The organism is Micromonospora mirobrigensis, from assembly GCF_900091555.1.
GTDB lineage: Bacteria > Actinomycetota > Actinomycetes > Mycobacteriales > Micromonosporaceae > Micromonospora > Micromonospora mirobrigensis.
This window is the reverse complement of the sequence record NZ_FMCX01000007.1, coordinates 226,485-340,366: the sequence shown is the minus strand read 5'-3', so window position 1 is coordinate 340,366 and position 113,882 is coordinate 226,485. Positions and strand designations below refer to the sequence as shown.

Annotated in this window: 104 protein-coding genes (2 of these 104 cut by a window edge); 66 read left to right on the top strand and 38 right to left on the bottom strand. The window is 73.7% G+C overall.

Going from position 1 to position 113,882, the window contains the following annotated elements; all coding sequences use genetic code 11:
- Window positions 1-1,902, bottom strand: partial view of a hypothetical protein gene (locus GA0070564_RS23255; protein WP_425412523.1) — the 5' portion only. It extends 1,884 nt beyond the left edge of the window; the window shows 1,902 of its 3,786 coding nt (coding positions 1-1,902); it begins with the start codon at window positions 1,900-1,902; its stop codon lies beyond the left edge, outside the window.
- Window positions 1,903-2,008: 106 nt separating this feature from the next.
- Complete coding sequence (locus GA0070564_RS23250) at window positions 2,009-2,815, bottom strand: DNA-formamidopyrimidine glycosylase family protein (protein ID WP_091612649.1); 807 nt, start codon at window positions 2,813-2,815, stop codon at window positions 2,009-2,011.
- A 109-nt stretch (window positions 2,816-2,924) separates the two neighbouring features.
- Here GA0070564_RS23250 and GA0070564_RS23245 point away from each other — a divergent pair, with 109 nt between their 5' ends.
- The gene (locus tag GA0070564_RS23245) at window positions 2,925-4,217 is read left to right on the top strand and encodes a hypothetical protein (RefSeq protein ID WP_091612645.1); all 1,293 of its coding nucleotides are present in this window, start codon (window positions 2,925-2,927) and stop codon (window positions 4,215-4,217) included.
- Window positions 4,218-4,248: 31 nt separating this feature from the next.
- Here the strand turns inward: GA0070564_RS23245 and GA0070564_RS23240 are convergent, their stop codons facing one another.
- Complete coding sequence (locus tag GA0070564_RS23240; protein WP_091612640.1) at window positions 4,249-4,491, bottom strand: CPCC family cysteine-rich protein; 243 nt, start codon at window positions 4,489-4,491, stop codon at window positions 4,249-4,251.
- A 62-nt stretch (window positions 4,492-4,553) separates the two neighbouring features.
- Window positions 4,554-5,342, bottom strand: a complete 789-nt coding sequence (locus GA0070564_RS23235) for an SAM hydrolase/SAM-dependent halogenase family protein (protein WP_091612637.1) — start codon at window positions 5,340-5,342, stop codon at window positions 4,554-4,556.
- Window positions 5,343-5,470: 128 nt separating this feature from the next.
- On the opposite strand from GA0070564_RS23235, the gene GA0070564_RS23230 reads away from it, so the two are divergent.
- On the top strand, window positions 5,471-6,040 hold the full coding sequence (locus GA0070564_RS23230; protein WP_141714846.1) for a hypothetical protein: 570 nt from the start codon (window positions 5,471-5,473) through the stop codon (window positions 6,038-6,040).
- Between the two features lie 36 nt (window positions 6,041-6,076).
- Here the strand turns inward: GA0070564_RS23230 and GA0070564_RS23225 are convergent, their stop codons facing one another.
- Window positions 6,077-10,819: an Lhr family helicase gene (locus GA0070564_RS23225; protein ID WP_091612863.1), complete on the bottom strand. Its 4,743-nt coding sequence runs from the start codon at window positions 10,817-10,819 to the stop codon at window positions 6,077-6,079.
- A 250-nt stretch (window positions 10,820-11,069) separates the two neighbouring features.
- Between GA0070564_RS23225 and GA0070564_RS23220 the strand changes: the two genes are divergently transcribed.
- The 10 genes from GA0070564_RS23220 (at window position 11,070) to GA0070564_RS23175 (ending at window position 21,295) form a co-directional block, all read left to right on the top strand.
- Complete coding sequence (locus tag GA0070564_RS23220; RefSeq protein WP_091612631.1) at window positions 11,070-11,447, top strand: hypothetical protein; 378 nt, start codon at window positions 11,070-11,072, stop codon at window positions 11,445-11,447.
- Between the two features lie 141 nt (window positions 11,448-11,588).
- Window positions 11,589-14,423, top strand: coding sequence for a Na+/H+ antiporter subunit A (locus GA0070564_RS23215; RefSeq protein WP_091612628.1), 2,835 nt, complete (start codon window positions 11,589-11,591; stop codon window positions 14,421-14,423).
- Complete coding sequence (locus GA0070564_RS23210; RefSeq protein WP_091612625.1) at window positions 14,420-14,899, top strand: Na(+)/H(+) antiporter subunit C; 480 nt, start codon at window positions 14,420-14,422, stop codon at window positions 14,897-14,899. Before GA0070564_RS23215 ends, GA0070564_RS23210 begins: the two co-directional genes overlap by 4 nt.
- A 2-nt stretch (window positions 14,900-14,901) precedes the next feature.
- Window positions 14,902-16,407 carry a Na+/H+ antiporter subunit D gene (locus GA0070564_RS23205; RefSeq protein ID WP_091612621.1) on the top strand — a complete coding sequence of 502 codons (1,506 nt, stop codon included), beginning with the start codon at window positions 14,902-14,904 and terminating at the stop codon, window positions 16,405-16,407.
- The gene (locus GA0070564_RS23200; protein ID WP_091612618.1) at window positions 16,404-16,961 is read left to right on the top strand and encodes a Na+/H+ antiporter subunit E; all 558 of its coding nucleotides are present in this window, start codon (window positions 16,404-16,406) and stop codon (window positions 16,959-16,961) included. The genes GA0070564_RS23205 and GA0070564_RS23200 overlap by 4 nt, the downstream gene beginning before the upstream one ends.
- Window positions 16,958-17,221 carry an MrpF/PhaF family protein gene (locus GA0070564_RS23195; RefSeq protein WP_091612614.1) on the top strand — a complete coding sequence of 88 codons (264 nt, stop codon included), beginning with the start codon at window positions 16,958-16,960 and terminating at the stop codon, window positions 17,219-17,221. Before GA0070564_RS23200 ends, GA0070564_RS23195 begins: the two co-directional genes overlap by 4 nt.
- On the top strand, window positions 17,218-17,568 hold the full coding sequence (mnhG, locus tag GA0070564_RS23190) for a monovalent cation/H(+) antiporter subunit G (protein ID WP_091612611.1): 351 nt from the start codon (window positions 17,218-17,220) through the stop codon (window positions 17,566-17,568). The genes GA0070564_RS23195 and mnhG overlap by 4 nt, the downstream gene beginning before the upstream one ends.
- Before the next feature lie 160 nt (window positions 17,569-17,728).
- Entirely contained in the window at window positions 17,729-19,081 is a 1,353-nt protein-coding gene (locus tag GA0070564_RS23185; RefSeq protein ID WP_091612607.1) for a hemolysin family protein, read from the top strand.
- Entirely contained in the window at window positions 19,078-20,142 is a 1,065-nt protein-coding gene (locus GA0070564_RS23180; protein ID WP_091612604.1) for a hemolysin family protein, read from the top strand. Before GA0070564_RS23185 ends, GA0070564_RS23180 begins: the two co-directional genes overlap by 4 nt.
- Before the next feature lie 223 nt (window positions 20,143-20,365).
- Complete coding sequence (locus tag GA0070564_RS23175) at window positions 20,366-21,295, top strand: sporulation protein (protein WP_091612601.1); 930 nt, start codon at window positions 20,366-20,368, stop codon at window positions 21,293-21,295.
- A 30-nt stretch (window positions 21,296-21,325) separates the two neighbouring features.
- Here the strand turns inward: GA0070564_RS23175 and leuE are convergent, their stop codons facing one another.
- Both leuE and GA0070564_RS23165 read right to left on the bottom strand, forming a co-directional pair.
- Window positions 21,326-21,994, bottom strand: coding sequence for a leucine efflux protein LeuE (gene leuE, locus GA0070564_RS23170; protein WP_091612598.1), 669 nt, complete (start codon window positions 21,992-21,994; stop codon window positions 21,326-21,328).
- Window positions 21,991-23,238: a bifunctional pyridoxamine 5'-phosphate oxidase family protein/GNAT family N-acetyltransferase gene (locus GA0070564_RS23165; protein ID WP_091612595.1), complete on the bottom strand. Its 1,248-nt coding sequence runs from the start codon at window positions 23,236-23,238 to the stop codon at window positions 21,991-21,993. Before GA0070564_RS23165 ends, leuE begins: the two co-directional genes overlap by 4 nt.
- Before the next feature lie 38 nt (window positions 23,239-23,276).
- On the opposite strand from GA0070564_RS23165, the gene GA0070564_RS23160 reads away from it, so the two are divergent.
- Both GA0070564_RS23160 and GA0070564_RS23155 read left to right on the top strand, forming a co-directional pair.
- The gene (locus GA0070564_RS23160; protein ID WP_091612592.1) at window positions 23,277-24,614 is read left to right on the top strand and encodes an aminotransferase class I/II-fold pyridoxal phosphate-dependent enzyme; all 1,338 of its coding nucleotides are present in this window, start codon (window positions 23,277-23,279) and stop codon (window positions 24,612-24,614) included.
- Window positions 24,615-24,666: 52 nt separating this feature from the next.
- The gene (locus GA0070564_RS23155) at window positions 24,667-25,368 is read left to right on the top strand and encodes a UdgX family uracil-DNA binding protein (protein ID WP_091612589.1); all 702 of its coding nucleotides are present in this window, start codon (window positions 24,667-24,669) and stop codon (window positions 25,366-25,368) included.
- Here the strand turns inward: GA0070564_RS23155 and GA0070564_RS23150 are convergent.
- Entirely contained in the window at window positions 25,365-25,724 is a 360-nt protein-coding gene (locus tag GA0070564_RS23150; protein WP_091612586.1) for a nuclear transport factor 2 family protein, read from the bottom strand. The genes GA0070564_RS23155 and GA0070564_RS23150 overlap by 4 nt on opposite strands.
- Before the next feature lie 182 nt (window positions 25,725-25,906).
- Between GA0070564_RS23150 and GA0070564_RS23145 the strand changes: the two genes are divergently transcribed.
- The 8 genes from GA0070564_RS23145 to rny all read left to right on the top strand — a co-directional run bounded on the left by GA0070564_RS23145 (window position 25,907) and on the right by rny (window position 34,275).
- Window positions 25,907-26,434 carry a hypothetical protein gene (locus GA0070564_RS23145; protein WP_091612584.1) on the top strand — a complete coding sequence of 176 codons (528 nt, stop codon included), beginning with the start codon at window positions 25,907-25,909 and terminating at the stop codon, window positions 26,432-26,434.
- A gap of 43 nt (window positions 26,435-26,477) precedes the next feature.
- A complete protein-coding gene (locus GA0070564_RS23140) occupies window positions 26,478-27,617 on the top strand; it encodes an acyl-CoA dehydrogenase family protein (protein WP_091612581.1) in 1,140 nt (379 codons plus the stop codon).
- Between the two features lie 73 nt (window positions 27,618-27,690).
- Window positions 27,691-28,989 carry an MFS transporter gene (locus GA0070564_RS23135; protein ID WP_091612577.1) on the top strand — a complete coding sequence of 433 codons (1,299 nt, stop codon included), beginning with the start codon at window positions 27,691-27,693 and terminating at the stop codon, window positions 28,987-28,989.
- 4 nt (window positions 28,990-28,993) lie between these two features.
- On the top strand, window positions 28,994-29,194 hold the full coding sequence (locus GA0070564_RS23130) for a DUF3046 domain-containing protein (protein WP_088970405.1): 201 nt from the start codon (window positions 28,994-28,996) through the stop codon (window positions 29,192-29,194).
- Window positions 29,195-29,379: 185 nt separating this feature from the next.
- Entirely contained in the window at window positions 29,380-30,426 is a 1,047-nt protein-coding gene (gene recA / locus GA0070564_RS23125; RefSeq protein ID WP_091612573.1) for a recombinase RecA, read from the top strand.
- Between the two features lie 11 nt (window positions 30,427-30,437).
- On the top strand, window positions 30,438-31,136 hold the full coding sequence (locus tag GA0070564_RS23120; RefSeq protein ID WP_091612569.1) for a regulatory protein RecX: 699 nt from the start codon (window positions 30,438-30,440) through the stop codon (window positions 31,134-31,136).
- Window positions 31,137-31,181: 45 nt separating this feature from the next.
- Window positions 31,182-31,883 (top strand): 3-keto-5-aminohexanoate cleavage protein, encoded by a 702-nt coding sequence (locus tag GA0070564_RS23115; RefSeq protein ID WP_091612564.1) that lies wholly within the window; start codon window positions 31,182-31,184, stop codon window positions 31,881-31,883.
- Window positions 31,884-32,508: 625 nt separating this feature from the next.
- Entirely contained in the window at window positions 32,509-34,275 is a 1,767-nt protein-coding gene (gene rny, locus GA0070564_RS23110) for a ribonuclease Y (protein WP_091612561.1), read from the top strand.
- A gap of 55 nt (window positions 34,276-34,330) precedes the next feature.
- Here rny and GA0070564_RS23105 read toward each other — a convergent pair whose 3' ends face one another.
- The 4 genes from GA0070564_RS23105 to GA0070564_RS23090 form a co-directional block, all read right to left on the bottom strand.
- Window positions 34,331-35,224, bottom strand: coding sequence for an amino acid ABC transporter permease (locus tag GA0070564_RS23105; protein WP_091612558.1), 894 nt, complete (start codon window positions 35,222-35,224; stop codon window positions 34,331-34,333).
- Window positions 35,224-35,898, bottom strand: a complete 675-nt coding sequence (locus GA0070564_RS23100; protein WP_091612554.1) for an amino acid ABC transporter permease — start codon at window positions 35,896-35,898, stop codon at window positions 35,224-35,226. Before GA0070564_RS23100 ends, GA0070564_RS23105 begins: the two co-directional genes overlap by 1 nt.
- A gap of 81 nt (window positions 35,899-35,979) precedes the next feature.
- Window positions 35,980-36,846 (bottom strand): glutamate ABC transporter substrate-binding protein, encoded by an 867-nt coding sequence (locus GA0070564_RS23095; RefSeq protein ID WP_091612551.1) that lies wholly within the window; start codon window positions 36,844-36,846, stop codon window positions 35,980-35,982.
- A gap of 57 nt (window positions 36,847-36,903) precedes the next feature.
- Window positions 36,904-37,659 carry an amino acid ABC transporter ATP-binding protein gene (locus GA0070564_RS23090; protein WP_091612546.1) on the bottom strand — a complete coding sequence of 252 codons (756 nt, stop codon included), beginning with the start codon at window positions 37,657-37,659 and terminating at the stop codon, window positions 36,904-36,906.
- Window positions 37,660-37,857: 198 nt separating this feature from the next.
- Between GA0070564_RS23090 and selD the strand changes: the two genes are divergently transcribed.
- Together selD and GA0070564_RS23080 are read left to right on the top strand one after the other, a co-directional pair.
- The gene (gene selD / locus GA0070564_RS23085; protein ID WP_091612543.1) at window positions 37,858-38,847 is read left to right on the top strand and encodes a selenide, water dikinase SelD; all 990 of its coding nucleotides are present in this window, start codon (window positions 37,858-37,860) and stop codon (window positions 38,845-38,847) included.
- Window positions 38,848-39,073: 226 nt separating this feature from the next.
- Window positions 39,074-39,547 carry a hypothetical protein gene (locus GA0070564_RS23080; protein WP_091612539.1) on the top strand — a complete coding sequence of 158 codons (474 nt, stop codon included), beginning with the start codon at window positions 39,074-39,076 and terminating at the stop codon, window positions 39,545-39,547.
- A gap of 15 nt (window positions 39,548-39,562) precedes the next feature.
- Here GA0070564_RS23080 and GA0070564_RS23075 read toward each other — a convergent pair whose 3' ends face one another.
- Window positions 39,563-39,796 carry a DUF2277 family protein gene (locus GA0070564_RS23075; RefSeq protein WP_088970416.1) on the bottom strand — a complete coding sequence of 78 codons (234 nt, stop codon included), beginning with the start codon at window positions 39,794-39,796 and terminating at the stop codon, window positions 39,563-39,565.
- Between the two features lie 154 nt (window positions 39,797-39,950).
- On the opposite strand from GA0070564_RS23075, the gene GA0070564_RS23070 reads away from it, so the two are divergent.
- The 6 genes from GA0070564_RS23070 to fxsT are packed head-to-tail and all read left to right on the top strand — an operon-like array spanning window position 39,951 to window position 49,196.
- The gene (locus GA0070564_RS23070) at window positions 39,951-40,139 is read left to right on the top strand and encodes a hypothetical protein (protein WP_088970417.1); all 189 of its coding nucleotides are present in this window, start codon (window positions 39,951-39,953) and stop codon (window positions 40,137-40,139) included.
- 3 nt (window positions 40,140-40,142) lie between these two features.
- A complete protein-coding gene (locus GA0070564_RS23065; protein WP_091612534.1) occupies window positions 40,143-42,560 on the top strand; it encodes an FxsB family cyclophane-forming radical SAM/SPASM peptide maturase in 2,418 nt (805 codons plus the stop codon).
- Window positions 42,544-43,368, top strand: a complete 825-nt coding sequence (locus GA0070564_RS23060; protein ID WP_245670164.1) for an AAC(3) family N-acetyltransferase — start codon at window positions 42,544-42,546, stop codon at window positions 43,366-43,368. Before GA0070564_RS23065 ends, GA0070564_RS23060 begins: the two co-directional genes overlap by 17 nt.
- Window positions 43,369-43,420: 52 nt before the next feature.
- Window positions 43,421-44,080 carry a TIR-like protein FxsC gene (locus tag GA0070564_RS23055; RefSeq protein ID WP_176730804.1) on the top strand — a complete coding sequence of 220 codons (660 nt, stop codon included), beginning with the start codon at window positions 43,421-43,423 and terminating at the stop codon, window positions 44,078-44,080.
- Window positions 44,077-45,336, top strand: a complete 1,260-nt coding sequence (locus tag GA0070564_RS23050; protein WP_091612524.1) for a TIR-like protein FxsC — start codon at window positions 44,077-44,079, stop codon at window positions 45,334-45,336. Before GA0070564_RS23055 ends, GA0070564_RS23050 begins: the two co-directional genes overlap by 4 nt.
- The gene (fxsT, locus tag GA0070564_RS23045) at window positions 45,333-49,196 is read left to right on the top strand and encodes an FxSxx-COOH system tetratricopeptide repeat protein (RefSeq protein WP_091612518.1); all 3,864 of its coding nucleotides are present in this window, start codon (window positions 45,333-45,335) and stop codon (window positions 49,194-49,196) included. Before GA0070564_RS23050 ends, fxsT begins: the two co-directional genes overlap by 4 nt.
- A gap of 101 nt (window positions 49,197-49,297) precedes the next feature.
- Here fxsT and GA0070564_RS23040 read toward each other — a convergent pair whose 3' ends face one another.
- A complete protein-coding gene (locus GA0070564_RS23040) occupies window positions 49,298-50,206 on the bottom strand; it encodes an alpha/beta fold hydrolase (RefSeq protein WP_245670163.1) in 909 nt (302 codons plus the stop codon).
- A 211-nt stretch (window positions 50,207-50,417) separates the two neighbouring features.
- Here GA0070564_RS23040 and miaB point away from each other — a divergent pair, with 211 nt between their 5' ends.
- Entirely contained in the window at window positions 50,418-51,896 is a 1,479-nt protein-coding gene (gene miaB / locus GA0070564_RS23035) for a tRNA (N6-isopentenyl adenosine(37)-C2)-methylthiotransferase MiaB (RefSeq protein ID WP_091612512.1), read from the top strand.
- A 48-nt stretch (window positions 51,897-51,944) separates the two neighbouring features.
- Here the strand turns inward: miaB and GA0070564_RS23030 are convergent, their stop codons facing one another.
- On the bottom strand, window positions 51,945-53,594 hold the full coding sequence (locus tag GA0070564_RS23030) for a cellulase family glycosylhydrolase (RefSeq protein WP_091612508.1): 1,650 nt from the start codon (window positions 53,592-53,594) through the stop codon (window positions 51,945-51,947).
- Between the two features lie 402 nt (window positions 53,595-53,996).
- Entirely contained in the window at window positions 53,997-55,205 is a 1,209-nt protein-coding gene (locus GA0070564_RS23025) for a DUF349 domain-containing protein (protein WP_091612505.1), read from the bottom strand.
- A 363-nt stretch (window positions 55,206-55,568) separates the two neighbouring features.
- On the opposite strand from GA0070564_RS23025, the gene GA0070564_RS23020 reads away from it, so the two are divergent.
- The 3 genes from GA0070564_RS23020 to dapF are packed head-to-tail and all read left to right on the top strand — an operon-like array spanning window position 55,569 to window position 58,049.
- Window positions 55,569-56,288, top strand: a complete 720-nt coding sequence (locus GA0070564_RS23020; RefSeq protein WP_091612500.1) for a class III extradiol ring-cleavage dioxygenase family protein — start codon at window positions 55,569-55,571, stop codon at window positions 56,286-56,288.
- Window positions 56,273-57,196, top strand: a complete 924-nt coding sequence (gene miaA, locus GA0070564_RS23015; protein WP_425412522.1) for a tRNA (adenosine(37)-N6)-dimethylallyltransferase MiaA — start codon at window positions 56,273-56,275, stop codon at window positions 57,194-57,196. The genes GA0070564_RS23020 and miaA overlap by 16 nt, the downstream gene beginning before the upstream one ends.
- 7 nt (window positions 57,197-57,203) lie before the next feature.
- Complete coding sequence (gene dapF / locus GA0070564_RS23010) at window positions 57,204-58,049, top strand: diaminopimelate epimerase (RefSeq protein WP_091612496.1); 846 nt, start codon at window positions 57,204-57,206, stop codon at window positions 58,047-58,049.
- 388 nt (window positions 58,050-58,437) lie between these two features.
- On the opposite strand, the gene GA0070564_RS23005 is transcribed toward dapF, so the two are convergent.
- Window positions 58,438-59,958 carry an NAD-dependent malic enzyme gene (locus GA0070564_RS23005; RefSeq protein ID WP_091612491.1) on the bottom strand — a complete coding sequence of 507 codons (1,521 nt, stop codon included), beginning with the start codon at window positions 59,956-59,958 and terminating at the stop codon, window positions 58,438-58,440.
- A 198-nt stretch (window positions 59,959-60,156) separates the two neighbouring features.
- Between GA0070564_RS23005 and hflX the strand changes: the two genes are divergently transcribed.
- On the top strand, window positions 60,157-61,611 hold the full coding sequence (gene hflX, locus GA0070564_RS23000; protein ID WP_091612488.1) for a GTPase HflX: 1,455 nt from the start codon (window positions 60,157-60,159) through the stop codon (window positions 61,609-61,611).
- A 50-nt stretch (window positions 61,612-61,661) separates the two neighbouring features.
- Window positions 61,662-63,395, top strand: a complete 1,734-nt coding sequence (locus GA0070564_RS22995) for a hypothetical protein (RefSeq protein ID WP_091612485.1) — start codon at window positions 61,662-61,664, stop codon at window positions 63,393-63,395.
- A 64-nt stretch (window positions 63,396-63,459) separates the two neighbouring features.
- On the opposite strand, the gene lexA is transcribed toward GA0070564_RS22995, so the two are convergent.
- On the bottom strand, window positions 63,460-64,245 hold the full coding sequence (gene lexA / locus GA0070564_RS22990) for a transcriptional repressor LexA (RefSeq protein ID WP_088970432.1): 786 nt from the start codon (window positions 64,243-64,245) through the stop codon (window positions 63,460-63,462).
- Between the two features lie 552 nt (window positions 64,246-64,797).
- Between lexA and nrdR the strand changes: the two genes are divergently transcribed.
- Window positions 64,798-65,331: a transcriptional regulator NrdR gene (gene nrdR, locus GA0070564_RS22985; RefSeq protein ID WP_091612481.1), complete on the top strand. Its 534-nt coding sequence runs from the start codon at window positions 64,798-64,800 to the stop codon at window positions 65,329-65,331.
- Window positions 65,332-65,398: 67 nt separating this feature from the next.
- A complete protein-coding gene (locus tag GA0070564_RS22980) occupies window positions 65,399-68,281 on the top strand; it encodes a vitamin B12-dependent ribonucleotide reductase (protein WP_091612478.1) in 2,883 nt (960 codons plus the stop codon).
- Between the two features lie 55 nt (window positions 68,282-68,336).
- On the opposite strand, the gene GA0070564_RS22975 is transcribed toward GA0070564_RS22980, so the two are convergent.
- Window positions 68,337-69,455: an FAD-dependent oxidoreductase gene (locus GA0070564_RS22975; protein WP_091612474.1), complete on the bottom strand. Its 1,119-nt coding sequence runs from the start codon at window positions 69,453-69,455 to the stop codon at window positions 68,337-68,339.
- Between the two features lie 103 nt (window positions 69,456-69,558).
- Here GA0070564_RS22975 and GA0070564_RS22970 point away from each other — a divergent pair, with 103 nt between their 5' ends.
- On the top strand, window positions 69,559-70,335 hold the full coding sequence (locus tag GA0070564_RS22970; RefSeq protein ID WP_176730803.1) for a nucleotidyltransferase domain-containing protein: 777 nt from the start codon (window positions 69,559-69,561) through the stop codon (window positions 70,333-70,335).
- Window positions 70,336-70,344: 9 nt separating this feature from the next.
- Here the strand turns inward: GA0070564_RS22970 and GA0070564_RS22965 are convergent, their stop codons facing one another.
- Together GA0070564_RS22965 and GA0070564_RS22960 are read right to left on the bottom strand one after the other, a co-directional pair.
- A complete protein-coding gene (locus GA0070564_RS22965; protein ID WP_091612466.1) occupies window positions 70,345-70,734 on the bottom strand; it encodes a hypothetical protein in 390 nt (129 codons plus the stop codon).
- 102 nt (window positions 70,735-70,836) lie between these two features.
- Window positions 70,837-71,046 carry a helix-turn-helix transcriptional regulator gene (locus GA0070564_RS22960; RefSeq protein WP_091612463.1) on the bottom strand — a complete coding sequence of 70 codons (210 nt, stop codon included), beginning with the start codon at window positions 71,044-71,046 and terminating at the stop codon, window positions 70,837-70,839.
- Between the two features lie 82 nt (window positions 71,047-71,128).
- Between GA0070564_RS22960 and GA0070564_RS22955 the strand changes: the two genes are divergently transcribed.
- The 5 genes from GA0070564_RS22955 (at window position 71,129) to GA0070564_RS22930 (ending at window position 73,433) form a co-directional block, all read left to right on the top strand.
- Window positions 71,129-71,317 carry a hypothetical protein gene (locus tag GA0070564_RS22955; RefSeq protein WP_091612459.1) on the top strand — a complete coding sequence of 63 codons (189 nt, stop codon included), beginning with the start codon at window positions 71,129-71,131 and terminating at the stop codon, window positions 71,315-71,317.
- On the top strand, window positions 71,314-71,592 hold the full coding sequence (locus GA0070564_RS22950) for a hypothetical protein (RefSeq protein WP_245670161.1): 279 nt from the start codon (window positions 71,314-71,316) through the stop codon (window positions 71,590-71,592). The genes GA0070564_RS22955 and GA0070564_RS22950 overlap by 4 nt, the downstream gene beginning before the upstream one ends.
- A 284-nt stretch (window positions 71,593-71,876) precedes the next feature.
- Entirely contained in the window at window positions 71,877-72,176 is a 300-nt protein-coding gene (locus GA0070564_RS22940; RefSeq protein WP_176730802.1) for a type II toxin-antitoxin system Phd/YefM family antitoxin, read from the top strand.
- Window positions 72,173-72,415, top strand: a complete 243-nt coding sequence (locus GA0070564_RS22935; protein WP_091612447.1) for a type II toxin-antitoxin system RelE family toxin — start codon at window positions 72,173-72,175, stop codon at window positions 72,413-72,415. Before GA0070564_RS22940 ends, GA0070564_RS22935 begins: the two co-directional genes overlap by 4 nt.
- Before the next feature lie 82 nt (window positions 72,416-72,497).
- The gene (locus GA0070564_RS22930) at window positions 72,498-73,433 is read left to right on the top strand and encodes a DUF2332 domain-containing protein (protein ID WP_091612444.1); all 936 of its coding nucleotides are present in this window, start codon (window positions 72,498-72,500) and stop codon (window positions 73,431-73,433) included.
- 16 nt (window positions 73,434-73,449) lie between these two features.
- Here the strand turns inward: GA0070564_RS22930 and GA0070564_RS22925 are convergent, their stop codons facing one another.
- Entirely contained in the window at window positions 73,450-74,451 is a 1,002-nt protein-coding gene (locus tag GA0070564_RS22925) for a class I SAM-dependent methyltransferase (RefSeq protein WP_091612439.1), read from the bottom strand.
- A 71-nt stretch (window positions 74,452-74,522) separates the two neighbouring features.
- Between GA0070564_RS22925 and GA0070564_RS22920 the strand changes: the two genes are divergently transcribed.
- The 4 genes from GA0070564_RS22920 (at window position 74,523) to GA0070564_RS22905 (ending at window position 77,061) form a co-directional block, all read left to right on the top strand.
- Window positions 74,523-75,176 (top strand): class I SAM-dependent DNA methyltransferase, encoded by a 654-nt coding sequence (locus tag GA0070564_RS22920; protein ID WP_091612435.1) that lies wholly within the window; start codon window positions 74,523-74,525, stop codon window positions 75,174-75,176.
- Window positions 75,173-76,150, top strand: a complete 978-nt coding sequence (locus tag GA0070564_RS22915) for an asparaginase (RefSeq protein WP_091612432.1) — start codon at window positions 75,173-75,175, stop codon at window positions 76,148-76,150. Before GA0070564_RS22920 ends, GA0070564_RS22915 begins: the two co-directional genes overlap by 4 nt.
- Window positions 76,151-76,172: 22 nt before the next feature.
- A complete protein-coding gene (locus GA0070564_RS22910) occupies window positions 76,173-76,415 on the top strand; it encodes a DUF5522 domain-containing protein (protein ID WP_091612428.1) in 243 nt (80 codons plus the stop codon).
- Between the two features lie 82 nt (window positions 76,416-76,497).
- Window positions 76,498-77,061, top strand: coding sequence for a hypothetical protein (locus tag GA0070564_RS22905; RefSeq protein ID WP_176730801.1), 564 nt, complete (start codon window positions 76,498-76,500; stop codon window positions 77,059-77,061).
- 11 nt (window positions 77,062-77,072) lie between these two features.
- Here the strand turns inward: GA0070564_RS22905 and GA0070564_RS22900 are convergent, their stop codons facing one another.
- Window positions 77,073-77,768 carry an iron-dependent transcriptional repressor DtxR gene (locus GA0070564_RS22900; protein ID WP_091612425.1) on the bottom strand — a complete coding sequence of 232 codons (696 nt, stop codon included), beginning with the start codon at window positions 77,766-77,768 and terminating at the stop codon, window positions 77,073-77,075.
- Window positions 77,769-77,850: 82 nt separating this feature from the next.
- On the opposite strand from GA0070564_RS22900, the gene GA0070564_RS22895 reads away from it, so the two are divergent.
- The 4 genes from GA0070564_RS22895 to GA0070564_RS22880 all read left to right on the top strand — a co-directional run bounded on the left by GA0070564_RS22895 (window position 77,851) and on the right by GA0070564_RS22880 (window position 84,205).
- A complete protein-coding gene (locus tag GA0070564_RS22895) occupies window positions 77,851-79,305 on the top strand; it encodes a recombinase family protein (RefSeq protein ID WP_176730800.1) in 1,455 nt (484 codons plus the stop codon).
- Window positions 79,306-79,537: 232 nt separating this feature from the next.
- A complete protein-coding gene (locus GA0070564_RS22890) occupies window positions 79,538-80,386 on the top strand; it encodes a sulfurtransferase (RefSeq protein ID WP_091612414.1) in 849 nt (282 codons plus the stop codon).
- 55 nt (window positions 80,387-80,441) lie between these two features.
- Entirely contained in the window at window positions 80,442-81,623 is a 1,182-nt protein-coding gene (locus tag GA0070564_RS22885) for an acetoin utilization protein AcuC (protein WP_091612411.1), read from the top strand.
- A gap of 26 nt (window positions 81,624-81,649) precedes the next feature.
- The gene (locus GA0070564_RS22880; RefSeq protein WP_091612406.1) at window positions 81,650-84,205 is read left to right on the top strand and encodes a bifunctional acetate--CoA ligase family protein/GNAT family N-acetyltransferase; all 2,556 of its coding nucleotides are present in this window, start codon (window positions 81,650-81,652) and stop codon (window positions 84,203-84,205) included.
- Window positions 84,206-84,233: 28 nt separating this feature from the next.
- Here the strand turns inward: GA0070564_RS22880 and GA0070564_RS22875 are convergent, their stop codons facing one another.
- Entirely contained in the window at window positions 84,234-86,396 is a 2,163-nt protein-coding gene (locus GA0070564_RS22875) for a HelD family protein (protein WP_091612403.1), read from the bottom strand.
- 209 nt (window positions 86,397-86,605) lie between these two features.
- Complete coding sequence (gene sigB / locus GA0070564_RS22870) at window positions 86,606-87,613, bottom strand: RNA polymerase sigma factor SigB (protein ID WP_091612400.1); 1,008 nt, start codon at window positions 87,611-87,613, stop codon at window positions 86,606-86,608.
- 228 nt (window positions 87,614-87,841) lie between these two features.
- Between sigB and GA0070564_RS22865 the strand changes: the two genes are divergently transcribed.
- Window positions 87,842-88,627 (top strand): sporulation protein, encoded by a 786-nt coding sequence (locus GA0070564_RS22865; protein WP_091612845.1) that lies wholly within the window; start codon window positions 87,842-87,844, stop codon window positions 88,625-88,627.
- Window positions 88,628-88,751: 124 nt separating this feature from the next.
- On the opposite strand, the gene dtd is transcribed toward GA0070564_RS22865, so the two are convergent.
- Together dtd and GA0070564_RS22855 are read right to left on the bottom strand one after the other, a co-directional pair.
- Window positions 88,752-89,174, bottom strand: coding sequence for a D-aminoacyl-tRNA deacylase (gene dtd / locus GA0070564_RS22860; protein WP_091612397.1), 423 nt, complete (start codon window positions 89,172-89,174; stop codon window positions 88,752-88,754).
- Window positions 89,174-90,658, bottom strand: coding sequence for a DUF7782 domain-containing protein (locus tag GA0070564_RS22855; RefSeq protein ID WP_176730799.1), 1,485 nt, complete (start codon window positions 90,656-90,658; stop codon window positions 89,174-89,176). The genes dtd and GA0070564_RS22855 overlap by 1 nt, the downstream gene beginning before the upstream one ends.
- A 186-nt stretch (window positions 90,659-90,844) precedes the next feature.
- Between GA0070564_RS22855 and GA0070564_RS22850 the strand changes: the two genes are divergently transcribed.
- Window positions 90,845-92,065 (top strand): S8 family peptidase, encoded by a 1,221-nt coding sequence (locus GA0070564_RS22850; protein ID WP_091612394.1) that lies wholly within the window; start codon window positions 90,845-90,847, stop codon window positions 92,063-92,065.
- 76 nt (window positions 92,066-92,141) lie between these two features.
- On the opposite strand, the gene GA0070564_RS22845 is transcribed toward GA0070564_RS22850, so the two are convergent.
- The 5 genes from GA0070564_RS22845 to GA0070564_RS22825 form a co-directional block, all read right to left on the bottom strand.
- A complete protein-coding gene (locus GA0070564_RS22845; RefSeq protein ID WP_091612387.1) occupies window positions 92,142-93,347 on the bottom strand; it encodes a type II toxin-antitoxin system HipA family toxin in 1,206 nt (401 codons plus the stop codon).
- Between the two features lies 1 nt (window position 93,348).
- Window positions 93,349-94,941 (bottom strand): DUF262 domain-containing protein, encoded by a 1,593-nt coding sequence (locus GA0070564_RS22840; protein ID WP_091612384.1) that lies wholly within the window; start codon window positions 94,939-94,941, stop codon window positions 93,349-93,351.
- 101 nt (window positions 94,942-95,042) lie between these two features.
- Window positions 95,043-96,113, bottom strand: a complete 1,071-nt coding sequence (locus GA0070564_RS22835; protein ID WP_091612380.1) for an ABC transporter ATP-binding protein — start codon at window positions 96,111-96,113, stop codon at window positions 95,043-95,045.
- Window positions 96,110-97,645 (bottom strand): ABC transporter permease, encoded by a 1,536-nt coding sequence (locus tag GA0070564_RS22830; protein WP_091612836.1) that lies wholly within the window; start codon window positions 97,643-97,645, stop codon window positions 96,110-96,112. Before GA0070564_RS22830 ends, GA0070564_RS22835 begins: the two co-directional genes overlap by 4 nt.
- 71 nt (window positions 97,646-97,716) lie before the next feature.
- A complete protein-coding gene (locus tag GA0070564_RS22825; RefSeq protein WP_245670160.1) occupies window positions 97,717-98,775 on the bottom strand; it encodes an iron ABC transporter substrate-binding protein in 1,059 nt (352 codons plus the stop codon).
- A gap of 163 nt (window positions 98,776-98,938) precedes the next feature.
- On the opposite strand from GA0070564_RS22825, the gene GA0070564_RS22820 reads away from it, so the two are divergent.
- The 3 genes from GA0070564_RS22820 (at window position 98,939) to GA0070564_RS22810 (ending at window position 101,235) form a co-directional block, all read left to right on the top strand.
- Window positions 98,939-99,523 carry an HhH-GPD-type base excision DNA repair protein gene (locus GA0070564_RS22820; protein ID WP_091612832.1) on the top strand — a complete coding sequence of 195 codons (585 nt, stop codon included), beginning with the start codon at window positions 98,939-98,941 and terminating at the stop codon, window positions 99,521-99,523.
- 57 nt (window positions 99,524-99,580) lie between these two features.
- The gene (locus tag GA0070564_RS22815; RefSeq protein WP_091612372.1) at window positions 99,581-100,777 is read left to right on the top strand and encodes a low temperature requirement protein A; all 1,197 of its coding nucleotides are present in this window, start codon (window positions 99,581-99,583) and stop codon (window positions 100,775-100,777) included.
- Window positions 100,778-100,878: 101 nt separating this feature from the next.
- Window positions 100,879-101,235, top strand: a complete 357-nt coding sequence (locus tag GA0070564_RS22810) for a DUF3099 domain-containing protein (RefSeq protein WP_091612828.1) — start codon at window positions 100,879-100,881, stop codon at window positions 101,233-101,235.
- 12 nt (window positions 101,236-101,247) lie between these two features.
- On the opposite strand, the gene GA0070564_RS22805 is transcribed toward GA0070564_RS22810, so the two are convergent.
- Window positions 101,248-102,144 (bottom strand): carbohydrate kinase family protein, encoded by an 897-nt coding sequence (locus GA0070564_RS22805; protein WP_091612369.1) that lies wholly within the window; start codon window positions 102,142-102,144, stop codon window positions 101,248-101,250.
- Complete coding sequence (locus GA0070564_RS22800) at window positions 102,141-103,073, bottom strand: pseudouridine-5'-phosphate glycosidase (protein WP_091612363.1); 933 nt, start codon at window positions 103,071-103,073, stop codon at window positions 102,141-102,143. Before GA0070564_RS22800 ends, GA0070564_RS22805 begins: the two co-directional genes overlap by 4 nt.
- 93 nt (window positions 103,074-103,166) lie before the next feature.
- Here GA0070564_RS22800 and GA0070564_RS22795 point away from each other — a divergent pair, with 93 nt between their 5' ends.
- The 3 genes from GA0070564_RS22795 to GA0070564_RS22785 all read left to right on the top strand — a co-directional run bounded on the left by GA0070564_RS22795 (window position 103,167) and on the right by GA0070564_RS22785 (window position 106,029).
- Window positions 103,167-103,391 (top strand): DUF3039 domain-containing protein, encoded by a 225-nt coding sequence (locus GA0070564_RS22795; RefSeq protein ID WP_176730797.1) that lies wholly within the window; start codon window positions 103,167-103,169, stop codon window positions 103,389-103,391.
- Between the two features lie 40 nt (window positions 103,392-103,431).
- The gene (locus GA0070564_RS22790) at window positions 103,432-104,082 is read left to right on the top strand and encodes a trimeric intracellular cation channel family protein (RefSeq protein WP_091612353.1); all 651 of its coding nucleotides are present in this window, start codon (window positions 103,432-103,434) and stop codon (window positions 104,080-104,082) included.
- Window positions 104,083-104,295: 213 nt separating this feature from the next.
- Entirely contained in the window at window positions 104,296-106,029 is a 1,734-nt protein-coding gene (locus tag GA0070564_RS22785; RefSeq protein ID WP_091612349.1) for a DEAD/DEAH box helicase, read from the top strand.
- A 124-nt stretch (window positions 106,030-106,153) separates the two neighbouring features.
- On the opposite strand, the gene GA0070564_RS22780 is transcribed toward GA0070564_RS22785, so the two are convergent.
- The gene (locus GA0070564_RS22780; RefSeq protein ID WP_073835435.1) at window positions 106,154-106,387 is read right to left on the bottom strand and encodes a DUF7455 domain-containing protein; all 234 of its coding nucleotides are present in this window, start codon (window positions 106,385-106,387) and stop codon (window positions 106,154-106,156) included.
- Between the two features lie 244 nt (window positions 106,388-106,631).
- The gene (locus GA0070564_RS22775) at window positions 106,632-108,227 is read right to left on the bottom strand and encodes an RNA polymerase sigma factor (RefSeq protein ID WP_091612345.1); all 1,596 of its coding nucleotides are present in this window, start codon (window positions 108,225-108,227) and stop codon (window positions 106,632-106,634) included.
- 288 nt (window positions 108,228-108,515) lie between these two features.
- On the opposite strand from GA0070564_RS22775, the gene GA0070564_RS22770 reads away from it, so the two are divergent.
- Window positions 108,516-109,337, top strand: a complete 822-nt coding sequence (locus GA0070564_RS22770; protein ID WP_091612341.1) for an inositol monophosphatase family protein — start codon at window positions 108,516-108,518, stop codon at window positions 109,335-109,337.
- Window positions 109,338-109,371: 34 nt separating this feature from the next.
- Here GA0070564_RS22770 and GA0070564_RS22765 read toward each other — a convergent pair whose 3' ends face one another.
- Window positions 109,372-109,887: a LytR C-terminal domain-containing protein gene (locus tag GA0070564_RS22765; RefSeq protein ID WP_176730796.1), complete on the bottom strand. Its 516-nt coding sequence runs from the start codon at window positions 109,885-109,887 to the stop codon at window positions 109,372-109,374.
- Window positions 109,888-110,322: 435 nt separating this feature from the next.
- On the opposite strand from GA0070564_RS22765, the gene GA0070564_RS22760 reads away from it, so the two are divergent.
- Both GA0070564_RS22760 and GA0070564_RS22755 read left to right on the top strand, forming a co-directional pair.
- Complete coding sequence (locus GA0070564_RS22760) at window positions 110,323-110,619, top strand: DUF4193 domain-containing protein (RefSeq protein WP_007075406.1); 297 nt, start codon at window positions 110,323-110,325, stop codon at window positions 110,617-110,619.
- A gap of 404 nt (window positions 110,620-111,023) precedes the next feature.
- Window positions 111,024-111,755 (top strand): hypothetical protein, encoded by a 732-nt coding sequence (locus GA0070564_RS22755; RefSeq protein WP_091612824.1) that lies wholly within the window; start codon window positions 111,024-111,026, stop codon window positions 111,753-111,755.
- Window positions 111,756-111,764: 9 nt separating this feature from the next.
- Here the strand turns inward: GA0070564_RS22755 and GA0070564_RS22750 are convergent, their stop codons facing one another.
- The gene (locus GA0070564_RS22750) at window positions 111,765-112,253 is read right to left on the bottom strand and encodes a DUF3093 domain-containing protein (protein WP_091612332.1); all 489 of its coding nucleotides are present in this window, start codon (window positions 112,251-112,253) and stop codon (window positions 111,765-111,767) included.
- An 84-nt stretch (window positions 112,254-112,337) separates the two neighbouring features.
- Here GA0070564_RS22750 and dut point away from each other — a divergent pair, with 84 nt between their 5' ends.
- The 3 genes from dut to GA0070564_RS22735 form a co-directional block, all read left to right on the top strand.
- Window positions 112,338-112,871: a dUTP diphosphatase gene (gene dut / locus GA0070564_RS22745; RefSeq protein ID WP_176730795.1), complete on the top strand. Its 534-nt coding sequence runs from the start codon at window positions 112,338-112,340 to the stop codon at window positions 112,869-112,871.
- 25 nt (window positions 112,872-112,896) lie between these two features.
- Window positions 112,897-113,556, top strand: coding sequence for a DUF3710 domain-containing protein (locus tag GA0070564_RS22740; protein ID WP_425412516.1), 660 nt, complete (start codon window positions 112,897-112,899; stop codon window positions 113,554-113,556).
- A 138-nt stretch (window positions 113,557-113,694) separates the two neighbouring features.
- A protein-coding gene (locus GA0070564_RS22735) for an OB-fold nucleic acid binding domain-containing protein (protein ID WP_091612322.1) crosses the window boundary here: on the top strand, window positions 113,695-113,882 show its start. The gene runs 193 nt beyond the window's last position; only the first 188 of its 381 coding nucleotides appear in the window; the start codon lies at window positions 113,695-113,697; its stop codon lies off the right edge, out of view.

The window sequence follows — 113,882 nt, the reverse complement described above, 5'->3', positions numbered from 1 at the left end:
GTCGGCCCGTTCACCGGGGGAGAGCAGCAGGGCGTGCCCGTCGACGTTGAGCACCGTCGGGTCGGTCCGGTCGTACCGGTAGCCGACCGGGCGGGCGGTCACCACCACCGGGGCCGGCAGCAGCCCGCACTCGTTGCCGACCTGCACCAGCGCCGGCCCGGCCGCCCGGGGGTCGGGCACCCCCTCCTCCCGGCCGTCGGTGGGCCAGCCGGCCGGCCGGTCCGGCCCCCGGACCGCCTCGACCATCGGCACCTCGCCGGCGTCCGGGTCGGCCGGCCCGCCGTCCGGGTCCCACATCGGCCCGTCCGAGCGGGCCCGGTAGAGCGCGAGGTTGAGGCTGCGGTCCGGGCAGGCGTTGAGGATCCGGAACCGGTACGCCCGCGGCTGCACCGTCAGGTACGGGTAGGCCACCCCGTTCACCAGCGGGGTGTCCCCGTACGCCCCGGGCACCACCGACGGGTGCGGCAGGTCCGGGGCCAGCGGCGGCTCGTCCGGCTCGGCCACCGGGTCGTGGTACGGGTTCGGCACGGCGGCGGCGGCGTCGATCCGGCCGGCGATGGTCGGTCCGGGTGGGGCTTCCCCGTCGGGTCGCCGGCCGGCGACCGGGGTGGGGCCGGCGTCCGACCGGTGGCCGCCGGACCACGGCCCGTACTCCCAGCGCCCGGTCGGGTTGACGCCCCCGGCCCGCCACGGGTTCTGCCGCGGTTGGTAGACGTGCGGCCACCAGAGGCTGCCCTTGGCGCCCCACCGGTCCCGGTCCCAGGTCGGGTCCTGGGCGGCGAGCTGCGCGTCGTCCGGCACGAACGTCACGTCCTGGATCACCAGCGGCACCTGCTCGGCCGGCAGCACCCCGTCGTCGACCAGCCGTTCCTCGGCCGGGTCGGTGAGCAGGTAGAGGGCGAGCTGGCCGGAGTAGGTGGTGAGTCGGGACAGCCCCAGGGTGTTGTCGTGCAGCCACAGCAGCCGGCCGCTCTGTTCGTTCGGCCAGTACAGGGTGGCGGCACCGGCGCCGGGATGCGGCATGTCCGGCACCGGGGTCAGCCCGGGCCCGACCGGGTACGGGGTGATCTCGCCGGCCGGGGTGACCCACTGGGTCGGGTTGCCGGCGCTGATCCAGCCGGTCTGCGCCCCGTAGAGGTGGGGGGTGGCCCGGTTCTGTGGCAGCGGCGCCGGACCTTCCAGCGGCCCGCCGGCCGCGCCGTCGACGGTGGGGTCCACCGGCAGGAAGAGCTCACCCGCGCGTCCGGTGGGAAGGCGGTTGATCAGCTTGACCCGCACCGGGCGGCCCCGCCGCGCCACGATCAGCGGCCCGGTGGGGCACGCCCGGGCCGGTGGGTGGACGGTGTTGTGCCCGGCGGGGTCGGTGCCCAGGTTCAACTGCCGGTAGCCGCGCAGCCGGGTGGCCGGCAGGTCGGCGTGCAGGCGGTGCGCGTACTCCTGGACGGCGATCTCGTAGTAGTCGCAGCCCGGCCAGGTGATGGTGTCCGGCACGGCCACCGGCAGCCGCGCGCCGTCGGTCTCGCCGGTGGGGCCGTCGGGGTCCGGCCGCAGGGCCGGGACGGGCAGCGGGTCGACGAACTTGCGGATGCCGGTGCCGGGCCGCACCCTGCCGGCGCCGTCGGGCGCCGGCAGCGGGCTGAGCGCCCAGTTCGGCACCGGACCGAAGAGTCGGGGCGCCGCCGTCGGGTCGAGGCTGGCCGGTGCGGGGCCGTCGGGGGTGCGGGCGGTGGGCACGGTGGGCGTCTGCTGCTCGTCGGCCCGGAGCGCCTGGTCGGTGCGGTCGGGCCGGCTTCTGCGGAACAGGACCATGGCTCTCCCCGGGTACCGGGGCACGCCGTCCACCACCCCGACGTGGTGGACGGGTCGTGCTGCTGACGATCGGTGAGCACTCAACCGCAGCATGCGGGGCGGACGGGCCGAGAGGGAACTACCCATTCGTCCGTATCTTGGGGAGATCTTGCCGGTTCGTGGAATTTCCACGCCGTCCGGAGGGTCCGGCGCGGGCCGCTCAGGCCCCGCCGGCCGGCTGCGGCCCCGGCTGACAGACCGGGCACCAGTAGGTGACCCGCTCACCGAGCTCCGCCTTGCGGATCGCCGTCCCGCAGCGCCGACAGGGCTGCGCCCGCCGGCCGTACACGTAGCTGGTCCCACCCCGGTGCAGCGACCCGGTGGTGCTCTGGGTCCACCGGCCCCGGTTCGCGGCCAGCAGCCGCTGCGCCAGGGTCACCGTGCCGGCCAGGTCCGGCACCGCACCCACCGGCGTCCACGGCGAGAGTCCGCGCAGGAAGAGCAGCTCGCACTTGTACAGGTTCCCCACCCCGGCCAGGTTGCGCTGGTCCAGCAGGGCGTCCGCGATGGTCGCCTCCGGATGGCCGGCGAGCCGGCGGACCGCCTCCGCCGGATCCCAGTCCGGGCCGAGCAGATCCGGCCCGAGGTGACCGACCAGCGAGTCCTCCTCGGCCGTCGGCACCAACGCCAACTCGTGCAGGTGGTAGCCGACCGCGACCGCGCCGGCGCTGCGCAGCACCACCCGGATCAGGTGCCCCGGCCGGGCCGTCCAGCGCTCACCCGGGGCGTACGCCCGCCAGGCGCCCTCCATCCGCAGATGCGAGTGGAGGGTCTTCAGGTCGCCGCCCGGGCCGGCGAGCCGCAGCAGCAGGTGCTTGCCCCGGCTGGCCGACTCGCGCACCGTCCAGCCGGTCAGGTCGGTGGTGGCGAGCTGCGGCACCCGGAAGTCGGAACCGGTCAGGGTGGCCCCGGCCAACGCGCGGTGCAGCACGCGGGCCGTGTTCCAGACGGTGTCACCTTCGGGCATGTCACCATTCTCCGCTACCGAACTATATTCGTATATGCCGCTATTTGTACCGCTGTTCCCTTCGGGCTGCGGTTACCAGCACGATCGGGGGTGTTCTGAGGAGAATGCCATGATCCGTTCCTTCCGTCGCACCCGACCGGCCACCCGCGCCGGCGTGCTGAGCCTCGCGCTGGCCGCCAACCTGGCCCTCGCCGCGCCGCCCGTCTCGGCCGCCGTCCCCCAGCCGCCACCGGCCGCCGTCCCCCAGCCGCCACCGGCCGCCGTTCCCCAGCCGCCACCGGACGTCGAGCGCTGGTCGCCGGACCTCTCGGTCGTCGACGGTGACGACGTCAACGTCCGCTACACCCCCCGGGGGCTCGGCCTCGACGACCCCCGACCACCCACCCACCCCGGGGCGCACCGGTCACCGCTGGCCGAGGGTCTCCAGCTGACCGTGCCGCACACCCTCGTCCGGCCCGCCCTCCGGGTACGGGCCGAGCTCGCCGCTCGGGTGCCGTCCGGCGGCACCGTCGACGTGGAGATACGCGGCTGGCGGGCCGGCGGGGGGTGGACCGAGTGGCGGGACGCCGACCCCGCCGTGGACCTGGGCACGCCGGTCACCCGGGTGCAAGTGCGCGTGTTGCTGACCGCCCGCACGCCGGCCGCCGCCCCGACGGTGAACGCGGTCCGGCTCAGCGCCGACCCGGTCACCGCCCGCGCCACTGTCACCACCCTCGGCCCCGTCTACCGGATCTACGCCACCCGCGAGGGTCTCGTGGGCGGCAGAACCGCCAACGGTCACCGCATCCGTGCGCGGGACCACTTCGTGTCGCTGCCCTCCCACCGCAGCCTCGCCCCACTCGGCACCGGTGACTACACCGTCCGGGTCTGCACCACCAACGGCAGCCGCTGCGAATACGCCCCGGTGTGGGACGTCGGCCCGTGGAACACCCGGGACGACTACTGGAACCCGGCCAGGATCCGCCAGATGTGGAAGGACCTGCCGCGCGGCCGGCCCGAGGCGCAGGCCGCATACCAGTACGGCTACCACGGCGGGCGGGACCAGTTCGGCCGCCGGGTGCTCAACCCGAGCGGCATCGACCTGGCCGACGGGACCTTCCGGGACGCCCTGCGACTGACCGGCAACACCTGGATCAACGTGGCGTACCTGTGGCTCGGCAGCGGGCCGCGCGGCGTCGTCGGCGCCGAGACGGTGCGGATCTACGGCAGGGCGGGCACCGGCGCCACCATCACCGGGGTCGCCGCCCGCAGCGCCCACGTGCCGATCCAGTGCTGGGTCACCGGGCAGACCGTCAACGGCCCGTACGGCAGGACCAGCCGATGGGACCGCCTGGCCACCCGGCAGTACCTCAGCCACGCGTACGTCTCCGCCGGCTACGGCGGCGCCGCGCCGCGCTGCTGAGCCGCCACCGGTTGCGACCGGGCGGGCGGCGTCAGGGGCGCTCGTCCGGCCGGGGCGGGCGCACCATGTCCTGATAACGGGGATGGCTGGCGCCGTAGACGGCGAAGTTGAGCCGGGCGTGGGTCAGGCTCAGGTCCCCGTTCGGGCCGCCCCGGACCACGTCGGCGTCGGTGTCGCCCTGCCCGTCGTCGGTCCAGAAACAGATCGGGCAGGTGCCCCCGCCGGTCAGCGAGGCACAACACGGACAGACGACAGGAACCTCGAGCTCACCCACCCGAGCAGCATTCCATACCCGACGCCCCGGGTCAGCGCCCGAAGCGAGGCTGTTTCGGGTGCTCAGTCGGAGGCCGTGACGGTCAACACCTGACCCGGGCCGGCCGCCAGCAGGTCCACCGCCCGGCCACCGTTGACGGCCACCGCCACCAGCCCGGCGGAGTCGGCGTACACCACCAACCCGCCGGCCGGCGCGTCGCCGAAGGTACGTCCGTGCGCGGCGTCCCGGCCGGCCACCCGTACCGTGCCGGACAGCCCGGCGAGCCGCTCGGCGGGCGCGGCGAGCTGCACGTTGCCGAAGTGGTCCACGGTCAGCACCTCGGCGGCGAAACCGCCCTCGACCGGGCGGAGCACCGGGTCCGGCAGCCGGACCAGGTCCGCCGGTGGCACCGGCGGGCCGGCCTCGGCCAACGGGGCACCCGTGGCCAGCCGGGCCGCTACCGGGGCGAAGACGTCCCGGCCATGGAACGTGGCCGAGACCGCCGGCCCGCACCACGCCGGGTTGGTCAGCTCCACCACGGCGGTGATCCCGCCCAGCGCCCCGGCCGCGTCGACCAGCAGGCCGTTGTCCGGCCCGACCAGCATGCCGCCCGGGGTGGCCAGGGCGATCCCCCGGCGCGACGTGCCCACCCCCGGGTCCACGACGGCGACGTGCACCGCGACCGGCAGGTGTGGCACGGTCTGCGCCAGCACCACGGCGCCCCGGCGCACGTCGGCCGGAGGCACCAGGTGCGTCACGTCGATCACCCGGACGGCGGGCGCGATCCGGGCGATCACCCCGTGACAGGCGGCCACGAACCCGTCGGCCAGGCCGTAGTCGGTGGTGAGCGAGATCCAACCGGTGGGAGACATGGCCGAAGGCTAACCGGCCGCCCGACCCGACCGGGGCGGTGTGGACGGTGCCGGGCGGTGCGCCCGGCCGGTTCCGGCTGACCGACCGGCCGGTCGCGCCCGGCGCAGCCTTCCGGAAGACTGCCAGGGTGACGAATCGCCTTCGTGTCCTGCCGGTCGCCGCCGCGCTGCTGACCACCCTCGTGCTCGCCGGCTGCGGCGACGACTCCGCCGACGGGTCGGACGCCACCTGGGCCAACGGCTCGCCGAGCCCGAAGGCCGCCGCCGACGCCCGGACCGCACCCGCACCCGCGACCAAGGCCTCGACCCGCCCCGCGCCCGCCCCTTCGGCCGAACGCACCACCGAACGCCGGCCCAGCAGCGAACCGAAGGTGGTGCTGCCGCCCCGCCCGACCGACGCGCCCGCCGCCCGCAAGGTGGTGGACGCGTTCCGCGCCGCCGGGCTGCCGGCGGCGAACGTCCGCAACAAGTCGGTCGACTGTGGACCGGACGGGCTGGGCCTCGGGTGCTCCGAGGTCGTCGCCACCGATGCCGTGGCGGTCTACGTCTTCCCGGACAGGACCAGCGCCTCCGACATGGCCGACACCTGGGGTGCGGAGGCGTACCACAAGGACGACGTGGTGCTGAACTACATCGGCACCGGCACGCCCGCCGCGCAGCGCAAGAAGTATGACGCGGTGCTCGACAAGCTCGGCTGAGCCGACCGCCGGCTGCGCGGCCGGCCCCGGCCGGGGTCAGCCGCGCAGCCGCAGGCCCCTCGGGGTGGCCCGGAAGCCCGCGGCGGTGAGCGCATCGCGCAACGGCGACGAGCCGACCGCCTCCCCGTCGGCCCGCTCCACCGACATCGCGCCCAACGCGCCGGAGTGCACCGCGTCGGCGAGCGCCTTGCCGGCCGTGGCCAGCGCCTCCGGGTCGTCGGTGAACGACAGCAGGGTGCGCCCGCCCCGCTCGACGTAGAGCGCCAGCTCGCCCTCCACCAGCACCACCAGCGCGCCCGCCTTGCGGCCGGCCCGGTGCCCGGTCGCCGGGGCGGCCCCGTCGCCGGAGTCCACCACCCGCTCGGGCCAGGGCAGCGCCGCGCCGTACGGGTTGGCCGGGTCGGTGGCGGCGAGCACCAGGGTCGGCCCGCCCCGGGAACGGCCACGGTCCGCCGGGTCGGCCAGTGACCGCAGCCGGTCCACCGCCCCGGGAACGGCGAACTGGGCCGCGCCCAGCCCCTCGACGAAGTAGCCGCGGCGGGCCGCGCCCCGTTCCTCCAGCGCGGACAGCACCGGGTAGACCGCGGCGAAGCCACCCACCACCTGCTCGGCCACCACCGCGCCCCGGGTGACCACGCCGTGCCGTTCCAGCAGCAGGTCGGCCAGCGCGGCGGCCCGGCGGGTCGGGTCCAGGTCCCGGTCGGGCAGCCGGGACCAGCGCCCGGCCACGGTGGGCGGGCCACCGCGGCTGGGCAGCGCCACCCGGCCGGGCCGGCGGTAGCGGGTGCGGGGCGCGGACGGTCGGGACCGGTGGGCGCCCCCGCCGCCGATCGCGGCGCGTAGCGGGGCCAGCGTGTCGTTGGTGAGGTGCCCGGCCCAGACCAGGTCCCAGATCGCCGCGGTCAGCGCCGGGTCGTCGGTCGAGCCGACCCGGTCGGACAGCGAGCGGAAGAAGAGCGCCTGCCCGTCGGCGAGCGCCGCCAGCACCGCCTCGTGCAGCGGGGTGACGGCGAGGTCGTCGTCCGGCGGGGGCAGCAGCAGGGGGGCGGCGTCCGCGTACGCCAGGGTGACCCAGCCGTCACCGCCGGAGATCGCCCCGGACCCGGCCCAGACCACCTCGCCACTGGCGCAGAGCTCGTCGAGCTGGGCGGGGGAGTAGTCGGCCACCCGGGCCGGCAGGACCAGGCGTTCCAGCGCGGACGCGGGCACCGACGCGCCCTGCAACTGCTCCACGGTGGCGGCGACCGCCTCGACGCCCCGCGCCGACGCCCCGACCTGCTGCCAGCGGGGCAGGAACGCGGCGAGCGCCTTCGGTGGAACCGGCTCGATCTCCCGACGCAGCGCGGCGAGGGACCGTCGGCGCAGCAGCCGCAGCACCTCGGCGTCGCACCACTGGGTGCCGACGCTGTCCGGGGCGAACTCGCCGGAGACCACCCGCCCGGTGGCGGCGAGCCGCCGCAGCGCCTGCTCGACGACGAACACGCCGAGGCCGAAGCGGGCGGCGCAGCTGGCCGCGGCGAACGGGCCGTGGGTGCGGGCGTACCGGGCCACCAGGTCGCCGAGCGGGTCGGCCACCGGGGCGAGGTACGCCTCGGCCACCCCCACCGGCAGTGCCACGCCGAGCGCGTCGCGCAGCCGGCCGGCGTCCTCGACGCCCACCCAGCGTTCCTGCCCGGCGATCCGCACCCGCAGCGCCCGGCGGGCCGCCTCCAGCTCGGTCAGCCAGCCCACCGGCACGCCCCGCTCGGCCAGCTCCGCCTCGGTGAGGTCACCGACGACCCGGAGCAGCTCGACGGCGTCCTCGGCGTCGCGGGCGCGGCGCTGCTCGGTGCGCCAGCGCAGCTGCCGTTCGGTCTCGGCGAGCACCGTCGGGTCGAGCAGCTCGCGCAGGTCGACCCGGCCGAGCAACTCACCGAGCAGGGCGGAGTCCAGGGCCAGGGCGGCGGCCCGGCGCTCCGCGAGAGGGGCGTCGCCCTCGTAGAGGAAGGCCCCGACGTAGCCGAAGAGCAGCGAGCGGGCGAACGGCGACGGACGCTCCGACTCCACCTCGACCAGGCGCACCCTGCGGCTGCCCAGGTCGCGCATCAGCCCGGCGAGCGCGGGCTGGTCGAAGACGTCCTGGAGGCACTCCCGGGCCGCCTCCAGGGTGACCGGGAAGTCGGCGTACTCGCGGGCCACGTCGAGCAGTTGGGCGGCGCGTTGCCGCTGCTGCCAGAGCGGTTGGCGGCGGCGCGGGTCGCGGCGGGGCAGCAGCAGCGACCGGGCGGCGCACTCGCGGAACCGGGAGGCGAACAGCGCGGAGGTGCCGACCGACTCCTCGACCAGTTGGGCGACCTCGTCGGGCTCGAAGACCACCACGTCCGCGCCGGGCGGGGAGTCGGCGGTGTCCGGCAGCCGCACCACGATCCCGTCGTCCGACGGCATGACCTGCGCGTCCACGCCGTAACGCTCGGCGAGCCGGCGGCCGATGGCCAGCGCCCACGGGCCGTTGACCCGGGCGCCGAGCACGCAGTGCACGGCCATCCGCCAGTCGCCCAGCTCGTCGCGGAAGCGTTCGACCACCACGGTCCGGTCGTCGGGCAGCGAGCGGGTGGCGGCCTGCTGCTCCCGCAGGTAGGCCAGCAGGTTGCCGGCGGCCCAGTCGTCCAGGCCACCGGCCCGCAGGGCGGCCGACGCGTCGGCGTCGTCCTGCCGCAGCAGGGCCCGCACCCGGGCGCCGATCGCCCGGCCCAGCTCGACCGGCCGACCGAGCTGGTCGCCCTTCCAGAACGGCATCCGGGCGGCCTGCCCGGGGGCGGGGGAGACCAGCACCCGGTCGGGGGTGATCTCCTCGATCCGCCACGACGACGAGCCGAGCAGGAACACGTCGCCCACCCGGGACTCGTAGACCATCTCCTCGTCCAGCTCGCCGACCCGGGCGGCCCGTTCGGCGCCGGCCAGGAAGACCCCGAACAGGCCCCGGTCGGGGATGGTGCCGCCGCTGGTGACGGCGAGCCGCTGCGCGCCGGGCCGGCCGGTGAGCACGTCGGCGACGCGGTCCCAGACCAGTCGCGGCCGCAGCTCGGCGAAGGCGGTCGACGGGTAGCGCCCGGAGAGCATGTCCAGCACGGCGTGCAGCGCCGAGTCGGGCAGCTCGGCGAAGGGCGCGGCGCGGCGGACCAGCACCGCCAGGTCACCCACCCGCCACGGTTCGAGGGCGACCATCGCCACGATCTGCTGGGCCAGCACGTCGAGCGGGTTGCGCGGGTAGTGCAGCTCCTCGATGGCGCCGGTGGCCATCCGCTCGGCGACCACTGTGCAGGAGAGCAGGTCACCGCGGTGCTTCGGGAAGACCACGCCGCGGGAGACCGCGCCGACCTGGTGCCCGGCCCGGCCGACCCGTTGCAGCCCGGCGGCGACGCTGGGCGGGGCCTCGATCTGCACCACCAGGTCGACCGCGCCCATGTCGATGCCGAGCTCCAGGCTGGAGGTGGCCACCACGGCGGGCAGCTGGCCGGACTTGAGCGCCTCCTCGATGTGCTTGCGCTCCTCGCGGGAGACGCTGCCGTGGTGGGCGCGGGCGATCACCGGCGGGGCCCCGGCCGCCGCGCCGGCCTGCGCCATCACCTCGGCCGGCTGCCGTGGCGCCCGTAGCGGCCCGACCGGCCCGCCCCACGCCTGCGCCCCGCTGCGCCCACCCCGGGCCGGTCCGCCCGGGAGACCACCGTCGCCGGCCGCCGCTCCGTCGTCGTCCGGCCGCTCCCCGGGTACGCCCACCGCCTCCTCGCCGTCGGCGGTGCGGCTGCCGTCCGGTGCTCCGTCGGTGGCGTGGCCGCCGTCCGGACCGGTGACGGTGCCAGCGGTGGTGGCCGCGGCCTCCAGCTCCTCGGCGGCCAGCTCGTTGAGGCGGGCGCAGAGCCGTTCGGCGCTGCGCCGGGAGTTGGTGAAGACGATCGTCGAGCGGTGCGACCTGATCAGCGAGAAGACCCGTTCCTCGACGGCCGGCCAGATCGAGGCCCGGCGCGGGCCGGGGCCGCCGAGAGCGTCCTCCGGGGGCTCCTCCTCGCCCAGCCGGGTCATGTCCTCCACCGGCACCTGAACGCTGACCTCGATGGTCTTCGCGCTGGCCGGCTGGACGACGTCGACCGGGCGGGCGCCGCCGAGGAACCGGGCGCAGGAGTCGATCGGCCGGACCGTGGCGGAGAGGCCGATCCGCTGGGCGGGCCGCTCCAGCAGCTCGTCGAGGCGTTCCAGGGAGAGCGCCAGGTGGGCGCCGCGTTTGGTGCCGGCGACCGCGTGCACCTCGTCGACGATCACCGTCTCGACCCCGCGCAGGGAGTCCCGGGCCGCCGAGGTGAGCAGCAGGAAGAGCGACTCCGGCGTGGTGATCAGGATGTCCGGCGGGGTCCGGGCGAAGGCCCGGCGTTCGTCGGCCGGGGTGTCGCCGGTACGCATGCCGACGGTGATCTCCGGCGGGGCGATGCCCAGCCGGGTCGCCGCCTGACGGATGCCGATGAGCGGGGCGCGCAGGTTGCGTTCGACGTCGACGGCGAGCGCCTTGAGCGGGCTGACGTAGAGCACCCGGCAGCGACGCCGGGCGTCGGCCGGCGGCGGTTCCTTGGCGAGCCGGTCCAGCGACCAGAGGAAGGCGGCCAGGGTCTTGCCGGAGCCGGTGGGCGCCACCACCAGCGCGTTGCGCCCGGCGGCCACGGACCGCCAGGCACCGCTCTGGGCCGGGGTGGGCGCGGCGAAGGCGGCGGCGAACCACTCCCGGGTCGCCGGGCCGAAGCCCGCCGTCACCGGGGTGGTGTCGCCCGCCGGGGCCCGCCGCCCACCGCGGCCCCCCGCCGCGCCCGCCTCGTCTGTCACGGCTCCCATCCTGCCTCGCGGGTCCGACATTCGACCGGCAGCGGGCAGCGCCTTGTCCGGCTCCGGGGTCATACGTGGCGGATGCGGTGGTTGACGTGTTAAGTCTTACTTAACTGCTTGCTTGTGACGTGCAACATAAAGTAACTTCACTCGCAACGTCACGGCGGGTGGAGGGAAGCGGATGGCGGTCGAGGAGGCTGGCTTCACGCCCGGCAGCGACGTGCTCATCCGCAAGGTCGACAGTCATCTCATGGCGCTCCGGGCCAGCCTGCGCGGTCCCGAGCTGGAGCTGGCCGAGCAGCTCGCCGCGGGCCTCAAGGAGCTGGTGGTCGCCACCGCCCAGGCCAGCGCCGCCGACCGCGGCCAGGTCCGGGCCGCCGTGCACTACTTCGTGCTCCGCCGGGAGAGCCGCGGCCGGCTGCTGTCGGTGCGCTCGCTGGCCGCGGCCCAGCGGGTGGTGAACAAGGTCGCCCGGCAGCTCGGCCGCCCCGACCTGGCGGTGGAGCCGCGCCCCACCCGCGAGGCGGCCCTCTCCACGGCGGACCCCGCCACCCGCTGACCACCCCGGGTCGTCCCCGCAGCCCGGAAGTCCACCGGCGAATCTGGCGAAAACGGCCCGTGAGGGTCGGGAACTGACGTCTGATCGTTCCTGGCCGGGCTTTCCCTCCCGGCGCCCCAGCGGCCCGACGGGGGAGGACGGGTGCTCGTACTGCTGCTCCTCCACCTGCTCGCGGCCCTGGTGGCCCCGTTGCTGGTCCGCCGGTGGGGGCCGGGTGCCTGCTATCCGCTTGCGCTGGTGCCGGCCGCCGCCTTCGGCTGGGCGCTGACCCGCACCCCGGCGGTACGCGACGGCGGCGCGGTGGTCGAGACGTACGACTGGATCCCGCAGCTGCACCTCGACGTGGCGCTGCGGATGACCACGCTCTCCTGGTTGATGACCCTGCTGGTCGGCGGGGTGGGCGCGCTGGTGCTGGTCTACTGCGGACGGTACTTCGAGCCGGGCTCGGTCGGGCTGGCCCGGTTCGTGGCGGTGCTGGTGGCGTTCGCCGGGGCGATGCTCGGCCTGGTGCTCGCCGACGACCTGCTGCTGCTCTACGTCTTCTGGGAGCTCACCACCGTCTTCTCGTACCTGCTGATCGGGCACAGCACGGAACGCCGGTCCAGTCGCTGGGCCGCCGCCCAGGCGTTGACCGTGACCACCCTCGGCGGCCTGGCCATGCTGCTCGGCTTCCTGATCCTCGGCGCGCACGCCGGCAGCTACCGCTGGTCGGCGATCAGCGGCGCGCCGCTGCCGGGCGGGACGACGGTCGCGGTGGCGGTGCTGCTGATCCTCGCCGGCGCGCTGGCCAAGTCGGCGATCGTGCCGTTCAACGCCTGGCTGCCGGTGGCCATGGCGGCGCCCACCCCGGTCAGCGCTTACCTGCACGCGGCGGCGATGGTGAAGGCGGGCGTCTACCTGATCGGTCTGCTCGCCCCGGTCCTCGCCGGCGTCGGCCCGTGGCGGCCCGTCCTGCTCACCCTCGGCCTGGTCACCATGCTCGCCGGTGGCTGGGCGGCGCTACGCCAGTGCGACCTGAAGCTCCTGCTCGCGTACGGGACGGTCAGCCAGCTGGGCCTGCTCGCCGTGGTGATCGGCGCGGGCACCGCCGACGCGGCGCTCGCCGGGGTGGCGATGCTGCTGGCGCACGCGCTGTTCAAGGCGGCGCTCTTCCTCGTCGTCGGCATCATCGACCACGACGTCGGCACCCGTGACCTACGGGAACTGTGCGGAGTGGGGCGGCGGGCGCCGGTGCTGGCCACGGTGGCCGCACTCGCCGCCGCCTCGATGGCCGGGGTGCCGCCACTGCTCGGCTTCGTGGCCAAGGAGGCGGTCCTCACCGCGTCGGCCGGGCGGCCCGTGCTGCTCGCCGGGCTGGTGGTCGGCTCCGCGCTCACCGTCGCCTACAGCATCCGGTTCCTGTGGGGCGCGTTCGGCAGCCGACCGGGGATCGCGCCGACCCAGGTGGGCCCGGCGCCGCTGCCGATGCTGCTGCCCCCGGCCCTGCTCGCCCTGGCCGGGCTGGTCGCCGGTCCGGCCGCCGCCGCGCTGGACGGCCTGCTCCGCCCGTACGCGGAACTCTTCGGCGCCCCGCACGAGAAGCTGGCCCTCTGGCACGGCCTGACCCCGGCCCTCGGCCTGTCCGCCCTGGTCCTCGCCGGCGGCCTCGGCCTGCACACGGTCCGTGGCCGGCTCGCCCCGGTGCTGGCCCGGCTGCACTCACCGGTGGGCGGCAACCAGGGGTACGAGTGGGTCACCCACCGGTTCGACCGGCTGGCGGTCGAGGTCACCAGCGCCACCCAGCGCGGCTCCCTGCCGCAGTACCTGGGGGCGATCCTGCTGACCCTGATCCTGGTGCCCGGCGGGGCGCTGCTCACCGTCCGACCCTGGCGGGCCCGGATCGCCCTCTGGGACACCCCGTTGCAGCTGGTCGTCGGCCTGGTGATCACCGTGGCGGCGGTGCTGGCGGTCGGCGCCCGCCGCCGGCTCACCGCGATGCTGCTGGTCGGGGTGACCGGCTACGGCGCGGCGATGATGTTCGTGCTCTACGGCGCACCGGACCTGGCCCTGACCCAGTTCCTGGTGGAGACGGCGACCATCGCGGTGTTCGTGCTGGTGCTGCGCCGGCTGCCGGAGCGCTTCTCGGCCCGGCCGCTGCGCCGCAGCCGCTGGGTACGCCGGCTGATCGGCGTCGGCGTGGGCGCGGTGCTGGCCGGGTTCGCGCTGGTGGCGGCGGACTCCCGGACGGCCGTGCCGATCTCCACCGCCTTCCCCGACCTCGCGGTCGCCCAGGGCTACGGCCGCAACGTGGTCAACGTGATCCTGGTCGACATCCGGGCCTGGGACACCATGGGCGAGATCGCGGTGCTGGTGGTCGCGGCGACCGGGGTGGCCAGCCTGATCTTCGAGCGGTCCCGGACCGGGCCCCGGCCGCGCCGGGCGGAGCCGGTCGCCCGCCGCCCGGACGACCGGCCGATCTGGCTGCGCGGCGGCGCCACCCTGCACGAGCGCCGCCGGTCGATCGTCCTCGAGGTGGTCACCCGGCTGATCTTCCACACGGTCGTGCTCTTCTCCCTCTTCCTCCTCTTCTCCGGCCACAACGCCCCCGGTGGCGGGTTCTCCGGCGGCCTGGTGGCGGGCCTCGCGCTGACCGTGCGCTACCTGGCCGGCGGCCGGTACGAGCTGGCGGAGGCGGCGCCGGTGGGCGCCGGCACGGTGCTCGGCGCCGGGCTTGCCGTCTCGGTGGGCAGCGGGGTGGTGGCCCTGCTGAGCACCGGCACCGTGCTCCAGAGCATCAAGGTCGGCCTGCCGCTGTCCTGGCTGGGCGGGCCCTATCTGGTGACGTCGCTCTTCTTCGACGTCGGCGTCTACCTGATCGTGGTCGGCTTGGTGCTGGACATCCTGCGCAGCCTCGGCGCCGAGGTCGACCGGCACGTCGAGGCCGCCGGCAAGTCGGAGCGGGGGCTGGTGGTCGACCACGAGGGGGACCCGACGTGACGCGCAGCGGGGCCGGGCCGACGCTGGTGCTGGTGCTGGCCGTCGGCGTGTTCGCCGCCACCGGCGTGATGCTGCTGCTGGAGCGGAGCCTGACCCGGATCCTGCTCGGGGTGATCCTGCTCGGCAACGGGGTCAACCTGCTGATCCTGCTGGCCGGCCGGTCCGGCGAGGCGCCGCTGGTCGACGGCGTCGACGGCGGTCGGATGAGCGACCCGCTGTCGCAGGCCATGGTGCTCACCGCCATCGTGATCACCTTCGGGCTGACCGCCTTCCTCGCCGCGGTCGCCTACCGCAGCTGGTACCTCACCGGCGACGACGAGGTGCAGGACGACCTGGAGGACCGGCAGGTCGTCCAGCTCGCCGCGCGCAACGAGGTGGCCAACCGCGACCTCGGCGGCGAGGGCCCCGGCGACGACCCGGAGCAGGTGGACCCGGGCCCGGCCCGGCGCCGGCTGAGACGGGCGACCGAGCAGTGAGGATGAGCCAGCTCGTCCCGCTGCCGGTGGTGGTGCCGTTGCTGGGCGCCGCGCTGACGCTGCTGCTGGACCGGTGGCCCCGGGTCCAGCGGACGGTCAGCGTGGTCGCGCTCGGCGCCAACCTGGTCGTCGCGCTGGTGCTGCTGACCTGGGCGTACCGGCACGGGCCGGTGGTGACGCAGGTGGGCGGGTGGCCGGCGCCGGTGGGCATCGTGCTGGTCGCCGACCAGTTGGCGGCGCTGATGCTGGTGGTCTCCTCGGCGGTCACCCTCTGCGTGCTGCTCTACTCGATCGGGCAGGGCCGTGGGGAGACCAGCGAGTCGGCGCCGGTGAGCATCTACCACCCCACCTACCTGGTGCTGACCGCCGGCATCACCAACGCGTTCCTCGCCGGGGACCTGTTCAACCTCTTCGTCGGCTTCGAGATCCTGCTCGCGGCGAGCTTCGTGCTGATCACCCTGGGCGGCACCGAGGCCCGGATCCGCACCGGCTCGACGTACGTCGTGGTGGGTGTCCTGTCCTCGATGATCTTCCTGACCGCGGTGGGCCTGGTGTACGCGGCCACCGGCACCCTCAACCTGGCCCAGCTCGCCAGCCGGCTCGACGCGCTGCCGCCCGGCGTACGCCTGGGGTTGCAGTTGATGCTGCTGCTGGCCTTCGGCGTCAAGGCGGCGGTCTTCCCGGTCTCCGCCTGGTTGCCGGACAGCTACCCGACGGCGCCGGCCCCGGTGACCGCGGTCTTCGCCGGCCTGCTCACCAAGGTCGGCGTCTACGCGATCATCCGGACCGAGACGCTGCTCTTCCCCGGCGGTGAGGTCGCCGGGCTGTTGATGGTGGTGGCCGGGCTGACCATGCTGGTCGGGGTGCTCGGCGCGGTGGCCCAGTCGGACCTGAAGCGGCTCTTCTCGTTCACCCTGGTCAGCCACATCGGCTACATGATCTTCGGGGTGGCGCTGAGCACCACCGCCGCCCTCTCCGGCGCGATCTTCTACGTGGTGCACCACATCACCATCCAGACCACCCTGTTCCTGGTCGCCGGCCTGGTCGAGGAGCGGGCCGGCAGCACCGACCTGCGCAAGCTCGGCGGGCTGGCCCGGGTCGCACCGCTGCTGGCGGTGCTCTTCTTCGTGCCGGCCATGAACCTCGCCGGCATCCCGCCCTTCTCCGGCTTCCTCGGCAAGCTGGGACTGCTCCAGGCCGGCGTGGCCGTGGGCGGCGGGCTCGCCTGGGTGCTGGTGGTCGCGGGTACGGTGACCAGCCTGCTCACCCTCTACGCCGCCTCCCGGGTGTGGAACATCGCGTTCTGGCGGGCGCCCCAGCTCGCCACCGACGAACCGGTGATCCGGTTGCCCAGCCTGATGGTCGGCGCCACCGCCGCCCTGGTGGTGCTCGGCCTGACCCTGACCGTGGCCGCCGGGCCGCTGTTCCGGGTCACCGCGGACGCCGCCGCCGACCTGCGCGAACGCACCCCCTACGTGCGGGCCGTGCTGCCCGGCGGCACCCCGTGACCGCCACCGCCCGGCCCGGCCGGTACGGGCGCCGCCGTGACCAGCTCGTCGCGCTCGGCTGGCTGGTGCTGGTGTGGAACCTGCTGTGGGGGCGGTTCTCGGTGGGGAACCTGGTGGGCGGGGTGCTGGTGGGCGGGGCGGTGCTGCTGTTCTTCCCCCTGCCGCCGGTCTCCTTCGCCGGCCGGCTGCGCCCCCGGGCGCTGCTGGTGCTGGCCGGGACGTTCGTCGTCGAACTGGTCAGCGCCAGCGCGCACGTCGCCGCCATCGCCGTGCGCCCCGGCTACCGGCCGCGCGGGGCGATCATCGGGGTCCGGCTGCGGGTACGCACCGACCTCAACCTGGCGCTCACCGCCGAACTGATCTCGCTGGTCCCCGGCACGCTGATCCTGGAGGTGGACCGGGACGCCGGGATCCTCTACGTCCACGTGCTCGACGTACGTGGACCGGCCGACCTGACCGGCTCCCGCGACCGGATCCTCGCCGTCGAGGAACGCATCGTCCGGGCGGTCGGCTCGGAGGCCGAGCAGCGTCAACTCACCGGAGGCGCCCCGTGACCGTCGTCCTGGCCGTCGTGCTGACCGTGCTGCTGTCGGTCACCGCCCTGCTCGCCCTGGCCCGCATCTACCGGGGGCCGTCGCTGCTGGACCGGGTGATCGCCGCCGACCTGCTGCTGGCCACCATGCTCGGCTCGGTCGGCGCGGAGGCCGCCGTGACCGGGCACGCCACCACCCTGCCGGTGCTGGTGGTGCTCTCGCTGCTGGGCTTCGTGGGGTCGGTGGCGCTGGTCCGCTTCGCCGCCCGGGAGGAGGCGTGAGCGGTGTCCTCGACACCCTCGGCGCGGTCGCGTTGGTGGCCGGCGCGCTGCTCAGCCTCGCCGCCGGGATCGGGGTGCTGCGCTTCCCCGACGTGCTGGACCGGATGCACGCCGCCACCAAACCGCAGGTGCTGGGCGTGCTCTTCCTGCTGCTCGGGCTGGCGCTGCGGCTGCGTACCCCGGCGGACCTGGGCATGATCGCGCTGGTGGGGATCTTCCAGCTGGTCACGGCGCCGGTGGCGGCCCAGATGATCGGCCGGGCGGCGTACCGGTCGGGGCGGGTCGACCGGGAGCTGCTCGACGTCGACGAGCTGGCCGAACGCGAACCGCCTGGAGCGGGCCGATAGGGGACGAGGAGCCGCTTTGTCCCACCTTCAGCGGGCGTTCAGCGGACGCCGATAGAATTGCTGGCATGATCGACTCCTCTGCCCAGGAGGGCAGCAGTAGCCGGCCGGGTCGTGCCCGGCGCTTCCCCGCCCCGACGTCCCCGGGAGCCCTGAGCGTCCCGTGTTGATCGTCGTAGGCCTCGCCCTCATCATCGTCCTCACCGCGGCCACCGGATACTTCGTGGCCCAGGAGTTCGGTTACGTCGCGGTGGACCGCGGCAAGCTCAAGCAGTTGGCCGACGGCGGTGACCAGAAGGCCGCCCGGGCCCTGGAGGTCACCGGCCGGCTCTCCTTCATGCTCTCCGGCGCCCAGCTCGGCATCACGGTGACCGCCCTGCTGGTCGGTTACGCCGCCGAGCCGTACCTCGGCGCCGGGCTGGCCGAGCTCTTCGACGCGGCCGGTGTCTCCACCGCGGTCAGCCTCACCCTGTCGGTGGCGTTGGCCCTGATCATCGCCACGGTCGTGCAGATGGTCCTCGGTGAGCTCGCCCCGAAGAACCTGGCCATCGCCCGCGCCGTGCCGCTCGCCCGGGCGCTGGCCGGCTCCACGCTGATGTACATGAAGATCGCCGGCCCGCTGATCACCCTCTTCGACCGGGCCGCCGTGCGGCTGCTGCGCCGGCTCGGCATCGAGCCGATCGAGGAGCTGCCCAGCGGCGCCACCCCGGAGGACCTCGAACAGATCATCGCCGAGTCCCGGGAGGAGGGGCACCTCGACGCCGAGATGTCCGACCTGCTCGACCGGGGGCTCGACTTCCGGGAGCTGACCGCCGGGGAGGCCATGGTGCCCCGGGTCGACGTGCACACCGTACGCGCCGAGGACCCGGTCAGCCGGGTGGTGGACCTGCTCGACACCGGCCACTCCCGCTTCCCGGTACGCGGCACCGAAGGCGTCGACGACCTGGTCGGCGTGGTCGGCATCGCCGACGTGCTCGGCGTACCGCCGGCGCGACGGGCCACCACCCCGATCAGCGCGGTGGCCACGCCGCCGCTGCTGGTGCCGGAGACCCTGCCGCTGCCCACCGTCCTGGACCGGCTGCGCTCCGGTCACCGCCAGCTCGCCTGCGTCGTCGACGAGTACGGCGGCTTCGCCGGCGTGATCACGCTGGAGGACATCGCCGAGGAACTGGTCGGCCCGATCCGCGACGAGGACGACCCGCCCGAGCGCGCCCCCGCCCGCCAGGACGACGGCTCCTGGGTGGTGCCGGCCCGCTGGCGGATCGACGAGGTGGCGGACAGCACCGGCATCGCCCTGCCCGAGGCCCCCGAGTACGACACCCTCTCCGGGCTGGTCATGCGGGAGCTGGGCCGGGTGCCGGAGGTCGGGGACCGGCTGGAGATCGAGCTGGCCGCCGACGGTGACGAGGCCGGCAGGGCGCTGGTCGAGGTGCTCGCGGTGGACCGGCACGTGGCCGACTCCGTACGGCTGCGGACCACCGCCGGCGCCCGCCGCGGAGAGGAGGAGGCGGCATGAGCCCCGGTGTGGCACTGCTGGTCTCCGTCCTGCTGCTCGCCCTCAACGGCTTCTTCGTGGCCGCCGAGTTCGCCCTCGTCGCGTCCAAGCGCTACCGCCTGGAACAGGCGGCGGCCGGTGGCGGCCGGGCGGCGCGGGCCGCGCTGGACGGCGTACGCGAGCTGTCCCTGATGCTGGCCGGCGCGCAGCTCGGCATCACGCTCTGCACGCTGGGCCTGGGTGCGCTCGCCGAGCCGGCGATCGAGCACCTGCTCAGCCCGGTGCTGCACGCGGTCGGGCTGCCCACCGCGGCCAGTCACGTGGTGGCGCTGGTGTTCGCGCTCGGCCTGGTCACCTTCCTGCACCTGGTGGTCGGGGAGATGGCCCCGAAGTCGTGGGCGATCACCGACGCGGAACGGTCGGCGACCCTCCTGGCGCTGCCCTTCCGGGCCTTCGCCCGGGTGGCCCGCCCGGTGCTGTCCGCGCTCAACGCCCTGGCCAACGGCATGCTGCGGCTGGTCGGGGTGCAGCAGCAGGACCAGCTCGCCCAGGTGCACGGCCCGAGTGAGCTGCGCATCCTGCTGGAACAGTCCCGCGAGCACGGCCTGCTCGAGGCCGGGCAGCACCAGATGCTGACCAGCATGCTGGAGTTGCAGGGCACCACCGTCGCCCAGGTGATGGAACCGTTCGACCGGATCGTCACGGTCGGCCGGCACGACCCGGCCGAACGGGTCGAGCAGGTGTCCCGGGACAGCGGCCGGTCCCGGCTCGCGGTCCTCGACCCGAGCGGCGAGGTCTGCGGCCTGGTCCACGTACGCGAGGCGGTCCGGGCGGTCACCACCGGCCGGACGGCCACCGCGGGGGATCTGATGTCTCCGTCGTTCACCCTCCCGGCGACCTCCTCGGTCACCGAGGCGGTGGCCGCGATGCGGGCCCGGCAGTCCCAACTGGCCCTGGTCCGCAACGGCGGCGGTCCCACCCGCCCGATCGGTTTCGTCGCGCTGGAGGACCTGCTGGAAGAGGTCATCGGCGAGTTCGACGACGAGACCGACCCGGTCCCGCGCGGCCGACGCCTCCGCTGACCCGACCCGCGTCCGACCTGACCCGCACCGCCCGCCGCCTGCCGCACCGGTCATCCCGTGCGGCAGGCGGCGGCCCGGCCCCGTCGTGCCGCGGCCCCACGAGCCCGTCCTTCGGCGGGTGGTGCCGTTGCGCGAGGGCCGTGGGGCGGGTTCGGAACCGGCGCGGCCGGGAAAGCGGCCCGTCGACGACCGGACCGGGGCGACGGGGACGGGGGAGCGGAGGATGCGGCTGACCGGGGTGGATCGCGGGGCCGGCTGGTCCGGGCTCACGGTGCGGACCACCCTGACCAACCCGAGCACCGGGCCGGGGCTGCGCCTGCCCGGCCGGGTGACGCTCGCCGCCGGGCCCGACGACGTCCCGATCCGGGACCTGCTGTTGGGACTGGTCACCCAGGTCGAGCCGGCCGACCCGGGGAAGCCGAAGCAGCTGGTCCAGTTCCACGAGGTGCCGATCGGCGGCCGGTTCGTGGTGCCGGCCGGGCGGCGGCGGGCGGTGGACTTCGCGATCCCGCTGCCCTGGGAGACCCCGGTGACGATCTTCGGCGGGGTGCCGTTGCTGAGCCTGCGCACGGGGTTGCGGACCGTGGTCCGGGTCGATCCGGAGCACGAGCAGGGGGCGATGGTGCCGGTCTTCGTCCATCCGCTCCCCACCCAGCAGCACATCCTGGCGGCCCTGGACACCCTCGGCTTCGTCATGCGGCAGGCCGGATTCCAGCAGGGGCGGCTCCCCGGCGTGCAGCAGAGCCTGCCGATGCACCAACGGCTGGGTTACTGGGTGGCGCCGCTCTACGCCGGTCCGATCACCGAGCTGGAGGTGATCTTCGTGACGAACTCGGCCGGTCTGGAGGTGCTCCTCTGGTGCGACCGGCGGCAGTCCCTCGCCGGGATCAGCCACCAGAGCGTGAGCCGGTTCCGGGTCTGGCACGCCGGCGCCGACCAGCGGGACTGGGTGTCCGTGCTGGACAGCTGGCTGCGCCAGGCGATCAACCGGCACGCTGCTGCGGCCGCACACGCCGACTGGTCGGCCCGGATCACCGAGTCCGCCCACGTCAGCCGCCGGCCCGACGAGCCGGTCCGCCCCGGCTACGGGCTGGGCGGCACGGCCGGCGGAGGCGGCATCGGCGGCGGCGGGGGCGGCGGCGACGGCACCTGAGCGCCGCCGGCCGCGCTGCCGCCCGCCAGGTCAGATCGAGGCGGTGGCCAGCTTGATGCTGAACCCGAGGAAGAGCGCGGCGATCGCCGTGGTGCCACCGGCGGCGAGCCGGCGGCGCCGGCGGAACTGGGCGGCCAGGAACGTGCCGGCGAAGATCAGCGCGGTCAGGTAGAGCGCGCTGGTCACCTGCACGATCAACCCGAGCAGCAGGAACGACAGCGCCGGCCAGGCGTAGCCGGGGTCGACGAACTGGATGAAGAACGAGATGAAGAACAGGATCGCCTTCGGGTTGAGCAGGCTGATCACCAGCGCCTTGCGGAACGGGCTGCGCATCGCCGCCGGCTCCGCCGCGTCGATCAGCCGCGGCGTCGCCGGATCGTTCCGGTCCCGCCAGCGCCGCCACGCGCCGCGCAGCATCGTCAACCCCACATAGCCGAGGTACGCCGCACCGGCGTACTTGACCAGCAGGAACAGCGGAGGGTACGCCCGCAGCAGGGAGGCGACCCCGACGGCGGAGAGGAACATCAGCACCCCGTCGCCGACGAAGACGCCGCAGGCCGCCCGGTAGCCCGTGCCCACCCCCCGCTTGGCGGCCGTGGAGAGCACGAAGAGGGAGTTCGGACCGGGCAGCAGCACGATGGCCACGGTCCCCAGCAGGTACGTCCAGATGTCGGTGATGCCCAGCACGCCGGCCATCATGACCCGACGGGGGTCGCCGGGCGAAGTCGTTCCCGCAGCCTGGCCTGTGCTTCTGGCCACTCGTCGGCGAGCATCGAATAGAGCGCCGACTCCCGCCACGTGCCGTCGGCCCGCCGCCGGTTGGCCCGCAGCGTCCCCTCCCGGGTGGCACCGAGCCGCTCGATGGCCCGCCGGGACCGCTCGTTGTGCACGTTGGTCTGCCAGGTCACCCGGACCGCGTCCAGCTCGTCGAAGGCGCGGGTGAGCAGCAGCAGCTTCGCCTCGGTGTTGATACCGCTGCGCCACCAGGGCCGACCGAGCTGGGTGTAGCCGATCTCCACCGTGCGCAGGTCGTCGTCGGGTTGATAGTAGGAGGTGGTGCCCACCACCGCCCCGGTTGTCGCGCAGCGCTGCACCCAGGGAACCCGTACGCCCCGCCGGTGGTCGGCCAGGGCGGCCCGGATCGCGGCGGCGACCTGCGGCACCCCGTCGGGGCGGGGACTGCCGACGTACCGCCACACCTCCGCGTCGTCGAGGGCGGCGTACAGCTCCTCGGCGTGGTGCTCCGCCAGCGGCTCCAGCAGCACGTGCTCGCCGCGCAGCACCACCGGCTCCAACCAGGGCGAGCGGACCGGCCGCAGGTATGCCGGGACCGGCGCGGTGACCCCGGTGTCCGGCTCGGGCGGTCCGGCGGTCACCCGCAGCGGCAGCACCCCCGCCCAGTAGGGCAGGTCGAGGTCGGCCGGCTCGTCGCGTACGCCGCCGGTGCGGGTGCGGACCGACACCTCGCGCAGCGGCAGCGCCAGCACGGCGGTCTCGGCGAGCTCCCGCCGGCTGGGTGGGCGGCTGTCGGCGGCCCGCCCGGTGGCGGCCTTCTCCACCAGTGCGGTCATCGCGGTCAGCTTCTCGCGTTCGTCGGTGACCAGTCGGGCGGTGCCGTGCGCGACCACCGACCGGTAGTTGGCGCTGTGGTGGAACTGGGAGCGGCCGAAGATCAGGCCGTCGAGGTGGGTCACGGCCACGCAGACGGGCAGCCCGGCGTCGCCGCGGGCGGCCAGCAGCGGCCGGCTGCCGGTGGAGCCGTGCAGGTAGAGGGTGTCGTCGACGCGGACGTGCAGGGTGGGCAGCACTCGCGGCTCACCGTCCACCACGAACCCGAGGGCGCAGTGGTAGGCCTCGTCGAGCACCGCGTGGGCGGCGGCCCGGTCGTAGCTCATCCGGTCGCGGGTGCGGGTGGCGGTGGTCCGTTCGGTGCGGGGGTACATGCGACATCCCACCTTTGTTCTAGTACAATCTCGTGACTGTGGCAGCACATTATCAGATCGTCGGGGCGACGTCGGCCCAGATTTCGGCCAGCGTGGAGACGGGTGTCCGCACCGGCGCCCTGCCGCCCGGGGCCGCCCTGCCGGCCGTCCGCGCCCTCGCGGCCGAGCTGGCGGTCAGCCCCGCCACCGTCGCGAAGGCGTACCAGGAACTGCGGCTGCGGGGTCTGGTCGCCACCGCCGGTCGGCACGGCACCCGGGTGCGGCCCCGGCCACCGGTGGCCGCCGCCCGCTCGGCGCTGCGCCCGGCGCCCGCGCCCGGGGTCCGCGACCTGTCCCGGGGCGAACCCGACCCGCGGCTGCTGCCGCCGCTCGGCCCGCACCTGGCCACCCTGGCCGCCGAGATCGGCCCACCGGCCGGCTACGCCGCGGCCGCGGTGCTGCCGGGGTTCGCCGCGGCGGCCCGGGAGCGTCTCGCCGCCGACGGCGTGCCGGCCGCCGAGCTGACCGTCACCTCCGGCGCGCTGGACGGCATCGAACGGCTGCTCACCGCCCACCTGCGCCCCGGCGACCCGGTCGCCCTCGAGGACCCGGGCTGGGCCAACCTGCTCGACCTGGTCGCCGCGCTGGGGCTGCGCCCGGTCGCCGTGCCCGTCGACGAGCGGGGGCCGACCGAGAGCGGGGTGCGCGACGCCCTGTCCCTCGGCGCCCGCGCCCTGATCGTGACCGCCCGCGCGCAGAACCCGACCGGCGCGGCGGTCTCCGCCGACCGGGCCGCCGCGCTGCGCTCCCTGCTCGCCGGTCGTGACCTGCTGCTGATCGAGGACGACCACGCCGCCGAGCTGGCCCGCGTACCGTTGCACCCGCTTGCCGGGGCGACCGCGACCTGGGCGTTCGTCCGGTCGGTGAGCAAGCCCTACGGGCCGGACCTACGGTTGGCCGTGCTGGCCGGCGACGAGGCGACCGTCGCCCGGATCGCCGGGCGGGCCCGGACCGGCGCCGGCTGGGTCTCCACCGTGCTGCAACGCCTGGTCCTCGCCCTCTGGCAGGACCCGGCCGTCACCGAGCTGGTGGGCCGGGCGGGGGAGAGCTACGAGCGGCGACGGTCGGCGCTGCTGGCCGCGCTGGCCGCGCGGGGGCTGCCCGCCCAGGGCCGCTCCGGGATCAACGTCTGGCTGCCGGTGCCGGACGAGACCAGCGCCGTCACCGCGCTGCGCGACGCCGGCTGGGCGGTCGCTCCCGGTGCCCTGTTCCGGTTCGGCGCCCCGCCCGGGCTGCGGATCACCGTGAGCGCCCTGGACGACGCCGACGTGCCGCCGCTGGCCGACGCGCTGGCCCGCGCGGTGCGCCCGGCCGTGCACGGTGGCTTCACCGCCTGACCGGGCGCGGCGCGGTCGCGTGAGAGCCGCCCGGCGGGGTAGAACGATCCGCATGGCCGAGACCGAGAGCGCACCCGGTGCCCAGCAGTTCATCCCGCCGCAGGCCGACACGATCGACGAGCTGCGCGCCGCGGCCACCGGCTGCCAGGGCTGCGAGCTCTACCGGGACGCCTCACAGACGGTCTTCGGCCGGGGTGACGAGAGCGCCCGGCTGGTCCTCGTCGGCGAGCAGCCCGGCGACATGGAGGACCAGAAGGGACTGCCGTTCGTCGGACCGGCGGGTCGGCTGCTGCGCCGGGCGGTGGACGACGCCGGCATCGACCCAGGCCACCTCTACTTGACCAACGCCGTGAAGCACTTCCGCTTCGAGTTGCGCGGCAAGCGCCGCATCCACCAGACCCCGGACCGGGTGCACATCACCGCCTGCCGGCCCTGGCTGGTCGCCGAGTTCGCCCGGCTGCACCCCGAGGTGGTGGTGGTGCTCGGGGCGACCGCCGCGAAGGCGCTGCTCGGCCCGGCGTTCCGGGTGACCCGGCAGCGCGGCGAGCTGCTGCCGTGGCCGGCGTCGGCCCAGCACCCCGAGGACTTCACCCGGGTTCCGGTGGACAACGCCGGCCGGGTGGTTGACGCCCCGGCCGCCCGGCTGCTCGCCACCATCCACCCGTCGGCGGTGCTGCGCGCCGACGACCAGGACAAGGCGTACGAGGGGCTGGTGGCCGACCTGACCGTGGTGGCCCGGGCCCTGGCGGGCTAGCCGTCGACGACGGTGATCTTGCCGAACACGTCCTTGGCGACGATCCGGTCGTCGCGTACCCGGTAGACGTCGAGCCCGCGCAGGACGGTGCCGTCACCGGCCGGCGCCCACGCCCACTCGCAGACCGCCCGGTCGCCCGCCGCCCACACCGGACCCAGGAGCGGACCCTCGCCCGGACCGAGCTGATCGGCGAAGGCCGCCGTGACCGCCTCCCGGCCGCGGACGGTGTCCGCCGGCCCGTCCCAGGCGTTCGGACAGTACGTCACGTCGTTGGCCAGGCACGCCGACACGGCCGCCAGGTCACCCCGCCGCCAGGCGGCGTTGAACCGCTCGACAAGTCCCCGTGCATCCGTCATGGGCCGCACCGTAGCCGACTCGTCCGGTCGTCGATGTCCCTGACCGCCCCACCTGGCGACCCTCTACAAGGGATTGCCGGTGGGTTGCCGTGGGTAAGGCCCGACCGTCGTCCGGTCCTCGGCAGTACGTCGGTCGTGCCGCCGCCGGGTCGTCCGCAGTCCGTCCCCGGGGAAGCCGCCACATGTCCGACGATCGTCCCACCCGCCGCCACGCCTACGACCGGCTGCCGAACCTGGCGATGTTCGCCCTGCTCTGGCCGGTGCTGACCGTGGTCGTCGCGCTGCCGATGCGGTGGCTCTTCGACCGCTCCGAGCCGTTCGAGGAGGCGCTGCTCAGCGCCGCCCAGAGTGGCGTCTGGCTCGGCCCGGTGCTGGCGTTCTCCCGCCGGGTGAACACCGACCGGCGACGGGCCCTGGACCCGGACGGCGCGGCGCTGCGGGACGCCCTCCGGCAGGGTGAACCCCCGGCCGACGAGCGCCTGCGGGCCGCGCTGCCGGCGTACCTGCGGGGGCAGCGGCGAGCCACCCTGCTGGGGTTGGTGGTGATCCTGGCCTGCTGCGCGGGTCTGATCCTGCTGGCCGCCGCCACGAAGATCGACTGGTACTGGGCCGTGGTCTACGGCCTGGTCGCGGTCGTCTCGGCCGTCGTCGCCGTGCGCACGCTGACCCGGGTACGCCGGTTGGACCGCCAGCTGCGCAACTACCCGTGATCGCCCCTGGGCAGCGCGACGCAGCGGTGCCACACTGGCCCGCATGGAACAGCATCTCTACGAGCCCGTGCACGAGGAGTTCCGCGACCTGTGCCGGGAGTTCCTGGCCCGTGAGGCGGTCCCGCACCACGAGCGCTGGGAGGCCGACGGAATCGTCGACCGGGAGGTGTGGCGAAAGGCCGGCGCCGCAGGACTGCTCGGCATGGACGTGGACACCGACCACGGTGGCGGCGGTCAGCGCGACTTCCGGTTCAACGCGGTGCTGGACGAGGAGATCGTCGGCTCGGGGTGCTCGGGGCTCGGCTTCGGCCTGCACAACGACGTGGTCGCGCCGTACCTGACCGAGCTGGCCACCGAGGATCAGCGCAAGCGCTGGCTGCCCGGCTTCTGCTCCGGTGACCTGGTCACCGCGATCGCGATGAGCGAGCCGGGAGCCGGCAGCGACCTGGCCGGCATCCGCACCAGCGCCGTGCGCGACGGGGACTCGCTGGTGCTCAACGGCCAGAAGACGTTCATCACCAACGGCGAGCTGGCCGACCTGGTGATCGTGGTGGTCCGCACCTCCGACCAGGGCGCGCACGGGGTCAGCCTGGTCGCGGTGGAGACCGGCACGCCCGGCTTCACCCGGGGCCGGCGGCTGGCGAAGGTGGGGTTGAAGGCCAACGACACCGCCGAGCTGTTCTTCGACGACTGCCGGGTGCCGGCGGAGAACCTGATCGGCGCCGAGAACCACGGTTTCTACCACCTGATGGCGAACCTGCCCCGGGAGCGGCTGAGCATCGCCGTCGCCGCGGTCGCCGCCGCGGAGAAGCTGCTCGCGATCACCCTGGACTACGCCCGCTCCCGGGAGGCGTTCGGCCGGCCGATCGGGAGGTTCCAGCACAACCGCTTCCTCCTGGCCGAGCTGGACACCGAGGTCACCATCGCGCGGACCTTCGTCAACCACTGCGTCGCCGAGTTCAACGCCGGCCGGCTCTCGGTCACCGACGCCGCCAAGGCCAAGTGGTGGACCACCGAGTTGCAGAACAAGGTCGCCGACCGGTGCCTCCAGCTGCACGGTGGCTACGGCTTCATGCTGGAGTATCCGGTGGCCAAGGCGTGGCTGGACGGTCGGGTGCAGACAATCTACGGCGGCACCACCGAGATCATGAAGGAGATCATCGGCCGGGGGCTGGGCCTCTGACGAACCGGGGTGCCGGCGGACGGGCGGTTGCGCAAGGATGGGGCGGCGTACCGCCCCTTACCGAGGAGCCCCGATGGCCACCGACCTGACCGCTGCGGCACCCACCCGGCCCGACGTCGCGTCGATCCAGCGCCGGACGCTGCGACTGCTCTTCGGCACCCAGATCATCGGCGGCATCGGGGTGACCATCGGCATCGCCGTCGGCGCGCTGTTGGCCGCCCGGATCGCCGGCACCGCCGTCGCCGGCCTGGCGCAGAGCGCCGGGGTGGTCGGTGCGGCACTGCTCGCCATACCGGTCACCCGGATCATGACCGGGCACGGCCGCCGGCCGGGCCTGGTGTTCGCGTACCTGGTGGGGGCGGCCGGTGGGGTGCTGGTGGTGGTCGCCGCGGCCACCCGGTGGGTGCCGCTGCTCTTCCTCGGCATGCTGCTCTTCGGCGGCGGCACCGCGGCCAACCTCCAGGCCCGCTACACGGCGGTGGACCTCGCCGAGCCGGCCCGCCGGGGGCGACAGCTCTCCGTGATCGTCTGGGCCACCACGATCGGCGCGGTGGCGGCGCCGAACTTCGCCGCGCTCGCCGACCGCACCACCCACCGGTGGGGGCTGCCCACCCTGGCCGGCCCGTTCGCCTTCAGCGCCGCGGCGTTCCTGCTGGCGGCGGTCGTACTCCTGGTGCTGTTGCGGCCGGACCCGCTGCTCACCGCGCGCCGGCTGGCGGCGGCCGGCCCGGTCGCCGCGCCGGCCACGTCCGCCCGGCGCGGCGCCGGGATGCGCGCGGCCTGGCAGGTGGTACGCGAGCGCCCGGCCGCCCGGCTCGGCATCGCCGCCGTGGCGGTCGGTCACCTGGTGATGGTCGCGGTGATGTCGATGACCCCGGTACGCCTCGGCGAGTACCACGCCGACGCGGACGTGCTGCGGGTGGTCGGCATCGTGCTCAGCGTGCACATCGCCGGCATGTACGCGTTCTCCCCGGTGGTGGGCTGGCTGACCGACCGGCTCGGCCGGCGGGCGGTGATCCTCGGCGGGGTGGGCGTGCTGCTGGCCGCCTGCGCGGTCGCCGGCACGGCCGGGCACCACACGCCGGGCCTCTCGGTCGGGCTGGCCCTGCTCGGCCTGGGCTGGTCGGGGACCATGGTGGCCGGCTCGACGCTGCTGTCGGAGTCGGTGCCGACCGACGTGCGGCCCAGCGTGCAGGGCCTCTCCGACCTGACCATGGGGCTGGCCGGGGCCGGCGCCGCGGCGCTGAGCGGCTTTGTGATGCGGGTGACCGATTATCCGACCCTGACCCTGCTCGCCGCGATCGCGACGGTGCCGCTGGTGGCGCTAGCGTTGCGTCGGGTGCCCGTCCGGGTGCCCGACGAGGAGGAGTGATCACGTGCGGCTGACCGACTTCTGGGCTCGCCTGGAGGAGGCGTTCGGGCCGGGGTACGCGGCCAGCATCGCCCGTGACCAGGTCCTCTCCCAGTTGGGCGGACGGACCATCGAGCAGGCGCTGAGCTCGGGTGAGCAGACCCACGTCGTCTGGCGGGCGGTGGTCGCCGCCTATCCCGACCGGGTGCCCGCGCGGCTGCGCTGAGCAGCCTTTCCGGCCCGTCCGCGTGTCACTTGCCGAGTCGTACAGGTGTTCGGCTATTGTCCACAGCGGGGTGCTCGTCCACAGCTCGCGGCCCGTCGGCTGGTTTTCTGTCGGACCCAGCGCCTAGCGTGTCCCGCGTGACGCGAAGCTCAGGAAAGACGCCGGCGAAGGCAGGGGTGGCAAACATGGCCGCAGGGCCCGACCGGGAGAAGGCACTCGACCTTGCTCTCGCACAGATCGACAAGCAGTTCGGCAAGGGTTCGGTGATGCGGCTGGGGGAGCGGCCGGTCGTCCAGACCTCGGTCATCCCGACCGGCTCCATCGCCCTCGACGTGGCGCTGGGCGTGGGCGGGCTGCCCCGGGGCCGGGTCGTCGAGATCTACGGCCCCGAGTCCAGCGGTAAGACCACGGTCGCGCTGCACGCGGTGGCCAACGCGCAGCGGGCCGGCGGCATCGCCGCCTTCGTCGACGCCGAGCACGCGCTCGACCCGGACTACGCGAAGGCCCTCGGCGTCGACACCGACGCCCTGCTGGTCTCCCAGCCGGACACCGGCGAGCAGGCGCTGGAGATCACCGACATGCTGGTCCGCTCCGGCGCGATCGACATCATCGTGATCGACTCGGTGGCCGCCCTGGTGCCGCGCGCCGAGATCGAGGGTGAGATGGGCGACAGCCACGTCGGCCTCCAGGCCCGGCTGATGAGCCAGGCGCTGCGGAAGATCACCGGTGTGCTCAACAACACCGGCACCACGGCGATCTTCATCAACCAGCTCCGCGAGAAGATCGGCGTGATGTTCGGCAGCCCGGAGACCACCACCGGTGGCCGGGCGCTGAAGTTCTACGCCTCGGTCCGGCTCGACGTGCGTCGCATCGAGAGCCTCAAGGACGGCACCGACGTGGTCGGTAACCGCACCCGGGTCAAGGTCGTGAAGAACAAGGTCGCCGCGCCGTTCAAGCAGGCCGAGTTCGACATCATGTACGGCAAGGGCATCTCCCGCGAGGGCTCGCTGATCGACGTCGGCGTCGAGCAGGCGATCATCCGCAAGTCCGGTGCGTGGTACACCTACGACGGCGACCAGCTGGGCCAGGGCAAGGAGAAGGCCCGCGAGTTCCTCAAGGAGAACCCGGACGTCGCGGCCGAGATCGAGAAGAAGATCCTGGAGAAGCTCGGCGTCGGGGTCGGTGCGGGCGACGCCGCCGGTGGCCCGGAGCTGCCGCCGGTCGACTTCTGATCCGCTGAGTCGTGGCAGGACGACGCGCCCGTACGGGGCGGGGCTGGGATGCCAGCCCGCCCCGCACGGGTGACGCCAACGACGCGCCCCGCCCTCGACGCGGACGCCGCGCCCGGTCCGGGGAGGCCGACCCGGAGGTGACTCCGGCTCCGCCCCGGGACGAGGCCGAGGTGGCCCGGGAGATCTGCCTGCGGCAGCTGGCGGTCCGTCCGCGTACCCGGGCGGAGCTGGCCGGGGCGTTGGCCAAGCGGGGCATCTCCGACGAGGTGGCCGCGCAGGTCCTCGACCGGTACGACGAGGTCGGCATCATCGACGACGCCGCCTTTGCCCGGGCCTGGGTCTCCAGCCGGCACACCGGCCGCGGGCTGGCCCGGCGAGCCCTGGCCAACGAGTTGCGCCAGCGTGGGGTGGACGGCGAGGTGGCCAGCGAGGCGCTGGGCGAGCTGGACGAGGAGACCGAGGCCGAGACCGCCCGCGCGTTGGTCGAGCGGAAGCTGCGGTCCGCCCGGGGCGAGCCCGACGCGGTCTTCCGGCGGCTGGTCGGCATGCTGGCCCGCAAGGGTTACCCGCCGGGTGTGGCGATCCGCGCGGTGAAGGACGCCCTCGCCGCGCAGAGCGCGGAGGCGGCCGAGTTCGCCGACCGGATCGACGCCGACGCGCTCGCCGACGCGGAGGGCGAGTTGGACCGCGACACCCGCCCCCTGGACTGAGGTGGTCGCCGCCGACCGTCGGGCGGTTCGGGTGATGATGGGCCGGTGCTGAAAGCCTGTCTCAACGGCGGCCGCGGCCGCGACGAACATTCCGCGGTGCCGCTCACTCCGGCGGAACTGGCCGCCGACGCCGCGAGGTGCGCCGCGGCCGGTGCCGCGGCGGTACATGTCCATCCGCGTGACGCCACCGGAGCCGAGTCCCTCGAACCGGAGCCGGTGGCCGCGGCGGTCACCGCGATCCGGGCGGCCCGGCCCGGCCTGCCGGTCGGGGTGAGCACCGGATCCTGGATCGAGGAGGATCCGGTCAGCCGGGTCGCCACGGTGCGCGCCTGGACGGTGCTGCCCGACTTCGCCTCGGTCAACGTCCACGAGGAGGGCGCCGAGGCGGTCGCCCGGGCACTGCACGAGCGCGGTGTCGGGGTGGAGGCGGGGCTCTGGACGCCGGCGGCGGTCGAGGGGTACCGGCGGTGGCGGGTGCCGGTCGTCCGGCTGCTGATCGAGTGCATGACCCAGGACCGGGAGCGGGCCCTGGCCGACGCGGCGGCGATGCTGGACCTGGTGCCGTCCGGCGTGCAGGTGCTGCTGCACGCGGAGGGCGCGGCGGTGTGGCCGGTGCTCGCCGAGGCGGTAGGCCGGGGACTGGCCACCCGGATCGGCCTGGAGGACACCGTGCGGCTGCCCGACGGGTCGCCCGCCCCCGACAACGCCGCCCTGGTGCGGGCCGCCCGCGGCCTCGGCGCCCGCTGACCACCACCCGGCCGGGCGACCCGCCGGGCCGGCCCGGCATCCGTCCACTCCTCCCGGCGGCCCGGTCCGGCCGCAGCCACCGCACCGGCAGTCACCGCACCGGACCCGCCGCACACCTCGGGTCGCGGTGAATGTCCGCTGGTGTCCGGCCCGCGATCAGCGGTGGGTGACGTGACAAATTCTCTCCGTTCGGGGGGTTTGATCATGAGTCCTTGACCGAACCGCCTTCGGAGACCTAGCCTCGCCTTACAGGCTCACATTGCCCGACCAGCGCAGGCTAAGCGCACAACATAGATCTCGTAACAGAACAGCATCACTTTCGACCGGCGCCCCTCGCCGGTCGCTGGCGACGGCTCCGGACTGGCCGGTCCGGCGCTGACGGATAACTGCATCCGGCCACTGGTGGCGTCCGAGTGGACGTCGCCGGTGGAGACCTACCCACGGCCAGCCGCTCCGGTCGGGCGTCCACAGCCGCAGGGTGCGTGCCATCGGCACGGTCGCTGCGGCCCCGACGTTCAGGGGAGGCGGCCATGGCGGGTCGGCAGAGGTTCACCGGTGGTCCCCCACGAGGTGTCCGTACCGACGCGGCGGCACCGGCCCGCACCACGGCACCACGGACCGGCGCATGAACGCCTTCGACGTGGTGATCCTGGCGGTCGTGCTGGTGCTGGCGGTCGTCGTGGTCGGCGCGGTGCTGCTCGGGGTGCGGACCATGCGCCGGATCAGCGCGGCGCCGGCACCCGAGGACCCGGCCTTCATCGCCGAGAAGGACCGCCAGGAACAGTCCCTCGCCGCCCTGCGCACCGCCGCCGACGAGGTCAACAGCACCATCGACGTGGCGAAGTCGGCCGCCGCGGCGGCGCGTACCGAGGCGGCGGCCGGGAAGGCCGAGGCGAAGGCGGCCCGGGCGGAGGCCCGCCGGGTCCTCGACGACGCCCGCGCCGAGGCGGACACCATCCTGGAGCGGGCCCACAAGCAGGCCGAGGCGGACGCCGAGCAGCTGCGCACCACCGCCCGGCGCAGCGGCGAACGGGAGGTCGCCGTCCTCGCCGCGACGACCCGGGAGCAGGCCGCCGAGGTGGAGCGCCGGGCGGCCCGGATGGACGAGCGGGAGCGGCTGCACACCGAGGAGGTGGAGCGGCTCGCCGAGCGGGAACGGCAGCTCACCGCCGCCAGCGCCGCCCTCGCGGCCCGGGAGTCCGCCCTGGTGGAGCGGGAGCAGGCGGTCGCCGAGGCGGAGGAGCAGCGGCGACGTGAGCTGGAACGGGTGGCCGGGCTGACCGCCGACTCGGCCCGCACCGAGCTGATCGAGGCGATCGAGACGCAGGCCAAGCGGGAGGCCGCGCTGCTGGTCCGGGACATCGAGTCCGACGCCCGCAGCACCGCCGAGCAGCGCGCCCGGCACATCGTGGTGGACGCCATCCAGCGGGTGGCCAGCGAGCAGACCGCGGAGAGCGTGGTCAGCGTGCTGCACCTGCCCGGCGACGAGATGAAGGGCCGGATCATCGGCCGGGAGGGGCGCAACATCCGCGCCTTCGAGTCGGTGACCGGGGTCAACCTGATCATCGACGACACCCCCGAGGCGGTGCTGCTCTCCTGCTTCGACCCGGTCCGCCGGGAGGTCGGCCGGCTGACCCTGGAGAAGCTGGTCCTCGACGGGCGGATCCACCCGCACCGGATCGAGGAGGTGCACGACCTGGCCCGCCAGGAGGTGGAGGAGCTCTGCCACCGGGCCGCCGAGGACGCGCTGGTCGAGGTGGGCATCACCGAGATCCACCCGGAGCTGGTCACCTACCTGGGCCGGCTGCGCTACCGCACCTCGTACGGGCAGAACGTGCTCAAGCACCTGGTGGAGACCGCGCACATCGCCGGGATCATGGCCGCCGAGCTGCGGCTGGACGTGCCGACGATCAAGCGGTCGGCGTTCCTGCACGACATCGGCAAGGCGCTCACCCACGAGGTGGAGGGCAGCCACGCGATCATCGGCGCCGACCTGGCCCGCAAGTACGGCGAGAGTGAGGACGTGGTGCACGCCATCGAGGCGCACCACAACGAGGTGCCGCCGCAGACCATCGAGGCCGTCCTCACCCAGGCCTCCGACGCCTGCTCCGGTGGGCGTCCGGGGGCGCGGCGGGAGAGCCTCGAGGCGTACGTCAAGCGGCTGGAGCGGATCGAGGAGATCGCGGCCGGCAAGCTCGGCGTGGAGAAGGTCTTCGCCATGCAGGCGGGCCGGGAGATCCGGGTGATGGTCAAGCCCGACGACGTCGACGACATCGGGGCCGCGGTGCTGGCCCGGGACGTGGCCAAGCAGATCGAGGAGGAGCTGACCTATCCCGGTCAGATCCGGGTGACCGTGGTCCGCGAGTCGCGGGTCACCGAGATCGCCCGCTGAACGACAGCGAGACGGCCGGCCCCTGAGGGGCCGGCCGTTCGTGTGACGGCTCCGCTCAGCCCTGCGGTTCGGAGACCGTGGCGCCGCCCTCGGGCGTGGAGTCGACCGTGCGGCTGCGGGTCTGCTTCGGCACGCGGATCCGCTGGCTGCCCGTACGCCGCTCCAGCCATCCGGCGAGGGCGGTGAGCAGCGAGTTGATCACGATGTAGATCACGGCCACCACCATCGCCGCGGCGATGATGTTGCCGTAGTTGGCGCTGAGGTCGTTGACGCTGCGCTGGAGCAGCTCCGGGTAGGCCACGATGTAGCCGAGCGCGGTGTCCTTGAGCAGCACCACCAGTTGGCTGACGATGATCGGGAGCATGGCGCGGGCGGCCTGCGGGAGCAGGATGAGCTGCATGACCTGGCTCTTGCGCATGCCGATGGCGTACGCGGCCTCGCTCTGGCCGCCGGGCACGGAGCGGACGCCGGCTCGGAACGCCTCGGCGAGCACCGAGCCGTTGTAGAGGGTCAGGCCGATCACCACGGCCCAGAACGCCGTCACCGGGCCCTTGATGAGGAACGGCACGCCGTAGAAGACGAAGAAGATCATCAGCAGCAGCGGGACGGCGCGGAAGAACTCCACGATCGCACCGGCGGGAACGCTGATCCATCGCCGCTCGGAGAGCCGCCCGACGGCGAAGAGGAGGCCGAAGGCGAGGGAGAGCAGCATCCCGACGGCCGCCGCCTGGAGGGTGGCCCCGAGGCCCGGCAGGATGAACTGCGTCCAGGTGGCGGTTTCGGTGAAGGGCTTCCAGAGTCGGCCCTCCCACTGGCCCGCCTCGTCGAACTTGGAGTAGATCCACCAGAGCAGGCCGACCAGGCCGACGCCGAAGACGACGCTGAGCACCGCGTTGCGGATCCGCGCGCGGGGCCCCGGGTGGTCGTAGAGGACCGAGCTGCTGCTCATCAGCGCTTCACCGCCAGACGGTTGGCCAGCCAGCCGAAGAAGTAGCCGGTGGGGATCAGGATCGCGGCGAAGGTGCCGGCGAAGACCAGGAAGATCGGGATGACGGCGTTGCCATAGCTGTTCAGGAGGTCCTTCATGACGCTGGACGCCTCGATCAGCCCGATGGTGCCGACGATCGTGGCGTTCTTGCACAGCGCGATGAGGATGCTGCCGAACGGGGCGACGACCGAGCGGGTCGCCTGCGGCAGCACCACGATCCGCAGGGTCTGGGCGAAGCTCAGTCCGATCGCCCGCGCCGCCTCGGCCTGGCCGGTGGGCACGGTGTTGATGCCCGATCGGACCGCCTCGCAGACGAAGGCCGCGGTGTAGACGGAGAGTCCGATGACGCCGAGCCAGTAGATGTTCCGGTTCAGGTCGTCGGAGAGGCTCAGACCCAGGGTGGAGTAGAGGCCGAAGTAGCAGAAGAAGATCACCAGGGTCAGTGGCGTGTTGCGGAACGTGCCGACCCAGGCCGCCCCGAAGCCGCGCAGCACCGGCACGGGGGAGACCCGCATCGCGGCGAGCAGCACGCCGAGCACCAGCGCGAAGACCGCGGAAGCGCCGGTCAGCTTGAGGATCCAGAGGAATCCCGAGACGTACGCGTCGATGTTTGTCGGATCGGTGAAGACGTCCATGCGTCGGCTCCCGGAGAGGGCGAGGCGGTCGGTGACAGGCCGGGGCCGGCATCCCTGGCGGGATGCCGGCCCCGGTGGCGGTCAGACGCTGCCGCAGTTGGTCAGCTTGGTGGTGTCCATCTCGGGCGCGGCCTTGCCGCTCTTGCCCAGGGTGGCGTCCCAGGCGGCCTTGTAGCTGCCGTCGGAGGCGGCGGCCTTGAGGATGTCGTTGACCTTCTCGCAGCCGGTCTTGTCGTCCTTCTTCAGGCCGATGCCGTACGGCTCCTCCGAGAAGGGCTTGCCGACCACCTTGAACTTGCCGGCGTACTGGTCCTGCGCGGCGTAACCGGCGAGGATGATGTCGTCGGTGGTGATCGCGTCGACCTGGCCGTTCTCGAGCAGCGGCAGGCACTTCGAGTACGAGTCGAACTGCTGGAGCTTGGCCTTCGGGTAGTCGCTCTGGATCCGCTTGGCCGGGGTCGAGCCGGTGACCGAGCAGACCGTCTTGCCGTCCAGGCCCTCCGGCCCGGCGAGCGTGGAGTCGGCCTTGACCAGCAGGTCCTGGCCGGCGATGAAGTACGGCCCGGCGAAGTTGATCTTCTGCTTGCGCTCGTCGTTGATCGTGTAGCTGGCCACCACCAGGTCGACGGTGCCCTGCTGGATGAAGGGCTCACGGTTGGCCGACACGGTGGTCTTCCACTCGATGTTGCCCTCCTCGACGCCGAGGCCCTTCGCCACGATCTTGGCGATCTCGATGTCGAAGCCCTCGTACTTGCTGCCGGTCTGCAGGCCCAGACCCGGCTGGTCGGCCTTCACGCCGATGACCAGCTTCTTCTGGCCCTCCGCCTTGCCGACGATGCCCTTGGCGCCCGAGCTGCTGGAGCCACCGTCACCGTCGCCACCGCAGGCGGCGAGGCCGAGCGCCAGGGTGGTCGCCGCGGCGACGGCCGCCACGCGCTTCATACGCATACTGTTCTCCTTCTTCGACGGAGCACACCGGGGGACGGCACGCTCCACTACGGACGCTCAGTGCGTGAGGATCTTGGAGAGGAAGTCGCGGGCCCGCTCGCTGCGGGGATTCGCGAAGAACTCGGTCGGCGAGGCGTCCTCGACCAGCTTGCCGTCGGCCATGAAGATGACCCGGTTGGCGGCGTGCCGGGCGAAGCCCATCTCGTGGGTGACCACGACCATGGTCATCCCCTCGCTCGCCAGCGACGTCATCACGTCCAGCACCTCGCCGACCATCTCCGGGTCCAGCGCGCTTGTCGGCTCGTCGAAGAGCATCGCCTTGGGCTGCATGGCCAGCGCGCGGGCGATGGCCGCCCGCTGCTGCTGGCCGCCGGAGAGCTGCGCCGGGTACTTGTCGGCCTGGTTGGCGATGCCGACCCGGTCCAGCAGGGCCAGGCCGCGCTCGCGGGCGGCGGCCGGCTTCTCCTTGCGGACCTTGACCGGGCCGAGGGTGACGTTCTCCAGGATCGTCTTGTGGGCGAAGAGGTTGAACGACTGGAACACCATGCCGACCTCGCTGCGCAGTTTCGCCAGCTCCCGGCCCTCGGCGGGCAGCGGCCGGCCGTCGAAGGTGATGGTGCCCGAGTTGATCGGCTCCAGCCGGTTGATCGCCCGGCAGAGCGTCGACTTGCCCGAGCCGGAGGGGCCGATCACGACCACGACCTCACCCTTGCCGACGGAGAGGGACACGTCGTCGAGCACGTGCAGCGGGCCGAACCACTTGTTGACCCCGTCCAGCACGATGAGCGGTTCGCCCGTCGTCACGTCGTCCACCGTCCTGTCGTTCGGCTGAGTCCGGTCGGCCGTTCGGCCCCCGGTTTCCGGCAACTGTAGGCGGGGTGACGTGGCGGAACGCAAGTCAGTTGGTCACGGAGCGGTAACACCGGTTCTGATCCGCACCGGGAGTCCGAAATCCGCCGCGATCCGGTTCCCCGGGTGGCGCCGGCGCCGCCGCGTCGAGATCATGTGGGGATGACCTCACCGGTTCGGCTGACCGATTACGCCCGCGGCGGAGGGTGTGCCTGCAAGATCCCGCCGGGCGAGTTGGAGATCATGGTGGCGGGTCTCGGCCCGGCCAGCGGCACGGCCGAGCTGCTGGTCGGCCTGGAGAACGGCGACGACGCCGCGGTGGTCCGGCTGGACGAGCGGACCGGCCTGGTCAGCACCGCCGACTTCTTCACCCCGGTGGTCGACGACGCCTACGACTGGGGGCGCATCGCCGCGGCCAACGCGCTGTCCGACGTGTACGCGATGGGCGGCACCCCGCTGGTCGGGCTCAACCTGCTCTGCTGGCCGCGCGGGGTGCTGCCGTTGGAGTTGGCCCGGGAGGTGCTGCGCGGCGGCCAGGACGTGGCTCGGGAGGCGGGCTGCCACCTGGCCGGCGGGCACAGCGTCGACGACGAGGGTCCCAAGTACGGCCTGGCCGTCACCGGTGTCGTCCGGCCCGAGGAGCTGATCACCCTGGACGCCGGCCGGGCCGGCCTGCCGCTGTCGCTGACCAAGCCGCTCGGGGTGGGCGTGCTCAACACCCGGCACAAGGCGACCGGGGAGGTCTTCGGCGAGGCGGTCGCCTCGATGAGCGCGCTGAACCGGGACGCCGCCCGGGCGGCCGTCGCGGCGGGCATCCGCTGCGGCACCGACGTGACCGGCTTCGGACTGCTCGGGCACGCCAGCAAGCTGGGCCGGGCCAGTGGCCTGACGGTCGCCCTGGACGCCGCCCGGGTGCCGTACCTGGCGGGCTCGCGGGAGGCGCTGCGCGACGGGTACGTCAGCGGCGGCAGCCGGCGCAACCTGGAGTGGGTCACCCCGTGGACGGACTTCGGCGCGATCGGCGAGGACGAGCAGCTGCTGCTGGCCGACGCCCAGACCTCCGGCGGCCTGCTGGTGGCCGGCGAGATCCCCGGGGCGCCGGTGATCGGCGAGCTGCTGCCCCGCGGCGAGCACCTGGTGGTGCTCCGCTGACCCGTCGGCACCCCGGGCACGACACGGTCATCGGGCAGGCCCGGGAGCGGCAAGGTACCCGATAAACTGTCATCTTTCCGCTACTCGGAGCAACGTCGCCCGAGGAAATTTTGCCCGGAATGGTCACAGACCGGTAACTTGCCCCCGGCTGAGGTCATATGCCCCCCACCATCGAGATGACGGCCCGATCCGGAGGCCGGTGGGACGAGCACAGCGAGGAGGCGGCATGACCGAGCTGTGGAACTGGAGAATCGACGGGGCACGCCCTGAGGTGGTGTACCCGGCGCTGGCCGAGGCGCTCGGCCGGGTGGTGATGCCCCTCGCGGTCGCGGACCCGGTGCGGCTGCCCGCGTACGCGGTGGTCTGCGACGTCTGGGAGGCGCCGGGCGAGTTCGGCACGGTGGTGGACTGCTACGGCGTGCCCGAGCGCCTCTCCGAGCAGGCCTGCGTCGCGGCGCTCGCCCGGCTGCTGGGGCGGGACTGCCTGCTCGCCGACGACACGTTGGACGCCGGCCGGCACCTGCTGGTGGCGCCGGACGGCACCGTCCGCCCGGTCCACTTCGACGTGCTGGAGACCGACGACGGGGAGGAGCTGAGCAACCGGCGGCTCTGCACCATGGCCGACCCGCGCTGTCGGGGCTGGTGCCAGCGGTCCCGCTGGGCGCCCGACTCGGTCGCCCCGGTGCTCGCCGCGGCCTGACCGCGGGCGGGGTGGTCAGGAGCCGGCGCCGGCCGTCCGGCCACCCCCACGGACCACGAGCTGGTCGAGCAGGGTGGCGGTGGCGGCGGCGACGGCCGCCACCGCGGCGTCGAAGGCCGCCGCGTTGTGCGGGGCGGGCGCCCGGAACCCGGAGATCTTCCGGACGTACTGCAACGCGGCCGCGTCGATGTCCGCGGGGGTGACCTCCGGCGCGTACGGCTCCCGCAGCGTCTTGATGCTCCGACACATGGTGCGCTCCTCCTCGTGGCACCCACGCCGGGTGCCTGCTGCCGTACCGACGGTGACAACGGGTCGAGTCTTGTCTATTCTGGCAACGGATCAGAGCCCTTCGAGCTACGCTGCCGCTCGCGCTTACCGCGCCCGGGCCCCCCGGAGACTCATTGTGGACCAGACGCCCTCCCGTCACCTTCCGCCGTCCCTCGACGTCCTGACGCGCAGCCTGCACACCCCGCTCGGCCGGGTCGCCACCGAGCACCCCGACACGGTCGCGCTGGTCCGGCGCCGGGTCCTGCCCCACGACGCCACCCCGCCGGTCGCCGTGCCGGTCGCCGGCTTCAACTCCGCCATCTGAGGGATGACCGGCCGGCACGGCGTCGCCGACATCGGCGGCCCCGCCCGGCCGATCAGCCAGTACGTCCTCAAGGTGCACAGTCGCTGCGACCTGAGCTGCGACCACTGCTACGTCTACCAGGAGGCCGACCAGACCTGGCGGACCAGACCGGCCCGGATGGCGCCGGAGACCGTCCGGGCCGCCGCCGCCCGGATCGTCGACCACGCCCGGGCGCACCGACTGCCCGTGGTGCACGTCGTGCTGCACGGCGGCGAGCCGCTGCTGCTCGGCGTCGACGGCCTGCGGACGGTGCTGGCCGAGCTGCGCGCGGCGATCGCCCCGTGGACGGTTCTCGACCTGCGCATGCAGACCAACGGCGTGCTGCTCGACGAGGAGTTCTGCCGGCTGCTGACGGCGTACGACGTCAGGGTGGGGGTGTCCCTCGACGGTCACCGGGCGGCGAACGACCGGCACCGGGTCTTCGCCCACGGCGGCACCAGTCATCCGCAGGCCCGGCGGGCCCTGGCCCTGCTGCGGCGGCCGGAGTTCCGGACCAGCTACGCCGGCATCCTCTGCACCGTCGACGTGCGCAACGACCCGGACCGGGTCTACGCGGCGCTGCTGGCCGAGGAGCCGCCCCGGATCGACCTGCTGCTGCCGCACGCCACCTGGGACCGGCCGCCCTGGCGGCCGGCCGGCGCCCTGACGCCGTACGCCGACTGGCTGGGCCGGATCCACCGGCGCTGGGTGGCCGACGGCCGGCCGGTGCCGATCCGGCTCTTCGACGCCCTGGCCCCCGGAGCGACCGGCGGCGGCACCGAGGCGGTCGGCCTCGCCCCGGCCGACCTGCTGGTGGTGGAGACCGACGGCAGTTGGGAGCAGGTCGACTCGCTCAAGGTGGCGTTCCACGGCGCGGCCGGCACCGACCTGGACGTCTTCGGCCACCCCGTCGACGAGGCGGCCCGGCATCCCGGCGTCGCGGTCCGCCAGGAGGGGCTGGCCGGGCTCTGCGCGACCTGTCGGGCCTGCCCGGTGGTGGCCCGCTGCGGCGGCGGCCTCTATCCGCACCGCTGGCGCTCCGGCGGCGGGTTCGACAACCCCTCGGTCTACTGCGCGGACCTGCGGGCGCTGATCGCCACGATCGACGCCGCCCCGCCCGGCGCCGCCGCCCGGCCGCCGTCCCCGCCGGTCCCGCCCGAGCGGGCGGGGGAGCCGATGAGCGCCGACGCCCTGGTCGACGCGCTCGCTTGCGGCCACGGCGGGCCGGAGGCGCTCGACCTGCTCGCCCGCACCCAGCTCGCCATCACCCGGGCGCTCCTGGCCACCTGGCGCGACGTTTCGGGCGACAGCGCCGCCTGGCGGCTCCTGGCCGACCTCGACGCCACCGCGCCCGAGGTGGTCGCCGCGGTGCTGGCGCACCCGTTCGTCCGCCCCGCACTGGTACGCCTACTCGACCGCCCCGCCCCGGGCGGCGGGCCCGGGGTCGATCCACTGCCCGCCCTGGCCGCCGCGGCCGCCGTCCGTGCCGGGTTCGAGACGGCGGTGGCGGTCCCGGTCCGCGCCGGGGCGGTCCTGCTCCCCACCCTCGGCCGGCTGACCGTCCCCGGAGCGGGAGAGGCGCTGTTGACGGTCACGGCGGACGGCTTCCGGATCCGGGCCGGCGCCCAGGAGTGGCGGGTGACACTGCCCGCCGCGCCACCGCCCGGCTGGCAACCCACCCGCCGGGCACCGGCCACCGGCCCGCCGGTCGACGACGCGACGTTCGACACCCCGCCGGCCGGGGACGAAGCGGCAGGCGCGACGGTCGACATCGAGGACACCGACCCGGAGCGGGACTGCTACGGCCAGCCGGTGGCCCCCCGACTGGACGACGCGGCGGCGGGCGCGCTGGCGCGTACCCTCGGCCGGGCCTGGCGGGTCGCGCACCGCGACGTGCCCGCGCACGGCCGGGCGCTCGACGCCGGGCTGCGGGCCGTGGTGCCGCTCGCCCCCGACCCGGCGGCGCCGCTGCGCAGCGCCACCGCCCGGCAGGCGTTCGGCGCGGTCGCCGTGGCCCCCGTCGCCGACCCGGAGACCCTGGCCGTGCTCCTGGTCCACGAGTGGCAGCACGCCAAGCTCGGCGCCCTGCTCGACCTGGTCGACCTCGTCGACCCCGCCTCGCCGGTGCTGACCCGGGTCGCCTGGCGTCCCGACCCGCGGCCGGCCGAGGGGGTGCTCCAGGGGGCGTACGCGCATCTGGCGGTGGCCGAGGTGTGGCGGGCCCGGGTGGTCGCCGGCCGGCCCGGCGCGGACGTCGCCCGGGCGCACGCCACCCGCTACCGGGACTGGACCCGAGACGCCCTGGACGCCCTGCTGGCCGGCGGGGCGCTCACCGGGACCGGCGAGCGGTTCGTCCGGCGGATGCGGGACACCCTGGAGGACTCACGTGCTGCCGGCGACTGACCCGTCGACGGTGGCGGCGCACCGGGCCCGGCTCGCCGCCGACCTGCGGGCGCTCGGCCTGCGGCCCGGCCAGGACGTGCTCGTGCACTGTTCGCTGCGCCGGCTGGGCCGGCCACCGGGCGGGCCGGCCACCCTGGCGGCGGCGCTGTGGGACGTCCTCGGCCCGGCCGGCACCCTGCTCGTGCCCACCGAGAACGCGGGGAACTCGACCACCTCGCGCGCCTACCGGGCTGCCGTGGCCGGCCTGGACTTCCGGCAGCTGGCCGCCTACCACGCGGCGATGCCGGGCTGGGACCGGGCGACCACGCCGTCGGAGGGCACCGGTGCGTTCGCCGAGCACGTCCGGCTCACCCCCGGGGCGGTCCGCAGCGACCACCCGCAGACCTCGTTCACCGCCCTCGGGTCACGGGCCCACCGGTTCACCGACGGGCACGAGCTGGAGTGCCACCTGGGGGAGCGGTCCCCGCTGGCCCGGCTCTACGACGCCGACGGCCTGGTCCTGCTGCTCGGCGTGGGCTGGGCGGCCTGCACCGCGCTGCACCTGGCCGAGTACCGGCTGCCGGTGCCACCGCCGTCGCGCCGCTACCACTGCTACCGGCAGGTCGACGGGGAGCGGGTGCCGCTGGAGTTCACTGGGCTGGACCTGGACGACACCGACTTCCCGGCGCTGGGCGCGGCCCTGGACGCCACGCCGGTGGTCCGCCACGGTCGGGTCGGCGACACCACGGCCCGACTGCTGCCCGTACGCGCCACAGTGGACCTCGCCGTCGTGTGGTTCACCGCCAACCGGCCGGGCGCCCGGCGTTGACGTGGGGACTACGCTGATGGTCCGGCCGCGTGGGGAGGGCGGAGGCGCATCGGTGAGCACAGTGGACGCACCCGCCTCGACGCGGGCCCCGCTGTTCTTCCTCAGCTACTCGCGCCCGCCGTTCCGCCGTTCCACCCCCGGCGCCACCGATCCCGTCCTGCGTTTCTTCGAGGACCTGTCGGTCCACGTCAGCGAGCTGGTCGGCCCGGAGACCGGCGTCGACGCGGGTTTCATGGACAGCGCCATGACCGGTGGCGAGCGCTGGACCCCGGAGCTGCTGCGCGCCGCCGGCACCTGCCAGGTCTTCGTCCCGTTGCTCTCCAGCGCGCTGATCGGCAGCGCCTGGTGCGGGATGGAGTGGGACGCCTTCTCCCGCCGCCGGTTGGTGCCGCAGGGCGGGGGCGGGCCGGGCCACGCCACCGCGATCGTGCCGGTCACCTGGTCGCCCACGGACGACGCCCGGTTGCCCCGGGTGGTCCGCGACATCCAACGGTTCTCGCCCACCCCGATGCCGGATCCCGACATCGTGCGGCAGTACGAGCGGGAAGGGGTCTACGGCTTGCTCACCATGCGGATGGAGAACGCGTACCAGGCGGTCACCTGGCGGCTCGCCCAGCGCATCGTCGAGATCCACCGGTCGTTCCGGGTGGAGCCCCTGGTCCCGGCCGGCATCGGCGAGCTGCGGAACCTCTTCGTCGGGGAGGAGCGGTGAGCCCCTACGGCGCGGACCCCGGCACGTACTTCTTCCTCAGCTACGCCCACTCCGCGCCGCCGCAGGGCGCGCGGACCGACACCGACGTCTGGGTACGCCGGTTCTTCACCGACCTGTCCGCGGCCGTCGCCGAGCGGGCCCGCCCGACGCCCGGGATGCGGATCGGCTTCTTCGACCAGCATATCCCGGTCGGGGCGGACTGGAAGGCCGCGCTGGCCGAGGCGATCAGCGGCGCGCAGGTCTTCGTCCCGCTCTACTCCCCGGGCTACTTCCGGCGCCCGTGGGCGCTCGGCGAGCAGGAGTCGTTCCGGGCCCGGCTCGCCGCGGCCGGGGCGGCCGGCGACCCGGCCGGGCACGTCGCCCCGGTGCTCTGGATCCCCTTCCCGTACGGCGAGTCCGGCCCCGAGCTGGCGGCGGCCCTGGAGCGGGGCCGGCGGATACCCGGGTACGCCGAGAACGGCGTCCGGGCGCTGTGCATGCTGTCGGCCTACGCCGACCCGTACCAGGACCTGTTGGAAGGGTTGGCCCGGCACATCGTGGACGTCGCCGAGCGGCATCCGCTCGCCCCCTCCCGGGCGCCCGGCCTGGACGAGGTGGCCCGGCCGGTGCCCGGCGACCCGGACCTGGTGGTGGCCGTCCTGGCCCCCACCCGCGACCGGCTCCCGCCCGGCCGGGCCGTCGGGCCGTACGCCGGCACCGGCCGGTCCTGGCGCCCCTTCGGTGACCAGCAGGAGCTGCCGGTCGCCGAGTACGCCGCGAGCACCGCGGAACGGCTCGGCCTGTCGGCGCGGACCGTCGACTTCGACGGGGCGGGCGAGCTGCTCGACCGGCGCCCGGCGGTGCTGCTGATCGATCCGTGGCTCGCCGCGGCGCCCGGCGCGGTGGGTTCCCTGGTCGGCGCGGTACGCGGGCTGCGGCCCTGGGTGGTGCCCCTGGTGGTCACCGACGGCGACGACCCGCAGGACGCCACGCGACTCGCCGAGGACGTCACGGACATGTTGCACAATGCGGGCGTGCCCCAGGTCAAGCAGGCCCGGAGCGTGACGGAGTTCGCCGGCCTCATCCCCGCGCTGGTCACCGAGGCCCGCCGGCAGTACCTGAAACACGGCCCGGTGACGGAGTTCCCGCCGCCGCCCCAGCCACCCCCCAGCCTGCGGCACGGGCCGGAGCCGCGTCCCCGCCCCGGCACCCGCCTCGACCCGCCGCCCGCCCACGACGATCCGGCGTCGCCGCGTACCCACGGAGAGAACCGATGAGCAACGATCGCGAAGGTCAGGTCGTCACGTTCTACTCGTTCAAGGGTGGTACGGGCCGGACCATGGCGCTGGCCAACGTGGCCTGGATCCTGGCCGCCAACGGCCGGCGGGTGCTGGTCGCCGACTGGGACCTGGAATCCCCCGGCCTGCACCGCTTCTTCCACCCGTTCCTCGACGCCGAGGCGATCCAGAACACCAGCGGCGTCATCGACATGATCCGCGACTACGAGTGGGAGACCACCCGCACCGTGGACCGGCCCGACCGCTGGGTCGAGCAGTTCGCCCGGGTCGGCCGGCACGCGTTCTCGCTGCGCTGGGACTTCCCCGACGGCGGCAGCCTGGACTTCCTCTCCGCCGGCCGGCAGAACAGCGACTACGCCGTCTCGGTCAGCGGCCTGGACTGGGACAACTTCTACAACCGACTGGGCGGCGCCCAGTTCTTCGAGGCGCTGCGCGCCGACATGAAGCGCGAGTACGACTACACCCTGATCGACAGCCGCACCGGCCTCAGCGACGTCGCCGACATCTGCACCCTGCACCTGCCGGACACCCTGGTCGACTGCTTCACCCTCAGCGACCAGGGCATCGAGGGGGCGGCCGGGGTGGCCCGCTCGGTCCGGGACCGGTTCCGTCGCCGACCGATCCGGATCCTGCCGGTGCCGATGCGGGTCGACCAGGCCGAAAAGGAGAAGGCCGAGGCCGGCCGGTCGCTGGCCATGCGCCGGTTCCTCGGGCTGCCCTCCGGGATGACCGAGCCGGAACGCCGGCGCTACTGGGCGGCGGTGGAGGTGCCCTACCGGCCGTTCTACGCCTACGAGGAGACCCTGGCCACCTTCGGCGACCCGCCCGGCTCGCCGACCTCGCTGCTGGCCGCGTTCGAGACGCTGACCGGGATCCTCACCGACGGCGAGGTGAGCGCGCTGCCGGTGATGGTGGAGTCCGTCCGAGAACGGGGCAAGGCCCGGTTCCGCCGCCGCGCCGAGGCCGTCGACGACCAGATCGTGCTCCGCTACGCCCCGGAGGACGCGGTCTGGGCGGAGTGGCTGGAACGGGTGCTCAGCTCCGCCGGGATGCGGGTGGTCGACCCCGGCTCGGCGGTCGGCTCGGCGGCCACCCCGGCGCCCCGGACCCTGACCGTGGTCTCCCCGGCCTACCTGGCCACCCCGCCGGGCGGCCTGCCGCCCCGCGAGCCGAGCACCGGCTCGACCGCCCTCGCCGTCTACGTGGCCGACCTGCGCCCGCTGGCCGAGTTCCCGGCGCAGTCCGCCACCCACCTGGTAAACGTCAGCGCCGAGACGGCGGTGGAGCGGGTGCTGCGGCTGGTCGGCCGGCCGGTGCCGGCCGCCGCCCAGGGCGCGCCGGCCGGCGGCACCCGCTACCCGGGCGCCGATCCGATCGTCTTCAACGCCCCCAACCGCAACGCCCGGTTCACCGGCCGGGAGGACGACCTGGCCGAGCTGCGCCGGCAACTGCAGAGCGGGCGCAGCGCGGTGGTGCTCCCCGTCGCCCTCCAGGGCATGGGCGGCGTCGGCAAGACCCAGCTCGCCCTCGAGTACGTCTACCGCTACCGCGGCGCGTACGACGTGGTCTGGTGGATCGTGGCGGACCCGCCGCAGTTCGTCGACACCGCCCTGGCCGACCTGGGCGCCCGCCTCGACGTGCCGGCCGGCCCGACGCTGCCGGACTCGGTGCGCAACACCCTCCAGGCGCTCGGCCGGGGACGGCCCCACGAACGGTGGCTGGTCGTCTTCGACAACGCCGAGGAGCTGGAGCACATCGAGCAGTTCCTGCCGCAGGGACCGACCGGCCACGTCCTGCTCACCTCCCGCAACCGGGCGTGGGGGGAACGGGCCAACCCGATCCAGGTCGACGTCTTCGACCGGGCGGAGAGCGTCGCGCACCTCGCCCAGCGGGTCCCGGCGATCAGCGCCGAGGAGGCCGACCGGGTGGCCGACGCCCTCGGTGACCTGCCGATCGCGGTCGCCGCCGCGGGCGCCTGGCTGGCCGAGACCGGCACGCCCGTCCCCGACTACCTGCGGCTGATCGAACGGCACGGGCCGAGCGCGCTGTCGGTGGAGGCCACCTGGGACCTGTCGCTCAACCGGCTGCGCGACCAGGCGCCGGCCGCGTACCGGCTGTTGCAGCTCTGCTCGGTGCTCGCGCCGGAGATCGCCCTGGAGCTGATCTACAGCGACGAGATGGCCGCCGCCCTGGTGCCGTACGACCCGGCGGTCTCCGAACGGCTGGTCCGCGGCGCCCTGGTCCAGCAGATCAACCGCCTCGCCCTGCTCAAGCTGGACGTCCAGGGCGGCCGGATCCAGGTGCACCGGCTGTTGCAGGCGGTGGTCCGGGACCGGATGACCACCGAGGAGGTCACCGAGGCCCGGCACCAGGTCCACCTGGTGCTGGCCGCGTCCCGCCCGCGCGGCGACGTCGACGACCCGGGCACCTGGCCCCGGCTGCGGATGCTCTGGCCGCACCTGGAGGTGTCGGAGGCGCTGACCTGCCCCGAGGAGACGGTCCGCCAGCTGCTGATCGACCGGGTGCGCTACCTCTGGCAGCGCGGCGGCCTCAACCAGGCCGACGAGTTCAGCCGGCGGGTCGACGAGATCTGGTCGGCGCAGGCCACCGGCCCGGACGGCGGCGCCGCGCTGCCCCGGCAGCTGCTGCACCTGCGGTTCAACCGGGCGAACATCCTGCGCAGCCTCGGCCGCTTCACCGAGGCGCGGGACCTCGACGAGACGGTCCTCGCCGAGCAGCGGCAGCTCCTCGGCGAGCTGCACCCGCACTCGCTGATGACGGCCGGCAGCCTCGCCGGGGACCTGCGGGCCCTCGGCCGGTACGCCGAGGCGCTGGAACGGGACCGCTCCACCTACGCCTCCTGGGTGCAGGTGCTCGGCGAGGACGACCGGCGGACGTTGAGCGCCGCCAACAACCTGGCCGCCTCCTATCGGCTGGTCGGGGACTACCGGTCGGCGCGGCGCTGGGACGACGAGGTGCACCAGCGGCGCCGGCTGGTGCTGGGCCCGACCAACCCGTACACGTTGCTCTCCGCGGTCCGGCTCGGCGGCGACCTGCGGGAGGCCGGCGAGTACGAGAAGTCGGTGCTCCTGCTCCGCGAGGTCTACGACCGCTACGTCCAGGTGCTGGGCGGCGAGGACCAGCTCACCCTCGTCGCCCAGGTCAACCTGGCGGTCTCGCTGCGCAGCGTGGGCCGGCCCGCCGACGCCGCGCCGATGTTCGAGGCCGCCTACCGGACGCTGACCGAACGGTTCGGGCCGACCAACCCGGACACCGTGGCCTGCCGGTCGAGCCGGGCGGCGAACCTGCTCGCGGTCAACGACGAGGCCCGGGCGTTGAGCGAGATGGCCGCGGTGGCCCGCGCCTACGAGGAGGAGCTGCACCTCGGCCCGACGCACCCGCACACGCTGGCCACGTTGAGCAACCGGTCCGCCGCCGAACGCGCCCTCGGCCGCCGGTCCGAGGCCCGCGGCACCGCCGGCCGGGCGGTGGACGAGCTGCGCAAGGTGCTCGGCCCGGACCATCCGCACACCCTCGCCGCGGAGGTCAACCACGCGGTCTGCCTCGCCGAGGAGGGGGAGTGGGCGCCGGCCCGGGACCGGCTGCGGGACACCGCCGGGCGGCTCACCCACGCCATCGGCGCGACCCACCCGGACACCCTGCGCTGCCTGGGTGACCTCGCCCTGGTCGCCGGCCGGGCCGACGCCGGCGCGGCGGAGGCCGACGTCGACGCCGCCGCCGACCGGCTCGCCGAGGTGATCGGGCAGGAGCACCCGAGCGTGCAGACGCTGCGGGAGCGGCGGCTGGTGGTCCGGGTGATCGACCCGAACCCGTTCTGACCGCGCGCCGCGACCCGGCCGGCCTTCCCGCCTGCCGGGCCGGCTTCCTCGCGGGACCGGCAGGCTTCTCCGCCGGCCTTCCCCCGCCGGGCGGGTTGCGGTCAGAGCTGCGGGGTGGTGGCCAGTTCGGGAGTGGTGAGCCAGGCGAGGGTCTGCGGCAGGATCTCCACCGCGCCGAAGTGCGCGGCGCCGGGCTGCACCTGGACCTCGGCGTTGGCGATCCGGTCCGCCAGCCACCGGGAGTGTGCCACCGGGGAGAAGCGGTCCTGCTCGCCGTGCCAGAGCCGGACTGGCGCCCGGATGGCGCCGAGGTCGAAGTCCCAGGCGCGGCGCAGGGCGAGCACGTCGTCGATCCAGCCGTCCGGGCCGTGCCGCAGGGCCTCGGCGTACATGTCGGTGAGCAGGCGACGGATCGTCACGTCGTCCACCACCCGGATGTCGGACTCGCTGAGTTGCGGCCGGAGCACCTCGAGCAGGGTCATCGGGTCCCGTTGGGCGTTGCGGGCCCGTTCGGTCAACGACAGCTTCAGCTCGGCGGCGTCCTCGTCGGCCAGCCCGAAGTCGTCGACGTTGCCGTCGGTCATGCCGGAGTACCAGTCCAGGTCGGGCGCGCCGGCCGGGGCGAGGCCGACCAGCACCGCGGCCCGGGTCACCCGCTCGGGCAGCAGCGCCGCGCAGGCCAGGGCGTGCGGCCCGCCACCGGAGCGGCCCACCACGGCGAACCGGTCGATGCCGAGCGCGTCGGCGATCGCCGCCACGTCGGCCGCCGCGTCGGCCACCCGACGGCCCTCCTGCCGGTCGGAGTCGCCGTACCCGGGCCGGTCGTAGCAGACCAGGTGCACCCCGAGGCGGTAGAGCACCACCGGACGGGGGCGGGGGCCGCTGCGGCTGCCCGGGGTGCCGTGCAGCAGGAACACCACCGGCCCGTCCGGGGCGCCGGAGGTCTCCACCGCGAGTCGCCGCCCGTCGCCGGCGACGACGATGCGCTCTGCCGCGTTTTGTAGCGTCACGGTGGCCTCCCGCGGGTTCGTCATGTGCTCCCCCGAGTCGGAGACGCGTATCGGTGGTGCAAAGACCCCGAAACCGCCCAGAACACAGTCCTGCTGTGCAGCGTACTGCCCGGCGGATGCCCCCGCCATGGGCCGCCGGGTCAATGCCGGGCGGACGGGTCGGCCGGGTGGGCCGCTACCCTGGTAGCCCGAGGAAAGGGGCGCCGAGCAGGTGGCTAGGACCTACAACGTCGTGACGTACGGCTGCCAGATGAACGTGCACGACTCCGAACGCATCTCCGGCCTGCTGGAGCAGGCGGGATACGTGCGCGCACCCGGCGGGGACGAGACCCCCGACGTGGTGGTCTTCAACACCTGCGCGGTCCGGGAGAACGCCGACAACCGGCTCTACGGCAACCTCGGCCGGCTCCGCCCGGTCAAGGACAAGCACCGCGAGATGCAGATCGCCGTCGGCGGCTGCCTGGCCCAGAAGGACCGCGGCGAGATCGTCCGCAAGGCGCCCTGGGTGGACGTGGTCTTCGGCACCCACAACATCGGCTCGCTGCCGGTGCTGCTGGAGCGGGCCCGGCACAACGCCGCCGCCGAGGTGGAGATCCTGGAGTCCCTCGACGTCTTCCCCTCCACGCTGCCCACCCGCCGCGAGTCGACGTACGCCGGCTGGGTGTCGATCTCGGTGGGCTGCAACAACACCTGCACCTTCTGCATCGTGCCGTCGCTGCGCGGCAAGGAGAAGGATCGCCGCCCCGGCGACATCCTCTCCGAGGTGCGCGCCCTGGTCGACTCCGGTGTGCTGGAGGTGACCCTGCTCGGGCAGAACGTCAACTCCTACGGCGTGGAGTTCGGAGACCGGTACGCGTTCGGCAAGCTGCTGCGTGCCTGCGGCGACATCGACGGCCTGGAGCGGGTCCGGTTCACCAGCCCGCACCCGAAGGACTTCACCGACGACGTGATCGCCGCGATGGCCGAGACACCGAACGTCTGCCACTCGCTGCACATGCCGTTGCAGTCCGGCTCCGACGACGTGCTCAGGGCGATGCGCCGGTCGTACCGGTCGGAGAAATACCTCGGCATCATCTCCAAGGTGCGGGCGGCGATGCCCGACGCGGCGATCACCACCGACATCATCGTCGGCTTCCCCGGTGAGACCGAGGACGACTTCCAGCGCACCCTGGACGTGGTGCGCGAGTCCCGGTTCTCCTCGGCGTTCACCTTCCAGTACTCCAAGCGCCCCGGCACCCCGGCCGCCACCATGGACGGCCAGCTGCCCAAGCAGGTCGTGCAGGAGCGCTACGACCGGCTGATCGCCACGGTGGAGGAGATCACCTGGGCGGAGAACAAGCGGCTGGTGGGGGAGACCGTCGAGGTGCTGGTCGCCGTCGGCGAGGGGCGCAAGGACGAGCGCACCGGCCGGATGTCCGGCCGGGCCCGCGACGGCCGCCTGGTCCACTTCGACGCCGGCTCGCTGGCCGGGCAGATCCGGCCCGGTGACATCGTGCACACCACCGTCACGTACGCCGCCCCGCACCACCTCAACGCCGACGGGGAGCCGCTGTCGCACCGGCGTACCCGGGCCGGGGACGCGGCCGAGGCGGGCCGTTCCCCGCGTACTCCCGGGGTGTTGCTCGGGCTGCCCACGGTCGGCGCGCCGGCCACGCCGCCGGCACCGGCCGGGGCCTGCTCCGCGCACTGACCGCACTGTCGACGGCCGGGACCCGGTGGGGTCCCGGCCGTCGGCGTCTCAGCAGGCGGCGCCGTTGAGCTTCACCGCGCCCGGCGCGGACGCCGAGCCGTTGGCGGTGAAGCCGATCGTCACCGACGCGCCCGGCGCGAGGGTCCTCGCCCAGTCCGGTGCGGCGGCGGTGACCGTGCTGCCGGACTGGGTGACGGTGGCGTTCCAGCCGCTGGCCAGGGTCACCCCGGACGGCCAGGTCCAGGTCGCGGTCCACGGGTTCAACGTGCCGGTGCCGGTGTTCTTCACCGTCAGCTCACCCTGGAAGCCGCCGGCCCAGGCGTTGGCCTGCTTGTAGCTCGCCGTGCACGCCCCGCTCGGGGTCGGCGTCGTCGGTGACGGGGACGGCGAGGTCGGCGACGGCGACGGCGACGTGGGGGTCGGCGACGGCGAGGTCGGGGTCGGCGACGGGTTGCCACCACCACCCACCGGCGGGATCAGGTACGGCGAGATGATGTCCTGCTTCGCCTGGTTGATCGTCGTCCAGTCGTCGTTGGCGATGCCGCCGGTGTCACCCGAGTTCGGGTTCCACGACCAGTAGGTGAACGACATCCCGTTCACCCCGGTCCCGGTGTACGCCAGCAGGTTCTGCAGCCAGACCTTGTCCTTCGGGTCCTGCAACGTGGTGCCGAACTCGCCCATCATGATCGGCGCGATGTTCTGCTTGTAGAGGTAACCCCAGTACTTGTCCCAGATGCCCGGCATGTTCGCCGGGTACGTCGGGTCGTCGAACCAGGCCTGGTGGTAGACCGAGGTGGCGTACTCGTGCGGCGAGTAGACCAGCCGGTTGGCCACGTTCAGCCGGACCGGGAACTGCCCGGCCTTCGACAGGTTGCCACCCCACCAGCCGCAGTCCTCGTCGTTGCTGGTGTCGCCGTCCCAGACGTTCGACAGGCCGCCGCTGGGGCAGCTCACCCCCTCGACGAAGATCAGCCAGTTCGGCTGCACCCCGAGGATCGCGTTGCCGGCCCGCTCGGCGGCCAGCCGCCAGTCCCGAGCGGTGTCACCGCAGCCCCAGCAGGCGCCGGTCGCGGCCGGGTTGGTGCCCTCGGCGTGCGGCTCGTTGTGCAGGTCGGCGCCGATCACGGTCGGGTTGTTCGCGTACCGCTGGGCGAGCATCTTCCAGTCCGCGATCCAGGTCGCCTCGGAGACCGTCGAGGTGTACCAGAGCGGCGACTGTCCGGCCGAGGTCGGGCGGTGCCGGTCCAGGATGACCCGCATCCCCTTGCCGCCGGCGTAGTCGATGACCTTGTCGAGGATCTGGAGTGGAGAGAGCCCCACCAGGTCCGGGTTGACGAAGTCGTTGATGCCGCTGGCGGTGGCGCCGGGCTTCAGGGCGTCGTTCGAGTACGGGATGCGCAGGGTGTTGTAGCCGAGCCGGGCCATCGTGTCGAGCTGCCCGCGCCACGGGTTGCTCGACCAGAGACCGTGGAACGTCTTGTTGTCGGTCTCCATGCCGAACCAGTTGATGCCGGTGAGCCGGACGGTGGTCCCCGTACTGTCGACGATCTTGCTCCCGCTGGTGTGCAGGTAGCCGGTGCCGGTACCGCCGACAGCGGCGGCGGCCGGGGTGGTGCTGACGGCGGCGGCGACGAGGACGCCGGCCGCGGCGGTGGCGAGCACGGTGAGCGCGCCACCGAGGGCGGTGGGTCGGTGCATCGGAGCTCCACTTCGGATGTCCGCGCGGCACAGCCGCCGCGGACGGTTGGACCAGGAGGACGGCCCGCCCGTCATCGGGTACGCGCGCAGCGCACGACGGGCCGGTCACGTGGACGGCCACTCGCGAAGGGGAGCACCGGCGCTCTCCGCCGGCCGATCGGCCGCCGGTGCCCTCGTGCCGGTGTCGGAACCTGGCTCCGAGCCCCATTCTGATCAGCCCACCTCGATGCGTCAACCGCCACCTCCCTCCCCTCCGGATCGGCCGCCGCAACTTCGGGGAAGTTGCCGCCTCCGGCCGGGTCGAGGCAGCTTCTTCGGTGAAGTTGCGCCGATCTTGGGCGTGGGGGGACATGCGGAAGCCCCCGGCCCGTGAGGGGCGGGGGCTTCCGGGGGTGGTACGGGTCAGCCGGCCTGTTCGGCGAGCTGGAGGAACTGGCGCTTGGAGGCGAGGGCCTGCTCGGCCTCCTTGACCCGGCGGGCGTCACCGGCGGCCTGCGCGCGGGCCAGCCGCTCCTCGGCCTCCGCGACCTGCGCCCGCATCTGGGCCAGCAGCGGGTTGTCCTCCTTGGTGGTACGCCGCCACGCCGAGTCCATCACCTCGCGGACCTTGTCGTCGATGGCGCGCAGCCGGCGCTCCAGCCCGGCGGCGGCCTCGCGGGGCACCCGACCGGCCTCGTGCCACTGCGCCTGGATCTCCCGCAGCTTGGCCTGGGCGCCCTTCGGGTCGCCGTCGACGTCGAGCGCCTCGGCCTCGGCCAGCAGCGCCTGCTTGCGCTCCAGGTTGACCTTCTGCTCGTTGTCCCGGGCGGAGAAGACCTCGCTGCGGCGGCTGAAGAAGGCGTCCTGGGCGGCCCGGAACTTCTCCCAGAGCTTCTGCTCGGCCTCCTTGGAAGCCCGCGGCGCGGCCTTCCACTGGTTCATCAGCTCCTTGAGCTGGTTTGCGGTGGCCGCCCACTCGGTGGAGTCCTTGAGCTTCTCGGCCTCGGCGACCAGCTCCTCCTTGACCTGCTGCGCCTGCTTGCGCTGCTGGTCCAGGGTGGCAAAGTGGGCGCCGCGCCGGCGGGTGAAGCCGTCCCGGGCGGCGGCGAACCGCTTCCAGAGCTCACCGTCGGCCTTCTTGTCGACCCCGCGGATGGTCTTCCACTCGTCGAGGATCTCCTTGAGCCGGTCCCCGGCGGTCTTCCAGCCGGTCGACTCGGCGGCCAGCTTCTCCGCCTCCTCCACCAGGGCGGTCTTGCGGGCCAGCGCCTCGGTACGGGCGGCGTCGCGGGCGGCACGGGCCTCCCCGGCCTTCTCCTCGGCCACCACGGCGAGCTTGTCCAGCCGCGCCACCAGGGCGTCGATGTCGCCGACGACGTGCGCCTCGGGCAGCGTGGCCCGGATCCGCTTGATCGTGGTCAGCGAGTGGCCGGCGTCCGCGGCGCCCGAGTTGAGCCGCGCCTCGGTCAGGTCAACCTCGGTGACCAGGTCGGCGTAGCGGCGGGCGAAGTGGGCCAACCCCTCCTCGGGCGCCCCCGCCTGCCAGGATCCGACCACCCGCTCGCCCTCGGCGGTCTTGACGTAGACGGTGCCGTCCTCGTCCACCCGTCCGAAGGCAGTCCAGTCGCTCATGTGCCCATCCTCGTTCTCCCGGCGTCGACGGGACACCCCCGCGACGCCGCCACGGCGCAGCCAAGTTACTTCGGGCATTGTCACAGGTCCGACCCGGTGCGTGTCGAGCGCCTGTCGTCGACCGTGACCATACGGTGTCGTTAGGCCCTGATGGGGGTATCCGCGCGGGACGTATCGGTCATCCGACCGCCGGAAAGTGGCATGGCCCACTCCCTCACCCCCTGCCCGGGGTTGACCGCTACCTGTCCACAGTGCCGCCGCCCGCCGCCCGCCGCCCGCTGTTGCCGCGCCAGCGGTGCAACCGGGCCGATCCGCTCCCCGGGGCGGAGCCGGGCGGGCCGCCGGGGCCGCTACCGTTGCCTGGTGCCCCTGGTCGCCGCCGCCGTCTGCCCGCATCCGCCGCTGCTCGTCCCCGAGCTGGCCGGCGCCGCCGCCCCTGAGCTGGCCGAGCTGCGCGACGCCTGCGCCGCCGCCGTCGCCGGTCTCCTCGCCGCCGATCCCGACGAGCTTCTCCTGGTCGGCGACGGGCCCACCACCACCCGGTTCGATCCCGCCGACTCCGGCTCGCTGCGGGCGTACGGGCTGGACCGGGCGGTCCGGCTGTGGAAGGTCAACTGTGCCGGAGCCGAGCGGCTGCCGCTGAGCCTGACCATCGGCGCCTGGCTGCTCGGCCGCATCGGCACCGAGCTGCCCCGGACGGCCCGTTCGGTCGCCGCCGACGCGTCGCCGGACGAGTGCGCCGAGCTCGGGGCGGCCCTCATGGCCGATTCCGAGCGCCGGACGGCGTTGCTGGTGCTGGGGGACGGGTCGGCCTGCCGGGGCACCAGGGCGCCCGGTTACGACGACCCGCGCGCCGAGCCGTACGACGAGGGGGTGGCCCGGGCCCTGGCCGACGCGGACACCGCCGCCCTGCTCGGCCTGGACCCGATGGTCGGCGCGGAGCTGCGGGTGGCCGGCCGCGCGTCCTGGCAGGTGCTGGCCGGTGCGGTCCGCGCGGCGGGTGGCGACTGGCGCGGTGAGCTGCGCCACTACTCCGTGCCCTACGGCGTCGCCTACTTCGTGGCCTCCTGGGGGCGGGCGTGACCGGCGGCGTGGTGGCCGTGGTCGGGCCGACCGCGGCGGGCAAGTCGGCGCTGAGCATCGCCCTGGCGCACGCCCTCGACGGCGAGGTGGTCAACGCCGACTCGATGCAGCTCTACCGGGGCATGGACATCGGGACGGCGAAGCTGACCCCGGCGGAGCGGGAGGGGGTGCCACACCACCTGCTGGACATCTGGGCGGTCACCGAGCCGGCCAGTGTCGCCGAATACCAGCGGCTGGCCCGGGCGGCGGTCGACGACATCCTGGCCCGGGGCAGGGTTCCGCTGCTGGTGGGCGGCTCGGGGCTGTACGTCCGCGCGGTGCTGGAGCGGTTCGAGTTCCCCGGCACCGATCCCGCCGTCCGGGACCGGTTGGAGGCCGAGCTGGCCGAGACCGGCCCGGGCCCGCTCCACGAGCGGCTGCGCGCGGCCGATCCGGCTGCGGCGGCCGGCATCCTGCCCGGCAACGGCCGGCGGATCGTCCGGGCCCTGGAGGTGATCGAGTTGACCGGCGCGCCGTTCACCGCGTCGCTGCCCGAGCCGACGCCCTACTACCCGTCGGTGCAGCTCGGCGTCGACCTGGACACCGCACTGTTGGACGAGCGGATCGCGCTGCGGGTGGATCGGATGTGGGCCGACGGGCTGGTCGCCGAGACCCGCGGGCTGGCCGGCCGTGGGCTGGCCGAGGGGCGGACCGCCGGCCGGGCGCTCGGCTACCAGCAGGTGCTGCGCTTCCTGGCCGGTGAACTGACCGAGGCGCAGGCGCACGACGAGACGATCCGGGCCACCCGGCGCTTCGTGCGCCGGCAGCGTTCCTGGTTCCGTCGTGACCCGCGGATCCACTGGCTGGACTCCGCCACCGACGAGCTTGTCGACACTGCCCTGCGGCTGGTCGCCGAGCATCGGCCATGATGGGAGCGTGGAGTTCACCAAGGGGCACGGCACCGGCAACGACTTCGTCATCCTGCCCGACCCGGACGGCGCCCTCGACCTGACGCCCGAGCTGGTCGCGGCGATCTGCGACCGCCGGCGGGGCGTCGGCGGCGACGGCGTACTGCGGGTGGTCCGGGCCGCCAAGCACCCCGACGGCGCGGCCCTGGCCGGCGAGGCCGAGTGGTTCATGGACTACTGGAACTCCGACGGCTCGTTCGCCGAGATGTGCGGCAACGGCGCCCGGGTCTTCGTCCGCTACCTGCTCGCCACCGGGCTGGCCGAGCCGGACGGCGCGGCGCTACCGGTGGCCACCCGGGCCGGCGTGGTGCGCGCCCGCGTCGAGGGGGACGCCATCGCCGTCGAGATGCGCCGCCCCCGGCTGTACGACGCGTCGACCGCGGCCCTGGGCGGCCTGACCCTGCCCGGCACGGCCGTCGACGTCGGCAACCCGCACCTGGTCTGCCCGCTGCCGGCCGGCCTGGACCTGGCCGCGCTCGATCTGGGCCGCGCGCCGGACTTCGACCCGGCGGTCTTCCCGGCCGGGGTGAACGTCGAGTTCACCGCGCCCGGCGAGCCGGTGGCCGGCGTCGACGGTCACGTGCTGATGCGGGTCTACGAGCGCGGCTCCGCCGAGACGCTCTCCTGCGGCACCGGTGCGTGCGCGGTCGGCGCCGTGGCCCTGCGTGACCTCGGCCGGGACACCGGCGTGATGGCCGTCGACGTCCCCGGCGGCCGCCTCACGGTCACCGTCACCGACGACACCTGCTGGCTATCCGGCCCCGCCGTCCTGGTCGCCGCCGGCGCCCTCGACCCCGCCACCCTGACCCGCTGATCCCCCCACCCCTGTCCACACCGCACCCGCACCGCGCCTGCACCGCACCCGCACCGCGCCTGCACCCTGGCCGCGCGGCGCCCGCACCCCGGCCGCGCGGCGCCCGCACCCCGGCCGGACGGCGCCCACACCCGCCCACACCCCACCCCACGGCGCTTCGATCAAGGGCTTTGCGTCACCCCACCCCGCAAAATCCGACCCAAACTCCTTGATCAACGGAGAGCGGCTCGTTGATCATGAGGTTAGCGGTTGGCTTCGTCCCGGTTTGGGACAGCGAACCTCATGATCAACGGGCCGGGGCCGGGGTCGGGGCCGGGGCCGGGGGCCGGCCGAGGTCGGGGCCGGGGGCCGGGGCGGGGCCGGGGCCGGGGGCCGGGGCGGGGCCGGGTCAGGGGGTGGCGGAGGCTTCGGCGGCGATCTCGGGGAGGTCGGCCGGGGCCGGCGGGGTGGTGGGGGCCGGCGCCGGGGTGGCGTTCGGGTCCGCGGGGGAGGGGTCGGCCGGGGTCAGGATGTTGGCCGGGTTCTGGGCGGCGGCGCGGACGGCGGCGGCGACCGCCGGGGCCACCCGCGAGTCGAAGACGCTGGGCACGATCACCGTCGGGTTGATCTTCTCCTCGCCCACCACGTCGGCGATCGCCCGGGCGGCGGCCAGGGCCATCTCCTCGGTGAACTCCTCCGCGTGCGCGTCGAGCATGCCCCGGAAGACGCCGGGGAAGGCGAGCACGTTGTTGATCTGGTTGGGCTGGTCGGAGCGGCCGGTCGCCACGATGGCGGCGTGCTTGCGGGCCTCCCGCGGGTCGACCTCCGGGTCCGGGTTGGCCAGCGCGAAGACGATCGAGTCCTTGGCCATCGCGGCCACGTCGTCGCCGGTGAGCAGGTTGGGCGCGCTGACCCCGATGAAGACGTCGGCGCCGCGGACCGCCCCGGCCAGATCGCCTGCGTAGCCGGCCTTGTTGGTGTTGTCGGCCAGCCACTGCCAGGCCGGGTTGAGCCCGGTCATCCCGCGGTGCAGGGCGCCCTGCCGGTCGTACGCGATGATGTCGCCGACGCCCTGGCGCAGCAGCAGCTTCATGATCGCGGTGCCGGCCGCGCCGGCGCCGGAGACCACGACCCGGACGTCCGCGAGCTGCTTGCCCACGACGCGCAGCGCGTTGGTCAGCGCGGCGAGCACGCAGATCGCGGTGCCGTGCTGGTCGTCGTGGAAGACCGGGATGTCCAGCAGCTCGCGCAGCCGGGCCTCGATCTCGAAGCAGCGCGGCGCGGCGATGTCCTCCAGGTTGATCCCGCCGTACGCGGGCGCGATGGCCTTGACGATGGCGACGATCTCGTCGGTGTCCTGGGTGTCGAGCACCACCGGCCAGGCGTCCACCCCGCCGAAGCGCTTGAAGAGCGCGGCCTTGCCCTCCATCACCGGCAGCGAGGCGGCCGGGCCGAGGTTGCCCAGGCCCAGCACGGCGGAGCCGTCGCTGACCACGGCGACGGTGTTGCGCTTGATGGTGAGCCGGCGGGCGTCGGCGGGGTTCTCGGCGATCGCCTGGCAGACCCGGGCGACCCCGGGGGTGTACGCGCGGGACAGCTCGTCTCGGGTGCGCAGCGACACCTTGGAGTTGACCTCGATCTTGCCGCCGAGGTGGAGCAGGAAGGTGCGGTCGGAGACCTTGCGGACGTCCACGCCGTCCAGCGCGGTGAGCGCGTCGACCACCTGGTCGGCGTGGCTGGCGTCGGCGGTGTCGCAGGTCAGGTCGACGATCACGTTGGTGGGGTCGGAGTCGACCACGTCCAGCGCGGTGACGATCGCGCCGGCCTCGCCGACGGCGGTGGTGAGCCGGCCGATCGACGACGCGTCCGCGGGGACCGCGATCCGGATGGTGATCGAGAATCCGGCACTCGGCAGTCGGGTGATGGCCACGGAACAATTCTCCTCGTCAACGCTGACAGCTCGACTCGCATTTCTACCCGCCCGACCGGCGCTGCCGGTATCCGCCCCCGCTACCGGCGGGTACGAACCCGGGCATATAGCGGGTGCGTCCGGCGTTGCCACATGTCAGGATTACTGATACGCGCCGGAAACACCCCGGCAGCGGACATAAACGACAGGAGACGCGGCTTGCGCGACGAGGAGACCTACCTCACCTACACCGACGACGACGAGACCGACGCCACCACCGGCGAGTTCGAGCTCTCGGAGCGGCAGGCACTACGGCGGGTCCCCGGTCTCTCCACCGAGCTCACCGACATCACCGAGGTCGAGTACCGCCAGCTCCGGCTGGAGCGGGTCGTCCTGGTCGGGGTCTGGACCGAGGGCACCCAGGCGGACGCGGACAACTCCCTCACCGAGTTGGCGGCGCTGGCCGAGACGGCCGGCTCGCAGGTGCTCGAGGGGCTGATCCAGCGCCGCAACCGGCCCGACCCGGCCACCTACGTCGGTCGGGGCAAGGTCGAAGACCTGGGCGCGGTGGTGCTCTCCACCGGTGCCGACACGGTCATCTGTGACGGTGAGCTCTCCCCGTCGCAGCTGCGCAACCTGGAGCAGCGCACCAAGGTCAAGGTGGTCGACCGGACGGCGCTGATCCTGGACATCTTCGCCCAGCACGCCAAGAGCAAGGAAGGTAAGGCCCAGGTCGAGCTGGCCCAGCTCGAATACCTGCTGCCCCGGCTGCGCGGTTGGGGTGAGACCCTCTCCCGGCAGAGCGGTGGTTCCGGCCGGGGTGGCGGCGCCGGCGGCGGCGTGGGTCTGCGTGGTCCCGGTGAGACCAAGCTGGAGACCGACCGGCGCCGGATCCGCAACCGTATCGCCCGGCTGCGCCGGGAGATCAAGGGCATGAAGACGGTACGCCAGACCAAGCGCGCCCGGCGTTCCCGCAACGCGGTGCCCGCGGTGGCGATCGCCGGCTACACCAACGCCGGCAAGTCCAGCCTGCTCAACCGCCTGACCGGGGCCGGGGTGCTGGTCGAGAACGCGCTCTTCGCCACCCTCGACCCGACCACCCGCAAGGCGACCACCGCCGACGGCCGGCTCTACACCCTCTCCGACACCGTCGGTTTCGTCCGGCACCTGCCGCACCAGATCGTCGAGGCGTTCCGCTCGACGCTGGAGGAGGTCGCCGACTCCGACCTGGTGGTGCACGTCGTCGACGGCACCCACCCGGATCCGGAGGAGCAGGTCCGCGCGGTCCGCGAGGTGCTCGCCGAGGTGGGGGCCGACCGGCTGCCGGAGCTGCTGGTGGTCAACAAGACCGACGCGGCCAACGAGGACGAGCTGCTCCGGCTCAAGCGGCTCTGGCCGGAGGCGGTCTTCGTGTCGGCCCGCGCCGGCCGGGGGATCGACGGGCTGCGCGCCGCCATCGAGGCACGCCTGCCCCGCCCGGCGGTGGAGGTCCGCGCGGTCCTGCCGTACGACCGGGGTGACCTGGTCGCCCGGCTGCACCGGCAGGGCGAGGTGCTGAGCACCGCGCACCTGCCGGAGGGCACGCTGCTGCACGTACGGGTCAACGAGGCGCTCGCCGCCGAGCTGGCGCCGTTCGCCAGGACGGAGCAGGAGGCGGTGGCGGCCGTCCGGTGACCGACTGCGGCGTCATCCGGCGGTCGGGGCGGGCATGCGACACTGGTCGAATGCGCCGCGCTGTTTCCTCGGTCACGGTTGCCCTCGGCCTACTGGGGGCGACCGTGGCGTTCTCCGGTGTCGTCCAGGCGGCCCCGGCGTCCTCCGCGCCCGTCCCCGGCAAGAAGCGTTGCACCGTCACCGACGAGCGGCTGCGCGAGCTCTCCGGCCTGGTGGCCACCAAGTCGGGCTACGTGGTGATCAACGACGGCACCGACAAGGAGAGCCAGAAGCGGGTCTTCTTCCTCGACACGAAGTGCGAGATCGCCAAGGACCCGGTGCGCTACTCCGCCCAGGGGCCGAAGGACACCGAGGACCTGGCCCTCTCGCCGGACAAGAGGACGCTCTGGATCGCCGACACCGGTGACAACATCACCAGCACCGAGCGCCGTACCCGGGTCGCGGTCTGGAGCATGCCGGCCGACGGCTCGGAGCGGCCGGTGCTGCACCGCCTGTCGTATCCGGAGGGTAAGCCGCACGACGCCGAGGCGCTGCTGATCGGCGCGAACGGGCTGCCGCTGGTCATCACGAAGGTGCCGAGCGGCCCGGCCGAGATCTACACGCCGACCGGCAAGCTGAAGACCGGCGACACCGACCCGGTGCCGATGAAGAAGGTCGGCCAGATCACCCTGCCGAAGACCAACACCGACAACCGGCTGGGTGCCTTCGGCCGGGTCTCGGTCACCGGCGCCGCCCGGTCCCCGGACGGCAAGCGGGTGGTGCTGCGCACCTACGCCGACGCCTTCGAGTACGACGTGGCCGGCGACGACCTGGTCGGCGCGCTGACCACCGGCAAGCCCCAGGTGACGCCGCTGACCGACCCGTTCGGTGAGGCGATCTCCTACACCCCCGACGGGAAGCTCTTCGTCACCGTCTCCGACGGTGGCGAGCTGGCCCCGGACGACCCGATCGACATCCTCGCCTACACCCCGTCGAAGACCGGCGCGGAGGCGCTCGCCGCCGAGGGCGGCGACCCGGCCGCGAAGCCGAAGGCGGAGCAGTCCTGGTTCTCCTCGCTGAGCCTGAACCAGATCACCTACCTGATCGCCGCCGTCGGTGTGCTGGGCGCGCTGCTGGTCGGCGCGGGGATCTTCGGCATCCTGCGGGCGCGTAAGCAGCGCCCCGCCGGCCCGGGCCGGGACGACACCGACCAGCCGGACCGTGACCAGCCCGGCCACCTCGCCGACCCGCACGACGGGTCGGGCGACTGGGCGGGCACGGGATACGGCGCCGCCGCGCCGTCGGGTGGCGTGTACGGCGCCCCACCGCCGGTGGGCGCCGGGTCGGGCCGCAACGGCACTCCGGTCAACGGCGGGTCGGGTCGGGCCCCGGGCCAGGGTGCCGGTGGCGGCGTCTACGGCGGCGGTGACCGGCCGGCCGGTGGCGGCGTCTACGGCGGCGGCGGCGGTGGCCGGCCGGCCGGCGGCGGAGTCTACGGCGGTGGCCGCCCGGCGGAGGCCGGTGGCGGTGGCCGCAGCGGTGGCGGTGGCGTGTACGGCGGTCAGCCCGCCGGTGGTCCGCCGCCGGCCGAACCGCCGGCGGGCGGTCGGGGCGGCGTCTACGGCGGCGCCGGCCGGGCCGAGCCCCCGCGACGTGCCGAGCCGCCGCGCCGGGGCGACCGCCCGTACGGGGATTCCGGGCCGGGCCGGGGCGGCGACGAGAACGGCCGGCACGGTGAGGGCCGGGGTGGTGGCCAGTACGGCGGCTACGGCGGCCGGGAACAGCACCGGGGCGACCGCTACTGACGACACGAAGCGGCCCGGGTCACCACCTGCGTGAGGTGGTGACCCGGGCCGACGTGGGTACGGGTCAGATCCGGCGGAGCACCGCGACGACCCGACCCATGATGGTGGCGTCGTCGCCCGGGATCGGGTCGAAGGCCGGGTTCTGCGGCATCAGCCAGACGTGGCCGTCGCGTCGCCGGTAGGTCTTCACGGTCGCCTCACCGTCGAGCATCGCGGCGACGATGTCGCCGGCCTCGGCGTTGGGCTGCTGCCGGACCACCACCCAGTCGCCGTCGCAGATCGCCGCGTCGAGCATCGAGTCGCCCTTGACCTGGAGCATGAAGACCTCGCCCTCACCGACCAGCTCGCGGGGGAGGGGGAAGACGTCCTCCACCGCCTGCTCGGCGAGGATCGGCCCACCGGCGGCGATCCGGCCGAGCATCGGCACGTAGGCCGGGGCGGGGCGCTGGGAGCGGCTCAGCTCGTCGTCGACGGCGTCGGCGGGGGCGCGGACGTCGACCGCGCGGGGGCGGTTCGGGTCGCGGCGCAGGAAGCCCTTCTTCTCCAGCTCCTTGAGCTGGTAGGCGACGCTGGACGGGGAGACCAGCCCGACGGCCTCACCGATCTCCCGCACGCTCGGCGGGTAGCCGTGGCGCTCCACCCAGGTGCGGATGAACTCCAGGATTCGGCGCTGCCGGGCGGTCAGGTCGACCGTGGCCGGGTCGGGAAAGGCGCTGACCACCGGGGTGACCGGGCGCACGGCGGGTTGTCCCGTCCGGCTGCGCGCGGCGCCCCGGCGCCGAGTGGCCGGCGGACCCGCCTCGGCGATCGGCTGCGGGTTCTTCGGCCGGCTGGCCCGGTCCTCGGTCACGTCCGTCCTCCCTGGTCGGCGCTGGGGTGCCTTGGCGGCTCGTGGTGCGTACGGCGGTGCTGCGACCGGATGCGCCGCTCGGGTGCCGTCCGGTTGATCCTGACCGTATAGGTGAGATCGGTCATTTTCAAACATCTGTACGACATCTCTCGGCGTGTCGGGCCGAAATCCTGGAATTCCGAACACCTGTTCTGCTAAATGGTACGTCGCCGTCGAACGGGTGTTCTATCCGTGGGCGGCGTGACCGCAGCGGGGGGTCCGGCGTTGGGCTCGTCGGCATGGCTGTTCGCGCCGGAGCGGGGGTGGATCTCGGCAGTGATTCACGCGACGCGCCGGACACGCCGACCAACTTGACCACGGTTGGCGGGCGGCATAGGTTCAACCCCTAGATGTAGTAGTTACACGGGCGTCAGTTGCCCATAGGTTGGGTTCGACTACCGACCGCACTCCCGTACCGTCTCCTCCGGCGGCGGCCGTCGACCACGGCCCCGGCGGGTCGACGCGTGCCCGGGCGCGGAGGGTCGGCCCGCGGTCGACGAAGGAGGACAGGCGATGCGGTGTCCGTACTGCCGGCACGCCGACTCCCGGGTGGTCGACTCGCGGGAGGCCGACGACGGCCAGCTCATCCGCCGGCGGCGGTCCTGCCCGGAGTGCGGCAAGCGCTTCACCACGGTGGAGGAGGCGGTCCTCGCGGTGGTCAAGCGCAGCGGGGTGACCGAGCCGTTCAGCCGCACCAAGATCATCGGCGGGGTACGCAAGGCGTGCCAGGGCCGACCGGTCGACGAGGACTCGATCGCGCTGCTCGCCCAGAAGGTCGAGGAGACCGTGCGGGCCAAGGGGGCCGCCGAGCTGCCCAGTCACGAGGTGGGCCTGGCGATCCTGGGCCCGCTGCGCGACCTGGACGAGGTGGCGTACCTGCGGTTCGCCAGCGTCTACCGGTCGTTCGACTCGCTGGCCGACTTCGAGCGCGAGATCGAGACGCTGCGGGCCGCCGCCCGCGCCCGCGAGGGCGCCGCGGCCGGTGCCGGTGCGACCGAGCCCGCCGGGGTCGGGGCGGCGGGGGCCGCCGCCGGCCGTACCACCTGATTTTTCTTTCGGATTTTGACAGTCGACGAGGCGCGGCACGAGACCGCGCAGCGAGGGGGCGGATGAGATGGCGGGGGACGGCGTGACAACGAGCCGGGCGCGCACCAAGAACGGCGCGGGGCTGAAGATCGAGCGGGTCTGGACGACCGAGGGGGTGCACCCCTACGACGAGGTCTCCTGGGAGCGCCGCGACGTCGTCATGACGAACTGGCGGGACGGCTCGATCAACTTCGAGCAGCGCGGGGTGGAGTTCCCCGAGTCCTGGAGCGTCAACGCGGCCAACATCGTGACCACCAAGTACTTCCGGGGCGCCGTCGGCACCCCCGAGCGGGAGTGGTCGCTCAAGCAGCTCATCGACCGGGTGGTCGGCACCTACCGCAAGGCCGGTGAGGAGTACGGCTACTTCGCCACCGCCGCCGACGCGGAGGCCTTCGCCCACGAGCTGACCTGGATGCTGCTCAACCAGGTCTTCAGCTTCAACTCGCCGGTCTGGTTCAACGTCGGCACGCCGTCGCCGCAGCAGGTCAGCGCCTGCTTCATCCTCAGCGTCGACGACTCGATGGACTCCATCCTCGACTGGTACAAGGAGGAGGGGCGGATCTTCCAGGGCGGCTCGGGCGCCGGGGTCAACCTCTCCCGCATCCGTTCCTCCAAGGAGCTGCTCTCCTCCGGCGGCACCGCCTCCGGCCCGGTCAGCTTCATGCGCGGCGCGGACGCCTCCGCCGGCACCATCAAGTCCGGTGGCGCCACCCGGCGCGCGGCCAAGATGGTCATCCTCGACGTCGACCACCCGGACATCGAGGAGTTCGTGGCGACCAAGGCGCGCGAGGAGGACAAGATCCGCGCGCTGCGCGACGCCGGCTTCGACATGGACCTGGGCGGCGCCGACATCGTCAGCGTGCAGTACCAGAACGCCAACAACTCGGTGCGGGTCTCCGACGAGTTCATGACCGCGGTGGAGAACGGCGGCGGCTTCGACCTGCGCGGCCGGCTCGACGGGCAGACCATCGAGACGATCGACGCCACGAAGCTGTTCCGCACCATCTCCCAGGCCGCCTGGGAGTGCGCCGACCCGGGCCTGCAGTACGACGACACGATCAACGACTGGCACACCTGCCCGGAGACCGGGCGGATCACCGCCTCGAACCCGTGCTCCGAATACCTGCACCTGGACAACTCCTCGTGCAACCTGGCCTCGCTGAACCTGATGAAGTTCCTCAAGGCCGACGGCGGCTTCGAGGTGGAGAAGTTCGTCAAGAGCGTCGAGTTCGTCATCACCGCGATGGACATCTCGATCTGCTTCGCCGACTTCCCGACCGAGAAGATCGGCGAGACCACCCGCGCCTACCGGCAGCTCGGCATCGGCTACGCCAACCTCGGCGCGCTGCTGATGGCCACCGGCCTGCCGTACGACTCGGAGCAGGGGCGCTCGGTCGCCGCGGCGATCACCTCGCTGATGACCGGCACCGCGTACCGCCGCTCCGCCGAGCTGGCCGGCGTCGTCGGCCCGTACGACGGCTACGCCCGCAACGCGGAGCCGCACAAGCGGGTCATGCGCAAGCACGCCGCCGCCAACGACGCCATCAAGCCGTTCGGCACGGTCGCCACCGCCATCCAGCGGGAGGCCACCAAGCAGTGGACGCAGGGCAACAAGGTCGGCGACAAGTTCGGCTGGCGCAACTCGCAGGCCAGCGTCCTGGCGCCCACCGGCACCATCGGCTTCATGATGGACTGCGACACCACCGGCGTGGAGCCGGACCTGGCGCTGGTCAAGTTCAAGAAGCTGGTCGGCGGCGGCTCCATGCAGATCGTCAACCAGACCGTCCCGCGCGCCCTGCGCAGCCTCGGCTACCCCGAGGAGCAGGTCGAGGCGATCGTCGAGCACATCGCCGACCACGGCCACGTGGTCGACGCCCCCGGCCTGAAGCCGGAGCACTACCCGGTCTTCGACTGCGCCATGGGTGAGCGGTCCATCGCCCCGATGGGTCACGTGCGGATGATGGCGGCGATCCAGCCGTTCGTCTCCGGCGCCATCTCCAAGACGGTCAACATGCCGGAGGCGGCCACCGTCGAGGACGTCGAGAAGATCTACTTCGAGGGCTGGAAGCTCGGCCTCAAGGCGCTGGCGATCTACCGGGACAACTGCAAGGTCGGCCAGCCCCTCTCGGTGGCCAAGTCCAACAAGGCCAACACGCCGGCCGCCGTCGAGACCGCAGCCGCCGCGCCGGCCGCGGTGGAGAAGGTCGTCGAGTACCGGCCGGTCCGCAAGCGGCTGCCGAAGAAGCGCTCGTCCGAGACGGTCAGCTTCTCCGTCGGCGGAGCCGAGGGCTACCTCACCGCGTCGTCCTACCCGGACGACGGCCTCGGCGAGGTCTTCCTCAAGATGTCCAAGCAGGGCTCCACCCTGGCCGGCGTGATGGACGCCTTCTCGGTGGCCATCAGCATCGGCCTGCAGTACGGCGTCCCGCTGGAGACGTTCGTCAGCAAGTTCACCAACATGCGCTTCGAGCCGGCCGGCATGACCGACGACCCGGACGTGCGGATGGCCGCCTCGGTGATGGACTACATCTTCCGTCGCCTGGCCCTGGACTTCCTGCCGTACGACCGCCGCGCCGAGCTGGGCATCTTCACCGCCAAGGAGCGGGCCGCCCAGCTGCGGGCCGAGGCCGACGCGGAGGCCGGCGGCACCGACCTCACCGCGATGGCCGCCTCCGCCCCGGTCGAGCACGTCGAGCCGAAGACCGGCCCGGTCGCCCAGCCGGCGCAGGAGATGGCCGACGTGGCCGCCGCCAAGCCGGCCCCGGCGGTCGGCTCCAGCACCGAACTGCTGGAGGCCGTGATCGGCAAGGCCGCCGACGCGCCGCTCTGCTTCACCTGCGGCACGAAGATGCGCCCGGCCGGTAGCTGCTACGTCTGCGAGGGCTGCGGCTCCACCAGCGGCTGCAGCTGACACACCACACCACGAGGGCCGGCACTGATGTGCCGGCCCTCGTCGGCGTACGGGGTCAGGAGGGGTTGACCTCGTCGAAGAGCGCCAGGGCCTGGGCGGGGTCCGGGCTGACCAGGCGTTCCAGCCCGTCGGCCGTGATCGTCGCCCACCGGCCGGCCCGCGCCCACATCCGTACCTCGAAGGCGCGGACGGCCTCGTCCAGGTCCTCGGGGCCGGCGGCGACTGCCTCGGCGAGTTCGGCGCCCTCCAGCATCGCCAGGTTCGCGCCCGCCCCCAACGGGGGCATCAGGTGGGCGGCGTCGCCCAGCAGCGTCAGCCCGGGCACGTGCGCCCAGGTGTGGGAGACGGGCAGCACGTACAGCGGGCGCGGGACGAAGGTGGTGCCGCGGCGGAGCAGGTCGAGGACGGGATCGGCCCAGCCGGCGAAGAGCGCCAGCAGGCTCTCCCGCACCCCCTCGACGTCGGTCGGGTCCAGGTCCGTGTGCCAGTCCAGCGGGACGCGGAACTGGGCGTACACCTTGACGTGGCCGCCGCTGTTGCGCTGGGCGACCAGACCACGGTTCACGCCGTACCCGGCCAGTGAGCCGTCGCCGACCAGCCGGGCCAGGTCGGGGTGGCGGTCGTCGACCTCGTCGAGGGACGTCTCCACCATGGTGACGCCGGTGTAGTGCGGCGTCGCCGACGAGAGCGCCGGGCGGACCCGCGACCAGGCGCCGTCGGCGCCGACCACCAGGTCGAACGTCTCCTGCCGTCCGTCGGCGAAGTGGACCACGGCGCCGTCCCGGGACCCGGGCACCACCTGTGTCACGCCCCGACCCCACTGGACGTCGAGCGGGCCGAGCAGCAGGTCACGGAGCTGCCCGCGGTCGATCTCGGGATTGGCCGGGTCGTCCGGACTCGCCGGCCAGTCGTGCAGCACCGTCCCGTCGGTGGCCAGGATGCGCATGGCCTGCCCCTCGGGACGGGACAGCGCCCGGAACTCCGCAAGCAGCCCCGCCTTCTCCAACGCGAGCTGGCCCAGGCCCTGGTGCAGGTCCAGCGTGCCGCCCGGCGGGCGGGCGTCGGGGGCGGGATCGCGTTCGAGGACGGTGACGGGGTGGCCGTGGCGGTGCAGGACACGGGCGAAGGTGAGCCCGGCGGGACCCGCGCCGACCACGGCGATACGACGTCTCATGTCGATGCACTGTATTTCCCCGTGCCTGCCGGGGTTGCCCGCCGTCACCGTCTGCGGGCCGTCCTTGGTGGAAGCGGCTGGCCACGCTGTTACGGTCGGCGAAGTGATCGACGACCTGACGATGCGCTTCCTGGACCTGGCCGACCGTGCCATACCCGGTTACGTGCGGGGTCTCTACGTCGTGGGGTCGGCGGCGCTGGGAGCCTGGCAGCCCGGGGTCAGCGACGTGGACGTCGTGATCCTGACGTCTCGTCCCGCCGGTCTCGCCGATCTGAACCAGCTGCGAGCCGTGCACGCCGAGATGCCGGAGCTGCCCCATCTCGACGGGGTCTATCTCGATCCGGCGCTGGCCCAGGTCTGGCCGGTCGACCAGCGGCCGGCGCCGTTCGTGGTGGACGGGCAGTTTTCCAGCGGTGAGCCCTGCGGGGAACTGACCCCGGTCCTCTGGCTGACGCTGCGCCGGTACGGCATTCGGGTACGCGGGCCGGAGGTTCCGGAGCTGGGCGTACGCGTCGACCTCGAGCAACTGCGCCGGTACAACCTGGAGAACCTCCGGGGCTACTGGCGCGGGACTGCTGCCACCCTTTCGGCCACGCTGGCCGACGTACCCGGAGATCAGGCCGTGGATGCCGGCACGGTCGTGTGGTGCGTGCTCGGCCCCGCGCGGCTGCACTACACGCTGGCCCACGTAGACGTGATCTCGAAGGCGGCGGCCGGCGCGTACCTGGGGGAGTTGTTCCCCGAGTACGCCGACCTCGCCCGACGGGCGGTGCGCTGGCGGGCGGGGGAGCCGGAGCGGTTCACCGCAGCGGACCTGGCATTGGCGGGGCGCAGCGTGGACGCGGTGGCCGACGATGCGTGGCGACGCTTCGGAGACTGACCGGAGCACTCACCTCTTGGTAATCATCGAGGTGCCGGAGAGCGCCAGCGAGAACATGCGCGCAAGTGCCGTCCGTACGTCGGGGTCTCGATCAAGCCGTTCCAGCGATTTGAACCGCGCTGGAACGAGGTCGATCGTGGCCAGACCTCCGCCATGCCCGTGTTCGGCCGCTGAGAACAGCAGGAGGCAACGATAGGCCCGTAGATCGCCTCCCCATTCCTCCCGCATGAACGATTGGAGGAGGATGAGGCCCGGGCCGACCTGGCTGCGAAGCGCTCCGACAGACGACCAGCGAGTTCCCCAGCGGCGGTCCTCCGCATCCAGTTGGATCTCGATCAGCGTGTCGAGACTGATCGGGCACACGCGGAAGTCGGGGTCGGCCACGCGGATCAGAGCCATCGGTCAATTCCCTGCCGTATACCGTCCGTCGGTGCCTCGGGGCGGGGCCGGCACTGCTCAACCTGGTAGGCCCGACGGCAGCGCCGGTCGTCAGGTATGTGGTCAGCGATCCTCGTCGCCATCCGTGGCACGGGGTGGCCGGTTGTGCCTTGTCCACTCGTCCACCTCGTCGGCGTCCCAGACGGTCATGCCGATCAGACGCGCGAGGGGTTCGGGGAAGCCGGGCCGGCGGGTGATCTGCAAAACCCGCTGACGCGACACGCCGAAGAGCGCGGCCAACTCGCCGGGCCCGTACAAGCGCGGTCGCTTCACGGCCTGAACGTAAGCGCGTACCCTACTGTGCAAACGTCACTTACAGATTGACAACCCGTCGGATTGATCTGCCGGAGGGCGAATGCGCAGGAAGGTGTCGTACGACGAGTACCTGCTCGCCGTCGCGCTGACCCTGGCCCGCCGGCACCGTCCCACCTGGTCCTGGCGCCGCTGGCGCCGGATCTGTCGCTGCGGCGCGGACCTGCCCTGCCGCGCCCGCCACCGCATTCCGATCCGCCGCGGCCACTGGCCGGGGGAGGAGCAACGATGACCGAGCGCCCGCCGGCAGGCCCGGGCGGTGACCCGGCGTTTCCTGGACGGGCTGCCGTGACCACCCACGGCCCGATCGTTCCGCTGTGGACCTGCGGCGGCTGCGCGGCGCCCTGGCCCTGTGCGACCCGGCGGAAGGAGTTGCGCGCCGAGTTCGACGGCGCGCCGGTCAGCCTGGCCCTCTACCTAGGCTCCTATCTGGTGTGGGCTGCGGAGGATCTCGGGCACGTGCCGGCCGGGCTGCTGCACCAGCGCTTCCTGGGCTGGGTTCGGTGAGCGTCATCCGGCCCGGCGACGAGCGGTATCACTACAGCGACCACTCGCACCGGTGGATACCGCCGGATCCGGACTACGACCAGGAGGCCTGGAACGCCATCGTCCGCCAGCACCAGCAGGAGCACCTGGCCGAGCTGACCAGACCCCCGGCTGGCAGTGGCCGGCGGCGCGCGGGCGGTGGCACATCGGGGCGCGTATCGAGGACATGATGCCCGCCGTTGCACTTGTGCCTGCCACCAACGCGCCTGCCACCCGGAAACGGTACCGCGTGGTACATTTTCGCCATGGAGAAGATCACGCTGCGGGAGTTCCGTGACGGTGCGGGCCGGGTGCTGGAAGGGGTCGAGCGCACCGGCGAGCCGGTCATCATCACCAAGTACGAACGGCCGGTGGCCGTTCTGATCGGCATCGACGAGTGGGAAGAGATCGAGGCGTTCCGTGACCGTCGGGACTCCGCGGTGATCGACCGTTCTCGTGCCGAGGGCCAGTTCGTGCCGCTGTCGGCGGCCCTGGAGTCGCTCGGCGTTGATCCGCGCGAGGTGGAGGCGCTGCTGGCCGAACGGACCAACGGTGAGGCGGCGTGAAGGTCCAGATCGACCGGGACGTGCTGGTCTGGCTGCACAAACAGCCACGCAACGTCTTCCTGACCGTCCTGAGCGCGATCCTCGGACTGGTCTCCGACCCCACGCCACAGAACTCCACCGAGATGCGCGACGGATCCGGACGTCGACTCCGTGTCGGTGATTACCGCGTCCTCTACGGTCTCGATGGCGACGAGCTGACGATTCATGCCGTCGGGCATCGCAAGGACGCCTATTCGTGAGCTGCCCGGATCCAGCGAGTTGGCTGAGCCGCCGCGCCTGACGGGGCAGCGCGCCCGGCCCATCCGGACGAGGATCGGGGGCATGAGGACCGCCGAGACCTACGCAAGGTTCGCCACCGCCGAGGCGCGCGGCGTCTCACCCGCGTACGAGCGCCTGGCGTTGGCCGTGTCCCGCGACCCGGAGCTGCTCGCGCTGCTCGACACGCTGCCCCCGGCCAAGCGGCAACCCAACCTGCTCTTCGGCGTCGTACGCCTGCTCGGCGGCCCGGTCGACGACCCCGCCGCCTTCCACGACTGGACGGTGGCCAACTGGCCGGCCGTCGAAGAGCAGATCCGGGTACGCGCGACGCAGACCAACGAGATCGGCCGGTGCGCCGTGCTGCTGCCGGTGCTGGCGGAGTTGCCGCAGCCGCTCGCGCTGCTGGAGGTCGGCGCGTCCGCCGGCCTGAACCTCTATCCCGACCGGTACGCCTACCGCTACGGCGACCACCGGCTGGGCACCGGCGAACCGGTGCTGGACTGCGAACTCACCGGGACCGCCCCGCCGACCCGGCTGCCCGAGGTGGTGTGGCGGGCCGGCCTGGACCTCAACCCGCTCGACGTCACCGACCCGGCCGACGTGGCCTGGCTGGACGCGCTGATCTGGCCCGAGCACACCCACCGGCGTGAGCGCCTGCGGGCCGCCGCCCCGGTGGCCGCCGCCGAGCCGCCGCTGCTGGTCCGGGGTGACCTGGTCGACGACCTGCCCACCCTCGCGGCGAAGGCGCCGGCCGGCGCGACGCTGGTGGTCTTCCACAGCTCCGTGCTCTACCAGGTGCCCCGGCCGCGCCGGGAGGCCTTCGTCGAGCTGGTCCGCGACCTGCCCGGCCACTGGATCGCCGCCGAGACGCCGGAGGTGCTGCCGCACGCCCAGCTGCCGGAGCCGCCGGACGACGGGATGCGCAACGTGCTCGCGCTGGACGGGCGCCCGCTGGCCTGGACGGCAGGCCACGGCCAGTCCCTCACCTGGTTCGCCTGACGTCCCGCGGGCGGTCCTAGGCGTCCAGCCAGGCGGTGGTGGCGCGTTGCGGGTCGAGTCCCGCACTCGACCCGTGCACCCGGAAGCCCAGCCAGCGCAGGTGCTCCGCCGCCGTGAGATCCGTTCCGCCGGTCGCCTGGTAGTGGCTGACCAGCAGTCGACCACCGGGCGAGACCAGCTCGCGGGCGTGCCGGACCAGCTGCGCCCGGCGGGTCGGCGGCACCAGGTCCAGCAGCAGGTGCACGTAGTTGAAGCGCCGGCCGTCGGCCGGCCGCCACCCGATCGCGTTGCCGACCTCGAACCGGTCCGCCCAGTGCGGCAGGCGCCGCCGGGCCAGCGCCACCAGCCCGGGCGCCAGGTCCACCCCGTACGGGTCCAGCCGGTGGCCGCGCTCGGCCGCCCAGTCCACCACGGACTCCAGCAGCAGCCCGTTGGCGCAGCCCAGGTCGAGGAAGCTGCCGTCGCCGTGCACCCCGTCGACGATCATCTCCCGCAGGGCCCGCCACTGGGCGGCGTCCCCGCCGAAACCGGAGCCGGCCTGCGGGGTGTCCCCGCGCAGGTAGGCCGGCTCCAGCAGGCGTACCGCGTCGGCGTACCAGCTCGTGTCGTCCTGACCGCGCAGCGACCGGGCCGCGTCCCGGACCGCGCGGGCCTGCTCGGGCCGGGCCGCCGTCGCCAGCCGCGCCGCGAGCGCCGCCGCCGGGCCGGTGACCAGCTCCACCGTGGCGTGCGGCCGGCGGCCGGAATACCGGTCACCGTCCAACCAGGCGTACAGGTGGTCGCCGTCGGCGGCGAACGGGTGCACCCGCTGCGGCCGGAACCCGGCCGTCTCCAGCGGGATCCGCAGCGCCGCGTCGAGCAGCCAGTGCTCGCCGGCCCACACCGCCCCGGCGGGTAGTCGCGGCTCACCCCGCCCATCGGGTACGGCCGCGCACGAGCCGTCCGGCAGGAACGGCACCAGGGTCAACCGGCGTACGGCGTCCGACGGCGGGTCGGTCTCGACGAGGCGGTAGGGCACCCGCCCAGCCTGGCCCGCCCGGCCCGCACGGGCCACCGAAATACCGCCCGTGCCCACTAGGGTTGTCGACCATGCCCGAGCCGCACTGGATGACCGAGACCAGGACCGCGTACGACACCGTCGCCGTCGACTACGACCGGCTCATCCCCGAGGTGGTCGAGGGGCCGATGGACCGGGGCATGCTGGCCGCCTTCGCCGAGCAGGTCGGCCGTGCCGGCCCCGCGGCGGAGGTCGGCTGCGGCACCGGGCGGATCACCGCCCACCTGCGCGACCTCGGGCTGGACATCTTCGGGATCGACCTGTCGCCCGGCATGGTGGAGGTGGCCCGCCGCCGGCACCCCGGACTGCGCTTCGAGGTCGGCTCGATGACCGACCTGGGCCTGCCCGACGGTGGCCTCGCCGGACTGGTCGCCTGGTACTCGATCATCCACCTGCCCCCGGAGACACTGCCGGAGGTGTTCGCGGAGTTCCACCGGGTGCTCGCCCCGCGCGGTCGGCTGCTGCTCGCCTTCAAGGCCGGCGGCTGCCTCGACCGCCTCGCCGAGGCGTACGGCCACACCGTCTCCTACGACGTGCACTGGCACTCGTCGGACCGGGTCGTGGACGAGGTGACGGCCGCGGGGTTCACGATCCACGCCCGGCTGGACCGGGAGGCCGAGGGCTTCGACCGGGGTCCGCAGGGGTTCGTGCTGGCCACCCGGCCGGGCGGCGGTACGCGGGCGTGAGCGTCGCACTGTTCGCCCTCGGCGGCACCATCGCGATGGCCGGCACCGGGAGCGGGGGAGTGGTCACCCGGCTCACCGCCGCCGACCTCACCGCCGCCGTCCCGCTGCTGGCCGACACCCCGCTGGACGTGCGGGACGTCGACGCGGTGCCCAGCGCCGCCCTGACGTACCCGCGGATCCTGGACGTGGTCGACGCGGCCGGCGCGGCGGTGGTCGCCGGGGCGACCGGCGTGGTGGTCACCCAGGGCACCGACACCCTGGAGGAGACCGCCTACCTGGCTGACCTGGTGTGGCGGCACCCGGCGCCGCTGGTGGTGACCGGCGCGATGCGCAACCCCACCCTCGCCGGGCCGGACGGGCCGGCGAACCTGCTCGCCGCCGTCCGGGTCGCCGCCGCGCCGGCCGCCCGCGACCTCGGGGTGCTCGTCGCGCTCAACGACGAGGTGCACGCCGCCCGGTACGTCCGCAAGACGCACAGCACCAGCACCGCCACCTTCGCCTCGCCGAACGCCGGGCCGCTCGGCCACCTCGTCGAGGGGCAGGTACGCCTGCTCACCCGGCCGACCCGGCACGAACCGCTGCCGCCGGTGGACCGCGACCGGCTGGCCGGCACCCGGGTGGCGCTGCACACCGTCACCCTCGACGACGACGTCGCCCTGCTCGACGCCGTGGCCGACGGGCGGGACGGGCTGGTGGTGGCCGGGTTCGGCGTCGGGCACGTGCCCCCGGCGTTCGCCCCGGCGTTGGGCGCCCTCGCCGAACGGATCCCGGTGGTGCTCACCTCGCGGACCGGGGCCGGCGCGGTGCTGCGCAACACCTACGGGGCGGTCGGCTCGGAGACCGACCTGCAACGGCGCGGCCTGGTCAACGGTGGGCTGCTCGACCCGTACAAGGCGAAGGTGCTGCTGCGGCTGCTGCTGGCCGGGGGCGCGGACCGCGCGCAGGTGCGAGCCGCCTTCCACCGGCACGGCTGAGCCGGATCCGTAGACTCGCCCGGTGACCGGAGAGCGACGACCGCCGGCGGACCGGCCGCTGACCGAGCCGCACCCGTCCCGGCTGTCGCCGGGACACCCCGACCGGGAGCGGATCCTCGCCGCCCACGCGGCGGCGCTGGCCGCCGGGGAGGCCGGCTACCTCGACCCGGCCACCGGGCTCTTCGTGCTCAGCGCGGGCTTCCTCGCCCGGCGGGGCACCTGCTGTGGGCGAGGCTGCCGGCACTGTCCGTATGTGGACGACTGAGGGGTTCCGCCCGTCCCGGCCAGCCCGTACGGTGGCCGACGGACATCCGGCGGGCATCCGCCGACGACGGCGGAGGTTGAACGTGCACGGGCGGATCGGGCTTGCCGGCGTGGCCGTACCGCTGGCCGCCGTGGTGCTGGTGGCCGGCTGTGCCGATGAGCCGGAACCGATCGCGGTGCCGGCCGCCCCGCCGGCCCGGGTCGAGGCCGTGGCCGCCTCCTCCGGGGGCGCCTGCCGGCTGCTCGACTTCGGGGTGATCCTCGCCCGCACCGGCACCCGGTTCACCGTCGCCGCCGCCAGCACCAGCGGGGACACCCACACCTGCGTGGTACGCGGCGACAAGCCCTGGCCGGAGCTGGCCCTGACGGTCACCGACACGTCGATCGACAAGGAGGCCTTCGCCGCGGACATCCTGCCCGACGAGGGGAAGAAGGTCGCCAAGCTCGGGCAGACCGCCTACCGGCGGACGATCGCCGCGAAGAGCCCGAAGCAGGGGCCGGCGGCGGAGGTCTGCTGGCTGGCCACCGAGGGCCGGCTCGCCAGCCTGCGCTGGACCTTCGGCCCGGGCGCGCAGCGGGCCGCCGCGGAGCAGCACACCACCAGGCTGGTCGCGCTGGCGAAGACGGTGCGGACCCGCTCCCTCTGACCGGCGAGCGGTCAGTGGGCGGCCACGAAGACCCGGGACGCCACCTCGCGGGGCAGCCGGATCCGGTCGCCGGAGCGGTCGATGGAGACCCCGTCGCGCTCCTGCGCCACGGTCACCGTCGCGCCCGGGTCCACGCCCGCGGCGTGCAGCTGGCGCAGCACGTCCGAGTCGGTCTGCACGCTCTCGCAGATCCGCCGCACCACGACCGTGCCGGAGAGGCCCGGGAAGGCCAGGTTGCGCTCGCTCTCCGGGGTGGTGGTCGCCGGCTCCGGGCTGCCCAGCTCCTCCAGGCCCGGGATCGGGTTGCCGTACGGCGAGCGGGTCGGCCGGTTGAGCAGGTCGTAGACCCGCTTCTCCACCGCGTCGCTCATCACGTGCTCCCAGCGGCAGGCCTCCTCGTGGGCCTCCTCGTAGGGCATCCCGATCACGTTGACCAGCAGCAGCTCGGCCAGCCGGTGCTTGCGCATCACCGCCACGGCGGTGCCCCGGCCCTGCTCGGTGAGGGCCAGGTGCCGGTCGCCCTCGACGGTGAGCAGCCCGTCGCGTTCCATCCGGGCGACGGTCTGGCTGACGGTGGGCCCGCTCTGCCGCAGCCGCTCGGCGATCCGCGCGCGCAGCGGCGGCACCCCCTCCTCCTCCAACTCGAGGATGGTGCGCAGGTACATCTCGGTCGTGTCGACTAGTGAGTGGCTGTTTATCTTTATCACCTGTCAGCGAGGACTGAACCGGAGGCTCTAGTGTCTCACGCGCAGCATGGGAGCTGCCACAACCACACGGGGGAGGGTCGCCATGGGTGAGCCCGTACCCCTGCGGTGCGCCATCTACTGCCGGATCTCCCAGGACCGGGAGAGCGAGGAGAAGGGCGTCACCCGCCAGGAGGAGGACTGCCGGGAGCTGGCCGCTGCCCTCGGCTTCGAGGTGGTGCGGGTCTACGTCGACAACGACATCTCCGCCTCCACCCGGACCAAGAAGACCCGACCCGACTACGACGCCATGATGGTCGCCGTCCGGGCCGGCACCATCGACGTGATCGTCGCCTACTCCAACGGCCGGCTCACCCGGCGGCCCCTGGAGCTTGAGGACGTCATCAAGGTCCACGAGCAGACCGGCGTGATGATCCACACGGTCAAGAGCGGCAACGACGATCTGAGCACCGCTGACGGCCGGATGGTGGCCCGGATCAAGGCTGCGGTGGACGCGGCTGAGGTCGAGCGCTCTGCGGAGCGGATCGCCCGAGCCGCCCGGCAGCGCCGGGAGGAGGGGCGGCTGCACGGTGGCGCCCGGACCTTCGGCTACGTCCACGGCTCCCCGCTGGGCTACTGCCAGGAGATCGACCCGGTCGCCCAGAAGGCCATCCGTGACGGCATGGTGCGGCTGTTCCAGACCGGCAAGGTGTCCGAGGTGCGCAAGCTGTGGCAGCGGATGGGGGTGCTGACTCCGCTGGGCAAGGAGTGGCGCAACGACGGCAACGTGGCCCGGACGCTGCGCAATCCCCGCATCGCCGGCCTGGTGGCTCATGAGGGGCAGGTGGTGGGGGAGGGCAACTGGCCCGCGATCATCACCCGGGCGGAGCACGAGGCGATCATCGAAGCCCTCGGCACCCGGGGCGCGAAGAAGACGGGTGGCCCCCCGAGGGCGCGCAAGTACCTGCTGCCGGGCTTCGTGTACTGCCTCTGCGGCACGCCGATGTCGGCCCAGGTGTACGTGCCGCCGGAGGGTAAGACGGGCGGCTACAACCGCTACGTCTGCATCTCCCAGCGGGGTGGCTGCGGGCAGTGCTCGCGTCAGCGTCCGTGGCTGGATGAGGTGGTGCTGGAGTGGGTGGCCGGCGCGATCGAAGGCAAGATCACCGCGTCCGAGGGGCCGGCTGACGACGACCGCAACCCGGCGATCGAGGCGGAGATCCGGGAGCTTCAGGCCGAGATCAAGCGGGTGCAGGCCGGGCAGGCGAAGGGCATCTACACCGACGACGAGGCCCTGGAGGAGATCATCCCCAGGCGCGAGCAGATCCAGTTGCTGCGCGCGAAGCAGGGGGAGCTGGCCAAGGAGGCCGCGCTGGTCCCGATCGACAGGGACCAGGAACTAGAAGACTGGCTTGACGACGACCCTGAGACGCTGCACAGGCGCAGGGAAATCCTGGGCCGCTACGTCAAGCGGATCATCGTCAAGCCAGTCGGCAAGGGCGGCAGCAACGGTTGGGACGGGCCGCCGCCTGAGTCTGTGGTTATCGTGCCTCGCGGCTGATCCGGTCCTTGCGGATCGTCACCGAAGGCTTCGGCGTACCGCTGTCGCCAGACCCCGTCTCAGTAGGGGTAGACCCAGAGCGTGTTGCGCGGCCGGCGCCAGGTCCTCGGGGTCGGGCACGGGCGGGGCGAGCAGAACTCGTGCCGCTCATTCGTCCATCCCGACCGGGCCGCCCTCGTTCGGCCCTTGACGAACCGCGTGCTCCCTGCCCCGATGGTGTTGACTGGACGTCATGTCCGGAACCGAGCCGCTGATCGAGACCGGCCAGCTCGCCGAGGAGCTGGCCCAGCCCGACCCGCCCACCCTGCTCGACGTGCGCTGGCGGCTGACCGGTCCACCGGGCCGTGACGACCACGCCGCCGGTCACCTGGCCGGCGCGGTCTTCGTCGACCTGGACACCGAACTGAGCGGACCGCCCGGCGCCGCCGGCCGGCACCCGCTGCCCGACCCGGCCGCGTTGCAGGCCGCGCTGCGGGCCGCCGGGGTCCGCGCCGGTCACCCCGTCGTCGTGTACGACGGCGGCGACGGCATGTCCGCCGCCCGGGCCTGGTGGACGCTGCGCTGGGCCGGGCACCGACCGGTGCGGGTGCTGCACGGCGGCTATCCGGCCTGGGTCGCCGCCGGCCTGCCGGTCACCACCGAGCCGTCCACCCCGGCCCCCGGCGACGTCACCGTCACCCCCGGCGGGCTGCCGGTCCTCGACGCCGACGCCGCCGCCCGGCTCGCCGCCGACGACCACGGCGTGCTGATCGACGTACGCGCCGCACCCCGCTACCGGGGCGAGACCGAGCCGATCGACCCGGTCGCCGGGCACGTGCCGGGCGCGGTCAACCTGCCCGCCCCGGAGTACGTCACCGACGGCCGGTTCGCCGCCGCCCAGGCGCTGCGGGAGCGGTTCGCCGCCGCCGGGGTGACCGAGGGCACCCCGGTCGGGGCGTACTGCGGCTCCGGGGTGACCGCCGCGCAGGCGGTCCTGGCGCTGCACCTGGCCGGCCGACCGGACGCGGCGCTCTACGTCGGATCGTGGAGCGACTGGGTGGCCGACGCGGACCGTCCGGTGGCGACCGGGGCGACGCCGTAGCGGCGAACCGCAGGTCCGGTGGGCGGTGGGGGGTCCGCGTGCGACGATGGGCGGCATGTCCGACGACACGGTGGTGGTGTGGGACGAGTCCCTGCTCGCCTACGACATGGGTGACCATCCGCTCGACCCGGTCCGGGTGGAGCTGACCGTCGCACTCGCCCGCGAGCTGGGCGTCCTCGACCGTCCCGGGGTCCGCCTGGTCGCGCCGACGCCGGCCGACGACGCGCTGCTCACCCGGGTGCACCACCCCGGCTACCTGGCCGCCGTGCGGGCCGCGCCCGCCGACCCGCTCTTCGCCGGGTACGGGCTGGGCACCTCGGACAATCCCGTCTTCGACGGCATGCACGAGTCCAGCGCGCTGATCGCCGGCGCCAGCGTGGCCGCCGCCGAGGCGGTGTGGCGGGGCGAGGCCCGGCGGGCGGTCAACGTGGCCGGTGGGCTGCACCACGCCATGCCCGACCGGGCGGCCGGCTTTTGCGTCTACAACGACCCGGCCGTGGCCATCGCCCGCCTGCTCGACCTGGGCGCCGAACGGATCGCGTACGTCGACGTCGACGTGCACCACGGCGACGGCGTGCAGCAGGTGTTCTGGGACGACCCGCGGGTGCTCACGGTCAGCCTGCACGAGACCCCGCTGGCGCTCTTCCCCGGCACCGGGTTCCCCGACGAGACCGGCGGCCCGAACGCGGTGGGCAGCGCCGTCAACGTGCCGCTGCCGCCGGGGGTCGGCGACGCCGGCTGGCAGCGGGCCTTCCACGCGATCGTGCCGTCGGTGCTGCGCGCGTTCCGGCCGCAGCTGCTGGTCACCCAGTGCGGCGCCGACGGGCACCGACTCGACCCGCTGGCCGACCTGAACCTGTCGGTGGACGGGCAGCGGGCCACCTACCTGGCCCTGCGGGCGCTCGCCGACGAGCTCTGCGACGGCCGCTGGGTGGCCACCGGTGGCGGCGGGTACGCGCTGGCCGAGGTGGTGCCCCGGGCCTGGACGCATCTGCTGGCGATCGCGAGCGGCGACCCGGTCGACCCGGCCACGCTGACCCCGCCGGCCTGGCGGGAGTTGGCCGCGCGGCGGCTGCCGGGCCGGGAGATCCCGTTGCGGATGACCGACGACGTCGACCCGTCGTACCAGCCCTGGCAGCCGACCGGGGAGCCGAACTCGGTGGACCGGGCGATCGCCGTTGCCCGCAAGGCCGTCTTCCCGCTCTTCGGCCTCGATCCGCACGACCCGCGGGACTGAGCCGGCGGCAGGGGAGGACCGACCGCGTGACCACAGTCGACCAGCCGGTGGACGTGCTGCTCAGCGACGGCACCACCGTCGGGCTGCGCCCGATCCGCCCCGACGACGCGCCGGCCGTCGTGGCGATGCACGGGCGGTTCTCCGAGCGCACCCGCTACCTGCGTTACTTCTCGCCGTACCCGCGGATCCCCGACCGGGACCTGCAACGCTTCGTGGTGGTCGACCACCGCGACCGGGAGGCGTTCGTGGTGCTGGCCGGCGACCGGATCGTCGCCGTCGGCCGGTACGAGCGGCTCGGCCCCGAGTCGCCCGAGGCCGAGGTGGCCTTCGTGGTGGAGGACGCCTACCAGGGCCGGGGGATCGGGTCGGTGCTGCTGGAACACCTCGCCGACGCGGCCCGCCGGCACGGCATCGTGCACTTCGTCGCCGAGGTGCTCCCGGCCAACGGCGCGATGCTGCGGGTCTTCGCCGACTTCGGCTACCAGGTCCAGCGCCAGTACGCCGACGGCGTGGTGCACCTCAGCTTCCCGATCGCCCCCACCGAGGCCACCCTGGAGGTGCAGCGGGGCCGTGAGCACCGCACCGAGGCCCGGTCCATCGCCCGGCTGCTCGCCCCCCGCGCGATCGCCGTCTACGGGGCCAGCACCACCGGGCAGGGCGTCGGCGCGGCCGTCCTCGGGCACCTGCGGGACAGCGGCTTCACCGGCCCCATCGTGCCGGTGCACCCGGGCGCGGCGGTGGTGGCCGGGTTGCCCGCGTACCCGTCGGCGGCCGACGCCGGGGTCACCGTCGACCTGGCGGTGGTGGCGGTGGCCCCCGAGTCGGTGACCGAGGTGGTCGACGACGCAGCCCGGGCCGGCGCGCACGGCCTGGTGGTCATCTCGGCCGGGTTCGCCGAGGCCGGCGCGGAGGGCGCCGCCGCCCAGCGGGCCCTGGTCCGGGCCGCCCACCTGGCCGGCATGCGGGTCGTCGGGCCGAACTGCCTCGGCGTGGCCAACACCGACCCCGCGGTACGCCTCAACGCCACCCTCGCCCCGGTGCTGCCGGCCCCCGGTCGGGTCGGCGTCTTCAGCCAGTCCGGCGCGTTCGGCGTGGCGCTGCTGGCCGAGGCGTCCCGGCGTGGGCTGGGCCTGTCCAGCTTCGTCTCCGCCGGCAACCGGGCCGACGTCTCCGGCAACGACCTGCTGCAGTACTGGCAGGACGACCCCGGCACGAAGGTGATCACCCTCTATCTGGAGACCTTCGGCAACCCGCGCAAGTTCGCCCGGCTGGCCCGGCGGATCGGGCGGACCAAGCCGGTGGTGGCGCTGGCCTCACTGGCCCGGCCGGTGGGGGTCGGTGACGGGCCGGCCCTGGACACCGCCGCGGTCAGCGCCCTGTTCGCGCAGTCCGGGGTGATCCGGGTGGACACCGTCGCCGAACTGCTCGACGTGGGTGTGCTGCTGGACAGCCAACCCCTGCCCGCCGGCCGCCGGGTCGCCGTGGTCGGCAACTCCTCGGCGCTGACCGGGCTGGCCGCCACCGCCTGCGCCGCCGGGGACCTCACCGTCGCCGACGGTTATCCGCACGACGTCGGGCCCCGGGCCGGCGCGGCCGAGTTCGCCGCCGCGCTGGCCGGCGCCGCCGCCGACACCGGCGTCGACGCGGTGGTCGCCGTCTTCGCCCCGCCGCTCCCCGGCCAGCTGGTCGACTCCGAGGGCGACTTCACCACCGCGCTGCCCGACGCGCACGCCGCCGGCAAGCCGGTGGTCGCCACCTTCCTCGCCGGCCGGGTGCCGGCCGGGGTGCCCGCGTACCCGAGCGTCGAGGAGGCGGTACGCGCGCTGGCCCGGGTCACCACGTACGCCGACTGGCTGCGCCGGCCGCCGGGCGTCCTGCCGGAGCTTCACCGGATCGACCCGGCCGCCGGGCAGGCCGCGCTGCGCGCCGACGGCGGCGACCCGGCGGCGCTGCTGCGGGCGTACGGGATCGACGTGGTGGAGTCGGTGCGGGCCGGCACGGCCGACGAGGCGGTCGACGCCGCCGAGCGGCTCGGTTGGCCGGTGGCGTTGAAGGCCGCCGCCCCGGGCCTGCGGCACCGCCTCGACCTGGGTGCGGTCCGCCTCGACCTGGCCGACCCGCTCGCCGTGCGCCGCGCGTACGCCGAGATGGCGCCGGTCTTCGGCGGGGAGGTCCTGGTCCAGCCGATGGTCGCGCCCGGCGTGGCCTGCGTGGTGGAGCTGATGGAGGACCCGGCGTTCGGGCCGGTGGTCGGCTTCGGGCTCGGCGGGGTCGCCACCGAGCTGCTCGGCGACCGGGCCTGGCGGGCCGTGCCGCTGACCGACCGGGACGCCGCCGAACTGGTCGACGAGCCCCGGGCGGCGCCGCTGCTGCGCGGTCACCGGGGCGCCGCGCCGGTCGACCGGGGTGCCCTGGCCGACCTGCTGCTGCGGGTCGGCCGGCTCGCCGACGAGCAGCCCCGGGTCCGTGCGCTCACCCTCAACCCGGTGCTGGCCCGGCCGGACGGCATCTCCGTGCTGCACGCGACGCTGGGCACCGGGGCCGAGGCCCTCCGCCCCGACACCGGCCCCCGCCGGCTGTGAGGAGGGGCCCCTTCTCGGCGCCCGACCGCTACCTGAGGACCAGCTGTCCGAGTTCCTGGGTGCACCGGGTCAGCGCGACGTAGAGGCCGTTCCAGCCGCGCGGTTCCGCGGCGATGCCCTCGGGGTCGACCAGTAGCGTCGCGTCCCACTCCAGCCCCTTGGCCTGGGTCGCGGTGAGTACCGGCACCCCGCTCAGCACCGCGCGGAGTTCGGCGACGCGCCCGGCGGGGGCGACGACGCCGACCGTTCCGCCGTGCCATCGTCGCCGCAGCTCCCGCACGGCCCGGGTGGCGGAGTCGGCGAGCCCGGCGGGGGTGGTCGTGAGCGTCCAGGGCGCGATGCCGGAGGAGCGAACCGCCCGCGGCGGCGCGTTGCGGCTGCCGGCCCTCCTCAGGACGGCTTCGGTGAGGCCCATGACCTCACGCGGGGTCCGGTAACAGATGGTCAGTTCCGCGGCGGTCCAGCGGTCGCCGAGAACGGCCTGCACCGCCTGTGCCCAGCTGGTGTGCCGGTGCGCCGCCGCAGCCTGGTCGATGTCGCCGACGGCGGTGACGGAGCGACCGGGACAGCGCCGCAGGACCATGTGCCACTGCATCTCGGACAGCTCCTGCGCCTCGTCGACGACGACGTGGCCGTAGACCCAGTCGCGCTGCCGGCGAGCGTTGTCGGCGACGAACTCGCCCTGCCGGTGCCGGTCCTCTACCTCACCCAGCAGGTCGGCCAGGGCATCGAGCAGGGGAATGTCGCTCGACGCCCACGGTGCGGGCTCGGCCGAGACGGCGGTGAGCTCCGCCGGGGACAACCGCGGCGCGAACCGGGCCAGCAGGGTGCGGTCGGACAGCAGGCCGCGCAGCAGGGTTCCGGCGTCGAGGGTGGGCCACCACGCCTCGATGAACCGGGCGATGGCGGCGTTCCCGGCGATGCGGTGACGAAGGTTCTCCACCTCCTCCTCGGAGAGCAGGCCGTCGACCTCACTGCCGGCGGGCCTCCTGCCGGCGTTCCGGTCGTGCCCCAGCTCCCGGTCGACGCGGGCGAGGATGTCCTCGAAGCCCTCCTCCATCTCGTTCAGCAGCGCCTCGCGTCGCTCGACGACGGTTTCGGCGAGGATGTGGTGCAGTTGCTCGGCGAAGGCGGTGCGGGCGCGGTGGTAACGGCGTCCCTGGACCGCCGACGCGAGTGCCTGGGCAACCGCCGTGGCGGGAATGACGTAGAACTCGCCCTCCCAGCGGAGCCTCAGCTCACGGGGCCGGGGCAGCAGCGACGTGACGTGGTCCTCGAGCGCGGTCTGCCAGAGGGCGCGGCCCTTGATCTCGGCGAGATTCCGGCTCTCGTCGCGCTCCACCCGGAGCTTCGGCACCAGGGTGTCGCAGGTCGCCGAGACGACGGCGGTCTCACCGAGCGCGGGCAGCACCTGGGCGATGTACTCGAGGAAGCGCGGTGAGGGTCCGAGGACCAGGACCCCCTGCTGGGCCAGCTTCGGCTGGGCGAACAGGAGGTAGGCGACGCGGTGCAGGGCGACGACGGTCTTGCCGGTGCCGGGGCCACCCTGGACGATCAGCGGGCCGGTCGCCTCGGCGCGGATGATGTCGTCCTGTTCGCGTTGCAGCGTGGCGATCGCCGTCGACATGTGGCCGGTGCGCCGTTGGTCCAGGGCGGCGAGCAGTGCGCCTTCACCGACGAGATCGGCGGTTGCGGTGCCGTCCAACGGCTCGTCGTCGACGCCGACAACGGTCGATCTCGTCGTACGGATGTGGCGACGCCGGGCCTGGCCCTGGGGATCGACCGCCGTCGCGGTGTAGAAAGGCCGTGCCGCCGGAGCGCGCCAGTCCACCAACAGTGGCTCGTCGTCCTCGGAATCGACGCGGAGACCGACCCGGCCGATGTGTCGTACGGTGCCGTCGACGCCGTCGAGGCGGCCGAAGACCAGCCCCTCCCGCGCTCGCTCCAGCTCCTCGTACTGCTGGCGCAGCATGCGCTGACGCGCCCGCTCCAACGCGTCCGACGACAGCTCGTCCGTCAGATGGCCGGCGAGCCTGTCGCGTCGGGCGGTGGCCAGGTCGAGGAATTCCTGTTCCTCGGCCAGCGCGGATCGACGCGCGCCATCCGCCGCGGTGGAGGTCGGCGATTCACCGGACGGTGCGATTTCGCTGACGCCAGCGGTGCCTTCGTGCAGGGCATGACTCTGGCGCATTCGCAGATCCTTGCGTCGCTGCCTTCCCTGGGCCGGGACGGGCCGCAGGGTTTTCGGGCGGCAAGCATAAGGGCCGTCTCGCCACGACGGTGGGGAATTCCGTCGACGGAGACGGTGATCTCAACGCCTTGAGGTTCGGTGCAGATCATGGCCCCGGTCACCGAGGCGGGCCCCGGCGAACCGCCGGGGCCCTTCGGGTGCGGTACCGCTCAGCAGGCGTACGCCTCCAGGCGGTTGGCCCGCTCCGGGTCGCGCAGCTTCAGCAGGGTGACCTTCTCGATCTGCCGGATCCGCTCCCGGGACAGCCCGAACTCGCGGCCCACCTCGTCCAGGGTGCGCTGGCGGCCGTCGTCGAGGCCGAACCGCAGCCGGATCACCGCCTGCTCCCGCTGGGACAGGGTGGCCAGCACGATCCGCACGTCGTTGCGCAGCTCACCGCTGTCGGCCTGCTCCTGGCGCGGGTCCACCGCCGCGACGAAGTCACCGAGCGCGCTCTCGCCGTCCTCGCCCACCGCCTGGTCCAGGCTGACCGGCTCCCGGTCGTACGAGATCAGCTCGATGACCTGGAACTCCGGGACCTCCATGGCCACGGCCACCTCGGCCACGGTGGGCTCCCGGCCCAGCGAGACGGAGAGCTCGCGGCGGGCCCGGACCATCCGGTTGACCTGCTCGACCATGTGCACCGGGATGCGGATGGTGCGGGCCTGGTCGGCCATGGCGCGGGTGATGGCCTGCCGGATCCACCAGGTGGCGTACGTGGAGAACTTGTAGCCCTTGGCGTAGTCGAACTTCTCGACCGCGCGGATCAGGCCCAGGTTGCCCTCCTGGATCAGGTCCAGGAACGCCATCCCGCGGCCGGTGTACCGCTTGGCGATGCTGACCACCAGCCGCAGGTTCGCCTCCAGCAGGTGGTCCTTGGCGGCCCGGCCCTCGGCGGCGATCAGCGTCAGGTCGGCGCGCAGCTGCGCCGAGACGGGGGTGCAGGTGCTCAACTTCTCCTCGGCGAAGAGGCCGGCCTCGATCCGCTTCGCCAGCTCGACCTCCTGCGCGGCGGTGAGCAGCTTGGTGCGGCCGATTCCGTTGAGGTAGGCGCGGACCAGGTCGGTGGAGACGCCGCGCTCGTCGGTGGCGTCCAGGTCGGTCAGGGTCTCGGTGCCGTGCTCGGCGTCGACGACGGCGGTCGGGCCCGACTGGTGCTCGATCATCTGCTGGACCATCTCTGTCTCTCCCCGTGTCCACTCTGGTGGCGCTCACCGGGTTCCGCGCCCGTGCCGGCGCGGTTCGCCCGGTGAGAACAGCTTGCCAACGGGGGCGTGAGACGGGGGTGAGGCGATCGGGCACCCGACAGCAATCCCGACGGAAACCCGGACCGTCCTTGCCCGCCGCGGTTACCGTGCCAGCGGTCGGCCGGTCGGTCGGCGTACCGAGAGGTGACGGAGGACGTGGTGGTGTTCAAGCGGCTGATGCAGGCGATGGGCGTGGGTGGCCCGTCGGTGGACACCGTGCTGACCAACCCGAACTGCCGGCCGGGCGGCCAGCTCGAAGGGCGCATCCAGGTGGTCGGCGGCGACCACCCGGTCGACGTGTCGTACCTGGCGCTGGGGCTGGTCACCCGGGTCGAGGTGGAGAGCTCCGACTCGGAGTACGACACGAACCAGGAGTTCGGCCGCCAGCAGGTGACCGGGACGTTCCGGTTGGAGCCGGGCCAGCGCCACGAGGTGCCGTTCCGCTTCCCGGTGCCGTGGGAGACCCCGCTGACCGACCTGTACGGGCAGCACCTGCACGGGATGACGATGGGTCTGCGTACCGAGCTGGAGGTGGCCCGGGCCGTCGACAAGGGCGACCTGGACCCGGTGGCGGTGCACCCGCTGCCGGCGCAGGAACGGGTGCTGGAGGCGCTGCTGCGGCTGGGCTTCCGGTTCGCCCGCGCCGACGTCGAGCGTGGGCACCTCTACGGCGTACGCCAGGGCCTGCCGTTCTACCAGGAGATCGAGTTCCACTCCGCCCCGCAGTACGCCCGGGCGCTGAACCAGCTGGAGGTCACCCTCGTGACCGACCCGCGCCAGGTGCAGGTGGTGCTGGAGATGGACAAGCGCGGCGGCCTGTTCACCGAGGGTCGGGACGCCTTCGGCCGGTTCACCGTCGACCACGCCGCCGCCACCACCGACCTGGCCCCCCACCTCGACGCCCTGATCCGCCAGTCCCTCTCCCACCGCGGCCTCTTCTCCTGACCCACCCCCACCCCGCACCCTCGCTGGTTGATCATGAAGTTAGCGGCACTGAAACAGATCAACTTCGCCGCTAACTTCATGATCAACGGGTTCGGGGCCCGGGGTTCGGGCCTTGGGGTGGGGTTTAGAGGTCCAGGAGGAGGGTTCGGGGGCCCACGTTGACGCTCTCGACGAGCATGTGGGTGCGGAAGCGGCCGGTCTCGACCTTCGCGCCGCGGGTGCGCAGCTCCTCGACCACCGCCGTGACCAGGGGCTCGGCCTGCTCGGCGGGGGCGGCCTGGGTCCAGCTGGGGCGGCGGCCCCTGCGGGCGTCGCCGTAGAGGGTGAACTGGCTGACGACCAGGATCGGGGCGCCGGTGTCGGCGGCGCTGCGCTCCTCGTCCAGGATCCGCAGCTCGTGGATCTTGCGGGCCATGGTGGCGGCGACCTGCGGGGTGTCGGCGTGGGTGACGCCGAGCAGCACCAGCAGGCCGTCGCCGATCGCGCCGACCACCTCGCCGTCCACGGTGACGCTGGCCCGGCCGACGGTCTGCACCACCGCCCGCATCAGCCGGTCACCGGCTCGATGAAGCCGCGCTCGACCAGGTGGGCCACGATCGGGCCGGCCGCCTCGGCCAGCTCCTCCGGCGCCACGTCGTGCGCGGCGGCGAGCAGTGCCAGCTGGTCGCGCAGGGCGAGCCGGCCGTCCGCGCCGCCGACCAGGGCCAGCACCAGCGGGTCGACCTCCTCGGTCCAGCGCAGTCCGTGCGGCATGGCGAGGACCTGCCGGTCCACCGCCCAGCCCTCGTCGCCCATGGTCGCCTCCTGGCGCAGCTGGAGGCCGTCGGCGGCCCGGTAGCGCTCGGCGAGCAGCGCGTCGGTGTCGCGTACCCGGAGGAAGTCCTGGCGGTCGAACCAGGCGGCGACCCGGTCGCCCATCGGCGGCTCGACCCGCTGACGCAGGTCCTCCACCCGGACCATCGGGTCGTCGTGCCCGGAGCGGCGCAGCGAGACGATGCCGAAGCCGATCGCCTCGACCTTGTGGGCGTCGAACCAGTCCAGCCAGGCGGCCATCCGCTGCGGGTCGTGCGCCTCGCCGACGTCGGTCAGCCAGAGGTTGACGTACGCCATCGGGTCGGCAACCTCGCGCTGGACCACCCAGGCGTCCAGCCCGGTGCCGGCGAACCAGCCGGCCACCCGGTCGCCCCAGTCCTCGCCGGCGACGTGCACCCAGTTCGCGAGGTACTGCATGGTCCCGCCCTCGGTGAGCAGGTCCGGCGCGGCGGCGGCCAGCTCCGCGCCGATCGCGTCGCCCACCCGGCCGGAGTCCCGGTAGACGTGGGTGGTGGTGCCCGGGCCGACCACGAACGGCGGGTTGCTCACCACCAGGTCGAAGCGGCGGCCGGCGACCGGGGCGACCATGTCGCCGCGTAGCAGCTCCCAGTCCTGGCCGTTGAGCGCCGCAGTGGTGGCCGCGAAGCGCAGGGCCCGCTCGGAGAGGTCGGTGGCGGTCACCCGCCGGGCGTGGGTGGCCAGGTGCAGCGCCTGTACGCCGGAGCCGGTGCCCAGGTCGAGCGCGGTCTCCACCGGCCGACGGACGGTGGCGCCGATCAGCGTCTGGGTGGCCCCACCGATGCCGAGCACGTGCTCGCTGTGCAGCGGGCGACCCGGTCGGGCGCTGGCCGGCACGTCGGCGAGCACCCACCAGTCGTCGCCGTACGGCTCCAGGTCCAGGCCCATCCGCAGCCCGTCGCCGTGCCGCTCGACCAGGCCACCGGCGAGCGCCTCGTCCAGCGGCAGCGGCGCCAGCGCGGCGGCCACCGCGGCCTCCGGCTCGGTCTGCTCGCAGATGAAGACCCGGATCAGGGTGCCGAGCGGGTCACGGTCCTCGGTCGCGCGCAGGGCCGCCCGGAAGTCGTTGCGGGCCACTCCGCCGGTGGCCTGCGGCCCGAGCCGGGTGGCGATCCCGTTGGACGTGTAGTCGGCCCGGGTCAGCGCGGTGCGCAGCGCGTCGACGCCGGCGGGGGAGAGCAGCATGTCGTGTCGGTCCACGCAGCCATCCTGCCTCGCCGCCCGGCCCGACCGGCCGGCACCCGAGACATCCGCCCCGCCGGAGGAATTGATCGACCTACATCTCTTTTATGTTCATCGATTGTTGCCTAGAGTCTGCGGCAACGTTCGTGACAGGAGCCCCGGTGGCCACGAGTCCGTCCGGGTGCCCCGGTAGGAGGTCAGCCGATGTCCGTTGTGCCCGTACCCCGACGCCGTGTGATCCGCGCGATCGCCCTGGCCGCCGCGGCGGCCGCCGTGTCCGCCGCCACCTCCACGCCCGCCCTGGCCGCTCCCACCGGGGAGATCCGCGGCGCCGGCGCCCCGGGCGCCATCGGCGGGAGCTACCTGGTCGTCCTCAAGAGCGACGCGGTCGGCTCCGTCAACAGCCTCACCGCCCGCACCGCCGTGCCGGACCGCGCCGCCGCGCTGACCCGGCGGTACGGCGGCAGCGTCGCCGAGACGTACAGCGCCGCCCTCACCGGGTTCGCCGCGAAGATGTCCGCCGGGCAGGCGCGGCGACTGGCCGCCGACCCCGCCGTCGCGTACGTCGAGCAGGACCAGGTGCTGACCGTCCAGGCCACCCAGACCAACCCGCCGTCCTGGGGGCTGGACCGGATCGACCAGCGCAGCCTGCCGCTGAACAGCTCGTACACCTACCCGAACACCGCCTCGAACGTGCGGGCGTACATCATCGACACCGGCATCCGGACCACCCACAGCGACTTCGGCGGCCGGGCCAGCTGGGGCACCAACACGGTCGACACCAACAACACCGACTGCAACGGCCACGGCACCCACGTCGCCGGCACCGTCGGCGGCGCGTCCTACGGGGTGGCCAAGAGCGTCCGGCTGATCGCGGTCAAGGTGCTCAACTGCTCCGGCAGCGGCAGCACCACCGGCGTGATCAGCGGCGTCAACTGGGTGACCGCCAACGCGGTCAAGCCGGCCGTGGCGAACATGAGCCTCGGCGGCGGGGCCAGCACCTCGCTGGACAACGCGGTCGCCAACTCGATCGCCTCCGGCGTGACGTACGCGGTGGCCGCCGGCAACTCCAGCGCCAACGCCTGCAACTCCTCGCCGTCGCGGGTCGCCTCGGCGCTCACCGTCGGCGCCACCACCAGCACCGACGCCCGCGCCTCGTACTCCAACTACGGCTCCTGCCTGGACCTCTTCGCGCCGGGCTCGTCGATCAGGTCGGACTGGAACACCGGCGACACCGCCACCAACACCATCAGCGGCACCTCGATGGCCAGCCCGCACGTGGCCGGCGCCGCCGCGCTGGTGTTGTCGGCCAACCCGGGCTACACCCCGTCGCAGGTGGCGAGCACGCTGACCAGCAAGGCCACCACCGGCGTGGTGACCAGCCCCGGCACCGGCTCGCCGAACCGGCTGCTCTTCGTCAGCTGATCCGACGCCTCAAAGGTGGCCTGGTGGACGGCTCCCGCCGCCACCGGGCCACTCCGCGTGGAGCGTGCGGTCGGGGTCAGTCGACCGCCTGGCAGATGGCAAGCGTGTCGAGTCGCGTCGTGTAGTGATCGGCCAGGGGGCCGAAGAGATCCCGTGCTTCCGTGCCCACCGTCAGGTTCCAAGCCTCGCGGAGCCGGCTGGCGGCTTCGGCGACCACCTCCGCCGTGCCATCTGGATCGGCGCCGGCCTGCTCCGCCAGTCTGCGGAAGTGATCCCGCGTGACGGCGGACGGAACCGTTTCGCCGCCGAGGCTGAGCGCCAGCGGCGACCAGCGGTAGGACGAATAGAAGGACAGCGAGTGGAAGTCGTAGACCGGGGCCAGTTGAGGGGTGCGCCCATCTGGGTACCTGACCGCCCAGTTCTTGAGGTGCGCGTCGGTGTTGCCGACCAGCAGCATCGCGACGAGCCGGCGGACAAAGTCGTGGTAGCCGTCATCGTCGGTCAGCTCACGAACGGCCGCCGCGAGCGAGTCGTAGGTGGCGCCCGACTCGCTGTACTTGAACCGCGGGTCGACGTCCGCGATCTGGGCGAAGTCCTCGACATGGACCGGGCCAGCAGCGGTACGGTCAAATCGCTGGATGAGGTAGACCCGCTCGTCGGGAGCGACCAGGCCGTCGGGTAGTCCCTTCACGGCGTCCGCCCGCACCAGATGCACGTCTGGTACCGGATAGCCCGCAGCAGCGAGCCAGCGCATGGTCAGGTACTCGTTGCAGGGCAGGTCACGAAGGGCCCGGTCCGGCAGCTTGACGATCCACCAGCCGCCGTTGCCGCTCACCGGAATGGCGAGACGGTCCGCAGAGACCGAGTACTTGAGCTGAACACCGGCCAGCGAGTGTCGAAGCGGGTGCTCCACATCCGCTTCGTGGTCGGGAGGAAGGAGATCGTCTTGGGGTTCGACATCCGCGTGGACGGTCACCGCACCTGGCAGGTTGCCTCCGACCCTGAGTAGCAGGGTGAAGTCCCCAACGTTCCCTCCGCCCAGCTCACGGATGATCTGACGGCGCAGAGCACCCTCGGGCAGGAGGTTGCCGAACCAGGCGGGCAGGCCGACACGGGCCCGCCGCACCGCGCGGGGGTCGTCCTCGAAGACCTGCCCGAGGACGAGATGGTCCGGCGAGGACAGGTCGTCGTCGTACCGGAACTCCGAGCCGCCCTGTACGAAGCGCAACTCGCCGACCCTGCGGCGTTGCAGTCGAACCTCTGCCACCACAGCAGGCGGCATGTCAGGCCGCCGACCGGAGGATGTCGGAGACCGCACGCCCGTCCCGGGCACCCCACTCGGCCATCCGATTCACGTGATCGGTGATGACCCGGCTGCAGTCTTCCGCCCGGAGAAGGAGGAACGTGGGCACATTTCCGCCGCCGAGTTCCTCCTGGGCCGCTTCGCTCAGCAGGTGGCTGGCCGCGACCTCTGCTGACGCTGCTGCGAGGACGGCCGGTGAGATCCGTTCGCCGGGCGGAAGAACGAAGCGGTTCGCAATCGTACTGTCGACGCCGGTGGAGCCGTCCTCCCGCAGAAGCGGCCGCAGTGGGCTGCCCTGTTCCAGGATCCGACCGATGTCGATGAGGTTGCCGCTGGTCACGTCACGGGGCTCGGCGGAGAGCAGACCCAGCGTGTTGAGCTTGGCCATGGCGTGGTTGAAGTGGACCTTGTCAAGTTCGGCGGTGAAGTCGGGGAAGGACTGCACCCTGGTGAGAAGATTCACCGCCGCCATCAACGGATCAGCTACGTCCACCGCGTCCACCTGGTTCCGGACGTCGGCGACGCTCACTCCCCGGGCTCGGGTGCCGGCCACCGCGCTACGCCACACCCAGCGGCGGAGCAGTCTGGCAGCCCGCCCCGTCGGCACTCCGTGCAGACGGATGAACCTCACCAGAATCGGCAGGACGTGCGAGTACGGCAGGAGCTTGATGTGCGGGATGCCGCACTCCCCGCGCAGGAAGTCGACCGCTTCGCGCAGGCGGGCAGCCACCTCGCGCAGAGTCTCGTTCGGGTCGTCCTGTGGGCCGAACTCCTGTCGGAAGTCCTCCCGGAATATGTCGCCACCTCGGTAGGCCAACACACACCGTAGGGCGAGTCGATCGTCCAGCGCGCCGAAGCCGACTGCGGCCGGGACCTGACCGAGGCCGTGGAGATTGGTCAGCTCGTCGCCAACCGCTCCTGTGTGCAGCGCCTGGAAGACCTCCGACTTGGTCAGCCGTTTCCCGGTCGTGTTCATCCGGGTGAAGATTTCCAGCAGGGCTGCTTCGTCCGCCGAGTGCACGACGTACGTGGGGATCTGGTATTCGCGGATGGCCTTGGCGGCCTGGTCGGCGAGCGCGAGCTGATCCTCTGTCAGCCAGTCGGAATTGTCTCGCATCCACCTCAGCAGGATGGCGGTGTCCAGCAGGAAGCTGACCGGAACCCACGCTCTCGGGGGCCGCTGACGGCCGCCGGTGGTGTGGAACTCGCCGGTGTCGAGATCCAGGTGAACCCGGAAGCGGGGGTCCACCGACCGGTCGGCAAGCGTGAGTGCACCCACCAGGGAGACGATGCGCTGCTGACCGTCGACCACCCAGAGCGCGCCGGCCGTCTCGGGTGCCTCCACCGCCAGCGGGCCGACCTGGAGAGTTTGGGCCGGGGCCGGCCGGCGCCACAGGAGCAGGTTACCGATCGGGAAGCCACGCAGCAGGCTGTCGAAGAGCCGTACGATGTCGGCTGCCTCCCACTTGAAGGAGCGCTGGAACGGCGGAATGCGGATCAGCCCAGCCGTGACGTCCCTGACCAGGTCCTCCGGCGTGCGGTACTCGACGCGAGGCCTCTCCAGACTCGGCACGGCCCACCTCTCTTCGACGACGTCCCGAGACTATCGGGTTCGGACCCCTTGGTCCGCGAGGCGCATGCGCCTCCCCGCAACGCCGATGTCTCGAACCGTGGTCAGCCGATCATGACGGCGGGGACCGGGGCGCCGCTCGGCTGCGCTGGCCAGGCCCGGGCCGCCCCGGCCACCGCGACCGCGACCTCGACGCCCACCGGCACCGGTTCCCCCGGGTCCCACACCCGGGCGGTGACCCGGGTGCCGTCCGCCAGCCGCAGCGCGACCAGCGCGTCGTGGCCGTGGAAGTCGTGCCGCAGCACCGTGGCGGCGACCGCGCCGGACGAGCCGCCGGGGACGACGCGTACCTGCTCGGGCCGGACCAGCACGGTGACCGGGCCGTCCGGCACGCCGCCGGCGATCGGCAGCAGGCCCAGCGGCGTCGCCGCCCGGCCGGCCTCGGCCACGGCGGGCAGCAGCACGGCCTCGCCGACGAAGCCGGCCACCCACGGGTCGGCCGGTTCCCGGTAGACCTCGCTCGGCGTGCCGGCCTGCACGACCCGGCCGGTACGCAGCACCACCACCCGGTCGGCCACCGAGAGCGCCTCACCCTGGTCGTGGGTGACCAGCACCCCGGTCGCCCCGTCGGCGCGCAGCGCCGCCCGGATGTCGTGCCGCAGCCCGGCCCGCAGCCCCGCGTCGAGGGCGCTGAACGGCTCGTCGAGCAGCACCAGCGACGGCCGGGGTGCCAGCGCCCGGGCCACCGCGACCCGCTGCTGCTGCCCACCGGAGAGCTGGTGCGGCATCCGGTCGCCGTAGCCGGCGAGCCCGACCAGGGCGAGCACCTCGTCGACCCGCTCGCCGCGCCGGGCCGACCGGTCCAGCCCGTACCCGACGTTCGCGGCGACGCTCAGGTGCGGGAAGAGCGCACCCTCCTGGGGCACCACGGCGATCCGCCGCCGGTGCGCCGGAACGTGGCGGCCACCACCGGCCACCGTACGGCCGTCCACCCGGATCTCCCCGGCGTCGAGCCGTTCGAAGCCGGCCAGGCAGCGCAGCAGGGTGGTCTTGCCGCAGCCGGACGGGCCCAGCACGGCGGTCAGCGCGCCGGCCGGGACGGTCAGGTCCACCCCGGCCAGCGCGGTGACCGCGCCGTAGCGCTTGACCACGCCGGTCAGCCCCACCTCGCTCATCGGCGATCCTCCTTCTCCAGCAGGCCGCTGCGGGCCACCAGCAGCCAGGTCGGCACCGCCGAGATGGCCACCAGCAGGGCCGCGTACGGGGCCGCCGCGGCGTACGCGCCGACCGCGGTGTTCGTCCACAGCTCGGTGGCGAGGGTGTCGGTGCCGGTCGGGCGGAGCAGCAGCGTGGCCGGGAGCTCCTTCATGCCGGTCAGGAAGACCAGCGCCGCGCCCGCGCCGATGCCGGGCAGGGTGAGCGGCAGGGTGACCGTGCGCAGCACCGTCCACGGCCCCCGGCCCAGCGACCGGGCCACCTCCTCCAGCCCGGGTGGCGCCTGGCCGGCCGCGCCGGCCACCGCGCCGACGGCCAGCGGCAGGAAGAGGGTCGCGTACGCCAGCGCCAACAGCCACCGGGTCTGGTAGAGCGGGTACGCCACGGTGATCCCGAAGAAGATCAGCGACAGTCCGATCACCACGCCGGGCAGCGCGTGGGCGAGGTAGGCGAGCCGGTCCAGCGCGGTGGCCAGCGGGCCGGGCGCGCGTGCGGTGAGCAGCCCCAGGGGCAGCGCGAGCAGCATGGTCAGCGCCGCGCCGGCCAGCGAGAAGGTCAGCGAGTTGCCGGCCGCGGCGAGCACCTCGGTCAGTGCGCCGGGCCGGGACACCCCGGCGGCGAGCCGGCGGGCCAGGCTCACCGCGGGCACGCCCAGCGCCAGCGCGGCGACGCCGACCAGGGCCGCCAGGGCCGGCCAGCGGGCCGCGCCGAGGCGCAGCCGCAGCGGTGGCCGACGGGCGCCGCCGAGCCGGGCGTACCGGGCGCCGCGGCGGCGGGTGAGCGTCTCGCCGCCCAGCAGCAGCACGGTCAGCGCCACCAGGACGCAGGAGAGCACCAGCGCGCCGGTCCGGTCGAAGCCCAGGTCGAAGGCGATGAAGATGGCCCGGGTGAAGGTGTCGGCGCGCAGGATGGAGACCGCGCCGAAGTCGGAGAGCACGTAGAGGGCGACCAGCAGGGCCCCGGCGGCGGTGGCCGGCCGGATCTGGCGCAGGGTCACGTCGGTGAAGGTGCGCCAGCCGCCCCGGCCCAGCGAGCGGGAGACCTCCTCCTGGGCGGGGTCCGCGCCGTGCAGCGCGGCGGCCACCGGCAGGAAGACGTACGGGTAGGAGCAGAGGGTGAGCACCAGCGCCGCCGGCCAGAAGCCCTCCAGCCGGTCCACCGTGGAGACCCAGGCGAACGCGGCGATGTAGGTGGGCACGGCCAGGGGCAGCGCGGCGAGCACCGCGAACAGCCGCCGGCCGGGCAGGTCGGTGCGGGTGACCAGCCAGGCCGCGCCTACCCCGATCAGCACGCAGGCGGCGGTCACCACGGCCGCCAGGGCGAGGCTGCGCAGGGCGAGCAGGCCGACCCGCGAGGTCCACAGCTCGGCGGCGATCCGGTCGGCGCCGGCCTCGGCGGTGCGTACCCCGAGGTAGACCAGGGGGACCAGGGCGACGGCGACCGCGGCGGTCGAGGCCGCGAGCAGCGCCGGGCGCGGCGCCAGCCGGCGCAGTCCCGCGGGTACGCCCGAGCGGGCCGGCCCGGTGCGGGCCGGCCCGACGCCGGTGGTGGTGGCGGTCATGGTCAGGGGACCAGGCCCGAGTCCTTGATCAGGGCGATCGTGGCGTCCAGGGTGTCCAGGTCGTTGAGGTCGATGTCCGGGCTGTCCAGGTCGGCCAGCGGGGGTACGCCGGCCGGGCCGGTGACCCCGGCGACGACGGGGTACTCGAAGGTCTGTTCGGCGAAGTACCGCTGCGACTCGGGGTTGAGCAGGAAGTCCACGAACGCCCTGGTGTCCGGGTCCTGTGCGGAGCGCTTGAGCACGCCCACGCCGGCGACGTTGACCAGCGCGCCGGTGTCCCCGCCCGGGAAGAAGTGCAGCTTGGCCTTGAGGGCCTCGGGCGTGCTGCCCTGCTCCTTGGCGACCTCGCCGATGTAGTAGTGGTTGACCAGGCCGACCGGGATGGCGCCGGCGTTCACGTCCTCGACGATCTTGACGTTGTTCTCCCGGATCTGCGGCTCGTTGGCGGCCAGGCCGGCCAGGAACTCCTTGGCCCTCGCCTCGCCGTGCTGCACCTTGATCGCGGTGACGAAGGCCTGGAAGGAGGCGTTGGTCGGGGCGACCCCGATCCGGCCCTTCCACTTCGGGTCGGTCAGCTCGAAGACCGACGTCGGCAGCTCGGCGGCGGGCACGACGTCGGCGTTGTACGCCAGCACCCGGGAGCGGGCGCTCACGCCGACCCACTCGCCGCCGCGGGAGCGGTAGGTCTGCGGCACCTTCTGCACGGCGTCGGCCGGCAGGGCGGCGAACATCTTCCGCTTGCTGACGGCGCCCAGCGCGCCGGCGTCCTGGGCGAAGAACGCGTCGGCGGGGGAGCGGTCGCCCTCCTCCACCAGCTGCGCGGCGAGCTGGGCGGTGGTGGCGTACCGGGTCCTGACGGTGATGCCGCTCTGCTGGCTGAACCGGTCGAGCAGCGGCTTGACCAGCTGCTCGTTGCGGCCACTGTAGATGGTGAGGATCTTGTCGCCGGGCTTGCCGGGGTCCGCGTCCTCGGACTCGCCGGAGCCGCAGGCGACCAGGCCGACGGAGAGCAGTCCGGCGGCGAGCAGCGTCGCGGTGGACCTGCGGGCGGGGACGGGCACGGCGGGCTCCCTCTTGTCCGGCGCGGGCGGCCCGGGTCGGCGCCGCCTCGGGCGGCCCCGGTCGACCGCCTCGGCAGGGAAGTTAGCACAGCCTAACCTCACTTCGAAAGCCGCGGCGGGCGTCCGGGGAGTCGCCCCGGACCGGCCCGTGCCGCCGGGCAGGATGGACGGCATGACGCTCTCGCTGCCCATCGACCCCGAGGCCAACCGGCTGCTGGAGCGCAGCCCGCTGGCCCTGCTCACCGGCATGCTTCTTGATCAACAAATCCCGATGGAGAAGGCGTTCTCCTCGCCGTACGTGCTCGGTCAGCGGCTGGGCCACGACCCGGACGCCCGCGAGCTGGCCGGGTACGACCCGGAGGCGCTGGTCGAGGTCTTCGCCCGGCCGCCCGCGCTGCACCGCTTCCCCAAGGCGATGGCGGCCCGGGTGCAGGAGATGTGCCGGGTGCTGGTCGACCGGTACGACGGCGACGCCGCCGCCCTCTGGGCGGACGTGCCCGACGGACGGGAGCTGCTGCGCCGGGTCGGCGAGCTGCCCGGCTTCGGCAGGCAGAAGGCGCAGATCTTCGTCGCCCTGCTCGGCAAGCGCTACGACGTACGTCCCGACGGCTGGCGGGAGGCCGCCGGCGCGTACGGCGACCCGGACGCGCACCGGTCGGTGGCCGACATCACCGACGCCGACTCGCTGCGCCGGGTCCGCGAGTTCAAGCAGGCCGCCAAGGCCGAGGCGAAGGCCGCGAAGGGTTGACGCAACCGGCCCGTACGCCCGGTCGTTGACACCCCCGACGGCGGCGACGGGTGGGTGATGACGGACCAGCGGGGGGCGGCGCTGCTGCGCGGCGGGATCAGCTCGCCCCGGGCCACCTTCCTGGAGCTCTTCTTCGACCTGGTCTTCGTCTTCGCGCTGACCCGGGTCTCGCAGCGGCTGATCGACGACGTCTCGGCCCACGGGCCGGACCTGCTCCGCGAGCTGGCCGAGACGGTGCTGCTCTTCCTCGCGCTCTGGATGGTCTGGTCGCTGACCGCCTGGGTGACCAGCCGGTACGAGCCGGAGAGCAGCGCCATCCAGTTCGTCGTGGTCGCCTCGATGTTCGCCAGCCTGGTGATGGCGGTCGCCATGCCCCGGGCGTTCGCCGAGCGGGCGGTGACCTTCGCGGTGGCCTACCTGGCGGTGCAGGTGGGCCGCCCGCTCCTGCTCACCCTGGCCCTGCGCCGGCACCCGCGCCGCAGCGTCACCGCGCGGATCCTGCTCTGGTCCGCGGTCGCCGCGGTGCCCTGGCTGGTCGGCGCCCTGGTGCCGGTGACGCGGCCGGTGCTCTGGACGCTCGCCCTGGCCCTGGACTACGCGGGCCTGGCGCTCGGCTGGCCGCTGCCCGGTCTCGGGTCGGCGCGGGCCGCCGGCTGGGCGGTGATGGGGGAGCACCTGGCCGAGCGCTACCAGCAGTTCTTCCTGATCGCGCTCGGCGAGACGATCCTGGTGACCGGGCTGACCTTCAGCGGCGGCGACTTCTCGTCCACCCAGGCGGCCGCCTTCACGGTGTCGTTCGTCACCACCGCCCTGCTCTGGCGGATCTACTTCCACCGGGCCGGGCACGTGCTGGCCGAGGCGCTGCGGGCGTCGGAGCGGCCGGGGCTGCTCGGCGAGTCGGCGAGCTGGACGCACCTGGTGATCGTCGCCGGGGTGCTGCTCACCGGCGTCGGCTACGAGCTGGTGATCGCCCACCCGTGGGGGCGTACCGCGCCGAGCTGGACGATCTTCGTGCTCGGCGGGCCGGCGCTGTTCCTGGCCGCCCGGGCCCGCTTCGAGTACGAGATCTTCGGCCGGGTCTCCCGCAGCCGGGTGGCCGGGGTGCTGCTGCTGGTGGCGCTGGTACCGGTGGGGCTGCGGCTGCCACCGACCGTGGTGCTGGTCCTCGCCGCCGTGGTGCTCGCCGCGATCGCCGCCGGGGACGGGCTGCGCGCCCGGGGACGTCCGCTCGAACAGCCGGCGTCCCCGCTGTAGTCGGTGTCACCCCGGTATCGGGCAGATCGGATGGGTCGATTCTCGCCGATCAACGGTGCCGAGTGACAGGATGAAGCGTAATCCCCTCGAGGAGGTCCGTGGTGAAGCATCAGGCGTACCAGCCGATCCTGATCACCGACGCCTCACGCAGCCAGGACGACCAGCTCAACAGCCGGCAGAAGCGCTACGTGCTGATGATGGGCATCCGGGTGGCCTGCCTGGTGGTCGGCGCGATCCTGGTCGGCGTGCGACCGCCGCTGCTCTGGCTCTGGCTCTCGCTGTGCGGCCTGGGCATGGTGCTCATCCCCTGGCTGGCCGTGCTGCTGGCGAACGACCGTCCGCCCAAGGAGGAGCACCGGCTGGCCGGCAGGTTCCAGCCCCGCGGGCGGGACACCGCCCCGCCGATGAGCCTCACCACCCAGGAACGCCCGCACAAGGTGATCGACGCCGAGCCCTGACCGGGCCGCACGTCACGGCGCCGGTCGGGCCCCGACCGCGCTGACCGCCATCGCGCCCAGGTCGCCGGCCCGGTCCAGCGCCGCCCGCGGGTCCGCCCCGGCGAGCCACGCGGTGAGCAGCCCGGCCGCGAAGGCGTCCCCGGCGCCGGTGACGTCGACCACCGCGACCCGCCGGGCCGGCGCCTGGACCAGCCGGCCGGAGCGGTCCAGCCAGAGCGCCCCGGCGGCGCCCCGCTTCACCACCACCGTCCGGGCCGTCGCCGACAACGCCCGCGCCTGCGCCGCCGGGTCCAGCCCGCCGGCCAGCACCGTCGCCTCGTCCGTGTTGACCAGCAGCAGGTCGACGTCGCGTACCCAGGTCAGGAAGGCCGCGCCCGCGCGCCGCAGCGGCGCCGCGGACGCCGCGTCGACGCTGGTGGTGAGCCCCCGCACGCGGGCCGCGGCCAACGCCCGCAGGCCGGCGCCGCGCGACCCGGCGTCCAACAGGGTGTACGCGGACAGGTGCAGGTGGGCGGCGTCAGGCGCCTCGGCCAGGGCCCGCTCCACGTGCGCGCCCTCCAGCCGCAGGTTCGCGCCCCGCTGGCTGGCCATGGTCCGCTCACCGTCGGTGGTCAGCACGATCACCGTGCCGGTCGGATAACCCTCCTGCCGTTGCACGACGCAGTCGACGCCGGCCTGCGCCAGCTCGGCGACCCGCTCCCGGCCGGCCTCGTCGTCACCGACCGCGCCGACCAGGGTCACCGGGGCGCCCTGCGCGGCGATCCAGGCGGCCGTGTTGGCCGCCTGCCCGCCGCCGCTGAACCGGATCCGCGCCGCCGTGTCCGAGCCGGCGACCAGCGGCCCGGAGAGCACGGCGACCACGTCGGTGATCACGTCACCGACGACGACGATCCGCGACCCGCGGCTCATGCCGCCACGGCCCGGCGGCGGGCCGTGGCGACCGCGACCCGGGCGGCCAGGTCGGCGTTGCGCAGGATGATCCGGACGTTCACCGCCAGGCTCGCGCCCTCGGTGGCGGAGTGGAAGTGGGCCAGCAGGAACGGGGTCACCGCCTTGCCGGTCACCCCGTCGCGTTCCAGCCGGGCCAGCCCCTCGGCCAGGGTGCGGTCGTGCAGCGCCGGGTCGAGCTGCTCGTCGACCGGGAGCGGGTTGGCCACGATCAGCCCACCGTCGTGCACGCCCTGCTGCTCGCGGGCGGCCAGCACGTCCGCCACCTGCTCCGGGGAGTCGACCGACCAGTCCAGGTCGAAGCCGGCGTCGGTCAGGTAGAAACCGGGGAACCGCCGGGTGCGGTAGCCCAGCACCGCGACGCCGAGGGTCTCCAGCCGCTCCAGGGTGGCGCCCACGTCGAGGATCGACTTCACCCCGGCGCAGACCACCGCGATCGGCGTGCGGGCCAGGGTGACCAGGTCGGCGGACTCGTCGAAGGTCTGCGCGGCCTCCCGGTGCACCCCGCCGAGGCCGCCGGTGGCGAAGACGCCGATCCCGGCGGCGGCGGCCACCGCGCTGGTCGCGGCCACGGTGGTGGCGCCGTCCGCGCCGGTCGCCGCGGCCACCGCGAGATCGCGTACGGAGAGCTTCGCCACCCCGTCGGCGGTGGCCAGCCGGGTCAGCTCTTCGTCGTCCAGGCCGACCACCAGCCGGCCGGCCACCATGCCGATGGTGGCCGGGACCGCGCCGGCGGCGCGTACCGCCTGCTCGATCTCGCGGGCCACCCGAAGGTTGTCCGGCCGGGGCAGGCCGTGCGAGACGATGGTGCTCTCCAGGGCGACGACGGGCCGGCCGTCGCGCAGGGCGGCGGCCACCTCGGCGCCGTGACTGATGTGAAAGTTGGTCACCTCCGTTACCGTACGGCCCGCCGCGCGGTACGGCCTGCGGTGGACCCCGGTCTGCGGGCCTGTCAGACTGGAACGTTGTCGGAGCGTGGAGGTGTGACTGTGAGCACAGAGGTTCTCGAGCGTCCCGAGGTGAAGGACGCCGACACCGGTCCGGAGATGTTCCACTACGTCCGCAAGGACAAGATCGCCGAGAGCGCCGTCATGGGCACCTTCGTCGAGGCGCTCTGCGGGGAGAAGTTCCCGGTGACCAAGGCCGCCAAGCCGGGTTCCCCGGTCTGCCCCAAGTGCAAGGAGATCTACGACTCCTGGGCCGGCTGATCCGTACGCGGCCCGATCGGCCGCCCCGTACCCTGCGGCCGTGAACACCTCCACCGCCCTGCTCCTCGCCGATCTCACCGGGGTGGCCGTCTTCGCCGCCTCCGGGGCCTCCGCGGCGGTGGCCAAACGGCTCGACATCTTCGGCGTCGTCTTCGTCGGTGTGGTCGCCGCGCTCGGCGGCGGCATCTTCCGCGACCTGGTGATCGACGAGGTGCCCCCGCTGGCCTTCGGTGACTGGCGGTACGCGGTCACCGCCGCCACCGTCGCCGCCGCGGTCTTCTGGCTGCACCCCCAGCTCGCCCGGTTGCGCACCACCGTGCTGGTGCTCGACGCGGCCGGTCTCGGGCTGTTCACCGTGACCGGCACGCTCAAGGCCCTCGACGCGCACGTGCCCGCGGTGGGCGCCTGCATGATCGGCATGCTCACCGCGATCGGCGGCGGGCTGGGCCGCGACCTGCTCACCGGGGAGATCCCGGTGGTCCTGCGGCGGGAGATCTACGCGGTGGCCGCGCTCGCCGGTTCGATCGCGGTGGCACTGCTGAACCTCATCGGTCTGGCCAACGCCGCCTGGCTCACCGCCGCCGCGGTGCTGGTCTTCGCCCTGCGGCTGGTGGCGTTGCGGCGGCGCTGGTCCGCCCCGGTGCCGGCGATGCGCCCGCCCCGCACCGGCGTACGCGGCCCGCAGGGCTGACCGTCCGGCCCGGCCACCGCACCCGGGTCCGGTCGGGGGTCGGGCGGGGGTGGCGGATGTGACGGGCGTGGCGTCGGGTGGGGCGGCGGGGCCCGGCTGGTTATGCTGAGTCGGCCTTCGCGGCAGCTTCTGCGCGGAGGCGTTTTCATGGGCGGCGGTACCCGTGGCCCTCGGCCGGGGTCCGCCTTCGTGCGGTCGGAGAGGAGCCTTCGCGTGGCAGCCCGGACGCCGGCGCTCGAGACGTTTCCGGCTCTACGCGCCTGGCAGCGCAAGGCGCTGGTGGAATACCTGCGCCGCCGGACCGATGACTTCACCGCGGTCGCCACGCCCGGCGCCGGCAAGACCACCTTCGCCCTGCGGATCGCCGCCGAGCTGCTCGCCGACGGCACCGTCGAGGCGGTCACCGTGGTCGCCCCGACCGAGCACCTGAAGACCCAGTGGGCCCAGGCGGCCGCCCGGGTCGGCGTCCAGCTCGACTCGGCGTTCCGCAACGCCGACCTGCACTCCTCCGCCGACTTCCACGGCGCGGTGGTCACCTACGCCCAGGTCGGAATGGCGCCGCAGGTGCACCGCCGGCGCACCATGACCCGGCGCACGCTGGTCATCCTCGACGAGATCCACCACGCCGGCGACTCCCGCACCTGGGGCGACGGGGTCAAGGCCGCCTTCGAGCCCGCCGTACGCCGGCTGATGCTCACCGGCACGCCGTTCCGCTCCGACGACAACCCGATCCCGTTCGTCAGCTACGAGCGGGGCGGGGACGGGCTGCTGCGCTCCCGGGCCGACTCCGTCTACGGCTACTCCGACGCGCTGCGTGACGGCGTGGTCCGGCCGGTGCTCTTCCTGGCGTACTCGGGGGAGACCCGGTGGCGGACCAACGCCGGCGACGAGCTGGCCGCCCGGCTGGGTGAGCCGATGACCCAGGACCTCGTCGCGCAGGCCTGGCGTACCGCGCTGGACCCGGCCGGCGACTGGATGCCGCAGGTGCTCCGCGCCGCCGACGCCCGGCTCACCGTGCTGCGCGAGAACGGGATGCCGGACGCCGGTGGCCTGGTCATCGCCACCGACCAGCAGGTCGCCCGCGCGTACGCGAAGCTGATCGAGCAGCTCACCGGCGAGAAGGCCGCGGTGGTGCTCTCCGACGACCAGGGCGCGTCCGCGCGGATCGCGACGTTCGCGGCCTCCGAGCAGCGCTGGCTGGTCGCGGTCCGGATGGTCTCCGAGGGTGTCGACATCCCCCGACTGGCCGTGGGCGTGTACGCGACCAGCGCCAGCACCCCGCTCTACTTCGCCCAGGCGATCGGCCGCTTCGTCCGGGCCCGCCGGCCAGGGGAGACCGCCTCGGTCTTCCTGCCCAGCGTGCCGCACCTGCTCGGGCTGGCCAGCGAGATGGAGGCCGAGCGGGACCACGTGCTCGGCAAGCCGAAGGACCGCGAGGGTTTCGACGACGACCTGCTGGAACGCGCCCAGCGCGACGACCAGGCCAGCGGGGAGCTGGAGAAGCGCTTCGCGGCGCTCTCCGCCACCGCCGAGCTGGACCAGGTGATCTTCGACGGGGCGTCCTTCGGCACGGCCGCCCAGGCCGGTACGCCCGAGGAGGAGGAATACCTCGGCCTGCCCGGTCTGCTCACCGCCGACCAGGTCTCGCTGCTGCTCACCAAGCGCCAGGCCGAGCAGCTGGCCGCCCAGCGCCGCCGGACGGCCGCCCAGCCCGCCCAGACGGCCCCTGCGGCTTCCGCGGCGCCGCCCGCACCGATGAGCGCCGCCCAGCGTCGGGTGGCCCTCAGGCGTCAGCTGAACGCGTTGGTGGCCGCCCGACACCACCGCACCGGCCAGCCGCACGGCAAGATCCACGCGGAGTTGCGGCGGTTGTGCGGGGGGCCGCCCAGCGCCCAGGCCACCATCGAACAGCTCGAGGAACGCATCGCCACCGTCCAGACCCTCTGAGCGGACATTTCGCGCAGCCTCACGCCGGCCACGGGGCGGCAGCGGCGGCGGGCACGAAAAAGCCGACCGGAGGGCCCTGGTGGGCGCCTCCGGTCGGCTCTGTCGTCGGTTGCGGTTTATGAATTCAGTTCGCCATCAGATCGGCGCCACGCCAGCTGAACTCCGGGTCCGTCGCGTACCGCACGGTGATCTTCACGAGATCCTCCGCGTACTTGTTCGCGTGGTGCCCGCAGAACACCAGTTCGCTTCCACCAGCCAGAGTGATCCGGAGCTTGCCGGCAGCATTGCAGCGGTCGCACCGTTCATCGGCGGCCGGGGGGCTCACCGTCTCGGGCGGCGGCGTGAGGGTCGGGGTCATCGCCTTCCTCCTCTGGTCGTCACCGATGAACAATCTCTTCGGTCGTTGCTCACCTATCCTGCAACACCCACGAGGGGTGCTGCCTTCCCTGAGTGCCCGCGGGGGACCGAGGTCACACATGGCAGGCACAGTGTGCCGTGAACCAAGGGTGCCACGCCAACGATCACAATCGTGCAACCGGCCGGTCACCATGCGGTGTTGCACACCACGTGATCAAAGCGACACGACCGGTTGACGAAATCGATCAGTCCAGGTAGTCGCGGAGTACCTGGGAACGGGACGGGTGGCGCAGCTTCGACATCGTCTTGGACTCGATCTGCCGGATCCGCTCCCGGGTCACCCCGTACACCTGGCCGATCTCGTCCAGGGTGCGCGGCTGGCCGTCGGTCAGGCCGAACCGCAGCCGGACCACCCCCGCCTCCCGCTCGGAGAGGGTCTGCAACACCTGCTGGAGCTGGTCCTGCAGCAGCGAGAAGGAGACGGCGTCGACCGCGACGACGGCCTCGGAGTCCTCGATGAAGTCGCCGAGCTGGCTGTCGCCCTCGTCGCCGATGGTCTGGTCCAGCGAGATGGGCTCCCGGGCGTACTGCTGGATCTCCAGCACCTTCTCCGGTGTGATGTCCATCTCCTTGGCCAGCTCCTCCGGCGTGGGCTCGCGGCCCAGGTCCTGGAGCAGCTCGCGCTGGATGCGACCGAGCTTGTTGATCACCTCGACCATGTGCACCGGAATGCGGATGGTGCGGGCCTGGTCGGCCATGGCGCGGGTGATGGCCTGCCGGATCCACCAGGTGGCGTACGTGGAGAACTTGTAGCCCTTGGTGTAGTCGAACTTCTCGACCGCGCGGATCAGGCCCAGGTTGCCCTCCTGGATCAGGTCCAGGAACGCCATGCCGCGGCCGGTGTACCGCTTGGCCAGCGAGACCACGAGTCGGAGGTTGGCCTCCAGCAGGTGGTTCTTGGCCCGCTCACCGTCGCGGGAGATCCAGCCGAGGTCCCGCTGCATCTCGCGGGTGAGCTTCTCCTCGCCCTCCTCGGCGGCGCGCAGCCGCTCGGCGGCGTAGAGGCCGGCCTCGATCCGCTTGGCGAGCTCGACCTCCTGCTCGGCGTTGAGCAGCGGCACCTTGCCGATCTGCTTGAGGTAGGCCCGGACGGAGTCCGCGGAGGCGGTCAGCTCGGCGTCGCGACGCGCCTGCTTGAGCGCCTCGGACTCCTCGTCGTCCCACTCGAAGTCGTTGTCGGTGGCCGAGGCGGCGGCGTCGGTCGCGGCGGCTCGGGCCAGCTCGGCCGGCTCCTCGACCACCACGTCCTCGATCTCGGCGGCCAGCTCCTCCGGGTCGATGTCGCCCTCGGCGCCCTCGCCCTTGGCGGTCTTCGTCCCGGCGGCCTTGGCCGCCACGGTCGCCTTGGTGGCCCGGGTGGCCTTCGTCGCCTTGGCCGGAACGGCGGCCTTCGCGGCCACCTCGGCCGTGGTGGCCGCGGCCTTGCGCGGGGCCGCCTTGCGGACCGCCGGAGTCGTCTCCTCGGCGGAGGGCGCCTGCTTCGGGGCCGGCGCCGCGGCCTTCTTGGTGGTCTTCGCGGTGGTGGCCCGGGACGCCGGAGTGGCGGAGCGCGCCGCGGCGACCCGACGGCGGGTGCTCGCCGAGCCGTCCACGACCACGGTGACGCCCGCTTCCGAGAGCGCCCGCAGGATCTTCTTTGCCTGGGCCGGAGTCACCTCGGCGGACTCGACGGTGCGCGCGAGCTGAGCCGACGTCAGCTGCCCGCCCGCGCTCTGCGCGTGGGCGATCAGGGTGTCGGTGAGCGAGCGAACGTCGGCGCCGTTCTGGCGGGGTTCTGTCACGAATGACCTTCCGGAGGCGAAGAGCGGGCACGGCCGGGTCGTCCGGCGCAGAGCGGGGCGCCGCGCCGGACGATGTGGTTGAGGAACCCCCGTGTCCCGGGCCGGCCGGTCGTTGGCGGTCCGTGGCGCGTGGGCAGGGGTGAATTGTAACGCCGTCTGCGGCGATCATCCTGCGCCGCACGGCGTACCGGCGGTTGGGACCGCCGATTCGGCGCAGATGTGGACTTTGTAAGGATGATACTCGCGCGCGGCGGGGGAGGTCCCACTCGTGCGGGAAGGGGACGAACCATGAGCCGTTCGGCGCCGTCGTCGGAGGAACTGCTGCGGATCGCCGTGGAGGTGGCCCGGGAGGCCGCGGCCACCGCGTACCGGATGCGGGCCGAGGGGGTCTCGGTGGCCGCCACGAAGAGCACGGCCACCGACGTGGTCACCGCCGCCGACCGGGCGGTGGAGCGGCAGGTCCTCGACGCGCTGCGCCGGCTGCGCCCCGACGACGCGGTGCTCGGCGAGGAGTACGGCGAGGGCGACGCCGGCCCGGCCGGCGCCGACGGCGTGCGCTGGATCGTCGACCCGATCGACGGCACCGTCAACTACCTGTACGGGCTGCCCAACAGCGCCGTCTCGCTGGCCGCGGAGGTCGCCGGCACGGTGGTCGCCGGGGTGGTCCGCAACATCACCACCGGCGAGGAGTGGACCGCCACGCGGGGCGGCGGCGCCCACCGGGACGGCGTCCGCCTGCGCGGCTCCACCGAGATCGATCTGGGGCAGGCCCTGGTCGCCACCGGGTTCGGCTACGCCGCGCAGCGGCGGGCGCACCAGGCCCGGGTGCTGGGCGGGCTGATCGAACACGTCCGGGACATCCGCCGGTTCGGGGCGGCCGCCATCGATCTCTGCCTGGCCGCCGAGGGGCGGGTCGACGCGTACTACGAGAAGGGGCTCGCCGCCTGGGACCTGGCCGCCGGTGGGCTGGTCGCCACCGAGGCGGGGCTGCGGGTGGCCGGCCTCGGCGGTCGGGCGGCCGGGCCGGACCTGGTGCTGGCGGCGCCGCCGGCCCTGTTCGGGCCGCTGCACGAGCGCCTCGCCGACCTGGACGCCTCCGGCGGCCCCTGACAGCGGCCGGGGCCGGCGAGGGCCCGGGAACGGGTTACTTGTCGGCGGGCATCGGGCAGGTGCCGGCGGGCAGGTCCGGGGTGCCCAGGTCGCCCAGGGCCTGGTTCACCTCGGTGGTGGTGGCCAGTTGCTGGAACCCGCTGCCCAGGATCACGTCGACCGTGTCGTCCTTGCGCTTCATGTCCAACTTCGGGGTCACGTTGTCCAGGAAGTACGCCCGCAGCAGCTGCGCGGAGCCGACCCCCTTGGGCCCGTACCGCAGCACCGCCACGTCGTCGAGGCGCTGCTTGGCGTTGTCGACCTTCTTGACCTGGAACTTGCGGTTGCGGAAGTCGTCGGCGACGTCGGCGGCCCGACCGGGCTGGTTGGTCGCGTTGTAGACGTTGATCCTGACGTCCTTCTGCTCGCGCAGTCGCAGGTCCGCCAGGGGCCAGCCGTCCGGACAGCTCTGGGCGCTGACGGCGTTGCCCTGCGAGTCCCGGACCACGGCCACGACCACGACGACCAGGGCGATGACCGCCAGCAGGCCGACGACAACGAGTGCTCGCACTCGCGCAAAGCTCATCTGGGGGCTCCCGGGCGATGGGTGGGTGGCGGCGGGCGTCGGCGGTCGGGCCGCCCCGCCGGCCGTCGAGTACGCCGCTGAGGTTAACGGGTGTCCGGCCGTCGCGTGGAAACAGCCGGACATGCCGGCGCGCCATCCGGGAACCAGGTACTACTACCCCTATCTTCGTGTCGCCTGAGTCACATTGGGAACAACTTCCGGCGCAGGGGCGTACATCTCTGCCGCAAGGGCGGTATACATGCCTCGCCCGAGGGGGCGGTAAGGTACCGCGCTCGCCGGAGGCGTTTCTCTGGCGGCCCTGGTCCGGCCGGCAACCGGGTCGGGAGACCGACACAACTGGTGGCCGGCCAGCGGAACCGAAACAGTGTCGTCCGGCGTTACAACCGGAAGCGACCATATCGATATGGGAGAGTGAAACCGATGGCCACCGACTACGACGCCCCGCGTCGCGACGAGGTCGACCTCGGCGAGGACAGCTTGGAAGAGCTCAAGGCCCGGCGGGTCGACTCACAGTCGGGCGCCGTGGACGTCGACGAGGCCGAGGTTGCCGAGAGCTTCGAGCTGCCCGGTGCCGACCTGGCCGACGAGGAGCTCACGGTCAAGGTGCTACCGATGCAGCAGGACGAGTTCCGGTGTGCGCGCTGCTTCCTGGTGCACCACCGTAGCCAGCTGGCGGTCGAGCGCAACGGCGAGCTGATCTGCCGAGAGTGCGTCTGATCACGACGCAAGTCACGAGCGGCGGCCTCCGGGACGGGGCCGCCGCTGTTCGGACCCACCGGCGCCGACGGCGGTGGACGGCCTGACGCGGATCAGGTGGTTTCCGCGTCGCCGGAACCGGGGAGTTCGAACGCCATGAGCGGACCGATGACCGTGTCCGGCGCGCCCCGGGCGTACGCCGGCACCGGACGGAACGGGGTGGCGGCGTGAAGTGGCGCAGCGGACGGGACGACGCGACCGCCGGTCCGGACCGGGACGGCGCCGATCCCGCGACCCACCGTGCCGCCGAGGGGCGACCGGCGAGCGACAACGCCGCCGCGAACCCGCCCCACACCCCGACCGGCCGCCCCGACTCGGCCGGCCACGACACCCCGACCGGCCCCGACACCCCGGCCGGCCGCGAGCTGGCCGCCCGGGAGGAGCTGGGGGAGACCGTCGCGGCGCTGACCGCCGACGACCTCGCCCCGGCCCGCCGCCGCCAGCTGCTCACCCGGCTGGTCGGGCAGGCCCGCGCCCGCGGCGTCGCCGACCTGTTCAAGCCGAAGGCCGCGCTGCGCTGGATCACCGACACCGTCGCCGACGTGGCCCCGCACGTGCCGGTCCGCGACCTGGCCACCCTGCGCCAGCACTTCCCCGGCCTGGACGACGAGGAACTGGCCGAGCGGCTCATCCGCAACGCCGCCCGGGCCACCGCCGGGGTGGGCGCGGCCGGTGGCGGCGTGGCCGCCGTCGAGTGGGTGGCCACCCCGACCCTGCTCTCCGCGCCGGTGCTGCTGGCCGCCGAGACCGTCGTGGTGGTGGCGATCGAGCTGAAGCTGATCGGCGAGCTGCACGAGATCTACCGGGTGCCGATACCCGCCGCGGGTGCCCAGCGCGCGGTCGCCCTGGTCCAGTCCTGGGCCGGTCAGCGGGGGATCAACCCGATGACGCCCGGGGTCGGGGTCAGCGCGGTGCTCGGCACCGCCGCGCGCAAGGAGCTGCGGGACAGCCTGCTCAAGCGCTTCGGTCGCAACCTGACCACCCTGGGGCCGTTCCTGACCGGCGCCGCCGTGGCCGGCTACCTCAACCGCCGCTCCACCCTGGCGCTGGCCGGCCAGCTCCGCGGCGACCTGCGCCGCCGGCGCCCGAAGCGCTGAGCCCGCCGGTCAGGCCGGGCCGCGGGCCCGCAGGACCGCCTCGGCCAGCGCGACCGGGTGACGGGAGCTGACCACCCAGAACGGGGTGGGGTCGGCCGGGTCGTCGAGCACCACCTGCACGGCGCCGCCGATCCACGGCCGCTGCACCACGAAGGCGAGCGGGTCGGCCCCGACGCCCAGCACCTCCCGACGGCCGGCCGCGTCCAACGGGACGACGTCGGCGACGAAGCGCACCGGCAGCCGGGCGTCGTCGACCAGCAGCTCGCCGTCGCGTACCGCCACCCGGATCCGGCCCAGCCACCACAGGCCCGCGGCGGTCGCCGGCAGCAGCACCGCGAACGGCAGCCAGGCGCGTACGCCCGCGCCGCCCAGCCACACCTCGGTGGCGAGCAGCGCGGCGACGGCCAGCCCGGCCAGCGCGTACCACCAGGGCAGCCGGAGCTTCTCGGAGTATTGGACGGCCGCGTTGGCGGGCGCCGGCGACGGGGACACGCTCACGGTTCGAGGGTACGGCGCACGGCGGCCCGTCGATTCGGCAGGATGTCAGGGGCAGCGCGTGGAACCGGACGGAAGAGGGAGATCGTGACGGACGTCGTACCCGTGCCGGTGCGGCAGCTCGACCCGGAGCTGCCGTTGCCGGCGTACGCCCATCCCGGTGACGCCGGGGCCGACCTGGTCGCCGCCGCCGACGTGGAGCTGCCGCCCGGCGGACGCGCGTTGGTGCCGACCGGCGTGGCGCTCGCCCTCCCGGAGGGGTACGTCGGGCTGGTCCACCCCCGGTCCGGGCTGGCGGCCAGGCTCGGCGTGACCGTGCTCAACGCGCCCGGTACGGTCGACGCCGGCTACCGGGGTGAGATCCTGGTCAACCTGATCAACCATGATCGGGTCGCCCCGGCGCGGATCGCCCGCGGTGACCGGATCGCGCAGCTCGTCGTCCAGCAGGTGGCGCGGGCGCAGTTCCGGCCGGTGGCCGAGCTGCCCGACTCGCCGCGCGGTTCGGGCGGGCACGGTTCGACCGGCGGTCACGCCGGGCTCACGCCGTCCCCGCCCGGGGCGGAGGGCCGGCGCGCCGACCCGGAGCGGGCCGGCGGGTTGACGGAAGAGGTGGCAGGGTGAGTGTGAACAGCGGAGGGTGGGCGCAGTGATCTTCTCCCGAAAGCGGGACAACGGCGGGGACGAGCGGGGCACCGAGGTCCTGGGGGCCGCTGCGGCGGACGAGCCGGCGGCGCCGGCCCGCGGGCCGTACGACGTCTCCGAGGCGTCGGCCGACATGCCCCGGCTGGACCTGGGCAGCCTGCAGATCCCGGCGGTGCCCGATGTCGAGGTGCGCGTGCAGGCCGACCCGCAGGGCGTGGTGCAGCAGGTGGTGCTGGTGCACGGCGACAACGCCCTCCAGCTCGGTGTCTTCGCCGCTCCGCGCAGCGAGGGCATCTGGGACGAGGTGCGCGAGGAGATCCGCCAGTCGCTGTTCGACGACGGCGCCGCCGCCCAGGAGGTCCAGGGCGAGTACGGCACCGAGTTGCAGGCCCGGGTGCGTACCCCGGACGGCATCACCGACCTGCGGTTCGTCGGCGTCGACGGGCCGCGCTGGATGGTCCGCGGCGTCTTCCAGGGTCGCGCGGCGACCGACCCGTCGGCGGCCGGCCCGCTGGCCCTCTGCCTGGACGGCCTGGTGGTCGACCGGGGCCACGAGGCGAAGCCGGTCCGCGAGCCGCTGCCGCTGCGGCTGCCCCGGGAGGTCGCCGAGCAGGCCACCACGGAGCAGGACACCGCCACCGACGGCGCGCCGCGCGAGGTCTGAGCCGGGTCACGCCGGTTCCGGCCACACCGTTCCGCCGGAACCGGACCCGTCGGCGTACGCTGGCGGGACGGTTCCGGCGCACCGGGGCCGGCCGGTGCCGGCGTGACCGGTCAGCGTGGAGAGGGTGACGCGGAGGTCATGACGACCGACGGAGGCCGGGTGTCGCTGCGGCGCATCCTGCAACGGCTCACCGCGAGCGAGGCCGAGATCGAGGCGCAGGAGCTGCAACGGGAGAGCGTCGAGTCCGGCGGCATGCCGGCCCGGCAGTGCTCCCGAGGTCAGGTCGTCTGCGTCAGCGGTCGACTGCGTACCGTGGTCTACACTCC

Excerpts from the sequence above, each read along its gene's own strand:
- GA0070564_RS23250 (WP_091612649.1), bottom strand. The coding sequence starts at position 2,815 with ATGCCCGAAGGTGACACCGTCTGGAACACGGCCCGCGTGCTGCACCGC.
- GA0070564_RS23245 (WP_091612645.1), top strand. The coding sequence starts at position 2,925 with ATGATCCGTTCCTTCCGTCGCACCCGACCGGCCACCCGCGCCGGCGTG.
- GA0070564_RS23235 (WP_091612637.1), bottom strand. The coding sequence starts at position 5,342 with ATGTCTCCCACCGGTTGGATCTCGCTCACCACCGACTACGGCCTGGCC.
- GA0070564_RS23220 (WP_091612631.1), top strand. The coding sequence starts at position 11,070 with ATGGCGGTCGAGGAGGCTGGCTTCACGCCCGGCAGCGACGTGCTCATC.
- GA0070564_RS23205 (WP_091612621.1), top strand. The coding sequence starts at position 14,902 with ATGAGCCAGCTCGTCCCGCTGCCGGTGGTGGTGCCGTTGCTGGGCGCC.
- GA0070564_RS23180 (WP_091612604.1), top strand. The coding sequence starts at position 19,078 with ATGAGCCCCGGTGTGGCACTGCTGGTCTCCGTCCTGCTGCTCGCCCTC.
- GA0070564_RS23175 (WP_091612601.1), top strand. The coding sequence starts at position 20,366 with ATGCGGCTGACCGGGGTGGATCGCGGGGCCGGCTGGTCCGGGCTCACG.
- leuE (WP_091612598.1), bottom strand. The coding sequence starts at position 21,994 with ATGATGGCCGGCGTGCTGGGCATCACCGACATCTGGACGTACCTGCTG.
- GA0070564_RS23165 (WP_091612595.1), bottom strand. The coding sequence starts at position 23,238 with ATGTACCCCCGCACCGAACGGACCACCGCCACCCGCACCCGCGACCGG.
- GA0070564_RS23155 (WP_091612589.1), top strand. The coding sequence starts at position 24,667 with ATGGCCGAGACCGAGAGCGCACCCGGTGCCCAGCAGTTCATCCCGCCG.
- GA0070564_RS23150 (WP_091612586.1), bottom strand. The coding sequence starts at position 25,724 with ATGACGGATGCACGGGGACTTGTCGAGCGGTTCAACGCCGCCTGGCGG.
- GA0070564_RS23145 (WP_091612584.1), top strand. The coding sequence starts at position 25,907 with ATGTCCGACGATCGTCCCACCCGCCGCCACGCCTACGACCGGCTGCCG.
- GA0070564_RS23140 (WP_091612581.1), top strand. The coding sequence starts at position 26,478 with ATGGAACAGCATCTCTACGAGCCCGTGCACGAGGAGTTCCGCGACCTG.
- GA0070564_RS23135 (WP_091612577.1), top strand. The coding sequence starts at position 27,691 with ATGGCCACCGACCTGACCGCTGCGGCACCCACCCGGCCCGACGTCGCG.
- recA (WP_091612573.1), top strand. The coding sequence starts at position 29,380 with ATGGCCGCAGGGCCCGACCGGGAGAAGGCACTCGACCTTGCTCTCGCA.
- rny (WP_091612561.1), top strand. The coding sequence starts at position 32,509 with ATGAACGCCTTCGACGTGGTGATCCTGGCGGTCGTGCTGGTGCTGGCG.
- GA0070564_RS23105 (WP_091612558.1), bottom strand. The coding sequence starts at position 35,224 with ATGAGCAGCAGCTCGGTCCTCTACGACCACCCGGGGCCCCGCGCGCGG.
- GA0070564_RS23100 (WP_091612554.1), bottom strand. The coding sequence starts at position 35,898 with ATGGACGTCTTCACCGATCCGACAAACATCGACGCGTACGTCTCGGGA.
- GA0070564_RS23095 (WP_091612551.1), bottom strand. The coding sequence starts at position 36,846 with ATGCGTATGAAGCGCGTGGCGGCCGTCGCCGCGGCGACCACCCTGGCG.
- selD (WP_091612543.1), top strand. The coding sequence starts at position 37,858 with ATGACCTCACCGGTTCGGCTGACCGATTACGCCCGCGGCGGAGGGTGT.
- GA0070564_RS23080 (WP_091612539.1), top strand. The coding sequence starts at position 39,074 with ATGACCGAGCTGTGGAACTGGAGAATCGACGGGGCACGCCCTGAGGTG.
- GA0070564_RS23075 (WP_088970416.1), bottom strand. The coding sequence starts at position 39,796 with ATGTGTCGGAGCATCAAGACGCTGCGGGAGCCGTACGCGCCGGAGGTC.
- GA0070564_RS23065 (WP_091612534.1), top strand. The coding sequence starts at position 40,143 with ATGACCGGCCGGCACGGCGTCGCCGACATCGGCGGCCCCGCCCGGCCG.
- fxsT (WP_091612518.1), top strand. The coding sequence starts at position 45,333 with ATGAGCAACGATCGCGAAGGTCAGGTCGTCACGTTCTACTCGTTCAAG.
- GA0070564_RS23030 (WP_091612508.1), bottom strand. The coding sequence starts at position 53,594 with ATGCACCGACCCACCGCCCTCGGTGGCGCGCTCACCGTGCTCGCCACC.
- GA0070564_RS23025 (WP_091612505.1), bottom strand. The coding sequence starts at position 55,205 with ATGAGCGACTGGACTGCCTTCGGACGGGTGGACGAGGACGGCACCGTC.
- GA0070564_RS22995 (WP_091612485.1), top strand. The coding sequence starts at position 61,662 with ATGCGCCGCGCTGTTTCCTCGGTCACGGTTGCCCTCGGCCTACTGGGG.
- nrdR (WP_091612481.1), top strand. The coding sequence starts at position 64,798 with ATGCGGTGTCCGTACTGCCGGCACGCCGACTCCCGGGTGGTCGACTCG.
- GA0070564_RS22980 (WP_091612478.1), top strand. The coding sequence starts at position 65,399 with ATGGCGGGGGACGGCGTGACAACGAGCCGGGCGCGCACCAAGAACGGC.
- GA0070564_RS22975 (WP_091612474.1), bottom strand. The coding sequence starts at position 69,455 with ATGAGACGTCGTATCGCCGTGGTCGGCGCGGGTCCCGCCGGGCTCACC.
- GA0070564_RS22965 (WP_091612466.1), bottom strand. The coding sequence starts at position 70,734 with ATGGCTCTGATCCGCGTGGCCGACCCCGACTTCCGCGTGTGCCCGATC.
- GA0070564_RS22955 (WP_091612459.1), top strand. The coding sequence starts at position 71,129 with ATGCGCAGGAAGGTGTCGTACGACGAGTACCTGCTCGCCGTCGCGCTG.
- GA0070564_RS22950 (WP_245670161.1), top strand. The coding sequence starts at position 71,314 with ATGACCGAGCGCCCGCCGGCAGGCCCGGGCGGTGACCCGGCGTTTCCT.
- GA0070564_RS22940 (WP_176730802.1), top strand. The coding sequence starts at position 71,877 with ATGGAGAAGATCACGCTGCGGGAGTTCCGTGACGGTGCGGGCCGGGTG.
- GA0070564_RS22930 (WP_091612444.1), top strand. The coding sequence starts at position 72,498 with ATGAGGACCGCCGAGACCTACGCAAGGTTCGCCACCGCCGAGGCGCGC.
- GA0070564_RS22920 (WP_091612435.1), top strand. The coding sequence starts at position 74,523 with ATGCCCGAGCCGCACTGGATGACCGAGACCAGGACCGCGTACGACACC.
- GA0070564_RS22895 (WP_176730800.1), top strand. The coding sequence starts at position 77,851 with ATGGGTGAGCCCGTACCCCTGCGGTGCGCCATCTACTGCCGGATCTCC.
- GA0070564_RS22890 (WP_091612414.1), top strand. The coding sequence starts at position 79,538 with ATGTCCGGAACCGAGCCGCTGATCGAGACCGGCCAGCTCGCCGAGGAG.
- GA0070564_RS22885 (WP_091612411.1), top strand. The coding sequence starts at position 80,442 with ATGTCCGACGACACGGTGGTGGTGTGGGACGAGTCCCTGCTCGCCTAC.
- GA0070564_RS22875 (WP_091612403.1), bottom strand. The coding sequence starts at position 86,396 with ATGCGCCAGAGTCATGCCCTGCACGAAGGCACCGCTGGCGTCAGCGAA.
- sigB (WP_091612400.1), bottom strand. The coding sequence starts at position 87,613 with ATGGTCCAGCAGATGATCGAGCACCAGTCGGGCCCGACCGCCGTCGTC.
- dtd (WP_091612397.1), bottom strand. The coding sequence starts at position 89,174 with ATGCGGGCGGTGGTGCAGACCGTCGGCCGGGCCAGCGTCACCGTGGAC.
- GA0070564_RS22850 (WP_091612394.1), top strand. The coding sequence starts at position 90,845 with ATGTCCGTTGTGCCCGTACCCCGACGCCGTGTGATCCGCGCGATCGCC.
- GA0070564_RS22845 (WP_091612387.1), bottom strand. The coding sequence starts at position 93,347 with ATGCCGCCTGCTGTGGTGGCAGAGGTTCGACTGCAACGCCGCAGGGTC.
- GA0070564_RS22835 (WP_091612380.1), bottom strand. The coding sequence starts at position 96,113 with ATGAGCGAGGTGGGGCTGACCGGCGTGGTCAAGCGCTACGGCGCGGTC.
- GA0070564_RS22820 (WP_091612832.1), top strand. The coding sequence starts at position 98,939 with ATGGACGGCATGACGCTCTCGCTGCCCATCGACCCCGAGGCCAACCGG.
- GA0070564_RS22815 (WP_091612372.1), top strand. The coding sequence starts at position 99,581 with ATGACGGACCAGCGGGGGGCGGCGCTGCTGCGCGGCGGGATCAGCTCG.
- GA0070564_RS22805 (WP_091612369.1), bottom strand. The coding sequence starts at position 102,144 with ATGAGCCGCGGGTCGCGGATCGTCGTCGTCGGTGACGTGATCACCGAC.
- GA0070564_RS22780 (WP_073835435.1), bottom strand. The coding sequence starts at position 106,387 with ATGACCCCGACCCTCACGCCGCCGCCCGAGACGGTGAGCCCCCCGGCC.
- GA0070564_RS22770 (WP_091612341.1), top strand. The coding sequence starts at position 108,516 with ATGAGCCGTTCGGCGCCGTCGTCGGAGGAACTGCTGCGGATCGCCGTG.
- GA0070564_RS22760 (WP_007075406.1), top strand. The coding sequence starts at position 110,323 with ATGGCCACCGACTACGACGCCCCGCGTCGCGACGAGGTCGACCTCGGC.